The 110938-nt window shown below is 42.7% G+C and carries 89 protein-coding genes, 2 rRNA genes and 1 other RNA gene (2 of these 92 cut by a window edge); 22 read left to right on the top strand and 70 right to left on the bottom strand.

Annotation, left to right across the window (positions count from 1 at the left end; translation table 11 throughout):
- From IGJ12_RS03155 to IGJ12_RS03140, 4 genes are all read right to left on the bottom strand, one after another.
- A 23S ribosomal RNA gene (locus IGJ12_RS03155) occupies positions 1-1004 on the bottom strand; it reaches 1911 nt to the left of the window's first position.
- Between the two features lie 228 nt (positions 1005-1232).
- Positions 1233-2792: ribosomal RNA gene (locus IGJ12_RS03150) — 16S ribosomal RNA — on the bottom strand.
- Together the 16S and 23S rRNA genes form the textbook arrangement of a ribosomal RNA operon.
- Before the next feature lie 564 nt (positions 2793-3356).
- Positions 3357-3719 carry a hypothetical protein gene (locus IGJ12_RS03145; protein WP_008378091.1) on the bottom strand — a complete coding sequence of 121 codons (363 nt, stop codon included), beginning with the start codon at positions 3717-3719 and terminating at the stop codon, positions 3357-3359.
- A gap of 67 nt (positions 3720-3786) precedes the next feature.
- A complete protein-coding gene (locus IGJ12_RS03140) occupies positions 3787-4167 on the bottom strand; it encodes a CvfD/Ygs/GSP13 family RNA-binding post-transcriptional regulator (protein ID WP_008378090.1) in 381 nt (126 codons plus the stop codon).
- A gap of 93 nt (positions 4168-4260) precedes the next feature.
- Here IGJ12_RS03140 and IGJ12_RS03135 point away from each other — a divergent pair, with 93 nt between their 5' ends.
- Positions 4261-5442, top strand: coding sequence for a MalY/PatB family protein (locus tag IGJ12_RS03135; RefSeq protein ID WP_430619345.1), 1182 nt, complete (start codon positions 4261-4263; stop codon positions 5440-5442).
- 89 nt (positions 5443-5531) lie between these two features.
- On the opposite strand, the gene IGJ12_RS03130 is transcribed toward IGJ12_RS03135, so the two are convergent.
- Positions 5532-6119 (bottom strand): peptidylprolyl isomerase, encoded by a 588-nt coding sequence (locus IGJ12_RS03130; protein WP_008378086.1) that lies wholly within the window; start codon positions 6117-6119, stop codon positions 5532-5534.
- Between the two features lie 139 nt (positions 6120-6258).
- Here IGJ12_RS03130 and IGJ12_RS03125 point away from each other — a divergent pair, with 139 nt between their 5' ends.
- The 3 genes from IGJ12_RS03125 (at position 6259) to IGJ12_RS03115 (ending at position 8481) form a co-directional block, all read left to right on the top strand.
- Positions 6259-7236 (top strand): NAD(P)/FAD-dependent oxidoreductase, encoded by a 978-nt coding sequence (locus IGJ12_RS03125; protein ID WP_008378083.1) that lies wholly within the window; start codon positions 6259-6261, stop codon positions 7234-7236.
- 5 nt (positions 7237-7241) lie between these two features.
- Positions 7242-7847, top strand: a complete 606-nt coding sequence (gene yqeK, locus IGJ12_RS03120; RefSeq protein WP_420658149.1) for a bis(5'-nucleosyl)-tetraphosphatase (symmetrical) YqeK — start codon at positions 7242-7244, stop codon at positions 7845-7847.
- Between the two features lie 124 nt (positions 7848-7971).
- The gene (locus IGJ12_RS03115; RefSeq protein WP_005227653.1) at positions 7972-8481 is read left to right on the top strand and encodes a phosphatidylglycerophosphatase A family protein; all 510 of its coding nucleotides are present in this window, start codon (positions 7972-7974) and stop codon (positions 8479-8481) included.
- A gap of 56 nt (positions 8482-8537) precedes the next feature.
- Here IGJ12_RS03115 and IGJ12_RS03110 read toward each other — a convergent pair whose 3' ends face one another.
- From IGJ12_RS03110 to IGJ12_RS03065, 10 genes are all read right to left on the bottom strand, one after another.
- On the bottom strand, positions 8538-9176 hold the full coding sequence (locus IGJ12_RS03110; protein WP_074536563.1) for a TIGR01906 family membrane protein: 639 nt from the start codon (positions 9174-9176) through the stop codon (positions 8538-8540).
- A complete protein-coding gene (locus IGJ12_RS03105; protein ID WP_008378075.1) occupies positions 9173-9943 on the bottom strand; it encodes a TIGR01457 family HAD-type hydrolase in 771 nt (256 codons plus the stop codon). Before IGJ12_RS03105 ends, IGJ12_RS03110 begins: the two co-directional genes overlap by 4 nt.
- A gap of 1 nt (position 9944) precedes the next feature.
- Positions 9945-10565, bottom strand: coding sequence for a YutD family protein (locus IGJ12_RS03100; protein ID WP_005231988.1), 621 nt, complete (start codon positions 10563-10565; stop codon positions 9945-9947).
- Positions 10566-10653: 88 nt separating this feature from the next.
- Complete coding sequence (locus tag IGJ12_RS03095; RefSeq protein ID WP_430619344.1) at positions 10654-12036, bottom strand: bifunctional metallophosphatase/5'-nucleotidase; 1383 nt, start codon at positions 12034-12036, stop codon at positions 10654-10656.
- Between the two features lie 634 nt (positions 12037-12670).
- Positions 12671-12757, bottom strand: an RNA gene (gene ffs / locus IGJ12_RS03090) — signal recognition particle sRNA small type.
- 29 nt (positions 12758-12786) lie between these two features.
- Entirely contained in the window at positions 12787-13293 is a 507-nt protein-coding gene (tadA, locus tag IGJ12_RS03085; protein ID WP_005231990.1) for a tRNA adenosine(34) deaminase TadA, read from the bottom strand.
- A gap of 131 nt (positions 13294-13424) precedes the next feature.
- Entirely contained in the window at positions 13425-13760 is a 336-nt protein-coding gene (locus IGJ12_RS03080; protein ID WP_005227636.1) for a hypothetical protein, read from the bottom strand.
- Between the two features lie 68 nt (positions 13761-13828).
- Positions 13829-15196 (bottom strand): RsmB/NOP family class I SAM-dependent RNA methyltransferase, encoded by a 1368-nt coding sequence (locus IGJ12_RS03075; protein ID WP_008378065.1) that lies wholly within the window; start codon positions 15194-15196, stop codon positions 13829-13831.
- 139 nt (positions 15197-15335) lie between these two features.
- The gene (locus IGJ12_RS03070; protein ID WP_430619343.1) at positions 15336-15971 is read right to left on the bottom strand and encodes a YczE/YyaS/YitT family protein; all 636 of its coding nucleotides are present in this window, start codon (positions 15969-15971) and stop codon (positions 15336-15338) included.
- A 204-nt stretch (positions 15972-16175) separates the two neighbouring features.
- On the bottom strand, positions 16176-16979 hold the full coding sequence (locus IGJ12_RS03065) for a MerR family transcriptional regulator (protein ID WP_016619937.1): 804 nt from the start codon (positions 16977-16979) through the stop codon (positions 16176-16178).
- Between the two features lie 106 nt (positions 16980-17085).
- Between IGJ12_RS03065 and IGJ12_RS03060 the strand changes: the two genes are divergently transcribed.
- Both IGJ12_RS03060 and IGJ12_RS03055 read left to right on the top strand, forming a co-directional pair.
- Positions 17086-18819 carry an ABC transporter ATP-binding protein gene (locus IGJ12_RS03060; protein ID WP_430619342.1) on the top strand — a complete coding sequence of 578 codons (1734 nt, stop codon included), beginning with the start codon at positions 17086-17088 and terminating at the stop codon, positions 18817-18819.
- Positions 18812-20596 carry an ABC transporter ATP-binding protein gene (locus IGJ12_RS03055; protein ID WP_430619341.1) on the top strand — a complete coding sequence of 595 codons (1785 nt, stop codon included), beginning with the start codon at positions 18812-18814 and terminating at the stop codon, positions 20594-20596. The genes IGJ12_RS03060 and IGJ12_RS03055 overlap by 8 nt, the downstream gene beginning before the upstream one ends.
- 125 nt (positions 20597-20721) lie before the next feature.
- Here the strand turns inward: IGJ12_RS03055 and IGJ12_RS03050 are convergent, their stop codons facing one another.
- The 5 genes from IGJ12_RS03050 to IGJ12_RS03030 all read right to left on the bottom strand — a co-directional run bounded on the left by IGJ12_RS03050 (position 20722) and on the right by IGJ12_RS03030 (position 28552).
- The gene (locus IGJ12_RS03050; protein WP_430619340.1) at positions 20722-23133 is read right to left on the bottom strand and encodes a glycoside hydrolase family 2 TIM barrel-domain containing protein; all 2412 of its coding nucleotides are present in this window, start codon (positions 23131-23133) and stop codon (positions 20722-20724) included.
- Positions 23134-23157: 24 nt separating this feature from the next.
- Positions 23158-24864 (bottom strand): glycoside hydrolase family 3 protein, encoded by a 1707-nt coding sequence (locus IGJ12_RS03045; RefSeq protein ID WP_430619339.1) that lies wholly within the window; start codon positions 24862-24864, stop codon positions 23158-23160.
- A 108-nt stretch (positions 24865-24972) separates the two neighbouring features.
- Positions 24973-26262 carry a PTS sugar transporter subunit IIC gene (locus IGJ12_RS03040; protein WP_008378054.1) on the bottom strand — a complete coding sequence of 430 codons (1290 nt, stop codon included), beginning with the start codon at positions 26260-26262 and terminating at the stop codon, positions 24973-24975.
- A 5-nt stretch (positions 26263-26267) separates the two neighbouring features.
- Positions 26268-27638 carry a glycoside hydrolase family 1 protein gene (locus IGJ12_RS03035; protein WP_430619338.1) on the bottom strand — a complete coding sequence of 457 codons (1371 nt, stop codon included), beginning with the start codon at positions 27636-27638 and terminating at the stop codon, positions 26268-26270.
- 113 nt (positions 27639-27751) lie between these two features.
- On the bottom strand, positions 27752-28552 hold the full coding sequence (locus tag IGJ12_RS03030; protein ID WP_430619337.1) for a MurR/RpiR family transcriptional regulator: 801 nt from the start codon (positions 28550-28552) through the stop codon (positions 27752-27754).
- 205 nt (positions 28553-28757) lie between these two features.
- Here IGJ12_RS03030 and IGJ12_RS03025 point away from each other — a divergent pair, with 205 nt between their 5' ends.
- The gene (locus IGJ12_RS03025; RefSeq protein ID WP_429967652.1) at positions 28758-30257 is read left to right on the top strand and encodes a helix-turn-helix domain-containing protein; all 1500 of its coding nucleotides are present in this window, start codon (positions 28758-28760) and stop codon (positions 30255-30257) included.
- Positions 30258-30331: 74 nt separating this feature from the next.
- On the opposite strand, the gene IGJ12_RS03020 is transcribed toward IGJ12_RS03025, so the two are convergent.
- The 6 genes from IGJ12_RS03020 to IGJ12_RS02995 form a co-directional block, all read right to left on the bottom strand.
- Positions 30332-34555: a WxL domain-containing protein gene (locus IGJ12_RS03020; protein WP_430619336.1), complete on the bottom strand. Its 4224-nt coding sequence runs from the start codon at positions 34553-34555 to the stop codon at positions 30332-30334.
- 20 nt (positions 34556-34575) lie between these two features.
- Positions 34576-35625: a DUF916 and DUF3324 domain-containing protein gene (locus IGJ12_RS03015; RefSeq protein ID WP_430619335.1), complete on the bottom strand. Its 1050-nt coding sequence runs from the start codon at positions 35623-35625 to the stop codon at positions 34576-34578.
- 225 nt (positions 35626-35850) lie between these two features.
- Positions 35851-36630, bottom strand: coding sequence for a WxL domain-containing protein (locus IGJ12_RS03010; RefSeq protein WP_144330666.1), 780 nt, complete (start codon positions 36628-36630; stop codon positions 35851-35853).
- Positions 36631-36803: 173 nt separating this feature from the next.
- Positions 36804-37154, bottom strand: a complete 351-nt coding sequence (locus IGJ12_RS03005; protein WP_252708127.1) for a cell wall protein — start codon at positions 37152-37154, stop codon at positions 36804-36806.
- 52 nt (positions 37155-37206) lie between these two features.
- On the bottom strand, positions 37207-38661 hold the full coding sequence (locus IGJ12_RS03000) for a helix-turn-helix domain containing protein (RefSeq protein ID WP_144330664.1): 1455 nt from the start codon (positions 38659-38661) through the stop codon (positions 37207-37209).
- A gap of 397 nt (positions 38662-39058) precedes the next feature.
- Positions 39059-41743 (bottom strand): VWA domain-containing protein, encoded by a 2685-nt coding sequence (locus IGJ12_RS02995; protein ID WP_430619334.1) that lies wholly within the window; start codon positions 41741-41743, stop codon positions 39059-39061.
- Positions 41744-41951: 208 nt separating this feature from the next.
- Between IGJ12_RS02995 and IGJ12_RS02990 the strand changes: the two genes are divergently transcribed.
- Positions 41952-43451, top strand: coding sequence for a helix-turn-helix domain-containing protein (locus IGJ12_RS02990; RefSeq protein ID WP_430619333.1), 1500 nt, complete (start codon positions 41952-41954; stop codon positions 43449-43451).
- Positions 43452-43591: 140 nt separating this feature from the next.
- Here the strand turns inward: IGJ12_RS02990 and IGJ12_RS02985 are convergent, their stop codons facing one another.
- The 3 genes from IGJ12_RS02985 to IGJ12_RS02975 all read right to left on the bottom strand — a co-directional run bounded on the left by IGJ12_RS02985 (position 43592) and on the right by IGJ12_RS02975 (position 46518).
- Positions 43592-44155: a hypothetical protein gene (locus IGJ12_RS02985; protein ID WP_430619332.1), complete on the bottom strand. Its 564-nt coding sequence runs from the start codon at positions 44153-44155 to the stop codon at positions 43592-43594.
- A gap of 144 nt (positions 44156-44299) precedes the next feature.
- Positions 44300-44992: a response regulator gene (locus IGJ12_RS02980; RefSeq protein ID WP_008378031.1), complete on the bottom strand. Its 693-nt coding sequence runs from the start codon at positions 44990-44992 to the stop codon at positions 44300-44302.
- A complete protein-coding gene (locus IGJ12_RS02975) occupies positions 44989-46518 on the bottom strand; it encodes a Spo0B domain-containing protein (protein WP_430619331.1) in 1530 nt (509 codons plus the stop codon). Before IGJ12_RS02975 ends, IGJ12_RS02980 begins: the two co-directional genes overlap by 4 nt.
- Before the next feature lie 167 nt (positions 46519-46685).
- Between IGJ12_RS02975 and IGJ12_RS02970 the strand changes: the two genes are divergently transcribed.
- Together IGJ12_RS02970 and IGJ12_RS02965 are read left to right on the top strand one after the other, a co-directional pair.
- Complete coding sequence (locus tag IGJ12_RS02970; protein WP_008378026.1) at positions 46686-48014, top strand: 2-hydroxycarboxylate transporter family protein; 1329 nt, start codon at positions 46686-46688, stop codon at positions 48012-48014.
- Positions 48015-48044: 30 nt separating this feature from the next.
- Entirely contained in the window at positions 48045-49211 is a 1167-nt protein-coding gene (locus tag IGJ12_RS02965) for an NAD(P)-dependent malic enzyme (protein WP_087665098.1), read from the top strand.
- 203 nt (positions 49212-49414) lie between these two features.
- Here the strand turns inward: IGJ12_RS02965 and IGJ12_RS02960 are convergent, their stop codons facing one another.
- Positions 49415-50893: a helix-turn-helix domain-containing protein gene (locus IGJ12_RS02960; RefSeq protein WP_430619330.1), complete on the bottom strand. Its 1479-nt coding sequence runs from the start codon at positions 50891-50893 to the stop codon at positions 49415-49417.
- Between the two features lie 428 nt (positions 50894-51321).
- Positions 51322-52371 carry a zinc-dependent alcohol dehydrogenase gene (locus IGJ12_RS02955; protein ID WP_260605115.1) on the bottom strand — a complete coding sequence of 350 codons (1050 nt, stop codon included), beginning with the start codon at positions 52369-52371 and terminating at the stop codon, positions 51322-51324.
- A gap of 89 nt (positions 52372-52460) precedes the next feature.
- Here IGJ12_RS02955 and IGJ12_RS02950 point away from each other — a divergent pair, with 89 nt between their 5' ends.
- A complete protein-coding gene (locus tag IGJ12_RS02950) occupies positions 52461-52910 on the top strand; it encodes a MerR family transcriptional regulator (protein ID WP_008378019.1) in 450 nt (149 codons plus the stop codon).
- Between the two features lie 54 nt (positions 52911-52964).
- Here the strand turns inward: IGJ12_RS02950 and IGJ12_RS02945 are convergent, their stop codons facing one another.
- From IGJ12_RS02945 to IGJ12_RS02895, 11 genes are all read right to left on the bottom strand, one after another.
- Positions 52965-54128 carry a hypothetical protein gene (locus tag IGJ12_RS02945; protein WP_008378017.1) on the bottom strand — a complete coding sequence of 388 codons (1164 nt, stop codon included), beginning with the start codon at positions 54126-54128 and terminating at the stop codon, positions 52965-52967.
- Between the two features lie 47 nt (positions 54129-54175).
- Complete coding sequence (locus IGJ12_RS02940) at positions 54176-54940, bottom strand: hypothetical protein (protein ID WP_035006577.1); 765 nt, start codon at positions 54938-54940, stop codon at positions 54176-54178.
- Positions 54941-55013: 73 nt separating this feature from the next.
- Complete coding sequence (gene lepB, locus IGJ12_RS02935; protein WP_430619329.1) at positions 55014-55493, bottom strand: signal peptidase I; 480 nt, start codon at positions 55491-55493, stop codon at positions 55014-55016.
- Between the two features lie 76 nt (positions 55494-55569).
- Positions 55570-56988: an HTH domain-containing protein gene (locus tag IGJ12_RS02930; protein WP_430619328.1), complete on the bottom strand. Its 1419-nt coding sequence runs from the start codon at positions 56986-56988 to the stop codon at positions 55570-55572.
- 81 nt (positions 56989-57069) lie between these two features.
- Positions 57070-60090, bottom strand: a complete 3021-nt coding sequence (locus IGJ12_RS02925; protein WP_430619327.1) for a WxL domain-containing protein — start codon at positions 60088-60090, stop codon at positions 57070-57072.
- A gap of 1 nt (position 60091) precedes the next feature.
- Positions 60092-61156 carry a DUF916 and DUF3324 domain-containing protein gene (locus tag IGJ12_RS02920; protein ID WP_194199918.1) on the bottom strand — a complete coding sequence of 355 codons (1065 nt, stop codon included), beginning with the start codon at positions 61154-61156 and terminating at the stop codon, positions 60092-60094.
- A gap of 83 nt (positions 61157-61239) precedes the next feature.
- A complete protein-coding gene (locus IGJ12_RS02915) occupies positions 61240-62139 on the bottom strand; it encodes a WxL domain-containing protein (protein ID WP_008378005.1) in 900 nt (299 codons plus the stop codon).
- 23 nt (positions 62140-62162) lie between these two features.
- Positions 62163-62987 carry a WxL domain-containing protein gene (locus IGJ12_RS02910; RefSeq protein WP_430619326.1) on the bottom strand — a complete coding sequence of 275 codons (825 nt, stop codon included), beginning with the start codon at positions 62985-62987 and terminating at the stop codon, positions 62163-62165.
- Between the two features lie 12 nt (positions 62988-62999).
- Positions 63000-63368 carry an LPXTG cell wall anchor domain-containing protein gene (locus IGJ12_RS02905; RefSeq protein ID WP_008378002.1) on the bottom strand — a complete coding sequence of 123 codons (369 nt, stop codon included), beginning with the start codon at positions 63366-63368 and terminating at the stop codon, positions 63000-63002.
- A gap of 1185 nt (positions 63369-64553) precedes the next feature.
- Positions 64554-64778: a hypothetical protein gene (locus tag IGJ12_RS02900; protein WP_430619325.1), complete on the bottom strand. Its 225-nt coding sequence runs from the start codon at positions 64776-64778 to the stop codon at positions 64554-64556.
- A 378-nt stretch (positions 64779-65156) separates the two neighbouring features.
- Entirely contained in the window at positions 65157-65552 is a 396-nt protein-coding gene (locus IGJ12_RS02895; protein ID WP_008377999.1) for a DUF7006 family protein, read from the bottom strand.
- A 488-nt stretch (positions 65553-66040) separates the two neighbouring features.
- On the opposite strand from IGJ12_RS02895, the gene IGJ12_RS02890 reads away from it, so the two are divergent.
- Entirely contained in the window at positions 66041-67528 is a 1488-nt protein-coding gene (locus IGJ12_RS02890; RefSeq protein WP_086316900.1) for a helix-turn-helix domain-containing protein, read from the top strand.
- A gap of 127 nt (positions 67529-67655) precedes the next feature.
- On the opposite strand, the gene IGJ12_RS02885 is transcribed toward IGJ12_RS02890, so the two are convergent.
- The 13 genes from IGJ12_RS02885 to IGJ12_RS02825 form a co-directional block, all read right to left on the bottom strand.
- A complete protein-coding gene (locus IGJ12_RS02885; protein WP_430619324.1) occupies positions 67656-68018 on the bottom strand; it encodes a DUF7006 family protein in 363 nt (120 codons plus the stop codon).
- A gap of 53 nt (positions 68019-68071) precedes the next feature.
- Positions 68072-69532, bottom strand: a complete 1461-nt coding sequence (locus IGJ12_RS02880; RefSeq protein WP_194187946.1) for a helix-turn-helix domain-containing protein — start codon at positions 69530-69532, stop codon at positions 68072-68074.
- A 14-nt stretch (positions 69533-69546) separates the two neighbouring features.
- On the bottom strand, positions 69547-70644 hold the full coding sequence (gene wecB / locus IGJ12_RS02875) for a non-hydrolyzing UDP-N-acetylglucosamine 2-epimerase (protein WP_430619323.1): 1098 nt from the start codon (positions 70642-70644) through the stop codon (positions 69547-69549).
- A gap of 32 nt (positions 70645-70676) precedes the next feature.
- Entirely contained in the window at positions 70677-71708 is a 1032-nt protein-coding gene (locus IGJ12_RS02870; protein ID WP_430619322.1) for a glycosyltransferase family 4 protein, read from the bottom strand.
- Positions 71705-73120: a lipopolysaccharide biosynthesis protein gene (locus IGJ12_RS02865; protein ID WP_061053766.1), complete on the bottom strand. Its 1416-nt coding sequence runs from the start codon at positions 73118-73120 to the stop codon at positions 71705-71707. The genes IGJ12_RS02870 and IGJ12_RS02865 overlap by 4 nt, the downstream gene beginning before the upstream one ends.
- Positions 73121-73128: 8 nt before the next feature.
- A complete protein-coding gene (locus tag IGJ12_RS02860) occupies positions 73129-74382 on the bottom strand; it encodes an O-antigen ligase family protein (protein WP_008377986.1) in 1254 nt (417 codons plus the stop codon).
- Positions 74379-75125, bottom strand: coding sequence for a WecB/TagA/CpsF family glycosyltransferase (locus IGJ12_RS02855; protein WP_008377984.1), 747 nt, complete (start codon positions 75123-75125; stop codon positions 74379-74381). Before IGJ12_RS02855 ends, IGJ12_RS02860 begins: the two co-directional genes overlap by 4 nt.
- Complete coding sequence (locus tag IGJ12_RS02850; RefSeq protein ID WP_008377982.1) at positions 75125-75772, bottom strand: sugar transferase; 648 nt, start codon at positions 75770-75772, stop codon at positions 75125-75127. Before IGJ12_RS02850 ends, IGJ12_RS02855 begins: the two co-directional genes overlap by 1 nt.
- A gap of 13 nt (positions 75773-75785) precedes the next feature.
- Positions 75786-76427: a CpsD/CapB family tyrosine-protein kinase gene (locus IGJ12_RS02845; RefSeq protein WP_008377979.1), complete on the bottom strand. Its 642-nt coding sequence runs from the start codon at positions 76425-76427 to the stop codon at positions 75786-75788.
- On the bottom strand, positions 76427-77161 hold the full coding sequence (locus IGJ12_RS02840) for a YveK family protein (RefSeq protein ID WP_430619321.1): 735 nt from the start codon (positions 77159-77161) through the stop codon (positions 76427-76429). The genes IGJ12_RS02845 and IGJ12_RS02840 overlap by 1 nt, the downstream gene beginning before the upstream one ends.
- A 40-nt stretch (positions 77162-77201) precedes the next feature.
- A complete protein-coding gene (locus IGJ12_RS02835) occupies positions 77202-78455 on the bottom strand; it encodes a nucleotide sugar dehydrogenase (protein ID WP_087664711.1) in 1254 nt (417 codons plus the stop codon).
- Positions 78452-78946, bottom strand: a complete 495-nt coding sequence (locus IGJ12_RS02830) for a hypothetical protein (RefSeq protein WP_008377972.1) — start codon at positions 78944-78946, stop codon at positions 78452-78454. Before IGJ12_RS02830 ends, IGJ12_RS02835 begins: the two co-directional genes overlap by 4 nt.
- A 76-nt stretch (positions 78947-79022) precedes the next feature.
- Positions 79023-82631, bottom strand: a complete 3609-nt coding sequence (locus tag IGJ12_RS02825; protein WP_430619320.1) for an immunoglobulin-like domain-containing protein — start codon at positions 82629-82631, stop codon at positions 79023-79025.
- A 661-nt stretch (positions 82632-83292) separates the two neighbouring features.
- On the opposite strand from IGJ12_RS02825, the gene IGJ12_RS02820 reads away from it, so the two are divergent.
- On the top strand, positions 83293-83496 hold the full coding sequence (locus IGJ12_RS02820) for a hypothetical protein (protein ID WP_005232004.1): 204 nt from the start codon (positions 83293-83295) through the stop codon (positions 83494-83496).
- 196 nt (positions 83497-83692) lie between these two features.
- On the opposite strand, the gene IGJ12_RS02815 is transcribed toward IGJ12_RS02820, so the two are convergent.
- Entirely contained in the window at positions 83693-85183 is a 1491-nt protein-coding gene (locus IGJ12_RS02815) for a helix-turn-helix domain-containing protein (protein WP_086299113.1), read from the bottom strand.
- Between the two features lie 180 nt (positions 85184-85363).
- Between IGJ12_RS02815 and IGJ12_RS02810 the strand changes: the two genes are divergently transcribed.
- The gene (locus tag IGJ12_RS02810) at positions 85364-85939 is read left to right on the top strand and encodes a recombinase family protein (RefSeq protein WP_139960435.1); all 576 of its coding nucleotides are present in this window, start codon (positions 85364-85366) and stop codon (positions 85937-85939) included.
- A gap of 209 nt (positions 85940-86148) precedes the next feature.
- On the opposite strand, the gene IGJ12_RS02805 is transcribed toward IGJ12_RS02810, so the two are convergent.
- Both IGJ12_RS02805 and IGJ12_RS02800 read right to left on the bottom strand, forming a co-directional pair.
- Positions 86149-87564 (bottom strand): PTS mannitol transporter subunit IICB, encoded by a 1416-nt coding sequence (locus tag IGJ12_RS02805; RefSeq protein ID WP_430619319.1) that lies wholly within the window; start codon positions 87562-87564, stop codon positions 86149-86151.
- Between the two features lie 17 nt (positions 87565-87581).
- Complete coding sequence (locus IGJ12_RS02800) at positions 87582-89207, bottom strand: glycoside hydrolase family 43 protein (protein ID WP_430619318.1); 1626 nt, start codon at positions 89205-89207, stop codon at positions 87582-87584.
- Positions 89208-89329: 122 nt separating this feature from the next.
- Between IGJ12_RS02800 and IGJ12_RS02795 the strand changes: the two genes are divergently transcribed.
- On the top strand, positions 89330-90220 hold the full coding sequence (locus IGJ12_RS02795; protein ID WP_005232009.1) for an AraC family transcriptional regulator: 891 nt from the start codon (positions 89330-89332) through the stop codon (positions 90218-90220).
- Positions 90221-90449: 229 nt separating this feature from the next.
- On the opposite strand, the gene IGJ12_RS02790 is transcribed toward IGJ12_RS02795, so the two are convergent.
- Positions 90450-93140: a bacterial Ig-like domain-containing protein gene (locus IGJ12_RS02790; protein WP_144330643.1), complete on the bottom strand. Its 2691-nt coding sequence runs from the start codon at positions 93138-93140 to the stop codon at positions 90450-90452.
- Positions 93141-93437: 297 nt separating this feature from the next.
- Between IGJ12_RS02790 and IGJ12_RS02785 the strand changes: the two genes are divergently transcribed.
- The 3 genes from IGJ12_RS02785 to IGJ12_RS02775 all read left to right on the top strand — a co-directional run bounded on the left by IGJ12_RS02785 (position 93438) and on the right by IGJ12_RS02775 (position 96925).
- Positions 93438-94943 (top strand): helix-turn-helix domain-containing protein, encoded by a 1506-nt coding sequence (locus tag IGJ12_RS02785; RefSeq protein ID WP_016611300.1) that lies wholly within the window; start codon positions 93438-93440, stop codon positions 94941-94943.
- A gap of 459 nt (positions 94944-95402) precedes the next feature.
- On the top strand, positions 95403-96269 hold the full coding sequence (locus IGJ12_RS02780; protein WP_008377960.1) for a LysR family transcriptional regulator: 867 nt from the start codon (positions 95403-95405) through the stop codon (positions 96267-96269).
- Between the two features lie 503 nt (positions 96270-96772).
- Positions 96773-96925 carry a hypothetical protein gene (locus tag IGJ12_RS02775; protein WP_008377957.1) on the top strand — a complete coding sequence of 51 codons (153 nt, stop codon included), beginning with the start codon at positions 96773-96775 and terminating at the stop codon, positions 96923-96925.
- A 51-nt stretch (positions 96926-96976) separates the two neighbouring features.
- Here IGJ12_RS02775 and IGJ12_RS02770 read toward each other — a convergent pair whose 3' ends face one another.
- The 4 genes from IGJ12_RS02770 to IGJ12_RS02755 all read right to left on the bottom strand — a co-directional run bounded on the left by IGJ12_RS02770 (position 96977) and on the right by IGJ12_RS02755 (position 100028).
- Positions 96977-97510 (bottom strand): IbrB-like domain-containing protein, encoded by a 534-nt coding sequence (locus IGJ12_RS02770; protein WP_034871891.1) that lies wholly within the window; start codon positions 97508-97510, stop codon positions 96977-96979.
- Positions 97437-97928, bottom strand: a complete 492-nt coding sequence (locus IGJ12_RS02765) for a hypothetical protein (protein WP_050790962.1) — start codon at positions 97926-97928, stop codon at positions 97437-97439. Before IGJ12_RS02765 ends, IGJ12_RS02770 begins: the two co-directional genes overlap by 74 nt.
- 36 nt (positions 97929-97964) lie before the next feature.
- The gene (locus IGJ12_RS02760; RefSeq protein WP_008377955.1) at positions 97965-99272 is read right to left on the bottom strand and encodes a DUF3440 domain-containing protein; all 1308 of its coding nucleotides are present in this window, start codon (positions 99270-99272) and stop codon (positions 97965-97967) included.
- 231 nt (positions 99273-99503) lie between these two features.
- Entirely contained in the window at positions 99504-100028 is a 525-nt protein-coding gene (locus tag IGJ12_RS02755; RefSeq protein ID WP_430619317.1) for a hypothetical protein, read from the bottom strand.
- Positions 100029-100982: 954 nt separating this feature from the next.
- Between IGJ12_RS02755 and IGJ12_RS02750 the strand changes: the two genes are divergently transcribed.
- Positions 100983-101171, top strand: coding sequence for a hypothetical protein (locus IGJ12_RS02750; RefSeq protein WP_005227564.1), 189 nt, complete (start codon positions 100983-100985; stop codon positions 101169-101171).
- 413 nt (positions 101172-101584) lie between these two features.
- Here the strand turns inward: IGJ12_RS02750 and IGJ12_RS02745 are convergent, their stop codons facing one another.
- The 5 genes from IGJ12_RS02745 to IGJ12_RS02725 all read right to left on the bottom strand — a co-directional run bounded on the left by IGJ12_RS02745 (position 101585) and on the right by IGJ12_RS02725 (position 107435).
- Positions 101585-102511 (bottom strand): LacI family DNA-binding transcriptional regulator, encoded by a 927-nt coding sequence (locus IGJ12_RS02745; protein WP_008377949.1) that lies wholly within the window; start codon positions 102509-102511, stop codon positions 101585-101587.
- A 231-nt stretch (positions 102512-102742) separates the two neighbouring features.
- The gene (locus IGJ12_RS02740) at positions 102743-105106 is read right to left on the bottom strand and encodes an HAD-IC family P-type ATPase (protein ID WP_144330642.1); all 2364 of its coding nucleotides are present in this window, start codon (positions 105104-105106) and stop codon (positions 102743-102745) included.
- Between the two features lie 366 nt (positions 105107-105472).
- On the bottom strand, positions 105473-106204 hold the full coding sequence (locus IGJ12_RS02735; RefSeq protein ID WP_061053754.1) for a class I SAM-dependent methyltransferase: 732 nt from the start codon (positions 106202-106204) through the stop codon (positions 105473-105475).
- 274 nt (positions 106205-106478) lie between these two features.
- Positions 106479-106991, bottom strand: coding sequence for a ClbS/DfsB family four-helix bundle protein (locus IGJ12_RS02730; RefSeq protein WP_061053753.1), 513 nt, complete (start codon positions 106989-106991; stop codon positions 106479-106481).
- A gap of 27 nt (positions 106992-107018) precedes the next feature.
- Positions 107019-107435, bottom strand: a complete 417-nt coding sequence (locus tag IGJ12_RS02725) for an effector binding domain-containing protein (RefSeq protein ID WP_430619316.1) — start codon at positions 107433-107435, stop codon at positions 107019-107021.
- 93 nt (positions 107436-107528) lie between these two features.
- On the opposite strand from IGJ12_RS02725, the gene IGJ12_RS02720 reads away from it, so the two are divergent.
- From IGJ12_RS02720 to IGJ12_RS02710, 3 genes are all read left to right on the top strand, one after another.
- Positions 107529-108437 (top strand): helix-turn-helix transcriptional regulator, encoded by a 909-nt coding sequence (locus tag IGJ12_RS02720; RefSeq protein ID WP_430619315.1) that lies wholly within the window; start codon positions 107529-107531, stop codon positions 108435-108437.
- Positions 108427-108996, top strand: a complete 570-nt coding sequence (locus IGJ12_RS02715) for a hypothetical protein (protein WP_035006572.1) — start codon at positions 108427-108429, stop codon at positions 108994-108996. Before IGJ12_RS02720 ends, IGJ12_RS02715 begins: the two co-directional genes overlap by 11 nt.
- Before the next feature lie 98 nt (positions 108997-109094).
- Positions 109095-109556: a GNAT family N-acetyltransferase gene (locus IGJ12_RS02710; protein WP_005232035.1), complete on the top strand. Its 462-nt coding sequence runs from the start codon at positions 109095-109097 to the stop codon at positions 109554-109556.
- Positions 109557-109670: 114 nt separating this feature from the next.
- On the opposite strand, the gene IGJ12_RS02705 is transcribed toward IGJ12_RS02710, so the two are convergent.
- Together IGJ12_RS02705 and IGJ12_RS02700 are read right to left on the bottom strand one after the other, a co-directional pair.
- Entirely contained in the window at positions 109671-110516 is an 846-nt protein-coding gene (locus IGJ12_RS02705) for a class I SAM-dependent methyltransferase (RefSeq protein ID WP_016611319.1), read from the bottom strand.
- A gap of 380 nt (positions 110517-110896) precedes the next feature.
- Positions 110897-110938: the 3' end of a hypothetical protein gene (locus IGJ12_RS02700; RefSeq protein ID WP_430619581.1), read on the bottom strand. 102 nt of this gene lie beyond the right edge of the window; only the last 42 of its 144 coding nucleotides appear in the window; its start codon lies beyond the right edge, outside the window; it ends in the stop codon at positions 110897-110899.

The following is a 110938-nucleotide window of genomic DNA, read 5'->3' as shown; positions in this document are numbered from 1 at the left end:
GGATCTTATCACTCACAGTCTGACTCCCGGATATGAATGAATGGCATTCGGAGTTTATCTGAATTCGGTAACCCGAGATGGGCCCCTAGTCCAAACAGTGCTCTACCTCCATCATTCTCAATTCCGAGGCTAGCCCTAAAGCTATTTCGGAGAGAACCAGCTATCTCCAAGTTCGTTTGGAATTTCTCCGCTACCCACACCTCATCCCCGCACTTTTCAACGTACGTGGGTTCGGTCCTCCAGTGCGTTTTACCGCACCTTCAACCTGGACATGGGTAGATCACATGGTTTCGGGTCTACGACAACATACTCATTCGCCCTATTCAGACTCGCTTTCGCTGCGGCTCCGTCTCTTCAACTTAACCTCGCATGCTATCGTAACTCGCCGGTTCATTCTACAAAAGGCACGCTATCACCCATTAACGGGCTCTAACTTGTTGTAGGCACACGGTTTCAGGATCTATTTCACTCCCCTTCCGGGGTGCTTTTCACCTTTCCCTCACGGTACTGGTTCACTATCGGTCACTAGGGAGTATTTAGCCTTGGGAGATGGTCCTCCCGGATTCCGACGGAATTCCTCGTGTTCCGCCGTACTCAGGATCCTCCTAGGTGTTATCCAAATTTCGCCTACGGGGTTTTTACCCTCTTTGACATACTTTTCCAAGTATTTCGACTATCTGAATAGACTACCATATCGGAGTCCTACAACCCCAACAAGCAAGCTTGTTGGTTTGGGCTTTTCCCGTTTCGCTCGCCGCTACTCAGGGAATCGAATTTTCTTTCTCTTCCTGCAGGTACTTAGATGTTTCAGTTCTCTGCGTCTACCTCGACTGCGCTATGTATTCACGCAGACGTAACATCCTATAAAAGATGCTGGGTTTCCCCATTCGGAAATCTCTGGATCATAGCTTACTTACAGCTCCCCAAAGCATATCGGTGTTAGTCCCGTCCTTCATCGGCTCCTAGTGCCAAGGCATCCACCGTGCGCCCTTATTCACTTAACCTTTGACCTTACGGTCGGTTTTGAGTACTTCTTCTAGCGATAGAAGGTTGCTCAAGAAAATAAGCGTTGAACTTATTAAAAAACTCTTTTAACATTTCAACTCGGTGTGTGTTACTTGTTTTGATTTTTTCTTCGATATCCAGTTTTCAATGAACAAATTTGTTTGAGAGTAGACCTCTCAAAACTGAACAAAGGCAAACGATGTGTAGTCTTCCGAAATATTCCTTAGAAAGGAGGTGATCCAGCCGCACCTTCCGATACGGCTACCTTGTTACGACTTCACCCCAATCATCTATCCCACCTTAGGCGGCTGGCTCCAAAAAGGTTACCTCACCGACTTCGGGTGTTACAAACTCTCGTGGTGTGACGGGCGGTGTGTACAAGGCCCGGGAACGTATTCACCGCGGCGTGCTGATCCGCGATTACTAGCGATTCCGGCTTCATGTAGGCGAGTTGCAGCCTACAATCCGAACTGAGAGAAGCTTTAAGAGATTAGCTTAGCCTCGCGACTTCGCAACTCGTTGTACTTCCCATTGTAGCACGTGTGTAGCCCAGGTCATAAGGGGCATGATGATTTGACGTCATCCCCACCTTCCTCCGGTTTGTCACCGGCAGTCTCGCTAGAGTGCCCAACTAAATGATGGCAACTAACAATAAGGGTTGCGCTCGTTGCGGGACTTAACCCAACATCTCACGACACGAGCTGACGACAACCATGCACCACCTGTCACTTTGCCCCCGAAGGGGAAGCTCTATCTCTAGAGTGGTCAAAGGATGTCAAGACCTGGTAAGGTTCTTCGCGTTGCTTCGAATTAAACCACATGCTCCACCGCTTGTGCGGGCCCCCGTCAATTCCTTTGAGTTTCAACCTTGCGGTCGTACTCCCCAGGCGGAGTGCTTAATGCGTTTGCTGCAGCACTGAAGGGCGGAAACCCTCCAACACTTAGCACTCATCGTTTACGGCGTGGACTACCAGGGTATCTAATCCTGTTCGCTCCCCACGCTTTCGAGCCTCAGCGTCAGTTACAGACCAGAGAGCCGCCTTCGCCACTGGTGTTCCTCCATATATCTACGCATTTCACCGCTACACATGGAATTCCACTCTCCTCTTCTGCACTCAAGTCTCCCAGTTTCCAATGACCCTCCCCGGTTGAGCCGGGGGCTTTCACATCAGACTTAAGAAACCGCCTGCGCTCGCTTTACGCCCAATAAATCCGGACAACGCTTGCCACCTACGTATTACCGCGGCTGCTGGCACGTAGTTAGCCGTGGCTTTCTGGTTAGATACCGTCAAGGGATGAACGTTTTACTCTCATCCTTGTTCTTCTCTAACAACAGAGTTTTACGATCCGAAAACCTTCTTCACTCACGCGGCGTTGCTCGGTCAGACTTTCGTCCATTGCCGAAGATTCCCTACTGCTGCCTCCCGTAGGAGTCTGGGCCGTGTCTCAGTCCCAGTGTGGCCGATCACCCTCTCAGGTCGGCTATGCATCGTTGCCTTGGTGAGCCGTTACCTCACCAACTAGCTAATGCACCGCGGGTCCATCCATCAGTGACGCAAAAGCGCCTTTCAACTTTCTTCCATGCGGAAAATAGTGTTATACGGTATTAGCACCTGTTTCCAAGTGTTATCCCCTTCTGATGGGCAGGTTACCCACGTGTTACTCACCCGTTCGCCACTCTTTTTCTTTCGGTGGAGCAAGCTCCGGTGAAAGAAAAAGCGTTCGACTTGCATGTATTAGGCACGCCGCCAGCGTTCGTCCTGAGCCAGGATCAAACTCTCATAATGATTTGTTTGAATGACCATACGGTCATTAAGCTCATAAAAATTAACTTTGCTAGCTATTGCTTGCATGTATTTGTTTCAATAAATTGAAACGTCCTACACATTGGTTCGTTTGCTTGCTTTGTTCAGTTTTCAAAGGTCTACAGTGCTGTGTTAGCAACTTTTATATCATATCAGAGCGACGTTTGATTGTCAACTCTTTTTTAAAAGTTTTTTCGCTCGTTGTTTTTCAACTTCGCAGCGGCTGTCTCAGCGACTTCATTAGAATAACAAATGATTTGTTATTTGTCAACAACTTTTTTTAATTAACTTTGTTGATGTATCAACATCGATTAACTGTTTTAAAATTGCGACTTCGTTATAATATCATCTGTTTCATTTTTGGTCAAGTCTTTTTTTGAAGTTTTTTCAAAAGCATTTTTGACCCGCTGACTCAATTGCCAACGTTGACTAATTTACCATTCTTCTTGACTCAGGTCAAGGAAATATTTCATTTTATTTACAAAAAGTTTTCAATAAAAAAAGACCGTCATAACGGTCTTCAGTCTTTTCACTAGTATACAGTTGCTAAAAGAACGGAACGCCTTCGATCTTATAGTCTTCAATGATCTTACGAAAGATATTGGGCTCTTCCCACGCATACCCCTCTGGCAGCTGTTGCGTTTGTCCTGCTTCTTGTGTTTCAAAAACAAATAAAGGAATATTTTGCGTATCAATATTTCCGTTTGTGAGTTCAACGAGTTCGATCGCTGTCACATCAAGGTGAATACGGTCTTTAAACAATTGTAAGATCGTAGCCAAGCCGGTTTTATCTTCAGAAAAATCCGTTGACGCTAATTCCGCAGTGCCTTCGTGTATTTGCATCAAAAATCGTTTCGAACCATTTGTTAAGTGCATCATAACTGTACCCGCTACTTTTTTGGATCCCAAAATACCCACCTCAGTTATTCATCTGTTTGTAAACTAATTTTAGCACATTTTCAGAAAATATGCACGATTATCTGTTGCTGTTTTCTTTTTCTAACATTTCTTTAGCTTCTTTCACCCACACTGGTAAAGCTTCTCCAACCGTACGGAAACCAATCCGCTTATTCTTATTTGTAAAGTAGCGTTTACGCTTAAAGGGTGGCTGAACAAAACTTGTTTCCAATGTACGGCGGGACAAACTGATCTTTTGGCTGTATTCGTCAATATCAATGATTTGTACACGGATTTTTTGGCCGATCTGTAAGACTTCATGGATATTTTTAGTAAACCCGGATTGGATCTCTGAAACATGGATCAAGCCTTGCGTTTCTTTATCTAACGAAACAAATGCACCATAGGGTTGAATCCCAGTGACTGTTCCTTCTATAATGTTCCCGATTTGATAATTCATAGTCTTTCCTCTCTTTTCCACTTTCATTATACTTGAACTAGTGGTAGATTTGAAGCATCAGAAACAACGTTACACAATATAGGAGGGAAACGCATGATCAATTTTGACAAAGTTCATCCGCGCTTAAATACCAATAGCGTCAAATGGGATACAATTGCAAAAACCTATAAGGAAGAAAACTTATTGCCGCTTTGGGTAGCCGACATGGATTTTCTGGCACCAGAACCAGTGAAAAAAGCGTTAGAAAAAGCAGTTGCCCAAGGGATCTATGGGTACTCCACCATCCCTGATTCGCTGCTTGAATCCATCATCGATTGGCAGCAAAGACGTCATGGTTATACCATCAATAAAGAAGCGATCCTTTTTAATAGCGGTGTCGTCCCTAGTATTGCACTAGCGATCCAAAGTTACACCCAAGAAGGAGATGCCGTATTGATCCACGATCCGGTCTACCATCCCTTTGCCCATGTTGTCAAAAACAATCAGCGTACCTTAATTCAAGAACCCTTACTGGAAAAAGACGGACGCTTCGTCATCGATTTTGAGGCGATGGAACGAACGATCATCGAAAAGAAGGTAAAATTGTTTCTTCTATGTAATCCGCTTAATCCTGGTGGCCGGGTATGGTCCAAAGAAGAACTACTGGCGATCGGCCGTATTTGTCAAAAACATCAAGTGATCGTTGTCAGTGATGAGATTCATCAAGACATCGTTTTTGCGCCAAATCACTTTGTTTCTTTCCAAACAGTTGAGCCAAACTTTGCCGATTTTTCAATCATCTTGACTTCAGCAACCAAGACCTTTAATTTAGCTGGGATCAAAAATTCGATGGTATTCATCAAAGATAAAACCTTGCGCAGCCAATTTGCAAAAACACAGGAGCGTAACGTTCAAGGGGAGATCAATACGTTTGGATTGATCGCTACTGAAGCAGCGTATCGTGAATCTGAAGAATGGTTAGAAGAACTATTGTCCTACTTAGAGGCAAATCGCACCTTTGTCTGTGACTTTTTGACTGACCAACTGCCAACCGTGTCGTTTCAAAAGCCTGAAGGTACTTACTTGATCTGGCTAGATTTTTCTGCCTATGGCCTAACGGACAATCAGCTACAAAGAAAACTGATCAAAGAAGCCAGCGTCGTGTTGAATCAAGGAAGTATCTTTGGTCCCCACGGGAGTCACCATATGCGGCTAAACTTTGCCTGCCCTAAAGAGCTATTAGAAAAAGCACTCAATCAAATCGCCGCCGCGTTTAAAGACCAACCGATTGATTAACGCTTACGTGTAAAAAAAGAACCCTAAAGCTGCCATTTCAACGGTCTCCTGAGGATGACCGTTGAAACTGCTTTTGGGTTCTTTTTGTTTTATTCGCTGATTTTGATCGTTTCGATCACTACATCGTGCACCGGACGATCTTGTGGTCCCCGTTGCACACCAGCAATTTCATCAACAACTGACATTCCTTCGATCACATGACCGAAGACTGTGTGACGGAAATCTAACCAAGGAGTACCACCTGCTTGATAGGCTTCGATGATTTCAGCTGGATAACCAGCACCTTCTAATTGACCTAACATGTTGCTAGGAACATTTTGGTTGTTTACGATGAAAAACTGACTGCCGTTAGTATTCGGACCAGCGTTTGCCATGGATAAAGCGCCACGAAGATTGAACAACTCTTTTGAAAATTCATCTTCAAAGCTGCCGCCATAGATACTTTCGCCGCCCATACCTGTACCAGTTGGGTCACCGCCTTGAATCATAAAATCAGGAATGACACGGTGGAAGATGATCCCATCGTAATACCCTTTTTTCGCTAATTCAACGAAGTTTTTCACTGTTTTTGGTGCCAATTCTGGGAACAATTGTACAACTACATCCCCACGATTGGTTTTGATGACTGCTTTATGGCCAGTTTGTTTTTCTAATGCTAACTGTGGAAATTCAGACACATTAACTCCTCCTTCTCTCTCATAAATCCATGATAGCAGAAAATTGAAAAAATGCTAGTTTGGATAATTTTTGCTATAATGAAGCTATTCGTACAACACGAACATGCTTCACCCAACGTGGTTAGAAAAGAGGAATAACATGGATATTTTTGATATAACGATTATCGGCGCCGGACCTAGCGGGATGTTTTCTGCTTTCTATGCCGGCATGCGTAACGCCAAAACTAAGATTATCGACAGCTTGCCGCAATTAGGCGGTCAGCTTGCTACTTTGTACCCAGAAAAATACATCTACGATATCCCAGGTTATCCGAAAATCAAAGCGGGCGATCTTGTCCAAAACCTGGAAAAACAGTTGACGACTTTCAATCACCAATATTGTTTAGAAGAAACCGTCTTGTCGGTCGAAAAACAAGAAGACTATATCGAAGTCACTACCGACAAAGGAATCCATTACTCGAAAGCCGTGATTTTGGCTTTAGGAAACGGCTCCTTCCAGCCGCGCAAACTGACTTTGCCAGAAAGCGAGCGGTTTGAAGGATACGGCTTAGACTATTTTGTCACCGATTTGATGAAGTATGCCGGACGCAAAGTAGCGATCGCCGGTGGCGGCGATTCTGCCATCGATTGGGCATTGATGCTGGAGCCGATCGCTAGTGAAGTCTACTTGATCCATCGCCGTCCTGAATTTCGTGCTCATGAACATAGCGTCAGCAAATTACAAGCTTCTGCCGTCAACATTCTGACTCCTTATGTGATTCAAGAGCTCCAAGGAGAGCAACGTTTGACTGGTGTCTCGTTGCAGCAAGTCAAGGGTGATGAAACGGTCAGCCTTTCATTGGATGCTTTGATCGTCAATTACGGTTTTTCTTCCACATTGAACATCAAGGATTGGGGCATGAAAAGCAGCCGCCAAGGAGTCTTCGTCTCTTCAGATATGAGCACGTCTGTTCCTGGGATCTATGGCTGTGGGGATGTCGTTTTATACGATGGAAAAGTCGACCTGATCGCTACTGGTTTCGGGGAAGCCCCAACTGCGGTGAACAATGCGCTCCACTACATTGATCCCAAAACGCGGACACAACCTGCCCATAGTACAAGTCTTTTTAAGGAGTAGCTGAGATGAAACAAGCTGGTCTTGCCACCTATACTCTCCCTTTACAGGGGAAGACCCTCACTGAGCAAATGGTTCAGTATCTGGAAGCCTTCGATCATGCCGAAACGGCGGTCCACAATCTAGCCGTTGCCCAAGAAGCCAAAGGATTGGCAGAACGGTTTCAAGTCAACGCGGACAAAGCTTACTCAGCAGGACTGCTGCACGATGTCAGCGTCGTCATCCCTAATGACCAGCGAATCGCCTTGCAGATAGCGGTAGGCGAACCGATCTTAGACGCGGAGCGGCAAGCACCTTTTTTGCTGCATCAGCAGCAATCCGCTTTGTTGGCAAAAACGGTTTTTCAGGTGTCTGACCCAGAGATTCTGTCCGCCATCAGCTGTCATACCACCTTAAAGGCCCAATATAGTCGTCTCGATCTGATCGTTTTTTTAGCAGACAAAATCAAATGGGATCGCAAAGATCAAGCACCTTTCTTAACCGGTTTATTAGAGCGCCTCGATGATTCCTTGGAATCTGCCGCTGGCTATTATATGGACTGGCTCTTTGCCGGTGACTTAGTGGTCCCCCATCCTTGGGCAGTGGCAGCCAAAGCAAAATTAGCAAACACCTAAATGTCAGAAGGGACTAAACCCAAACGGCATGGGCTGCAACTGGAATAGGGCACAACTTATGATTGCAATCCATCAGTCGCATGTTGACTTTTGAATAAACTATTTTTACATGGAGGGGAACTATATGGTATTAGAAAGCAAAACACTTGAAGACAAAGCAAGAGAATTGTTGGCCGACCGCGGTGTCTCACTGCAAGACATCGGCGAATTGGTGATGTTCTTGCAAAAAGATTACATTGAAGGCATCACGTTGGAGATGTGTATCGAAAGCGTCAACGCTGTCTTAAGCAAGCGGGAAGTCCACAACACGATTTTGACGGGTGTCCAATTGGATATTTTGGCAGAAGAAAATCAACTGCTGCATCCACTGCAAGAAATCGTCAAAGAAGACGAAGGGCTTTATGGGATCGATGAGATCCTCGCACTATCCATCGTCAATGTGTACGGCTCCATCGGTTTTACTAACTACGGATACATTGATAAAGTCAAACCGGGCATTTTGAAAGAACTGAATAAGCACGACGGTCCCCGCGTTCACACCTTTTTAGATGATATCGTAGGTGCCATTGCCGCTTCTGCCGCAAGTCGCTTAGCCCATCAACACCCAAGTAAATCTCATTACATTACGCAATAAAAAAAGACCGACGATCCGCCTTCTTCAAAGGAAGTGGATCGTTGGTCTTTTTTTCATTACGCTGTTTTTTTCAAGCCTCGTTTGCCCCACCAATAGAAAGCAAAAAAGAAGACTTCAATCAAGACAAAAAAGAGAATAAAGCAATGCATGAAAAACGTTTCTGGCAATACGTTGATGATCGGATCGGTGGCTGGATTAAATAGCCAATCGTCGTTACTGAAGAAAATCTCATGGAACGTAACGAAAAAGCGATCAAAGCCGACTGCCATCAAAAACCCGAAAATCAGCGGCAAAATCATCCCCCATTGAAAGGGACGAATCAAGCGCCATTGCTGTTGTTTTTGCCGTAACCGATTGACGAACCAGATACTGGGCAGCACCGTGACGATCATCACGGCATAATTTAATAGAAACAACTGCTTCACATCGTAAAAATGCCCAGCGCCAGCTTCAGACATTGGAAAATCGGGCAAGGCGAGCGTACTTGCAAAGGGATTGTTTAGAAAATCTAGCAATAAGCCATAGTTCTTCAACAACTCTTCTCTTGTTAGCGAGGTATAATCCAGCAGATTTAAGTGATCGACATCAAACCAATATAACGGTCGAAAATTGATCGTTAGGGTGATCGCTAGACTGACCAAAAACAAAAACAAGCAGACAAATCCTAAGCGTTCAAGCCACACTTGTTTTTTCATTGTTCAAAATCCCACTCATCTAAAGAATCAACCACATAGGTTGGTGCTACTGGTAATGTCGGAACTGCCGCTTTCGGGGTAAATCCAGATAATACGAGCAAAGAATCGATCCCGTTTTGGATCCCCGAACGGATATCCGTTTCATAATTGTCCCCCACCATCAAGACCTCTTCTTTTGATAAGCCGATGTGTGCCACCGCTTTTTCCATAATGATGGCTTCTGGTTTGCCAATAAAAATCGGTTGCATTTGGGTGGCAGTCTCCACCATTGCAATCAGTGAACCCGCACCTGGCAACAAGCCTCTTTCCGTCGGGATATTTTTGTCTGGATTGGTCCCGATAAAGGTAGCTCCTTTTTGGATCGCTAACGTTGCTAAAACAAATTTTTCATACGTCACGTGGTTGTCTAAACCAACCACGACATAATCCGGATTGGTTTCTTCCCACTCAAACCCAGCAGCTAAGATCAAATCGATCAACCCCGCTTCGCCGATCACAAACACTTTGCGGCCTTTGCCATGGTCTTTCATAAAATCGATCGTTGCCAAGCTTGCGGTATAGATCGTTTCTGGTGCCACGTGAATCGAAAATTCATCCGCCAATCGCTGTGCCACGACTTCGGGACTGCGGGTCGTATTGTTGGTCACAAATAAATAAGGCAGTCCTTTTTCTTGTAAGGATTCTACGAAGCGTTTCCCAGCAGGGATCGGCTCTTTTCCTAAATAAATCGTGCCGTCTAGATCAATCAAATAGCCTTTATATTTCATCTTATTCTTCCCTTTGTCGAATCGTAAACTCTTTTTTGCCTTTTTTCACCGTAGTTGTTTCGGTTTTTTTGACGTTTTTTTCTTTTGGTTTACGATTTTTAATCGTTGGTTTGCTTTTCTTCTGCGGAATTGCTTCACGCTTTTCTTCTATATGTGCGTTTTGTTGTGTAGTTTGATTTTGATTCGTTTGAGCTGGCTTTTTCTTACGTCTTCGGGAGGTACTTTTTTCTTTCTTGCCGCCAACCCTCTGGATCACGAAATAGGCACAACCGAAGTTGCAATACTCATACAAATAGTCTTCCAGCATGTCAATGCGCTGATCGGGTAATGCTTTGCGGTTATCCTTTTCAAAAAAGCCTTTCAAGCGTAGCTGTTCATAACCCCAATCACCTACGATATAATCATAGCGTGCCAAAACTTCACTGTAACGCTCACCAAGTTTTTCAGGATCGAAGCCTTCACGATAATCCATGACCAATTTGTATTGTCGATTGCCAATCATTAATTCTTCATCATTCAACAAAGTCACCAACTCGCCTTTTTGCGGTTGTTTCGCTGGTTCTTCAATAATTTCTTCTAGTACAGATGTCATTTCATCTGTGATCGTTTGTTTTTCGGTCATTTTTTCACCACCTGCTGTTTATTATACCTTGTTTTATTCCTCAATGATAGTCGCGGTTTTCCTCAAAAAACCACTGGAGGAGTACCAACTACTGAATAGAGTATTTCTGACTCAAGTAATCACCGACCACCGTCCGAATAAAGTCTGGAAAAAGAAACTCAACAGTTCCAGCAATCTCGATCGTCGGGAAAAACGGAATAAACAAGTAGTGATCCACAAGAGTCAACGTGTAGCTTTGAGAGACATCAACTGGTTCTTGCTTCCACAAAACTTGGTGGTTTTTTTCATCAAAGCGAATGCCTTCATAAACCAGTTCGCCAAAAATCTTCCCTCGAAAGCCCATCCCCATAATTGGGAAATTGCGCAAAAAGTTGCGATTTTTTTCCATCTCTAAGACCAATCGAATGACATCCGCGCCTTGCAGCGTCACTCGAATCAAATGCATCGGATGGGGCAAAATCGTGTGCAGCTGATCTTGATCGACCCGTCCTTGTGGTAAATCATCTAAAAATAGCCCCGTATTTAAGATGGCGGCATCCGTCTGTCCTTTGGCACATAATGCCAAAAGAGCCTCCCGAACCAAGGAATGTTCACTTTGCCAATCCCTCGTAAACGCTGCTGGAATTTCTGCCACCTGATTTGCCCGCAGCAAGCGATGGCCGATCGATAGATATTCGGCGATCTCGTCCTCATCTTGCGGAAAAGCCACCAACGAATCCGTCGGAATCACACGTGCGCGATGCTTGATCGGGCGGTGGTGATCATCTAAGACCACTTCGACTTCGCCAATGTTAAAACCAAACTTGCCAGCTGCGCCAATTTGAACCCCATTGATGACTTCGCCCTTTTCAAACAAATGGTGCGTGTGGGAACCTAATATAACATCTAACTCTGGAAAGTCCCTCGCAATCTGGCGGTCAGCATTGATGCCTAGATGGCTCATCAAGACCAGCAGATCGACCTCGGGGCGCAAATGCTGCACCAATGAAGGCAAAATCTCCAAGGGTTCGCGAATGTCCCAACCGTTGGGGGCATATGTTAGCGGAAACGGTGCCGTAAAAGCGATCAAGCCGATTTTGGCTCCTTGATTGCTTTCCATGATTTTGTATTCTTGTGCCCACTTTGGCGGACGCAAATCCTTTTTATCAAATAAGTTGCCTAAAATGACCGGAAATGCTGCTTGGTCATACAGATGCTGCAAGACCTCTTTGGGATTGCCGACTCCCTCATTGTTCCCAATCGTCACCGCATCATAATGCCCTTGATTCATCAAGTCGACATTCGCCTTGCCGTCAGTTGCTTCTGTCAAAGGATGCCAGCGATCGACAAAGTCGCCTAAGTCGACCGCGATCACTGTCTCTTCGGTCGTATCCGCTTCTCGTTTTCTTTGATCCAAATAACGCCGCATCTTCGGCCAATGTTCTAGGTGGGAATGCAGATCGTTGGTATGGATAATCGTAATTTTTTCCATTGTGCGCCTCTTTTCAAATACGTCGCCTGAAATCACTATCCGTTTCTCTTGGCATCAAGGGTTGCCAGTAGAAAGACGACGGAATTCTCTACAAAATAAGCATAGCATAAAATCTCTGGGAAACCATTGGAATGCTTGGAAAAGAATGGTGACTTTTTGTAAAAAAGAAACAGTTACAGTGACAGTTGTTCAAAAGAAAAAATCACTTTTCTGACTGTAAAAAGGAAAGTGATTTTTTCTGGTTATTTGGGGGAATTGCAACCGATAACACGGCGGAGGCAATTCGTTGAAGCGAAAATAAAGAGTTCTTGAAACGAAGATTCTATCGAATATCGAGAGCAGGTAATCCATGTTTCAGTTCGTCAGAACTACTGATTCTTTGAGAGTATAAAAATCGCCAACGGAAAAGTTATCAGAGTAAGGTTCTAAACAGGAATAAAGCCTTTGTATCAAAAATACAACTTAACCCTCTGAGAGCTGCTATCGATTGCCTAGATTTAAAGCAGAATACAATTAGAACAGCCCTTGGTATCACAAAGACTTTCAGACAATAAAAAAACCTAAGACAGTCTGTCTCAGGTTTGAATGATCATCGATTCAATTAGTACTACTGCTTTCTTCAAAAGCAGGCAGTTTTTCAATCAGACACATGGAGAATCCTGCTTAGTGCTGCTTCCTTCCGGATCTGACACGCTTCACAAGACCTCCATTGTCCTAGCCTTTCGGCAAAACTTAGTATAACGTATTTCGTTAGAGATTGCCAGCCTTTTTTTGTTTTTTCTTTTCTCGTAATGCTCGGAAAAAATCTGTTAGCAGCTGGCCGCATGCTTCTTCTAAAATGCCGCCTTCCACATAGGACCAATGGTTGAAGCGCTCATCTTCCAATAAATTCATCAATGTACCAGCAGTGCCGCCTTTGGGATCGTAGGCACCAAAATACACTTCTTCCACCCGTGCCAATAACATCGCCCCACTGCACATCGGGCATGGTTCCAAGGTCACAAACAGCTGCGCTTGTTCTAAGCGCCAACTTCCGACAGTGCGACAGGCTTCCTCGATCGCAAACATCTCCGCATGCGCTGCGGCTTGTTGCTGCGTTTCTCGTAGATTGTGCCCACGACCAATGATTTTGCCATCCAAGACGACGACAGCACCGATCGGTACTTCTGCCACACCTTCTGCTTTTCGGGCTTCTTTGATTGCTTCTTCCATAAAGAACGCTTTTTCCTCGGCAGTCAAGGTACTTGTTTTTTCCACGACTTCACTTTCACTCCTCTACCTCGCACCATTTCGTGCATTTCCTTGTTAGTATAACGAAAAACGCTTAGAAAGACGAGAAAAACTCGCAAAGACCGATGTCCCTGCGAGTTTCAAATGGAATGATTGGCTTAAAAGACGGAATCAACAAAGCTCGTCAACTTGTCTTTGACATGTTCTGTCGAATCTTTGATGTTGTCTCCGTAAACAGAGATTTTGTTGCGGCCCTCATTGACTTTTTTCATCACACCTAACAACGAATCCAATTCATTGTCAGACAAGCCGTCTACGACATCCAACAATTTTTCATTGCCGTTGAATTTGTCATCGACAAATTTCTTTACTTTGTGTCGGTTGCAAGCGAAGCGTACTTTATTGAATACTTTGTCTGATACAACGACGGCAGTAGTGATCCCAGCGATCGCTGCAATGCTTAATCCAATCGTTACTTTTGATGATGTTTTCATATCGATCAGCTCCCTTATTTTGCTACTTCCATCATAGCACGAGGACTGAAATAAAAACACTATTTCGTTTAAATCGCTTTGAATCTTAATCCTTTTGGAAAGAAGTTTTTCACAGTTCCTTGGACTTGTTTTCCAAAACCGACGGGGATCTCATCGACTGTCAAAATCACCCATCCAGCATTTCCTGGCACGCTCATGGTTTCACCTGCCACATACTGCTGCCATTGCGGCAAAGTGATCGGCACTGTCGGTGCCCCTTCTTCTGCATGGATCGCCAATGCCAACGCATAACTAGGTTCGATCCGATTCTTTTTAACGACGCCGACATGCAAACCTGGGCGCATAAACTTGATCCCTTTTAAAGAAGGCATTTCTTCAGGAACGAGCCAGAGGTTTTCTCCTAGCAGCTGAGGTGTCGCATTCAGTGCCTGTAAAAAAGGAAACTCCTTGCGAAAGGCTTGCCACAACTTTTGAGTCGTTGCATCCAATGGGCTCTTGGCTGTCGCTCCTTTGCCTTTTTTCTTCTTTTTCACTGGCGCTGCTTCTGCTTGGGAGGTCAATTTCGCAGCGAAATGACCTTCTCCTTGGTTTAAATGCGGCCATAAGCGGATGGTTTTCTCGATCCCAGATGCAGCTCCCCACTCGCTGCGCCCATGAGATACATTGGCCAAGTCGATCGCTTCGATTGTGAAGGGATACTCCTCCATTAACCAAGCCATCATCGCTTCGTTTTCTTCAGGGGCAAAGGTACAGGTGGAATAGATCAGCTGGCCCCCCGGTTTTAGCATCGCAACGGCTTGTGCCAAAATGTCTTTTTGCCTGATCGCACACTGATCAGGTGTTTCTGCCTGCCATTCTTCTAAGGCGACGGGATCTTTACGAAACATCCCTTCACCAGAACATGGGGCGTCCACCACGATCTTGTCAAAAAACTGAGGAAAATGGCGGCTCAATTCTTGTGGAGCCTGATTGGTGACGACTACATTCGGAAAGCCCCAACGCTCCACATTTTCTGATAGGATTTTGGCACGCTTCGGGAAAATCTCATTTGCTACAAGCAGCCCTTTTCCTTGTAATTGGCTTGCCAGCTGCGTTGTTTTGCCTCCCGGTGCCGCACATAAATCTAAGACCCGCTCCCCTGGTTGAGCGGCTGCGATCGTTGCCACGATCATCGCACTAGGTTCTTGGCTGTAGACATAGCCAGCTTGATGGAGCAACGAACGGCCTTTGACTTCGCCAATATAAGCCGCTTCTGCATAGGGGGCGGGTACAGCAGCTGGTCCATATTTTGCCAGCATCGCTTGTGCGTGCGGCTTAGCAACATTCAAGCGAAAGCCTTTGACTGGCTGATTATCGGTTAAAGCGGTAAAAAAAGCTGGTGCTTCTTCTCCTAGCAACCGTTGGTATTTTTCAATAAATGGTGTTGGTAATTGCATACTACCCCTCCTCGGCTTTTTTATTCTAGCGACTGAGAAGCAATTATGCAAGAATTCCTTGAGCAAATGGCAAAAAAACTGCAGCTGAGTGAAGTGGGCGATTAAATCGCTTCGACTTCTCTTTGCTGCAGACCTTTTTTTATTTAAAAATCGCTTTTTTGACACTGCTTTCGATGAATGGCTCAGAGACACGGTTGTCCCAGAATTTGATCAGTGGGCCCACTAAAAAGGCACTGATGAAGGTTCCGATCCCGATTGGCCCGCCTGTGAAGAGCCCAATCAAGGCAAAGGCAACGTCTTGAATCACCCGCACCACTCGATAGTTGGCTTTCGTCTGATCGACGATGGTTGGGGCGATCGCGTCGTAGGGGGCGCTACCCAAATTCGCTGACATATAAAACGAAGCACCGAAGGTAAAGAAGATGATCCCGATCAACAAGAACAAGAGTTGCTGCCACCAGTTATTTGGACCGACGGATAACCAATCAAAAACGTTGGTATAAAAGTCGATGAAAAATCCTGTCAGCACCATATTGATGACCGTCCCGATGCCGATATGACGACGGCCAAAGATAAAAATCAATACTAGGACAGCGATATTGATCATCAATTGATAGACCCCAAGGGATAACCCTAGCAGCTCGCCGACACCGATATTGGCTGCTGTGTATGGGTCTAGCCCTACTCCGCCGACCCGCAGCAATGCCGCCCCGAATCCTAAAATGGCGACACCAATCAACGCATAAAGCGAGCGTATTCCTGTTTCTTTTTTCATTAAAATTTCCCCTTTTTTCTCATCTGTTCTTTCAAGTATAACGAGAAAAAAGAAAAATGGGAATTTCAACGCTTCACAGGGCTTTTTGTATGGAAGGGATCTGGCTTAGTCATCTCCTTTGCTTCTATTGAAAAGCCAGCGGCAATAATCATTGCTATTGCGTATCTTAGTTTTCGTTTCTTACAGATACGCGTGCCTCGTCCATTACTCGGGCTTCACTGGAACCATCACTTCAAATATCTGCAATTCTTTTTGTGTGGTAAAGACTTCATCTTGCCATAACAATTCCCAAACATCGCCATCGATTTTCAACTGCTTCTCTTTTAGAAAGGCTTGGATGCGGTGGGTAAAAGCGGCAATTTGTTCTTCTCCCTCACTGACAAATCCAGAAACATACGTACCAGCGGGACGTGTGATGATCAGCTTTTCCGGATAGAGATGTAGCCGATCTTGGGGAATCAAGATCAATGCCCGATAAGGCGATGCGTGAAAAGTCTGATCCTCCAACGTCGTTCCTGCACTTAAAAAGCCGATGGGATAGCCACTGAAGGCATCTTTATAATCCACTAGCGGATAAAAACGGGCGTACACTTGATAAGCAGATTCTGGATCATCGCCAGCGATCTCTTCGGAAACGATAAACGCCTCTGCTTCGTGCTGCGCTATCGTAAAGGTCTCAAAATCGGCTTTCTGTACTTTTTCATAGCGCTGGATGTAGCGATCGAAGGTTCGTTCCAATTCTTGTAGCGCAGCGATTTTGTCACGGACTTCTCCTCGCCGTTCCACAAGTTCCTTTTGCGTGTATTCCGGGTTGCGGTTTTTCAAAAATTGGCGAATGTCTTGCAAGGGCATGTCTAAAGAACGCAACATCAAAATCACGTCTAACTCAAGGCATTGTTCAAAGCCGTAATAGCGATAGCTGTTTTCACCAATCGATTGCGGTTTGAACAAATCGATTTGATCATAATAAATCAATGTGCGCCGACTCACGCCAGCATAAGCGGACATCTCACTGATGGTCAATTGTTTTTTCAAAAAAATTTCACTCCTTGCTTGACTGTAACGTAACGTTACAGTTTATTCTACCATAGAACGACATTTTTGGAGGGAAATCATGAAACAATTACAGTTATTTTATAAAGAAGAACGACGCTTCTTTTTCAGTTTATTTCTTTTGATGCTAGTCCAATCCTTCGGCACACTCTTGTTGCCGTATTTTTTGGCAAAAATCATTGATGAAGGGATCTTAAAAGTCGACACGACGGCCATTTGGCACAATGGCTGGTGGATGTTTGCCATTGCCATCGGCACCGTGATCGTCTCGGTAGGCGGTAGTTATTTATCTGCCCACCTTTCAGGAAAATTCGGGCATTTTTTGCGGATGCGCTTTTTCAAAAAAACACAAGAACTCTCTGTATCCGCTGTTGATGGCTATGGTACACCCACTTTGCTGGCACGTACCACCAGCGACATCAACAACATCCAACAAATTTTGATGATGGCGCTGCAAATGATTTTGCCAGCCCCAATGATCGTCGCAGCTTCGATTTTTCTAACCGGCACCGTCTCTTTACGGATGATTTGGGTCCCAATCGTAGCGATCCTATGTTTTTCAATGATCGCTTATGGGGTGATTCGCAAAGCGATCCCATTATCACAAATCACGCAAAAACTAGTCGATAACATGATGCGGATCTTACGAGAAACCTTTACCGGCGCTCGGGTGATTCGGGCATTTGACAAAGCGGCTTACGAAAAAGAACGGACAGATCAAACCTTGACGGAATATGCGAAAACCATGATTAAAGTCAATCGCCTCTTTGCTGTCTTGAATCCGACCGTCAACTTAGTAATGGGACTCTCGATTTCGACCATCCTAGTCTACGGCGGCTATCAAAGTCTTCAGGGCCACCTAGCTATTGGTAGTATTACTGCCATTATCGAATACACGATTTTGAGCCTTTGGTTTTTGACCATGGCAGCGATGGTGATCGTGATGGTGCCTAAAGGCTTGACTTCCTTACAACGAATCGAAGAAGTCTTAGAAGAACCAATTGATTTGATTGACGGTGACCAAACCTTAAAAAAATCCGCCTTGTCAGAAACGATCGCCGCTTTCAATCACGTGCAATTTACGTATGAAGGCGCCGAAGAACCTGTCTTAGAAGATATCAGCTTCGAGATCCACCGAGGCAAAACGACAGCGATCGTTGGCGGAACCGGCTCTGGCAAAAGCACCATCGCCAAAGCGCTGTTGCGTTTCAAAGATGTGACTGATGGTTCGATCACGCTTTTTGGCCGCAACATCAAAGAGATCTCACAAGCCGAATTACGGGACCAAATTAGTTATGTCCCGCAAAAAGCGCTCTTGCTTAGCGGCACAATTCAAGAAACCTTGCGTTTCGGCAATCGTCCAGCAACCCATGAGGCGATGGCAAAAGCCGCTGAAGTTGCCCAAGCCAAGTCATTTATCGAAGGCTTACCTGAAGGTTATGAAAGTCCAGTTGCTCAAAAAGGCAGCAATTTCTCCGGCGGTCAAAAGCAACGGCTGAGTATTGCCCGAGCGCTAACAAAGCCCGCAGAAATCTACTTCTTTGATGACAGCTTTTCTGCTTTGGATTATCAAACAGACGCCAACTTGCGGCGTGCATTGAAAGAATACACGAAAGATGCCGCCGTCATTATCGTTGCTCAACGGGTATCGACCGTTAAAAATGCCGATCAAATCATTGTCTTGGATAACGGCAAGATGGTCGGTAAAGGAACCCACGAAGAATTATTACGCACTTGCCAAACTTATCAAGAGTTTGCCTCATCTCAAGGAATGGGAGGAATGAAGGATGAGTAAACAAACAATGGATACACCAAAAAACATGAAACATACAAGCCGGCGCCTACTTCGATTACTAATGGAACAAAAAGCCCGCTTTCTACTGATCATCGTCTCTGCCTTGTTCTTTTCCTTACTAATGTCCATCGCCCCTTTGATCTTGGGACGTGGACTGGATAATCTGATCGCCTTGTTTCAACAAGAAGGCTGGCAAATCAATGATTTTTGGCAAAGTATTTTAGGCCCGGTCGTCCTATTAGCGGGAACATGGCTTTTGATCAGTCTCTTTTCCTTACTGCAAGAGTATACGATGGCCAGTGTCAGTGAAACCCTGACCTTGACTTTACGCAAACAAATCAGTGACAAATTCAATCGCCTGCCTATCAGTTTTTACGACAAACATCATACCGGCGATATTTTAAGCCGAGTGATTCTCGATTTAGATAAAGTATCCGAAGTCTTACAAGTCGGTTTGATGCAGCTGATCACCGCAACCATCAGTATTACCTTCGGCTTGATCGCCATGCTTTATCTCAGCCCATTACTGACGATCGGTGTGGTCCTGATTTTGCTTTTGAGTGCTTTTGTGACCACCGTTCTCGCACGAAAAAACTTGAGCTACTTTACCAAAAACCAAGAAACATTAGGTGCAGTCAGCAGTCGTGCGGAAGAGTTTTATACCGCAAATCCGCTGATCAAATCCTACAACCAGCAAATTGCCGTTGAAGCGGAAATGACGGAATTGAGCGAAGCCCAATTTAAAGCTTTTCGGAAAGCACAGTTCGTCAGTGCAGCTATCAATCCTTTCGTGCGCTTTATCAATCAAATCGGCTTTATCTTAAGCGCCGTCGTTGGTGGTCTGATGGTGTTGCAAGGGCAATTATCCATTGGTCTTGTACAAGCCTATCTGCAATACATCAACCAAGTGTCTGAACCGATCACGCAAGCTTCTTATATTATGAACACCTTGCAAAGTGCCTTAGCATCTCTCGAACGAATTTTTGAGATCCTTGATTATCCTGAAGAAGAAACAGCGACCCAGCAACTGCCGGTACCGCAAACCATCAAAGGAAAAATCGATTTCCAACACGTCTCCTTTGGCTACAGCAAGGAAAAACTCCTGATGGAAAACGTCGAATTTTCCGTCAAACCAAAACAAACGGTGGCGATCGTCGGACCAACAGGCGCTGGAAAAACCACCATGATCAATCTTTTGATGCGCTTTTATCCTTTGAACGGTGGAAAGATTTTGCTGGACGATCAAGACATGATGTCCTTTTCGGCACCGGCAGTCCGGAAAAAATTCGGTATGGTGCTGCAGGATACATGGCTGTTCCAAGGAACCATTGCTGAAAATATCGCATATGGCAATCCCGATGCCACTCGGGAAGACATCTTGGCTGCAGCCAAAGCCGCCCAATGCGACCACTTCGTGCGGACCCTGCCCAACGGTTACGATACCGTCATTGGCTCCGAAAGCGAACTGTCTCAAGGACAACAACAATTATTGACGATCGCCCGGGCGATTTTAGCGGACCCAACGATCCTGATCCTTGATGAAGCCACCTCCAGTGTCGACACTCGGACGGAACAAATGATCCAAACGGCAATGGATCGTTTGACCCAAGGAAGGACCAGTTTTATCATCGCCCATCGTCTTTCTACCATCAAAAATGCCGACTTGATTCTAGTGATGAAAGACGGCTCCGTCGTCGAAAAAGGCTCTCATACTCAATTGCTGGCACAAGATTCCCTTTACGCCCAACTATATAACAGCCAGTTTGCAACAGCTTGATGAAAAAGCCGAACCACCAACCAATGACTTTATAAACTGTCGAGGTTATGGTTCGGCTTTTTTCTTTTTCCGTAAAAATCTGTGAGCACCAAAGCTAACTACTATTACCTTCAATTGTTTCTTTTTTACTCAACTTTTTTTAGTACTGCTTGGATAAGCGGTACTTTTCCTGGTTCTTTTTTTATGATTGCCATTAATTTTCCTGAAAAAAGTTTTTTCTCTTGGCAATTATACCCGTCTAGATCTGCGGGATCGCCATTAGCAAGTCCGAGGATTGTTCCATTTTTTACCAAAACCGCTACAAGTTCGTCTGCAGTTGGCACCTCGATCCCTTCTGAATCGATTCCTTGGATCTCAAATAGAGAGTAGTCCGCTCCACAGAATCGTTCTTTAACTGTGACAGAATCAGTCGGACCGCTTGTTTTTCGAGTTGCTTCAATTGTTTGTTCCTCTTTGACACCAATGGCTTTTAAACAACCTGGTTCATAAGGAATACGCCAAGATAGACCATCTTTATCATTTTTTTTCTTTCCAAAACTCTTCCCGTTCAGAAACAACTCAACAGTATGACAATTAGAAAAAATCCTCACCTCCGTAACCCCTTGGTCAATTGTTAACCCTTCTTTGTTCCAGTGAGGAAACACATGAACCATTGGTGTTTCAGTCCACCTTGATTGATAATAATAAAAAGAATCCTTTTCAAATCCGACCGTATCTGTAATTCCAAATTGAGAACTGATCCCAGGCCAGCGAAACGGTGCTGGCTCACCGTAGTAATCCATAAATGTCCACAAGAAGACACCTCCCATATAGGCATGTTCTTCTAAATAACGCAGTACTTCTGTCGGTTTAGCCGTACCACCGGTTCCTGGCTCTTCAGGCTTTCGTTTCCCAGGTAAGACCATAGAATAAAGAGAACCAAAGTTTGAAGTATGACATTTTTCGCTGTTATCTTGATAGACCCCTCTTGTCGAAAAGTAAGAAGCACTTTCCGTACTAAGATATGAAAATAGCGGATACTTTTCCTTTACAGCAACTAAACCTGTCCCATTTACAGCAGACTCAGGATAATTGACCCCGTTCACATCAAAAATACGCATATAAGAAGCATCCACCTGACCAGCAGGATTAAGTAATTCCGCTGAAACAATGAGACTTTGCGAAGTATGGGTTCGGATCACAGCTGCTAATTTTTGTGCCATTCGGTAAGCAAGCGGCGTATGACCAATCACCTCTTCATTACAAAGGGACCAAAAACAAAGAGAAGGATGATTACGTGTTTGCTTCACCATTTTTACCAGCTCATTTGTCCGCCACTCACTAGATTCCAAGATGCGGTTCTCGTTCATAACGATGATACCTAACTCATCACATAATTCAAGGAGATCTTTGGAAGCAAAGTGATGTGCACTGCGATAGGCGTTTACCCCCATTTCTTTCATTTTCAACAGCTTATACCGTAAAATATCTTTTGGTAATGCGACACCTAGACCACCAAAATCTTGATGCTCACAGACCCCTCTTAATTCTTTACGTTCCCCATTAAGCAGAAAACCTTTCGTAGTATATGCGACTGTCCTAATACCAAAACAAAGCTGATAGTCATCGATTTGGTTCTCGCCATCAAATAGTTGAAAAGTAGCTTGGTATAGATGTGGATTCTCGAGAGACCATAGCTGAGGCGCGCAGATTTTTTGACAATAACTCCATTCTGTTGTCGCCAAAGGATCCACGTTACACTCATGGATATTTTGTTGATCAGCCACCTGACTTTTGATCGTTATCTTTTGTTTTTTCTCAAAATGATGGTTAGCAAGACCAATGGTGATTTTAAGGAGCGCTTCCTGCTGGTTTATTTCAGTTGTTTCGATAAACGATGCTTCTGCCACAATCTGAAGCTTTGGTTTTATTTCTAAATATACATCCTTATATATACCTGCTCCCTCATACCACCAGCCTTCCGCGCCTTTCGTCGTATCCACTTTGATCAACACCACATTCACTCCCTCTGAGCCGATGCGTATCAGTTCAGAGACATCAAAAGAAAAATCAGAGTATCCACTGTAATGATCACCTAGAAATACACCATTAAACCAGACAGATGCCATACGCATGACGCCCATAAAGTGGAGAGTCACTTGCTTTTCGTTCACTTCATCTAGAGTTAACGCAAAAGTCTTACGGTAATAGGCAATGCCATCTGGCTTTGATCCACTCATCAGTAAATCGGGATCATTAACATACGGAAGTTCATTTTTCCAATCATGAGGGAGATCAACAGATACCCAATCTTCGTCAAGTTCACTTTCCAAAGCAGTGTTCGCCAACATTCTCAAGCCTTTTTCACGATCACCTTGAGCAATCAGCCGTAGAAAATGTTCTCCACCAGCACCTATCAAAACAGTATCCCCCGCTTCATTTTCAAGCGGAGCTGCCAAGCCACCGATAGCTGCGGCTTTTCTGACTGTTTTCATTGGCTCTTCTATCTCACCTAAGTGAAATTGCCAGCCATCATTCAGTAATCGATTTTGTCTCATTTTTTCTCCTCCTTCTTATAAAAGTTATTTTGCTCTAGCTAAAAAGTTCCCACAAAATGGATCGATCGGGCTCTTACCTTTAAACGGTTCTTTCCCTAGCAATTTCTGGATTACAGCCTCCACTGTTTCTGGATTTCCTGTATACGCATTGATAAAAGTTGAAACATAAGGGGTATCAAATAAGTGATAGGGATTGGCAGTAGAAACAAAAATGGTAGGGAGATCCTTTTCATACCAGGGAGCATTTGCGGCCATCAAATGATTCCAATCCAAACGAACTGTTGTCTGATTGCTGGCGGTCTCAACATTAGCAACATACAATGCCAAATCAAATTTATTTCTAAGATCCTCAACCCCTGCCTCGAAAACCTCTTGGAAATCCAATTGTTGATTATCGAAAAGGTTGACTTCAAATCCAGCAGCTTCTAATCCAGCTTTAAAAAGCGGACCCACTCGTCCTCCCTCTTTAAATCCACCGTCGTCAGAATCACCCAAAATAACGAGACGGATTCGAGGGTATCGTTTTGGGGTGAGTGGTAAGTGTTTTTCTCTGTCTTTGACCAATGTAATCGACTCATCAGCAATTTTTTTCGTTACCCACTGATATTCAGTACGATCGATGACACTTTTAGGAGTACTATTGACTGTCTCTTCCCTTACTTCAGTAAATAAACCATGGTACATCTTGACTGCTAAAATTCGTGCGACTGCTTCATCCAAACGTTCCATACGAATGCTTCCCTCTTTTACAGCAGATGCGATCACTTCATAATCTTCATCAATATTTTTATTAAAAAGCAACATATCGATTCCTGCATTGATTGAAGCAACGAGTCGCTCTCTATGAGGCATGATCGTCGTGTAACCGACCATTGGTGTTGCATCAGTGATAGCCAAACCATTGAAGCCCAGTGTATCTCTTAGTAACCCGTTAACTAGAAGTTTCGAGCAAGAAGCAGGCATCAATTCGGTTTCTCTGATAGTTGGTGAAAGTTTTCGCTCCCACGCAGGCTGATAAATGTGTCCCACCATGATACAGCTGACGTTTTTTTCAATAAACTGGCGATAAATAGTCCCATACGATTCCGTCCACTCATTCGCGGAGAGTGAATTGATCGAACTCAGTAAATGTTGATCCCTTTCATCAACACCATCCCCAGGAAAATGCTTGATCACTGGAATGATGTTACTCTCAGAAAAACCGTCTATCTGCGCTTGAGCCATGCGAATAATTCGTTTTTGATCACTTCCAAATGTGCGAGTATTCGTGATTGGGTTCTTGAAGTTATAATCAATATCGACAATCGGTGAAAAAGCCATATTAATACCAATTCGAGCCGCTTCCAGCCCAGCAATTTTTCCTAAGTAATAGGCATTTTCGGTGCAATCTGTAGCGGCGATCTGCATAGGATTACCGACCCATGTCCCTTCCGTAAGAATACCATTCCCACCTGACTCTAAATTTGCTGAAAGAAATAACGGTATTGTGCTAGCATCTTGGACTGCTATTAACTGATCCTTCAATTTTTCAGCATTGTCGGGGCGATACATCATTCCTCCCGGTTGGTATTTCTTAATAAAAGCCGTCAATTCCTTTACAGAACCTGATTGTCCAATCACGAAAAAAAGCTGACCAATTTTTTCCATAACTGACATGTTTTCTACGATCTTCTTAATTTGTCGTTTTCTTGTCTCTGTAAATTTGAAAAGTGTTTCTCTTGTCTCTCTCACTGAGTTGTCCTCCAATCGATAGTTTCACAGACGACGAGCGCAAGAATCACTTCACTCTTGCGCTCGTTTGTTGTTATTATAGTTAACTGTAAATCCTGTGCGAGTTTCTTATCCAGCTTGTTCTTGTGCTAAACGTTCTTCTTGAACTGCTTGATTATCTAAGGTTTTAAAGAACGGGTAATAGATAGCCATAGAAATAGCAACTGCAAATAGTTGATAGATACCAAAAGAGAGACTCCCTTGAACGATGCCGTGGATCAGCGGAGGTAACGAGCCCGCCCCTAGGATGCCAATCGGTGCGGTAATGATTCCCATAGAAATCAATGCGTACCCAAGAGAAGTGATCACTAATGGCGTCAATAAGAACGGAATCAAAAGCATCACATTCAACATCACCGGCATTCCAAAGACAACTGGTTCATTTACACCAAAAAGACCGCTTGGAAATACGATTTTTGAAAATGATTTGTAGCGCTTACTCTTGGAAAATAAAAACATGTCAGTCACTAAACCAATCGTTGCACCGCTCCCCCCTAAACATGCCAAATCGTATAACCCAAAATTAATGGCATGAGGGACTGCTTCTCCCGCCGCCACAGCAGCACTATTGTCTGCAAGATAACCCAAGAAAATCGGCATGAGAATCGGCAATACGGTCATTGAACCATGAATCCCGAAAAACCATAAGAGATTCGAGATCAAAATAAGAATCAAAAAGGCAGTTAAGGAACCCGTCAATCGCTGCAATGGTTCTTGAAGCAATGTATAAACAAAATCTGTCGCTGAATTATAACTAGTTACGCTAAAACCAAATTTAACAATTCCAAAAAGTGACGCAATCACAACTGCTGGAATTAAAGAAGTAAATGACTTGGTCACCATTTCTGGCACCCCATCGGGCATTTTGATCGTAATATTTTTTTCCACAAACAATTTCATCAGTTGAATCGTGATCAGTGAAACGAAAATTGCCACGAAGACCCCGCGCGCGCCTAAATAATTGGTACTTAAAAATGAAGCTCTTGCTTCGGGATTTTCAGTGAGTGGCGTTAATAACAGGAAACATACCAATGAGATGAACCCCGTCCCCAAGGCTTGTTCTTTGATCCCGAATATTCCTGCTCCACAGTAGGCAATACTAAATGCCATATACAAACCTAATAAATCAATTGTGTAAGCTGGAATATAATTCATTACTGTCCCAATGTTGGTCACTGATAGAAAGTTTTGATACGGTTCCCAGCTTAAACTAGAAATAACTGTAAAGATGGCACCTAACATAATAACGCCTAGTAATGACATCGAACCTGTACTCACACTTTTTAAATAGCGATTCGAAGAAATTTTATTCGCAACGGGAATAAATCTTTTTTCCATAAAGTGGATAAATGCATTCATTTTTCTTACCCCTTTTTAGTGTTTTTTATTTTATTTTGGTACCAATAGTAACTGTCTTTGGGAATTCGTCGACATTCTTTTGGATCTTCATCTGTGCGATCAACAAAAATCAAACCATATCGCTTTTTAAACCCTTGGTGTGAACTAACCAGATCAAGTAGTGACCAAGGACTATAACCCAATAAAGGATATCCTTCCTCCATAAAACGCTCACATTGCTTAATATGCTGTTCTAAGTAATCAATACGATAGACATCGTGAATTTGCCCATCTTCAATACGATCAGAATACGCTAAACCGTTTTCAGTCACCATCATTGGTAAATGGTATTTTTCATAAATCGACCGCATACCTATATATAATCCTTCAGGGTCAATACCAAATTCCATCCATTTCGTCTTCGTTAAATAAGGATTGTTCCCTAAGGTAAATCGCTCATTTCGATAAAATGGTGGTAGTTTGCTTGTATCTTCTCCCGGTTCAACGGCACGTATACAGGTACTACAGTAATAGTTTATCCCTATAAGATCTGGTTTATTCTTCTTCAAAATTTCTTGATCAGCTGGTTCCGTTTCTGGATACCAACCTTTCTCATTCAAATAATTGCAGTAGCTTTTCGGGTACTCGCCGAATACTGACATGTCGAGAAAACAATTTTGTAAAAAGTCTTCGGCGTTCTTAGCTGCTAAGATGTTCCTTGGCGAAGGTGTTTCAGGATAAACAACTTGCATAGAGCACACCGGTCCAATTTTCCCATCTCTTACGATTTTTCGAAAAACTTGAATTGTCTTTTTCTCAGCTAGTGACATATTGTAACTCATTTGATACATCTGCTTCATTTTTTCATCTGCATCCGTTTCGTGATTGCCATTTAAATCAGAAGCTGCTGTGACGATCAATTGCTCGTTGATCGTTCCCCACAACTTGACTCGATCACCGAAATGCTGAAAGCAAACTTTTGCATAAGCAACAAAGTAATCAATACATTTTCTTGATTTCCATCCGCCAAATTTGGTTACCAATGCTTGCGGCATTTCAAAATGATAGAGGGTAGGAAAAGGTGTGATTCCTTTTTCAAGACACCCATCAATCAAACGATCATAAAAATCGATGCCTTCTTGATTCGGCTGATCACCATCACCCATGACACGTGTCCAATTGAACGAAAAACGATAGAGATCGATCCCTAAGTCTGCCATTAATTCAATGTCTTCGCTTAGATGATGATAGTGATCGGACGCGATCTTCGAATCTGCAATTCCCTCCGGTACGTGACGCACATCTGTTGTTGCAATCCCTTTTCCACCTTCACCAAAGCCTCCTTCTACTTGAAATGCTGAAGTTGATGCCCCCCAATAAAAATCTTTTTTAACCATTGTTCCTTCCACCTTTCCCTTATAAGAAAACGATACCATCCGGGATTAATTCTAACGACAACAAAACAAGACCTCTGGTTTCAAATCCAAAGGTCTTGTTTCAAAATATGAAACTATTGAGGCAAATAGAACTTTTTCATATACATATAAATCAGTAACTCCATCGTGTATAGAATAGCAATCCGTCCTTCGGTGTTTTCGTTGATCTCTCCACAGAGGATAATTTGGTCTGCACTTCGCTCAATGATTGGAGAATGCTTAAACGTAAAGACGATAATTTTGATTCCCTTTTTCTTCAATGCTGCAATCACTTTTTCACTAAAGTAAAAGAAACCACCCTCCATCGAAAAAATCAAAACCAAGCTATCTGGCGAGCTTTCTTCCACAATTTTTAATTGCTCTTCCACTGTAAAACCAATCCGAATAATTTTATCCATGCTTGCTAATTTGCTTTGCAAATGCTGTCCCATAAAAGCAGCAAATTCTAAGCCAAACACAGCAACGTTTTCTGTTTCATGGATCTTAGAGACCACTGTTTCAAGTTCTGAAATCGAGAGATGTTCTTTGGCGTACCTCAAATTGATCAAAAGATTTGAGGTGAATTCGTCCAGAAATTCCTCCCTTTGTTCCACGGGCTGGATCACTTTTTTGGAATAATCGCTGACGATATCGATCTCTTTTTCAACCGCTTGTTTGAATTCCGTATAAGATGAAAAAGCCAAAATTCGAATGAATCGCGAAATCGCTGCAGTCGACACAAAGCATTCTTCTGCGAGTTCATAAATGGTCATCTTAGGGATTTTCGAAAAACTTCTTAGAATCGCCTGTGCAATAAAGTAATTATTGTCTTGTTTTTTCTGATTATTTAAATAGCGCAACAAAAGACTTCTGACTGAGGTTCCTTTATTTTCCATTCGTGCTACCTCCTAAATACGCTTTCACCTAAATATACAATGAAAGCTAGGGAAAGCAAAGTTGAATTGGTGAAATTCTCCTTATACTCTGCGCCCATTTCGATAATTTGAATCTAAAAACCTTTCCCTTGCCTTGCCAGTATCCATATTCCATAATCAGACGTGAGAGACGATCCACCAAACAGACCATATGGGAGTGTTACGAATGAAAAATTTTCAGATGACGTTTATTACTTCTACTACCACCATTCGTTGGTTGAAACTATTGAATCTTTTGGAACGGCATAAGACCCTTTCGAATCGTGAATTATCAAAAGCTGTCCAGAGTTCGCGGCGCACGATCATTTATGATATGGAGGGGCTACGGAGCTACTTTGGAAGTACTTTAATGATCGAATCCACGTCGAATGGCTATTCTCTTCACGAATTACTACCGAAGGAATATCTTGAACGAAAACGAGCGCTCCTTCAGAATGAACCATTATTCGTTATTCTTGAGCATCTGTTTAAGGGAGAATATCGGACAGTTTCCGAATGGGCAGACTATTTTTATCTTTCTGAAAGTTCCCTTTTACGCTATTTAACGCTTTTTGAAAAAGCCCTGAGGCCCTTTCAGTTATCTGTTGATCACAAGAATTTCCGTCTGATCGGATCAGAAGCGGATATTCGCAAATTTTTTCATACCTTTTATTATGAGTCAGACGCTACGCCTCATACGGTACGTCCAACGATCGCTGTGCAAAACATCGTCTTAGATTTTTTTCGAAATATACGCGGCAAAACCAATAATACGGCTTCATTTTGGTATATCAGTTATTGGTTGTATATTGTCCTTGAGCGTACTCAAGCAGGAGAAACTGTCATTGTCTCCGATCAATTAAAAAAGATCGTCTTGGCAGATGAGCTCTTCCAAGAAATCCAGCCCCTCAATCAACGACTCCAAACGGCTTTTTCCTTGTCTTTACCGTCAGAGGAGCTGGTCTACCTTTTCGCTCTACTAGCAAGTAACCGTGGGATAAACAACTATCTCAGGGAAATATCATTTGTTAACCGCTTTGACCATTGGCCTGAGCTAAAAGAACTGACTGCCAATTTTTGCCAGTTTCAGCAAATATCCGATCATGATCAGTCCCGAGATTTTATTTTTCTCCATTCTTTCTTTATAACAGAAAAAATAAAACAGCTGATTTCCCCTACCTATAATCTAAGTATGGAAGAAATTTCCAGTTACGCACAAACGCAATACCCTAAAGAGTATGAGGAAAATACAGAGTTTCTTTTTAGGCAGCCCCTCTTTGAAGCAACCGCTCTGTCAGCAATCAGTGCCCGCTTCACTTTATACTTTGAAGGATTAAAAGAAAAATACTGGGGCAATCCACGCCGAATCGCTTTTCTTTTAGAGGGGGATGCGCATATTTGTCTTCACATCAATGCTTTTGCCGTAAAATATTTTGGTCGATATCATATTTTGCAATTTCCTGATTCCAGTGAGTTTTCTTTAGATTATGTTGAACGAAACAAGATTGATCTAGTCGTGACGAATTACGCAGAGTATTTGGAAGAGTATATTTTAGATGTTGAATGCCTCCTGATAAAATCGATCCCAGATGCAGATGATTGGAACAATTTCTTGAAAATCATCAACCCAAAAATCATCCATAATTTTGCGTTGCGAAACATCGAAAAAAGCACCTTTTATAAGTGAAAAGACGTGTGCGGCACTTGAACGCCGCACACGTCTTTTCCATTCGTTTCTTATTGCCGACTAGTATTCTTTCTTCACTCTGGCACACTACTTAACGACCATTCAATCGTTGCACGGTACCATCCCAACTTGGGATTTGCACCAGCAGGCACTTCCAAGGCGACACTGGTGGCTGCCGTCTCTTGATCACCAAAACGATAGACCCATGTTCCCGTACTCTGACTGTCGCCAGTTAGTAGAGGCTGCGCTTCACCTGGCGTCAAAGTTACACTATCATTCACCGTGGAAAGCTCTGGCATACTGGTATTGGAATTTGCTGAGGTCGTCATAAGCCGTTGATTGGCTAAGCTGATTTGAGCACCGATCAAGGGCTCATTGTCTTCATTTTGGAAGCCCTGCGAATCAAGAGTCGCCGATAAACGCCAACTCGTCTCTTCTGCATCGTTACGCTGATCCGTGATTTGCACATAATTCGGACGTTCCTTAGTTTCGGTTGCCCCTTCGGCAAGATTCATATGCTGAGGCAGTGCGTGATACGTTCCTTTGGCACTGCGGATCGGCACCTGACCAAATCGGAACTGGGAAACAAAATCAAGACTGAGCAACCCTTGGTTCTCAGGAATGACCGACGGATTTTCTGGATTCACTTCTACATCCGGTTCTAATGGATCAACCGGTGGCAGTGGTCCAGTCTGGGCGATTCGCAGGGTAGTTGCAGCGGGAAACACAGCGTCCCGAAAAACAACTTCTGAGGCTGGATTCTGATTGCCGTGTTCGTCATTCGTTGTCGGCGGATTGATCACTCCAGCTTCTTTTGCCGAACCAGCAGAATCTTTCAGAAAGACTTGGATCTCATCCCCCGCTTTTAACTGCCGATCACTTACATCAATCGTAAATGTTCCATCTTCATCGATAACCACCGCCTCTGTATCAAACCAGGCACCATTATGTGCAGCACTTAGCTCAACCTCTTTGTCTTCCGTGTGGCCATGGATCTCAGTTGTTTCTTCAAGAAGTACGTAGGAAGCAAAAGCTGCGGGCGTTGGCGGCAAAATAGGGAAAACCTGCACAGACTCGGTCCGTATTTGATGTTGGGCACCTTCTGTCAGTTCGCCGCTGGTTAATTCGACAGCGACGACTCGGACGATGGTTCCTGCTTCCAAAGGAGCCTCAAGAGGAATCTCAAAAATCCCTACTTGCGGCTCTTCTCCATAGATACTGATCCCCGGTGTTTCTTCTGTATGTCCGACGGTTTTCGCAGTGACTTCTTCCGTCTCACCATCTGCTGTTTCAATTTCAACGGTCACTTTCGCTTCATCATCCCAAGCAGGGCGAGTGCCATCAAAACCAACAGGCAAGCTGACTCGCCCATGAATTTTTTTGTCCGCATTCGTCGGCACCCGTAACTCATCGACGATCGCCCAACGCGCATTGTTTGAACTTACGCGAGAGTACGCTGTCAGTCCCTGATTGCCAAAGGTCTCCGTATTCAATATCTCTGGTTTATTCGTCAAACCTAACGTGCCAAAATCAGCTCCTGAAAAAGCAAAATCGAGGGTTGGGAAATTTAGATCGGGATCTCCTAAGAGATTTGACCCGTTTTTCCAAACAGCTAAGTCACTATTCGTCGCTGTTAAAGTTGAAAGATTAGAAACACTAAAGATGTTTCCTCCATCAAGTCGCTCATTACGAAAATCAAAAAAGACTGGATCGTTCAAGAAGACAGATAGTTTACCTGAACGAAACACGCCACCATTCGGGGAACTTGTCCGCCCTTCCACTTGGAAATATCCTTGTTCAACGTAGATCGTTGAATTGAAGTAGGTATGCATGTCAATCCCTGGACCACTATCTGCTACACACATAAATTTACTATCGACACCTACGATTGAAAAATTATTCTCTGTCCCGTTATCATGGATGCCTCTCGCATAAAAAATTCCTTGATTTCCTCCAGCGACATTCCCATCATGCGCGCTGCCGTTTCCCGGATTATAAAGGTCAACGATGCCGCCTTCTGTGATCTCAAAAGAATTTCCTCCACTAGGAATTCGGATCAAGGGTGCGCTCCCCCCTATTTTACGAACTTTTACTATTCCACCATCCGTTACATGAAAGGTCACCAAACCAAAGTATAAAAATCGAATCACTGCATGGTCCCCGTCAGCCTCATGGCTGCTAGCTATTAATTGTCCATTGCTTTGAACTTTAAAAGTAAAGTTCAGACTAGTGATATTGATCGCACTAGCAGTGATGCTTTCGACCTCTAAGACTGCTGATTCACTCAAAGTAAGAGCCCCAGCTTCTGCCGCATTCGACGGTGTCGATAAAACAAAGGATGCTGCTCCTTCTGCCGCTGCAATCTCACTGAAAATCCGTACATGTGTCTCTTCGCCACTAATGGTGACGTCGGCATTTTTTCCGTTGACCCGTAAAGCATTCGCATTTTCGGCGGTCAAGCGTACTTTTGAGCCGTTCTGGATCGTCAACTTAGGATTCTCACCAGTCAGAAATACGCCGCGCCTTCTTTGTGTCGTTTCAATCTGCAATAAGGCAGCATCCCCCACAACCATTGTTGGATCCGCCCCCTTCATAAATAGTGCAATATTTTGTTCCTCCGACATTGCTGTGGCTGCTCCCTGACTTTCTGCAATGAGCGTACCACCATCAAAAAGATAAAAATTGCTGTTGTCTCCTACTAGTTCGATCGCATTGGCATCTGCCGCCGTCTCATTGTTCACCCGTACTTGTGTTTCATCTCCTGCGATCGTAGCAGAAGGAAAGAAACCATTTAAGAGGATGGCGCTCGCATTCATTGTGTTTATCGTTACGTTTGCACCAGATTGGATCGTCAATTCTGGCTGCTCTCCAGTCAGAACAAGCCCGCGTTTTCTTTCTGTAACCTCGATTGAAAAAACTGAATTCTCTGCTGCAATAAAGCGAGGATTTCTCCCAGACAGAATAACGGCATTATTATTACCATTGGTCGGAGCAGCAGTCGTTCCTGGACTGCGAATAGTTAAACGAGCACCATGATTGAGTTCCATTTGACCATTATCGCCACGTAAATCGATTGTATTCGCATCCCCTAGTCGCGTAGTAATGCTCACTTGCGCACCCTCATCGATCAACAACCTAGGATCTTGAATATCTGGTGCTGTATAAAAAATCCACATATTCGGCTTATTAATAATCACTTGCGCTTGATTTCCTACCTCCACTTCTTTCAGATTGAACAAGGTATCGGAAGCCATCGTCATTGCTTCGAAGCGATTGATCCCACCAGTAAAGTGAACCTTCGCTTCTCGTGCTAAAATAAAAGGTGACCGATTCTCCGAGGCTTCTTCTACTTCCTCTAGTTCAACGACCCAGTTTTTACTCAACGCATTGGTGGTCTGGATCAAAGCGGTATTGCCTGTTTTTTGGTATGTGAGATTTTCGATACGAAAAATCGTTTCTTCGTTAACGGTTAATAATTGAAAATAAGCACTATTGTTATTGAGGGTCAATGCATGACCATTTCCTTGAATCATTATCGGACGATCGATGGTCATTATGCTGGAAGTAGATTGGACAAGGTCCGCTTGTAAGGAAAGAATGGATACGGCTGGATCTTGTAAAGCACTAATAAACTCCGCTATGGTCGTTACGTAAGCTGTGCCACCATCAAAGGCGCTTGGTACGATCTCACTAGCCGCCTGTACCGCTGACTCCTCCTGCGGACGCTCAATGTCTGCTACTTTTTCAGCAGGATCACTATCCGTTTCTTGCGATTCTAAGGACTCATTTTCCAAGTCTTTCGGTGTTTCCTCAGTGTCTGTCTCTGCAGCAGCTATTTCAACGATCGCTTCGCTCCCTGCACTGGCTATAACAAAACTTCCAGGAAGTTCGGCAACGATCAAAACAGAAAATGTCTGCCGTGCTTGACTTGCTTTGATCTGCCAGCCTTGATCGCTTTGTTTTACTGCTGTTTGTCCGGGAGCCAATGCATCAGTCATCAGCTTGACTTCTGCTGGTAATTCTAGGAAGATTTCTGCCACGGCTTGGTCGCTGACCAAATCGATCGTAAGCGGTTGACCTACCGTACCAGCAAATTTAGGCTCTTTGAACTGCACCGTCCCTTCAGGCTCAGATGTTCCTGTGGCAAACTCCCCCAGAACTCCCTCATCCGCTAGCGGTTGTGCGAGGTATGGCGGCTCGGTTTCAGCAAAAACAACGATGAGGGGGACACTCATCAAGCGTAATCCCATAAAAACAAGCAGCAAGCGAATCCAATATTTCAAGTTTTGCTTTTTCATTCCATGCTCTCCTTTACTTCTTACGTATCCATGGTCGGCTTTTTGTTCTTCCATAACAGCCAAACGATTATTCCAATAAGGAAGATCACTAGTCCTAATGCGCTGATCAACCACCAGTTTTGCCCCTCTTCAATGGTGACATCCTCACGATTCAACTGTCGTGCTGTGTCTGCTTCCACAGTAAACGGATATTCCCATGTCCACTCCTCACCTTCAGCTCGAGCTGTTAAGCTCATTACATATTCTCCGCTGTAAAAACGATCCCCCTGTAATGAAACGGGAAAATGAAAATGTGAATTTGGCGCCATTTGCATCCCTTCACGCTGCGCCTCATATAAGACTTCTTCCTGATCCGCTCGTCGAACAGTTGCCTCTACCTCTAGTCGATTGACAAAACGCGGCAACGGATTTTGTAGCGTTGCCCGAAACGCATTGCGATAATTGACTTGACCGGCAAACACATCCAATAACGCAAGCTCTGGTTCAATAATAGACGCTTCATTGCGGACAACAACGCCTAGGATATAAGCAAACCGGTTTTGGATCGCAACACCTTCTTCCTCTGATCCAGTCGCTTCTGCGATGACCTCTCGAATACGTAAACCGCCGACTAGACTACCAGTAAAGGCTTCTTCAGGCATATGTATGGGTAACTCGATCGTCTTTTTTTCCTTAGCTGACAAAATAATCTCTCCAGGTGATTCGATTAGATCAGCTATCGAATAAGGCAAAGTCGGATCAGGTTCTGCGGCATCTTTGCCATATTCCACGACGCCATTTCCGTTAGTGAACGCCGTATGTGCGGAAACTTCGATCGTGATTTCCTTTTCCGCGCGATTTTGAATCGTAATCCCCAGAACATCATCGGTCCCTGGTGCTAGTTCTAGATCAAAATAGCCACTATTCCCATCTGGCAATTGGCTTTTCGGCAAATTGGGGACCACATGAAATGGCAATTCTGATTGTGTTTCTGCCCAACCTGTCATCGGCAATCCAACGAGTACCATCACCAGTAAAACAAAACCAGCTACTAGCCTATTCTTGATTGATCTCTTGCTTTGTGTCTTCATAATGAATCATTCCTTTCAAAATAGGCAGGAACAACTCGTCTCCTGCCTATTCCCTATATCCCTTGCCCACTTCCCAATTCGTTTTTCCTATCCGCAATACGCTGATCATTCGCTATCGCGCTTACTGGTAAAATGATTCGTCAAAACCATGTGCCTTTATTCATGATTCTGAGCCAAGCTAAAAGACTGGCTTCTTTGCTTGTGTTCTTCCAAAAAACTTATCCCTTAATTCCCAGGAGTGGCACTTAAATGCCAAGTCAGAGTAGCCGTATAAGCGGTTGCTTGCGGATTCGCTCCTGTCGGTATATGGAGCCAAATCGCTTCATTGAGAATATCCTCTTCCCCAGCTGCATGCTGTTGATTTAGCAGGGTTTGATTGCCCCATTGAACCGTTGAAAGTCCCGCCCCTTGGCCAGGAGCCGCAGACATCAAGGTGTTGCCTTCCGTTCCAACATCGATGGTTTGATGGTTAAATTGATCGCTAGGTGCCGTTGGGAAAGTCGCCGGATCTAATGCATTCGAACGAATCTGTGGATTTTGAAATTCGATATAAGCCCCACGTAATACATGATTCGAAGTGGCATCTGTACTTGTAAATTGATCCAAATCGACATTTAACGTCCAGCCGTTGTGTCCACCACGGGTATCCAATACTTGAGCAAAAGAGACATATGGCGCGGTTCCTGACCCATCAGACAGTCGTTCCAGCTCCGCAAACATTGCGGATTTTCCAGGGCCTGTGCTGATCACTTGGGTTCCAAAATCGAAGCGCTTTGGCACATGCACCAAAGTGAACGGACCGGTTACCTCTGGATCGATCGGATCAATTTCTACCTCTGGCTCTTTTTCAGGTAACTCAACATCAATCTCTTCCTCCTCCCCAGGGATGAAATCTACTTCATTTTCGGTATTTCCTTCCAGGATGGGGGTTGCTGCTGCGGTCACTCCCCCAGATAACACAGCGATACTCATGACACCGATTGTTGCTAAATAAATACGTTTCATAAAAAATTACTCCTTTTACTATTATTATTCGCAGAAAGAATCTACGATGATTACTATTGATTGATGCATAAGCCTTTTTTCGCTAGAACTGGTTGCCAGTTGGCTTACTAATCCTCTCACTTCTTCAAAAACCACAACTGTCTTTTCCTAAAACAAGCGTGCGACCGTATTGCCTAAAGGTCATTTTTCTCGTTAGCTGATCTTCGTGCGCATCGTTTCAAGTAAGCGACCACACTCAAGAGGACGAGCAGCCGACCTATCCAGCGAATAAGCAGTTGTTGGTGACTGTTCGTTTGCGGAAAACGATCATTTTTTGCGTGACCAGATGAATCATCTTCAGGTACTGTCCATTCACCTGTCGGCGGTTTTGGCTCTGGCTTTGCAGGTTCCTGACCACCAACAAAACGGATGACCCCTTCTGTTCTAGCGGTGGACACTTCTTTGGCTTCTACGAAATCAGCGACTAGCAGACAACTTAAAACCAACATCGCTACAATGAAATACCTCAATTTATGAAGCGCCATGTATTCCCCCTCATTTTCCTTTCTCCCCTTTTTCTCTTTCAAAAAACATACTTCAGACACAGACGAAGTCCTCCAATCCTTCATTTAAGATGGAGACAACCATTTTAATCGCTTCTTTATACCCAATGTATTTAGGCAAAAAAAATACCTGCGGTTGCTTTTCTATGGAGTAATCAAATGGAATGATATTGGTGATCAAAATATCACAGTCAAGCTGGTTGATCTGTTCCGATGTTAATTGTTCTTCATAGAGCACAGCCATTCGACCACTAAAATGATGTTCAAAAATACTATAGACCCATTCATCGATCACATAATTATTGGCAAGCAACACCACGATTTTTTGTGAAACCCGGATCAATTGATTGCCAAAAAGATAGAGGACGAAGGAACAACAAAAGTCCCTCAAAAATTGATTTTTGAAACATTGCGGAATCTCATTCACTTCCATAAACCTAATCAAAGGCTCATAAAGATCAAAAGGCAAAGAAAACACAAATTGATTCGTACTATCCGGATTTTTTAGGTAGATAGGTGCTAAGCCAACCTTTGCATATTGCCGGACTAAAAAATCTTCCACGACCTGTTGAATTCCACAAGGCTCGTCAAGGTAAGTATTGTGCTGTTCAAAAAAAGCAACAAAGAGTTCAACGAATCGCTTACTCGTTTTTGAAAAGGTATTGAGAGGAATCCTCGTTTTCCCTCGAAGCGCCCACTGCGCATAAAGCATTAAGTAAATAAAGCACGCTTCCTGAACGAGCCGTTTTTTCGCAATGGGTTGGAGACTGCTGCTTTCTTGAAGTGTTTCACTGATCGTCAAAAAAAGCGGATCTTGCTGGATCAATGCTAGGATCTCAGGATCAAATATCAAGGTTCCAAAAGTGGCACGCTGAACAGACAAACGAATAATATTGATGACCTTTTTTCTTGAAACGATCCCCACGTTTTGCTCAATTCTTCTTAAAAGCGTTTCTTGAAGCTGATGTTCAATGACCGGCAACTCAAAATAGTGCGTTTCGCAATAAAAATCCCAGAAGAACTTTCGCTGATTGATCTCTTCTCCCATCAGCCCAATCGGTGCTTTGGTTACCACCAAACTGTATTCATCAAGAATCAGCTGTAATTTTTTTATGAGTCGATTTGCCGTTGATTCTGAAATATGCATGGCTCGAATCCAAGCTAAAAAAGGAAACGTTTGTCCCGCATAAAAAGCTTGTACTAATAAAATAAGTGGTTCTCGCTCATAGAAGGAGCGTCGTTTTTTATAGTATTCACCATGATCATTGATTACCAACTTCATCCCGTGATGGGTCCCTTCAAGAGAGATCGCATCACCAAAAAATGTGCGTAGTGCTTTTAAGTCCGTTAAGATCGTCCGCCGAGAAATACTCGCTTTTTCTGAGAGCTGTTTGACACTCAAAATCTGTTCGTTTTCCATGTACGCCAATAGTATAAGGCTTCTTCGATTCACTGAGTTCGTTACCAATTGGAATGTAAGACTGTTCACGGGCGTAATCTCCTTTAGCAAATTTCCTATAAATTTTCCATCAAATCGTAGGTCCCTCCTTTAGTGCTGCCTTCGAATCGTTGCAATGTTTCTTGTTTGATTCTAACAAAATTACCACCTATTTTTTATCCAGCATTTGCACACGAGGGTGCAAAAATATTGACTTTCCGCAAAGAATCATTTGTTCTGCGGGCTCTCAACGGTAAATATTAGGTGTTATTTTAAATAGTTCAGACACGTTTTTGTTTATTGTTTCTCTTTTATAAATTGCTAGCTGTACTCACCCATAAGCCGCAGCTTTTTTAGTAACAGCGCCGATTTCAACTGCCTAAAGCACAAAAAAACAGCTAGACACTTGTCTAGCTGACTTTATAGAATTATAAGTTAGAGCTAACTCCTATTTCTTTTTCAGTACGCTTGTAAACACACCGCCTACCATGATTGCGCCTAGAATCACCCGCCATGCAGCCCGTTGCTCATTCGTTTGAGGAAGAGCCTTTGCTTTTTCTTGACTGGAAGATTTCGTGGTTTCGCTACTAGCACTTGTTTCAGTAGACTGGCTCTCATGGGGATTTACTAGCGTGGCACCGTCATGGTTTGTGGTCGTTGTACTTGGTTCTGCTATACTTGGCTCGGTCGTACTTGGTTCTGTGGTACTTGGTTCCGTGATACTTGGCTCTGTGGTACTTGGCTCCGTCGTACTCGGTTCTGTGGTACTTGGTTCCGTGGTACTCGGCTCCGTCGTACTTGGTTCCGTTGTACTTGGTTCCGTTGTGCTTGGTTCGGTTGCGCTTGGTTCTGTGGTACTTGGCTCCGTTGTACTTGGTTCTGTTGTGCTTGGTTCCGTGGTACTTGGCTCCGTCGTACTCGGTTCTGTTGTGCTTGGTTCCGTGGTACTTGGCTCCGTTGTACTTGGTTCCGTTGTGCTTGGTTCGGTAATGCTTGGTTCTGTGGTACTTGGTTCCGTTGTGCTTGGTTCTGTTGTGCTCGGTTCTGTTGTGCTTGGTTCCGTGGTACTCGGCTCCGTTGTACTTGGTTCCGTTGTACTTGGTTCGGTAATGCTTGGTTCTGTGGTACTTGGCTCCGTTGTACTTGGCTCCGTCGTACTTGGTTCCGTTGTACTTGGTTCCGTTGTACTTGGTTCGGTAATGCTTGGTTCGGTTGTGCTTGGTTCTGTGGTACTTGGCTCCGTTGTGCTTGGTTCCGTTGTACTTGGTTCGGTAATGCTTGGCTCCGTTGTGCTCGGTTCGGTTGTGCTTGGTTCCGTGGTACTTGGCTCGGTTGTACTTGGCTCCGTCGTACTTGGTTCCGTTGTACTTGGCTCCGTTGTACTTGGTTCGGTTTCTTTTTTTGTATTGGTGATTACAAGGGTATCTCCCTCAGTCGTCACACTGCTTTCGAAGCCGTCGGGGATATTGACTTCTTCAACCTGATACACGAAGTCTTCCCCTTGATTGTTGTATTTTGGTAAGTCTGCCATTTGACCAGCAACGGGTATCTTTGTTAATGATGCTTGAAAATCATTGGCTTTTTCAAGGGTCAAACGGTCTGACTGCTGCCAACTGTCTGCTGCCGTAGTGGTGGTTCTTTTGATTTGATAATCGATTTGGTCTGGAATCTCAGCTGCTGAGACATTGACCCACTTTTTGAGAACAGCAAGGGAAACATTGGGTGCCTTGATGGAAGGTATCGGAAAATCCAACGCTTCATCATCGCTTGCTGGTGTTAAGGTCGTACGGCCATTGCACAACACCCACGCCTCTCCTTTAAAATCTGGGGCTTCCGTATTCAAGCGAACTTGGTAGGTCAAGGTCAATTTTTCATTTTCACCTAAGGCTATCCCACTGACGGTAATAGTCTGATCCTTTTCAGAAACGGTTACTCCAGTTGCAACTTCCGGCGCTTCGACCCACTCTCCTTGCGCATTTTTGCGCCATCCGACTAACTGATACTGATCAGCATCAAAATTACCTGCCCCTTGCAAAAGAATGCCCTCTCCCATCGGATCTGTAATCGTCCCGTCAGGGATGGTTTTATCGATATGATTGGCGATTTCTGTCAATGCTGAACCCAATCCGCTCAGGTTTTCATCCGTTGTTAAGTAATTGCTCGGTGCAGACGCCAGATTGCGCCCAATGTATTCCCCTCGTGCGGAAGGCGCCGTTGCTACCGAATAATAGGTAAAACCAGATTTTTTAAGCGCGACGATCGTGCCAAGGGTCTCGTCTGTCACCACAGTGTTGCTAACAGGAATGGCTTGCAAATCTGATGGATTTTTACTTGTCGTATGGTAAGCAGTGGCTGACGTTTGAAATTCTTCAACATAGCTTTCCGTGTGATAACCGTTATAGTCACTGATTGCGCCGGTATTTTGATAAACCGCTGCATCATCTACTGGCAAATAACTACGATTGGCACTGTCGTCACCGATATGAATAAACAGCTTTTCCGCTTCTGGACGACTTTCTTCCAGTAACAGTTGTTGTCCAGCCAATAAGCCTTTTTGCATAAAAGTTCCAGAATGGGATTCGGCCGTCTCACGCAGAAATTGTTCCAAGTAGGCGATATCGGTAGAAAAACCGTTGGTAGTGTAAACTTCTCGATTGTAGGCAACGATCCCGATCCGAATGGAGCCATTCGCTAGCGAATCAGCTAATTCATTTCCAAACTGTTGCAGCCCCAACAAGGCGTTGGTTAATTTTTCTCCAGTCATGGAGGATGAGTAATCAATCACCATGACCAGATCAACAGGGGTACTGGTCTGGTTGCCTTTGATAGCTAACGTTACATCAAATAGTCCTTGACCCGCAGCTTCTTTGACACTCTTTTTCAGATAAGCTTCATCTGCATAATTGACATAGTTCTCTTCATCAAAAGCAACCCCCGGCGCCTGTCCATACTTGTAGTTGTACGTATCTCCTTGCGCCGTTCCATTTGTCAAATACTGTCCGGTCGCATCAGTTTGATAGTCAAAATCATACGTGGTGGTTTCACTGTATACAGTCAGACTGCCCATGAGAACCCCCATCAACAACAGGAAAAAAATCCCTGCATGCTTTTGCCAACCTCTTTTGTGTTTCATCACTTTCGCTCCTTTATTTCCGCACTGCTTTCCTCAGCAGATCCATGAATGCTGAGGAAAGCGAGTCTTTGTCAGAAAACAGTATAGAAGGTTTTGCTGCGAAAAGGAGACAAAAAATTGCTGATTTCATTTACAAAAAAATCACGTTTTTTGTGCTATCATAAGAGAATCGAGTACATAGAGAAACCTTTAGAACGGAGCTTGAATTATGGAACGGTTTTATCCATTTTTTGGACACACTCTCAAGAGAGATATCGACCTGTTGCGGTTTTTGTATCTTCAAAAACGTTTTGTTCCCATTGAAGAGATCAGTCAAGCGTTGGCTTTGGATCGCCGCTCCATCCAAAAAAGCTTCGACACTTTAAGCAAACGCTCGCTTTCCTTACAAGACGATCCCTCACCGCTTTTGGTTGCCAAACACGGCTTTGGGTTATCCTTCATTGGGACTAAGCGAGACTACAAGCGATTGAGTCGGCAGTTTCTGGAAGCGAATCCCTTTTTTTATTTACTGGAAACCCTTTTGCTGCAAAATGAGATCAATTTGATCCAATTCGCCGCTGACCATTACTTCTCCGAATCAACCGTTCGTAAACGAATCTATGCGTTGCAAAAACTGCTTGCTCCATTGGGATTTCAGCTGCAAAAGCAAAAAGGGACGGTTCGACTCGTAGGCAGCGAAGCCCGTATCCGCTACTTTATGATGGTCTTCTTTTGGCGAACATTTGCCGGTCTGCATTGGCCCTTTACTGGTCTTTCCCAGAAAAAATGTGAAACCATCGCACAAGACTTCTACCAAAACAATCAGATTCCCTTTAACCCGATCGAATTGAAAATGACCACATACATTTTGGCTGTCACTATTTTGCGGTTTCGCAAAGGACAACGGATTTCAGCAGAAGCAGTAGCGATCGAAGCCCCTTTGATTGGGGAAGATCTTTCCCTATTTCAATCCCTGATTGATGAAGAGACCGCCATCTACAACCATTTATCGTCAGAACTAGCGGAACACTTCTTTCTTGATGAGAATGAACGCCGCTTTTGTTTTCTATGGCTAGCATCGAATCTCGATCGAACGTTTGCCGATGCGCAACTGGACGCTGCGTTTTCCCCAAAAAAACCAACGACGAGCATCCAAAAACTTCTCTGGTCGATGACCGCGTTCGCACCAAAATCCGAGTTGACCCGCACTTGCAAAAGTAGGATCGTGAATACCCTCTTGAATGGGCTTTTGACTGTCGAATTGTTTGGACCGGTCGACCATACATTAGCCGGCTATAATACTGCACAGTTTTTAACAGAACATTTTCCTGATTTGCAAAAGCAAGCCGAAAAGCTAGTGACAAAAACTTCGTTATACCAAAAAGAGCCGCTGAAACAAAGCGGATTTTCTCTTCATGTCGCTATGGCGTGGACGCTGATTTTACCGCCAGCTACTTTTCAGCAGAAAATCAAGATCAAACTGGAAACAGACTTGCCGCTGGCGATTTCGCTGACCATCAGAGAACTGATCAAAGCGCCCTTTCAAGGGTTCTACAACCTTGATATTCGTGATCAGTTTGTCGACGACGACTACGATCTCTGTCTAAGCACCACTCCATTGTCTGAAACCTATGAAAAAGCACCGGTCCTATTGATCAATGCACAAGTCACCCTTCCTGATTTGTTAGCAATTCATCAGGCGATTGAAGTATTCCAATCGCAAAAATAATGATTGCTCTGCTCAAATCACTCCAACAAAACGAGACGACGAAGTAATGAAAGTAGGTACTTCGTCGTCTCGTTTTGTTTCATTCATTCAATACAGTATTACTTTTATACAACCAATAGTTAAATCTGTTGCTAGTTCCTTTAACGAAAAGGAACACTCGAGTGTTGCAACTGGATTCGAACGTTGCCGTCTTCATCCAATATATACCCAAATGTATATTCGACCTTTACCTCTTCTCCGGTCTCACCGGATGTAAAATAATAGTTTCCTGAAGAAAGTGCTGTATCACCATTTAGAATCGTATCGTGATTGTCAAAGCGTACATTTGTCCACGGCTCTAAAGCAAACCCGCTGTCTTCTTCAATATCACCACCAACGAAATAAGACAAAGCTTCTTCCTTTGTTGAGCGGAAAGGAATTTCAGCAGCTTTCGTTGGTTTAAAAAGGACTGTTCCTTCATCAAATGCATACAACGTATCAAGGGTTTCTTTAGCTTGTTCTTCTGCAGCTTCCTCACTCTGCGTACTTGCTTCCCCAATAGCTACGATGCTCTCAGCCCAAGCTTCTTGTGCTTCTTCGATTGCAGCGAGAGTGATCGTTGGCACTTCAACCGTATCTGCTTGTGCTGTGTCGTCTTCATTTTGAGCCCCACACCCTGTTAAAGTAACTAAGATTATTGGTAAAATCAGTGTTTTTTTATTCATTTTATTCCTCCTTCTTTATCAATCAGTCTAATAAAGAATAGGTTTAATTGAAATAATAATCATAAAATCTTAACAAAAATAGAAAAATACTCGTATTTTGATTATTAAATGCATTTATCGCAGCTGATAATGAGAGCTCATTTTTCAATCCGTTGTCTGCTTTTCTGCATATGTCAAAAAATACTGTTTATACGGACGCCCAATTTTTGTATACACATTTTCACTGCGAATGGCTTTGGTCTTTTCTAAGTGGGCGACATACTTTCTTACCGATACATGGGACAATGCGCAAGCTTGCGCCAATTCTTGGACTGTAAATGGCTGTTTGATGGTACGAATCGTTTCTTGGATCAGCTGAAGCGTGTCTTCTGTCAACCCTTTTTCTAGTTCGATCCACGGACTTTTTTGGTTTCCCTGCAGCAGCAGATCGATTTGTTGCTGAGCGATCCGTGGATGTTTGAGGCTTTCCCGTCGTTGCTGAAATACTTGGATACTTTGGGCAAATCGTTCGAAGGAAAACGGCTTGATCAAATAATCCAACATCCCCAAATGTAGGCTTTGGCTGATCAATCGTGTTTCATCGGCAGCCGTGATCATGATCACATCCACAGCCTGTTGTTGTTCCCGTAATGTTTGCAACAGCTCCAAGCCATTGCCATCTTTCAAATGGATATCCAACAAGAGCAGCTCAATGGTTTCTTTTTGCAGCATTTCTTGTGCTTCTTCCACTGTTTCCACCGAAAAAATTCGCTCAAAAACCGCTAAACGTTCTAAATAGCTGCGATGAATAAATTGAACCATCGGATCGTCTTCAACAATCAAAATATTGGCTTTCATAGCTGCTCCTTCCGATAATCATTCGTGATCGTCACTTCCAAAACACCTTGCGCTTCCTGAAAAGTAATCGTCCCATTGACTTCATGCAGTAATTGCTGAAAATAGCCTACTTGTTGTAAAGTCACTTGTTCCGCTGGTGTCAACATTTCTTCCGCTAGCTGCCAACTCGTTTGCAACTGATTTTCTTGGTACTCGATTTTCATAAATATCTCTTGAGTCAAATGCTTTTGCAGCAAAAGATGATGTATATATTGATAAAGGTTTAATAAGACTTTGGTTTCATGTGCAACGGCCCCTTGAGGAATCTCTGGAAAAATTTCTAACAACAGCTGGCATTTCTTTTCTAAAAATTTTTGCCGCTCGCCAATCAAAAACCCTGCCAACAAAGGGTTTTTAATAAGAATCGCTAGCCGATGAGCAAATTCTTTCTCTGGTTTCAAAATATCATCCAAATAGATCGTCAACTCTTCATAGGCTTCTAAATCCACCAAACCATAGATGACATGCAGCTTGTTCATAAATTCGTGGGCTTGACTTTGCAGTGCCGTCGCATAGGCTGTCGTATTTGCCAACTGATCCGCAATAAATAAAGACTCTGTCGCATTTCTTAGAAAAATAATATGCCCTATCTGCTGATTTCTCACGATGATCGGCGCCGATGAAAAGACATAGTCCTGCCCTTCTTGCTGTACTAACCGCTCTTGCTTCTTGTCAAAATCGACGTGCTGCAAAGCAGGCAAGATCGTTAGCAGGGATTGGCCAACCAAGCCATCTTCTGATGCAGTAGCAAGCGGCAATGCCGTGGCAGCTCGATTTGCCAGCAAGATATTCTTCGCTAAGTCTAAGACAAAAACAACATCCTTGGTTTCTTCCAGCATACTATTGCGTTCTTCTAACAAACGTGAGATTTCTTGCGGTTCCAGATTATGCAGTTGTCGTTTCAAATAAAATGCCACGAATAATGCAATCCCCCCGCCTAATAGCAAACTGATGAACAATGCTTTCCGATAGCCTTTTTGCGATAGTAAGATTAGCGATTGCAGTGAAGTCATTTTAATCCCTAATGCCACGACGCCAAGTTGTTCTCCATCTTCTTTCACTGGAACGAACCCACGTAAGGACTGTCCTAAGGTGCCGTTGCCAATGGAGAGAGACTCCTTGCCTTCAATTGCCGGTGTTTCATCGCCACCTGTAAAAGGTTGACCAATCTTTTCAGGGTCTGGGTGCGTGATCCGAATAGCGTCTTGATCCATCAAAACAATAAAATCCAACCCATAATTTTTTGCTAATTCATTGGTATATGATTGCAACTGGGGACTGGCTTTCTTTTCCCGCAGTGCTTGCTTGACCTCCGCTTCTGATGCTAACTGACGACCGATCGATAGCAGCAGCGTTTCTTCATCCCGGTGCATTTGCTCTTTTTGTTCCATCATCATCAGTACATAAAATAATGTTAGAACGATACATAAGGTACTGGTAAAAATTCCTACTAACAGCACCCACAGCCGAACTGGCCGCTCTCGCATAGTCGTTCCTCCTCAATTGCTAATAAGCGTTCATTACACGCTCATTTTAACATAGGAATCTTTTTCCGAAGGTCTTTTTTTAAGTTGTATTTAATTAAATTAGTTAAATAATCTTCTTTGTTTGTGAGCGCTTCCTTATACTGGAAACATCCAAAGGAGGTATTTGAATGAAACAAGTCGTCGCAAAACAACCCGTTGTTGAAAAAAAGCAAACCAAAGCAAAGTGGTGGTCTTTCTATGTTGGTTCCGTTCCTTTGCCCGTCTATCTGGTAATGTCTGCCATTATCTTGATCACTGCTTTTCTACAGCAACTGCCTGTCAATATGTTGGGAGGGTTCGCCGTTATCCTAAGTTTAGGCTGGTTATTAGGAACGATTGGTGCCAACATCCCCATCATCAAGAATTTTGGTGGTCCCGCTATTTTTTCTTTGTTGATTCCGTCAATCCTGGTCTTTTTTAATCTCATCAATCAAAACGTATTGGAATCAACTAATATCTTAATGAAGCAAGCAAACTTCCTTTATTTCTATATCGCCTGTCTGGTTTGCGGCAGCATTTTAGGTATGAATCGCAAAATCTTAGTCCAAGGGTTGATGCGAATGATCATTCCTATGATGTTAGGCATGGTCTTAGCGATGGGCGTAGGTACCCTTGTCGGTGTACTGTTAGGGCTAGATTGGAAACACACTTTGTTCTTTATTGTGACTCCTGTTTTAGCCGGCGGTATTGGAGAAGGAATCTTACCGCTTTCCTTAGGCTATAGTGCCATCACTGGTTTAGGTAGCGAGCAATTGGTCGGTCAGTTGATTCCAGCCACTATCATCGGCAACTTTTTCGCGATCGTTTGTACTGGCTTGTTGACTCGCTTAGGGGAACAAAAACCGCAGCTTTCAGGAAAAGGCCAACTCGTCAAAATGAGTGATGGGGATGATTTGAAAGATGCGTTGGTTGAAGATCAATCACCGATCGACGTCAAATTGATGGGTGCCGGTGTGCTGACCGCTTGTACGCTCTTTATTCTCGGCGGTTTGCTGGAACACGTCACTGGGTTTCCTGGACCTGTTCTCATGATCGTAGCAGCCGCTTTCTTGAAATACTTGAATGTCGTACCAAAAGAAACACAAAAAGGATCAAAACAGCTTTACAAATTCATCTCTGGTAACTTTACATTTCCACTCATGGCAGGATTAGGACTGCTTTATATTCCTTTGAAAGATGTCGTCGGTATGCTGACCTGGCAATACTTTTTAGTCGTTATTAGCGTCGTTTTCACTGTGATTGCCACGGGATTTATCGTTTCTCGCTTTATGAACATGTACCCTATCGAAGCAGCCATCGTTTCTGCTTGTCAAAGCGGAATGGGTGGAACCGGCGATGTCGCGATCTTAAGTACCGCCGACCGCATGAATTTGATGCCATTTGCCCAAGTAGCTACACGTTTGGGTGGCGCGATCACGGTTATCTCAATGACCGCACTTTTACGACTATTATTTTAATTGTTTGAAATCGGAAGGGAGAAATCAAGAATGTCAACGATGAATGTCAAAGAAGCAGCTATGAAACAAGCCGAGGAAAATGGGGGCAAATTAGCCGTCGTTTCTAAAGTCACTATTGATTCAAAAGAAGATTTAAGTATCGCCTACACCCCAGGAGTCGCAGCTGTTTCATCAGCAATTGCTGAAAACGAAGAACTCGCCTACACCTTGACCACCAAGAAAAATACTGTCGCCGTGATCAGCGATGGCTCAGCGGTGTTAGGTTTGGGCAATATCGGTGCCAAAGCAGCTATGCCGGTCATGGAAGGCAAAGCGGCCTTGTTCCAGCGCTTTGCCGGAATCGATTCGATTCCGATCGTCCTAGATACGCAAGACACCGAAGAAATCATTCAAACGATCAAAGCGATCGCACCAACCTTTGGTGGGATCAACCTAGAAGATATCAGCGCCCCTCGCTGCTTTGAGATCGAACGACGCTTGATTGAAGAATTACCGATCCCCGTGTTCCACGATGACCAGCACGGAACTGCCATCGTGGTATTAGCCGCTTTGATCAATAGCCTGAAGCTGATCGAAAAATCCTTTGAAGAGGTCAAAATCGTGATCAACGGCGGTGGTTCTGCTGGCCTTGCCATTACCCGAAAATTTTTGGCTGCTGGCATCAGACACATCACTGTTGTCGACAAAGCAGGGATCATTTCAGAAACGAACCATGAACTTGCGCCCCATCACGCAGAAATTGCCAAAGTCACCAATCGTCAACATCTAACAGGAACACTAGAAGATGCCCTCAAAGGAGCAGATGTCTTCGTAGGCGTTTCAGCTCCCGGTGTGCTGCACCCTGAGTGGATCAAAACGATGGCAGAAAAACCAGTGATTTTTGCTATGGCGAATCCAACGCCAGAGATTTTCCCTGATGAAGCACTGGCAGCTGGCGCCTTTATCGTCGGTACTGGTCGCAGTGATTTCCCTAACCAGATCAATAATGTCTTGGCCTTTCCGGGAATCTTCCGAGGCGCATTAGACGCTCGAGCAAGAGACATCACGATCGAGATGCAGATCGCAGCAGCACAAGGGATCGCTAGTTTGATCCCCGAATCAGCTTTGACTCCAACCACTATCATTCCAGATGCGTTTCAGCCTGATGTCGCTAAAGTCGTGGCAGAAAGCGTGAAGAATGCGGGGAAAAAAGATTAAATAGATTGGTATCATTAGTGACTGCAGCGCTAGTTGTTTGATACCAATAAAATGAAAAATAGCTACAAAAATGTACCGACTATGAAAACTAGTCGGTACATTTTTGTGTCGGATTTTACAGATAATCGAAAGTTTCCTCCCAGAAGACAGTCCGAAAAAATCCTCCCTAACTTCCCATTCACTATTGCTTCACTTGGTTCACTTCACAGAGGGCACTCTTTAGTTTGAGGATACAATCGACAAATCACACGCTCCCAATCTTTCTTCGTTGGTATGCTACTTAACAAGGTATAATCATCCGTCAAACCATAATCCAGGATATAGGGACGATAATTTGTGACGATCAAAACCTTCTGGTCCGCTTTTAATCGTTCTTCTGTTAATTCGTGCAATGAAAGAAAAATGACTTGATACTTGTTTGCAAAGAGCCGAATTGCTTGTAGTCGAATCATTTGAACGACCATTGAGTCCCCTTCTATAAGAAACAAAATATTTTTTTTCGGCTGATAATAGTCGCGCAGTAAATCACTTACCGTTGTAAAACTGATAGCAATATCTTCCATAAATTCTGTCGCAAAAGCTAACTCTTCTTTGTACTTTTCCAAAAATGCTTTATTTTTGTAGTAAGACTCTCGATGGTATGTTTTTATTGAGGCGACTTCTTCAGCTTGTCGCTTGTTCAAAGATGGACAAATCACTTCATTAAGTTTTCTAGACACCAGAAAGGAGGTTAGATAATCTTCTAGCAGTGACTGATCCCAGCCCTTAAATTCGGCACCAGCAAAATACGCTTTTACGATCGGCTTCACTTCTGGCCAGAAATTAAATCGAGCTAGAAAAGTTTTTTCTCGATCGTATTGATTGATTGTCCGCGTACATATAATCATGTAGTGAAGCCAAGCAAGTTCTTCTTTGGGTAAAGATACCCCATACTCTTTGAAAATGACTTCTTTCAGAATCTCTAGCAATTTAAAATCATTTTCTTGATAGACAAGCTCTTTTGCCCAGTCAGGAATCGAAACATAGTGCTCCTTTTGCGCCCGTACAATCGTTATATACAGCAGTGAATAAAAAGCCGAGATCGTCAAGCCAGTCCCTACTTCATATTTTCCCAATTTATCAGAAAGTCCCTTTAGAATTACATGATGCAGGCCTTCTGGTGGTCTGATCGTATAGGGGGTGGGCTCACCTACATAGTAAAAATCAAAAAAGAATTTACGAATATTTGCTTCATCGCCTACCAAAGTAACCGGTGTGAAACTTAGAGAAAGTCCATACTCTTTTAAGGCTGGTTGCACACGTGCAATAAACCTTCGTAATGTTGTTTCCGCATAATTGTATCGATAAGCCAATTCATTCAGATCAACTACTTCTCCATAAAAAATGTTCCCAATGATTTCAAATAAAACTTCCTGATTTAATAGCTGCTCTTTTTTTTCTTTAAAGAGAACACGATTTCGTTCTTCGAAATGAAATCCGCTATTACCTGATACCAATTCAATACATTCGCCAAAATGCTCTTTGATCAAGCGTAGGTCTTTCACCAATGTCCGCTGAGAAATAGCCAATCGCTCAGAAAGAATCCCAACTTTAAAAACTTGTTCTCGTTCAATAATCGTTAATATCTGCATCCAACGCTTTGTACTCGGACTTGTAATAAAAGACATCTGAAGTTCCCTCATGCCATTTCTTCACTCATTTCCTTTTCTGACTTGGCTCTATTCATTCTACCATACAACAGAAACCCCTTTCTTCGCTACGTCAAATGAACTTCTTTCTAAAAACATAAGATGTGGCACGAAACATCCATTGTCAGAAAAGTTCGCTTTCGCTTTTTTGAACTTGCTGCGGGCTTTCTTTCAATCCATAGCAAGGCAAGCACCATTCTTTTCCTGGATCAAATGATAGCACTGCGACACGCGACAAATAAGAAAAGTGCTGACACCCATGTATACACACAACCTTTTGCCTGTGCGCAACAGATTTTCTATTGCAGATTCAAATAAAAAAGCTTAACACCTCGTAGATGTTAAGCAGAATCAGCTATCATTCTATGTTTGTTCAATACTCGGTGCCCGATTTTCATTTGGCATTCTTCTCTGGATCGGATTTAAAACCTCATAACCGCTTTGACCAACGGATCATCTTCTAACGTTTGGCGTTCTAGCGCCTCTTGCAGTTTTTCCAATGGGTATTCATCCGTGATATATTTTGTGGGATCGATCATGCCACTAGCAATCAAATCGATCGTTTCTTCAAACTCTTGGCGGGTGCATGAAACGCTGCCGATGAGCTTGATTTCTTGCAAGACCAACCGATTTAATGAAAAAGGAATTTCGGGAGCAACGGAATTTCCGATCGCCACGATCGTTGCGCCAGGACGAGCAGCCTCAATGCATGTCGCTAAGGAACTGCTGGAACCGACCGCTTCAAAAATCAAATCGAACCCACCAGCAGACGCGTCTTTCAATACTTCCCCGCGGTTTGAATCCTTAGCGTCAAAGTAATCGTCAAAGATTCCCAATTCCTTGGCTTTCTCAATTTTTGTATCGTTGATTTTGGACATGGCCACATAAGAAGCCCCAGCTTTTTTTGCCAATTCGCCAATCAATTGCCCGATGATCCCACTTCCAGAAACCAAGACTTTGTCATTTAACTTAATATTGGATTTACGGATGGCATGATAGGCAACCATCAAGGGATCAATCAAGCTAGCTGCTGTATCTGAAACTGTATCTGGCAATTTATAAGCATTGGACGCTTTTCCGACAAACCGTTCGGCATAGGCGCCATTGCAGACAAAGCCGATATAATTGGTGCCGTTTACTTCCCGACACAAATGCTCTTGCCCTTTTTGGCACATCTCACATTTTCCACAATAAAGATTTGCCCAAAAAGCGACGCGATCGCCGATTTTAAAGGAACTATCGCCTGCATCCGTCACGACACCGCAAAACTCGTGACCCATGATAAAATCGGACTCCCCTGTTTTGCCCCAACCTTTCCCTGCTTGCCACATATGCACGTCACTGCCGCAGACGCCGCAAGCTGAAACTTGGATCTCGATCAGTCCTTCTTCCACTTTCGGCACAGGTACTTGTTTGACCTCGATCGTTTCTGGTCCTTTTAATACAGCAGCTTTCATGTTTTTTTCTGTCATCTCTGTTTCCTCCTCATTGCTTTTTCCTTTGCTTACTGTCATACTAACATTAAAGTTAACTTTAAAGTCAACGTTAAGGAGTGAAAAAAATGACCTATACGATATCCCAAGTTGCGAAAGCCTTAAATATCCCCACGTCAACCATCCGCTATTACGACAAAGAAGGCCTTTTGCCGACGTTAGCGCGCAAAGAATCTGGCTACCGTTTATTTTCAGATACCGAAATTGAGATGCTGGAATTGATCGAATGTCTGAAGGAAACAGGCATGACCATTAAAGAGATCAAAGATTATGCACAATTGACACGCCTTGGTGATGACTCGCTGCAAGAACGCCATAAAATGTTTCTTGAACAAAAAAAAGCGCTGCAAGCGCAGATAGACGCTTTGCAGCAATCAATGGCGTTGATCGACCATAAGTGCTGGTATTATGAATCAGCGATCGCAGCCGGTACAGAACAAATCCATTTCCCAATCAAAATGTCGTTGAGAAACAAAGAAAAGTTTCAAGCGATCACCGCCCAAAGCGAAGATCGCTAACGTTATGTAACGTTCACAGTACTATCTGCCTGCTTCTAGTGATCCGAAGCAAACCTATTCTTGGTACTTTTCAAATACTTGCTTGTCTGCTAGTGAATAGACTTGTTCATACAAATAATCAAAGAGAGTATTCATGTTCTCTTTCGTATCGCTCACTTCATCAAGGATCTCTTTTGCCGTACGATGGGCGATATTCAAGCGCATTTCGGCGTTGTAGATCATCCGTTCTGCTTCAACCTGCGCTTCTTCAAGTGTCCGGTCTGCTTTCTTTCTAGCAAACAGCAAGATCTCTCGCATCTCCGCTTGAAACTGCTGATTTTCTTTTTGTAACTCTTGGTTTTCTTTTTGCAGCTCATTGACCGCTTTGCGAAGCGCAGCGGCTTCTTCTTCCTGAGGGCCTCGATCCTGCTCCTCCAGCTGTGCTTCTTTTTCAGCGAGTTGGTTCGCCAAATTTGTGATGACCTCTTCTTTTTGGAGCAGCAGCTGTTTTTGTTCTTGGGCTTTGCTTTCATACCATTGTTTTTCTCTTGCCCAATCCAAGCGTTCAAAAATCGCTTTTTCTTTCACTTGCTGGATATCCGACTGTGAGCGATGCAAGGTTTCTGCATGGAGCCGCTTTTCAAGTTCTGTGATTCTCGTTCGTGCCAACACTAACTCTTGATGGGTTTGTTCAAAGCTCATATCTGCTGGTGAGACAGGCGCCAGCTCCATCTGCTCCTCGTTCGCTTCCGCGGTAAACGCTTCAAAAGAGCGTTTTTCTTGATAGCTAGGCAAGGGCGCATTGACAGTTTCATTACGCTTTTTGGTGCTTTTACGCTTTCTCTTCCCTTTACTGCTTACTGGATGTGGCATGCCAGTTTCTGAGGACCAGGGTTGCATCGAGTGCTTAGGCGATCCTTCTGGCTCCAATCGTTCCTCTAGTTCCGCTTGTACTGAAGGAGACGGTGCCGGCGCCTGTCCACTTCGTTGCCCTTGTTTTTTGCCTTTTTGGGGTTTACTACTGGTACCCGTCATTTCTTGATCATTGCTAGTAGCTTTCTTTTTTGCGGTATCGGCGAAGGCTTCTTTCGCCGGTCCATTGGCAACAGCTGTCTCAGCGGTTCTGTTTTCTTTCTCATACGTTTCTTCAAATCCTTTTAATTCTTTCAATGACACTTGGTTCATTTCGTCGAATAGCGTCTGAGCAGAAAACCACCCACGTCCCTTCTTCTTACTCATCCCTTGAATCCCTCCCTTTCGTCAATAACTCTTTTGATTGTTTCATTCTAAGTTCCCGTGTCTGAAGCTTGGACAAGCTCTTTTCGGTTGAGTACTTGCCACTGTCCCTGAGCATTGCGGACGATCGTTTGTTCAAATGACGTATCGGGCGTATCTGCTACTTGCAACACGAAATGGCACCGTTTCACGCCTTGCGCCTGCGATAGATCATCGATGATTCGCTGCAAATTAGCTTCCCAAGCAGGAAAGTCCGCAGAAGAGTTCAAATGACTTGAACTCGTTAGGGTGATTTCTTGCAGCGGTTGGTCAATATGGATCAGCACGACTGTCGGTCCTAAAAAAGGCGTCACTTGCGTCCCAAATTCTTCTTCTAGCTGAAAACGCGCTTCTCGATCATCCGCCATCAGCAGCGTCTGCCAAGCAAGATTTTCAAAAGGGAGACCTGCAGACGGGTACACCGATAACGGTCGTTGCGTCCCTTCAATCTGTTCTTTTTGTAAATGTAAGATTTCCTGTTTCATCTGCTCCCTTTCCTCTGCTACCCTGCAGCTTTGCGCATGTATGGAAACATGAGTAAAAGTCAAAAGCAGCAAACTCATAAGAAACAGACCACTCACCATCAGTAACGCTAACGGATGTTCATTACGAATCTTATGCTTAAAAAAAGCCAGTTTTCTTTTTTCCAACTCCGTCATATTTGTTCGTCGCTCAAGTCTTCGAACAAAGATTTCGAGGTATCCCCGTTGAGCAAGCACCCCGATCGCCACAAAACAAAGCAGCAGTATGCTGACATAAACAATCTTCACGGACATCCCCCTTTCCATCTTTTGTCCATAATTGAGCCTCGATTTTCAAACAGACACGCTGACTGACCACGTTGAATCCTTAAAAGAAATTCAAGACGACCCCACGAAGCGCCTCGCTCGTCACCATACCAAATTCACGACTATCGATCGAGTGCATGATCGCATCCCCAACGACGAAATACTCTCCTGGCTGCAAGATGCCTCCGACCGGCAATTCCCTCGCCGTTTCTTGCGTCAGTGTAAAGGTATAGGAAAAATCATAATAGGACCCTGATGCCCCCAATAGCAAACGATTGCCACTGCGCGCATAGGAATCCCCAGGAACCCCGATCACTCGTTTTACGATCAGCAGCCCTTCATGCTCAAAAGCGACGAGATCATAACGATGCGGCAACTGATTCTTTTGAATAACGACTAACTCGTTGTTTTGAATAATGGGGGCCATCGAATCACCGCTGACACGAGCCATTTTGTAGTTTGAAAAGAAATAGAACAGCAGCAGTAGCAGACAACTTATCCCCAACACACGAAGTGCCCATTGCTTTTGGAATCGACCCATGATACCTGTTGCTCCTCTACCATAATTTTACGTCGTACGTAGCCTTTGACTATTTATACCGTTGGCTCTACCGCTTTTAGCGAGAGGCAGACGCTGCTGGAAGCTCTTCACTAGGAACAGAGCCTTCACATGAACCAAGAAAATCGGCTAAAATTGCCTTGCCGAGGCGTTTGATGGAGTTTGGCTCAATCGGTCGTTCCAACCGATAGATGGGCTGTTCCAATTCCAGCAAAAAGAGCGGTTGATCGGTGACCAACACCTGGCGGGCGGTGAAAATTGACAGCTCACTCGTAGCCTCGACGACGACATCTACTCCTTGTGCAACCAGCCAATCCCTCAGACGTTGCTTGATCCAGCCTTTGATTTTCTCATTTCCACTCAAATGATAGGTGATCATCAGCTGCTTGTTTTTTAACTGCTGCTTGTTTAGATAGGACTCGCCTATTGTCTGCAAATAGTGAGAAGCAGCGCTAGAAAGTACCTTAGACTTTCCAATACCCGACACTGCTGGCTTTTTACAATCCCGCAGCAAAGGAGGTGGCACATGGAAGAGCCGATCCAGTAACATGACTGCTAACGCCACTTGCACGAACACGCGATCTTCTCTCAATGTCTCTGCTTGCTTGGGAAACGTCTCTCGCAAGCTATCGATTGGATCAAACGGCACCGTTTCTTCGATCCACGGATGTTTTAATAAAAACGAAAGTACCCCTTCATCTGCCATCATCAGGAACAGCAGGACACACCGTTCTTGCTGCGACAAGGACCTGCAGACCTCCAAGCCTTCGATGACAAAGCCCGTTTTTTCTAGAAACAACCGACAAAAGTCAGCCATTTCCCAATTTTCCTCCAAGCGCCCACCTTGTTGCGCCCGTAAAAGAAAGACCTTCGTCCACTGCAACGAAACCACTGGATCGATCGGCAAGGACGGACGATACCGCAGTGTCAACGTTTCAGCCAGCTGCTCAAAGATTTGGTAGGGCTGTTCCTCTTCTTCAAAATAAAAGGCTTTATAGAAATACCGTATGTTTCCTTCTGCCCCTTCTAGGCACCACTGCTTTTTATTCAAAGTCAGCTCATAAGCAGCGAACAAGGTCTGAAGCTGACGGCATTGTTTCAAAAAAGTTTGATTGCCTAACCCGGTGATCGCAGCCAGTTTTTCCGGTATCGCCGTTTCTTGCTGACACAAGAAATGCAGAAACAACAGATTTGGGTCATCCGCCAACAATGCTCGCTTTTTTTTCTGATACTCTGCCAGTTCTTGGATCACCAATTCATAGCCATTGCTGGCAGATGCGAGGATCGTCGAAGCCCCAAAGAGTTGGCGCAGTTCCTCAATGTCTGAAATAATCGTCCGCCGAGAAGCGCCGCAAGCATGTGCCAGCTGTTGCCCACTTAAAGGACCGCAACATTCCAACTGCCGCAAAATCGTCAATTGCCGCTTGCACGTCATTGAAAATAAACTGTTCATCAATAAAGACGGCTTGTTTCTCATCGTTTCACCTCCCCACACATTCGAAAGAAGAGAAGCTGCAGGCGACTTCCAGCAGCTTCTGCTTCCTTCTTATTCAAACTTTTATGACTCAGGTCTCGGAACAAAGCTTAATTCCCAATAAATCGTGCCGCGATAAGCAGTTGCTTGGGGGTTGGCACCAAGCGGGACTTCCAGTTCCACACTGTTTTCCATTGTTTCACTTGAGCCATAATGTTGGATCCACGTCCCTCCACCATGATTCTCTTGAGCCGAAGCCAAGGTTTTACTTTGACCTGCAATAAGTTCAATGGCTTCTTGATAGTCTGGCGTCTCCGACTCATTCGAACCAGTGGTTACCATATGGATATTTGACAAATAAACGCTTGCCCCTCTTAGTCGTTGCCTTTCATCATGCGTACCCACAAAACCCTCTTCAGATAAGCGAGCACTCAGTGTCCAACCAGTAGTAGCGACCCTCCGATCCGATACTTGGATATAATTGGGACGGTCCCCTTCATGCACATCCTCATAAACTTCCCGCAACGCCTGCGGCTTTGCTGGATATCGAGTGGTACTTGAAAGAATTGGTACTTCTCCAAAATCGAATTGAGAAATAAAGTCGATGCTGACAAATCCCTGGTTTTCTGGCAAAACAGGAGGATTCACAGGATCGACCGTTTCATCCGGGCGAAAAGGATCCCGCGGGTCCACAATGTCGATTTTCTCTACAATCACCGAATCCTTTCCCCATCTCCCATTCAAAAACGCCTCGGCTGTCACTAGCTCTTCGTGACGAAAATGTTGGAAGTTTGGAAATTCGGATAAATCAAACTGAAAGTTTCCCTCTTCATCAGCTTGGACGTGAAAGAATTCTCTGCGTCCATCTGGATCCGTTACAGTACCAAGGGAAGGATTTGGTTCGGGCATAAATGCTTCCCGCTCAAAACGAATATAGCTATTGGGATTTGCTCTTCCAGAGATGATCCGAGAATTTGATAAGGTCGGATCTTCCGTTAATGGATTCAACTCTATTTCAACTTCAGAAACTTGCTCGAAAAGCAATCGTTGGCTATGAGTCGAAAAATGACTACGTACCCCTTGTTCCACTGTTGGATCCAAAGTTACGACACTGTTGATTGTTGGATTGATCCAAGTAAAGTTGGTACTCATATGAATCAAAGGCATCCACTCATGGGTAGGCTGCACCTCATCAAACTCACCGTATTGCCATTGTTTGATTCCTTGAAATTCGATTTCCAGTTCATTGGTTCCATTTAAGTTGATCAAACTTCCGTTATTAAAAGAAAGCGGCGCCGTTCGTTCTAAATTGACCTTTCGGGCCTCATTGAACGTCAACTTCGAAAGATTTCCAAAAAAGATCAAATTTTGAGAATCATTGCGACTGTCCGAACGAATATCTAAAACAGCATCTTTACCAACAGTGATACTGTTTTGAGGTTCCCAGAAGCCAACAACATGTGCCGATAAGTTGGGTTGATTTTCCGCATCAATTTTTAACATACTACGTTCCTTTAGATTGATATGGGTGTTGCCTCCTTGAAATGAAAGAATATTCCAATTCCATCCATTCGTGTGGCTTCGATTCTCTAAGGATTGGATATGCACTTTGCTGTCTTCCAAGAGATCGATGGTATGGTTTCCATGAAGTGTGGAAATCGCAGAGGCGTTGATCTGAGTGTCAAGTTTTAATTCTGCTCCCTTGCCAACAGTCAGATTCCCACCACCATTTCCAAAATAGACATTCACACCATCGGCTTCCCCTCTAGTCCCTTCAAAATTTGCTTTCATGGAAACTTTGGCATTCTCTCCAATAATCAGTTCTGGATGATTCAAACCATGATAAAATAAATTTCCTGAACTGATGGTCGACAATTCTACTTCTGCATTGGGACTGATCAAAAGTCGATGGACTTCAAAATTTGCTTGATTCCAAGCATTGATCTGCCAATTTTCATTAAAAGTCGAACGGTAGCTTCGTGCTTGATGTGAGGTAACCTTTCCTGAAAGCACTGCGGTTGTACCAACGGAATGCAAAAGCTGATTCCCAATGTTTTCAACATTATGGTACCGCATGGTCGATATGGCTTGATTGTTAACACCTAAAGTAGTAACGTTCATAGGTCCGTAATAATTCCCATGATAAAGGGTAATATTTTGATACGAAATATCCCAAGGAGATTCTGGTACCATCGTACTATCCAAGAAGCCAACAGCAACCGCACGAAAATCAATTTGGTATTTTCCTTGTCCATCAATAATAAGAGTTCTTGAGATTCCCGGTTGGCTGATATAGACATAAGAGTCTCCACTCGAAATATTAATTGTACTTCCTGATACGCCTGAAGCTATACCTTCAATCGGATTATCACTAGATTCAAAGCTGTCGATCAACTTTATATGATTCACCTCTGGGTCCATGACAGCTTCTAAAAATTCTAGCCAGGAGCCTACTTCTTGTTCTCTTCGCCTATCTTCCAAAAGATCAAGATTGCCTTCATCCACCTCGATGTCATCAAAAAATGAACCATCTGATGTGACAGGATCCGCTGCTAAGTTAGTGCCAATCGGGTGGTCGTCCGTTTCCATAGGGGGCCTCTCCCCCTCATCTCCGGATTTTCTTTCTTCCACGTTCAAGGTAAGCACTGTCTCTGCTACCGTTATTTCATAAGTACCTACGGATTCTATCGTCAGTGGTAGACTAAACGACGTCAACGGCACTTCGGAGTTCAGAAGCCATTGCTCGGGATCCTCGGTTTGGGTGATCACTATTTCTTCCATTAAAAATGTTTCTTCTATGATCGTGGCTGCAGGCAGCTGGATGTCGATGCTTGTTAGTGGGCGGTTTGTTAAAAACATGATCGGAAACGCTTCTCCAACATAGGCTTGCTGGATTTCTTCCAGAAAAGAAACCACCAACTCCTCTTGATCCTCTAAAGATTCTTCAAAAGAAGATCCAGTGAACACCTCGCCTAACGTACCTTCTCTTCCTTGCCATGCATGTAGTGGTTCAAAAAAGAACACACGAATAGACGGAAAAAACAAGTAAACACTAAATAGTCCTACCATAAGTGATAGTACTATCTTTAGTGTTTTCTTTTTCATTTTACTGATCCCCACCTTCTTTTGTCTTTTTTTTCTTGTTAATGATTAAAACAACAACGATGATCAATAACAAAACAAGTGCGGCGATTCCGCCAATCAGCCACCAATTGGTTTCTGGTTCCAATGTCACGTCTTCCTCATTTAAACGTCGGGCATCAGCAGCCGCAATCGTGAAGGGTTCTTCCCAATGCCATTCCTCCCCTTGTGAACGGGCCGTCAGAGTCAGGACATAGTCTCCCGGACGGAAACGCTCGCCATTTAGCGGGATCGGAAAATCCATCTGCGAATTTGGTGCCATCTGCATACTTGTGCGCTGTGTTTCATACAAGACGGTGTCGCTACCGCTGGCACGAATCTCGGCATCAATTTCTATGTGGTTGACGAAAGTCGGTGTATAATTTTGAATCTTGGCACTGATCACGTTCCGATAATTGACTTGACTGGCAAAAACGTCCAGCAATTCAAGTCCCGGATCCGTTGACGAGCGGTTATTGCTTACGACGACTCCTAAAATAAAGGCAAACTCATTACGAATCCCGATGCCTTCTGTTTCCGACTCTGCTGCCCCAGCATCGCGGACCTCTTCTACTCGGATCGCCCCTGCCAGTATCCCATCAAATTCTTCCTCAGGCATCGTCAGAGGCAGTGTAAGGATCCGTTCTTCTTGGGCTTCTAAGGTGATGACCCCTGGTGCTTCAATCAATTCGGCAATCGAGGCAGGCAATGTCGGGTCAGGAGCTTCGGCATCACGACCGTATTCTACTACTCCGTTGACGTTGGTGAAGGCAGTATGAGCCGATACTTCGACATCAATGGTTTCTTCCGATGTATTTTGGATGCGTAACTGCAATTCCTCTTGTTCCCCTGCGCCTAAATTCAGATCAAAATAACCGCTAGCACCGCCTTCGATCTGACTGTCAGGGAATATCGGGGTTACAAAAAAATTCAACTCTGATTCAATGTCATCATTTGCTCGTACTGGTGTCGGCCAAGCAATCAATGAGCATAGCACGATCATTGCAGTCAAAAGCCGCAGCCAGCGTTGGTTTGTTGGTTGTTCAATCACTGTTGTTTCTCCTTCCAAAAAAGGCAGGAATAACGGTCTACTCCTGCCAGTTGTTTCACATTATTGTTGCGTTGCTTTGAAGATTAATCTTCTGGATTTAAAACGTTGTCGTCTCCATCGCCGCCATTACCACCATTTTCACCATCTACACTAACTGTGGTAGCTAGTGTCCAGGTCAAGGTTGCTGTATAGGTGTCTTGTTGCGGCGTCGCAGCTGATGGAAGATGCAGCTGAATACGATCATTCAGAATCGTTCCGGTAAAATCATTACCCTCAAACTCATCCATCATTTTGTCTTGGTCTCCCCAGAAGACAGAGGAGCGTCCTTGTCCTTGATTGGGTCCTGCGGTCATGACTGGAATGCTCGATGCTATATTCGTATTAGCATTTAAAATCACACGATCACCATCAGTTATTGATGCTTCAGGCGCTTCTTCAGCAGGCCCGGTACCATCATTGTGTTTGATCTGCGGATCAATAAAGTGAAGTTGGGCGCCATAAAGGATATCCCCTGTATCTTGACCGACAAACTCTGTCAAAGCAAGACTTAATGTCCAATCTGCCGCACTGTTTCCTCGTGTATCACTGACTTGTGCCAAGGAAACGTAAGGAACTGTGTCTGGAAGTCCGACCGCAAGAGGATGGTTTTCATCTACGTTTTGCATTTCAGCAATCACAGAATATTCAGCTGCAGATGAAGTAATGGCTTGTTGACCAAAATCGAATTTTTCTGGCACGTAAACGATCGTTAATGGACCTTTTACTGGAAGCGGATCAATGATAACGGGTGGGTAAGGAACTGGATTTTCAACGTCATCCACGTCTTCTTCCCCTTCGATAAAGTTAACCTCATTTGGTGTCTCTACTTCAAAAAGTGGTGTTTTTGGTTGATTATTTTCTTCCTCTGCTGCTACTACTTGTACACCGCCTGCGAAGATCGTAGAGGTCAGTGTTGCGACTGTTGCTAATCGAATCCATTTCATTTTTATTCCTTCTTTCTTTTCTTTTAGTTTGTTTCATCGGCTTGCGCCGTTGGAACTGTTTCTCCTGATTGCGAGGTAGTGGTCGTCAATTGCCACTTCAAAGTCGCCACATACAAGGCTGCATCTTTAGCAGTCGCTCCCGGGACGAACAATTGGATCGCCTCATTGCGAACCACCGGCGCCTGGGCTTGGACTTGCGCATTCAACTCATCTTGGTAGCCCCAAACGACGGATGAAGTGCCTGCCCCTTTGCCGGCATCAGCAGTCAGAACAGCTTGTGCTGAACCATTGGCATCCAAACGCAAGCCTGCTTCATGTGCGGCCGGTGCGTTTTCTTGGTTGTGGCTATTGTAGTCAACTTCTCGTGAGGCAAAGATGATTTGTGCCCCTCGCAGTTCGTTGTGTTGCGTCCCTGATTCAAACGCACTTAGTGCTACAGTCAAACGCCAGCCAGCATTTGACCCACGGGTATCTTGTACTTGGGCGAAGGAAACATACGGTACTTGGTTTTCTTCCCCTTGGGTATCCGCTAATTGTTGCTTTTCTGCCACCATCGAATAGACGGCATCTCGGTTGGAGATTTCTTGGGTACCAAAATCCAAAGTCGGCGCATAAGCGATCGTCAATGGTCCTGTTTGTCCATCTGGTCCGATCGGCGGTATCTCCACATCGGGGCCATCGGGTCCTGGATCAGGCGGTAACACTTCCGTCGGTTCTCGATCATTGGGCACAAAACTTACTTGCCCATCGGTTTCAGCGACTCTTACTTCAGCGGCGGTCCCTTGGATCCCACCAGTCAAAAGGGTTGCGGCAAGTACGGTGCTCGTTGCAAATCGCAAAAATCTCATAAGATCATTCCCTTATTCTCTATTACTCAACTTTTCTTGTGTTCTTGAGGTTGTTCGTTCTTTTTGGTACCTGCGTGTCTTCTTCACTGTTGAATAGCCAGCGATCAATAGCAGCAATGATCCGAGTGCCGTGGCACTGGAACTTTTTCGGGTATTTGTCTGCGGCAAACGTCCCCCATCCCCGCCAGGTTGTGTCGGTCCGGTCGGTGGTGAAGGTTCTGGTTTGTCTGGTTCATAGACACCCGTGAACTGGACTGAGCCTTCTGTATCGACGGAACGCTCTTCTTGTGCCGAAACTAAAATCGTCGAAGCACTGATCACTTGAAAAAAAGCAGCGAAGATCATCAGTTTGACCCAAAAATTCCCCCTCGCTCTTTTCATTCTCCCTCCCCCTTTTTGACATCATCAAGCCTAAAAACCACCCTTTTTTAGACACCTTTACTTAGACGGTAACCTTGAACAAAGTCGATTGGTCTTTGTTTCAGTTGGCTTCCAAAAACGCTGGGTTTTATCCTCGATATACTTCATTATAGCTATCTTTGTGATGCGGGAAAAATCAATAAATTCACTGGCTGATGAAATCTATGCCTAAATAAAAAAACAAACCCCCGTTTTAAATAAATTATTCAACATAGGATATGGCTAAAGTGAGAAATCCTTAACATCTACCAAAGTGCTTGTTACCATAGAAAAATCATATATCAATCTCCAAAGCACCTGCAGTTCTCCATTCTATAAAAGCCACAATAAAATAACGGTAAAAAAAGGAGGGGGACTATCCTTATTAAGAACGTTCCTCTCTTTTCATCTGATCCCCCAAGCTACGTTTGTCGGGTATTCTTTCTTTTATGTTGTTTTTCTTAGAATCACTAAACTGATAAGAACATGAAGCATGCCTGTCAGTGGTCATCTCCTGCTCGTTTGGTATTTCTCTACGGAAAACAGTTGGGTGGTTCCTCGACGATTGGCGGATCATCAGCTATGGTTCTTCTTTCGGAGCGCCACCTTTCCCATTCATTTTCACTTATCCAGCCCTTTCCCGGTACTCTGTTGTTGCCAATACAGATGCAGCCAAACCAACGCATACTCCAATAGCTATTGCAGCGCTAAAAACTTTGGCGTCTCTGTCCATTGCTTTATCTTCTCTATCTATTATCCTTCGGTACTCCCTTGAAATGCCGCTTGGCTAAATCAGCCATTCCTCCATGAAGCATTTTATTGACTCTATCGTATGTAGTTCTTCGGCCATCCATTTTTTGATTACTATTTACAGAACGAATCGATTCTTCCAGCCTCCCCCTTAAGAATTTTTCATTTCCTTGAAAAAAGCTCTCCACGGGACATTTGAAAACAGGCCTATTTGTTAGCACAAAAAAACAGCAAACGATCCCTTCTTGGTTTCACCAAAAGAAGCAAACGTTTGCTGCAGATTTGTTTATGTTAAGTAAGAGCCCACGAAAGGCTCGTCTCGGTCGTACTATTTTATGTATACTTTTTCTTACAAACAAGCGCTTTCTTCCTACTGTAAAAACGCTTCTTTGCTGATCATTGCTGTTTAATTCTTGATCATTCTCCTAAAGATTGCTTCTCTTTCCTTGTTCTGCCACGCTGTACCCAAAAATACATAACCAGCAGAAAGAAATAGCCAAGCAAAAGAATGGTTTGCCCCAATTGAAACCAGCTGCGAAGGATCACAGATATGCTGGGAAAGAAATCATACATGCCGTATTGTGCCACCGATATGCCTACCGACAAGGAGGCAAAAATAATAAAAAGTTTCATTCCGTTCATGTCCTACCTTCAAGCGCTTTTTGCTTTTTTTCACGTCTTACACAGTAATTATTTTATGAAGAGCAAAAAACATTCGTCTTTGTCGTTGACTTTAGCGGTCAATCTGTTGTTTCTTAAAAACAACTCTTACTCAAGCAAGGAAGACCAACCAATTGCCTTCCCCACTGCGTTGTTTGAGTAGTCCATCTGCTCTCTGTCATTCTCAAGGGTACGTTCCACCTGAAAATCATCCTTTTAGCCCCACTACTACTCTCCATTTATTTCTCCAAAAAACTATCTATGAAACTTCCCCAATAGTCTACTGAGCATCATCGTTTCCCATTTATCTCAATTTTTTTCCTAACTCTCAGGTCTACTCGACGTATTAGACATAAAAATTCAGGACTCCGCTAAGTGTTCACTCAAATAAATCAAGCCCATTTTGGGTTTTTGCGTTAACTTTGCCCCCGTGATCTCACGGTAAAAATACTTATGGTCATTTTCTATCATTTCAATGACTTCTTCCTCACTCATCCCAAGGTCATCTAGCAATCCCTCTTTGCGATTGTTGCTGATTTCCATCAATATTTGCAATTGTGCATCAATCGCCAATAAGTGGCCCCACTGAACAAACAGGTTTTCTTCCTTGCTATGAAAAATCGTTAAAAACTCTTTTGCTAACCGATGATAAAAGGCATTTATTTTTGGAAAAAAGCGTAACACCCCTTGTTTTTCTAGCTCTGTTTGAAAATGCGCCAAATATTCTTCTGCTCCCGCTATCTTTTCTGCCAGCATATTAGCCTCCTCGTAATCTATCTGCATGTTCGTTTCCAGTTTACACTTTCTGGTAACCGTAGATGTTCTTCAACCAATCAATGTCTTCTATTTTCTTTCTCTCTCATTCGTGGATACCCCTCAAGTACACTGCATTTCTAGGTATTGATGGCACATTCACTCATTTGCTAGTTACATTTACTGTTTATTTTCTCCCTTTTGATCCAACCAACAGTTCACAGGTTTCCTCTTGAGAAAAAACAAATACTCCTAAGCATCGGACTATGGTCTCACTATAGCGTCAAATATCCTTAAAAAAAAATAGCAATTTTCACCTGTCGGTGAAAAAACCTACATTGTATCAATTCGTTTCAACCGTTTACATCCACCAGAATAATAAAAAATCGAATATTTAGTCAAATAAAATAAAATTAAATATAAAAATTGAAGTTTTTTAACCAATTGTTTATAATGTGTTTAATTCTTTTTTTAATTCAACGGGGGCAACTATGAAAAATTTTCAGCTAAAATTTATCAAAAATCGTTCTTTAATCCGACGATTGCAATTATTAAATGAATTTGAGAAGAATCCATCTGCAACATTGGGCGATTTATCAGAAGTAACAAAAAGTAGTACCCGTACGATCATTGCGGATATTGCCATGATTCGCGACTATTTTAATGACGCGATCGAAATCTATTCCTCTAAGTTTGGGTATTTATTTGAAGAACTTGATCCCGAGGGGTATATCAAACAAAAACAAAATTTAGTTAAAGACGAGCCATTTTTTATGATTTTGGAGAGTATTTTTTTTGATGAATTACAATCTGCTCTGGATTGGAGCTTGACCCTTAATCTTTCGGAACAAGCATTGCTGAGTTACTTAAAAAAAATGAACGAATTATTAAAGCCCTTCAAACTTCGTCTATCAACAAACCCTGTCACATTGATAGGTTCCGAAATCGATATTCGCCGCTTTTTTTGTCTGTTTTATTATGAGTCAGATATCAATGTCAATACGATCTTCCCATCGCTGGATGTCCAAGATGCTGTCATTGAGATCACCAATCTTTTGCATTCAAAAAAGCAACCGGCTTCTACCTTTTCTTACTTTTCCTATATTCTCTACATTACACTGGAACGCAGCAAGAAAGGGTTACAGGTCGAACTTTCACCTGAACTAAAGGACATCTTTTATGCTTATCATTCATTGATTGCTCCAGATACGTTAAGAGAGATCCTTTATTCCTATTTTCATTACCATCTGCCAGAGGACGAAATCATTTATTTGTTGCTTTGTCTCATCTGTCGCCGAAAAATCAATCATCCCTCGATCGAAGAATTTTGCCGAATGTATAATCGCTGGCCTGAGATCAAACAAGTGACAAAAGATTTCTATGCCCTAAATCAAGGCAATTCCTATGATGAACAAAAAGATTTACACTGGTTAGAATCATTTTTTACGATTGTGAAAATACGCGATATGCTCTCGCCCATCATGAATGTCAATATTGACGATCTTACGCAATTCGTCAAAGAGAAGTTTTCCTACGAATATAAGAGAAACTATGCATTTTTGGCAAAACACAAGCTAGTCAAAAAGCTGTATTCATCCTCCTATCTTGACGATTTCTGTGCCAGCTTAACGATTCATATGGAAGCGATCAAAGAAGAAAATTGGGGATCACAACGGACGATCGCCGTGATTTTTGAAGGAAACGAATATGTTTGTGAATATGCCGAAAGTATCGTGCGAAAATATTTGGGTCGCTTCCATACATTGTATTATCCTAATGCCAGTGAACTCTCTCCAACCTATTTAAAAGAAAAGCAAATTGATCTATTAGTCACCAATTATTCGGAGTATACGACAGAATACTTACTGGAAGTAGAATGCGTTCTTCTAAAATCTTTTCCAGATGCGACAGATTGGAATCGATTACTTAATCAAATCAATCCACGGATCTTGCGTCTGGTTGTGTTGGACAATGCGTAAGTCAACTTGCTAGACACTATCTTGTGGAATCATTACGGTCACAAAGCATTTCGAAGTGTTATTTTATAAAAACCATTCTTACCCAACGAGTGGTTGACACTCTGATTTATCTCAGCGATCACAGTGTTCATTTCTCGCTGAGATAAATCAAGCCATGGGGCGCTTTCTGGTTTGTGCCGATCCCTGCCATTTGTCGGTAATAGACATTTTTGTCCTTTTTGATCATTTCGACGATCTCTTCTTCTGCTAATTCGATTTCTTTAAAAAAGTCGTGTCGGAAAAAATCTAAAAACATTTGCAGTTGGGCATCGATTTCTAGCAAATCCGTCATTTGTTGTAGCACATTATCGTACTCGGTATAGCAAATTTCTTTGAATCGTGTTTGCAACTCTGTACATACTTGTTTGATTAAGGGAAATTCCTGCAAGTAACAAAGTTCGCTGTAATTTTTTAAATAGGCTTCTGGTGTCATATGTCCTTTTTTCATCATGATTGCATCATTCCTATCTTTCATCTGAGAATTATTTTGCACCTGGACCATTGTTAAAGTTTAAAGTCGATCAATGACATGAGTCTGCGCCAATCGGTTGAGTTCGGGATTTTATTGAACAATAAATACACGCCAGAACAAGAAAAATTCGACATATGCTCATTATAATTTGTGACGACGATATCAAATTGGTTCGCCTCAAAATAGCCGGGATTGATATCTAATACATTCGGAAAAAAGAGTTTCTGATAACTGCCTAGATACTTACGAGCAGTGACCTGAATTCGTTGCGAGATAAATTGATTCCCTTCTAACAGGAACGCAATTTTTTTAGGCTTCCCCCAGTACAATTCTTTCACACAGTCCATATGAATGGTAAACACTGCGCTGATATCTACGATCATGTCTAAAGACAGACACTTCACTTGTTTGAATTGTTTTTGTAAGAACGCTGTGTTTTGTGCCATTTCCTCTGGAAAATGTTTTTTTACAAATGAGATCAAATCGGGAATCACTTTGTTCAAGACCGGTGAAAGTTTATTTTTTAGTAAGATCGTCGCAAAAAAAGACTGGATCAAAACCGTACTATATTCCAGCGCATACGGCGGTACGCCTGCCTCCTTTAGATAACGTTGGGTTAGTTGCAGGATCTGCGAGTCTTTGCCTAACTTGTTGCAAAAGTCCCTTTCCATATCAATATCAAACACCGTCCGTTTTCCCATCGATAACGCATAAAAGTAGATGATTTCTTTTTCGGCGATCGTCGTTTGCAAATGGTTCGATAGCATCGTCTTTAATTTTTTCAGCTCAAGATAATACTCTTTACGAAACTGCTTGACGATGGCTGGATCGATCGTGACGTAATGGCCATGAGAGGTTCGCTCTAAAATGATATAAAGCATGTAACTGATTTCCTCAAAGGCAAGATTAGAGAAATTGCTATCGAATTCTTCTTTTTTCAAGTTTAAACCGATCTCATGAATGATCAACGGCGGAAATACGGTATGCGGCGTACTATCGGATTCATAATAAAAGTTCAGAAAAAAATGGCGAATATTGACTTCCTCACCAATAAGATCAACGGTGGTTTTGTTTAATGTCAGTTGGTACTGTGCTAAAATTGGGTCGATCTTTCGAAAATACCGCATCAACGTGGCAGGGGAAATAAACAAAATGTCTGACCACTCATTGATGGTCAATATTTCCCCTAAAAAAATGCTCTCAAAGATGCGAAACAACGGCTCGTTACTGATCAAATTCCGTTTTTTTTCTAAGTAGCTTTCTGTGTCGATGACTTGTAGCTGATAGCCACTATTTGACGTTTCCATTTCGATAGCATCTTCGAAATACTCTTTAATGTTTTGTAAATCTTCAATGATGGTTCGGCTAGAGCTTTTGATCACTTTTGACAACCCACGGATCGGTGTATGAGAAGCGTGCTCCATATGTTCTAGCAAATGTAGCCACCTTAGCGTCGTTTTACTAATGACAAAAGATGATTGGAATTGTCTCATAGGTTCGCCTTCCTCTACTCGAAATAACTTTTTAATTCAGCCACGATCCGCTCACTGGCTTGTCCATCTCCATAGGGATTTTTGGCTTGCGCCATCTGTTTGTATGCTGCCTCATCAGACAATAAATGAACGATTTCTGAATACACATGCTCCTCATGGGTACCAATGAGTTTCAAAGTCCCTGCTGCCACCCCTTCTGGGCGTTCCGTCGTTTCACGTACGATCAAGACAGGAATCCCCAAGGAGGGTGCTTCTTCTTGAATCCCTCCTGAATCGGTCAAAACAAGGTAGCTGCCTGCCAGTAACTGATAGAATGCAGGGGCATCCAATGGTTCGATCAGCTCAATATTTTGCTGCCCTTCTAAATAGCGCTTGGCTAGTGTACGGACACGAGGGTTTTTATGCATCGGAAAGACCATCGTCAGTGCGGGATAAGCAATAGCGATGCGTTTTAGTGCACGAAACACTTGTTCCATGGGTTGCCCAATATTTTCTCGCCGGTGCATCGTAACTAAAAGGATTTTTTTCTCACTGATTGGTTTTCGGTCTTTTTTTTGTGCCAAGGTGTGGTACAAAGCATCAATAGACGTATTGCCAGTAACGACGATGCGGTCTTGTGGATGATTTTCTTTTAGCAGATTTGCCTGGCTTTGATCTGTAGGGGCAAAGAGAAAATCTGCTAGTTGATCAATCAACCGGCGATTCATTTCTTCTGGAAACGGATCATTCTTGTTACCTGTTCGTAGCCCAGCCTCCACATGACCAATCAAGATCTGCTGATAAAAAGCGGCCAGCGCAGCTGCCACTGCCGTCGTCGTATCGCCATGGACCAACACTACGTCTGGTTCTTCTGATTGAAAAATACCTTCGAGTCCTTCTAAAATACGACTGGTGATACTAGACAAGGTTTGATTTTCTCGCATGATAGCCAAGTCGTAATCAGGGGTCAGCTCAAACGCCGCTAATGTTTGCTCAAGCATTTCTCGATGCTGCCCTGTCACGACGATCTTTGATAGAAAGCGTGGATCATTTGCTATTTTTTTTATGACCGGTGCCATCTTGATGGCTTCTGGTCGTGTACCAAAAATAGATAATACCTTTATTTTTTGCATCGTACTTCTCCTTTTTTTCAGCAATTTGAGCATTAATCAAGTTGCTTTTTGTAAATCTTCTGCCAGCGCTTCATATACGACGTTAAGGCATACTGTTGCTCAATCGTTGCTCTGGCTTGTTGGCTGCTTTTGATTCGTTCTTCCTCGTTAGCTAACAGACCGCTCAACGTCTCGATCATTGCTTGAATATCACCGGCAGCTACTAGGTAGCCGTTTTCACCCGATTGGATCAACTCTGGGATTCCCCCAACCTTCGTCGTTACATTGGGGATACCTGCCGCCATGGTTTCTAAGATCGCCATCGGCAAACCTTCGTGATAAGAAGGGAGAAAATGGATGGCTGCCTTACGAAAAACAGCTGGTAACGCATCGGTTGCTACCCACTCATTTAAGAACACATTGGTGAGATCCTCTTCTTGGAGCTGTTGGGCAACCTGTTGATTTTCTTGATCGCCAAATAACATAAAGCGAATCTCGGGAAAGGAAACAGCCATTGCTTTTGCAACTGCCAACAGATCAAAACTGCCTTTTCTTTGCCCGATCCTGCCAAGAGTGATGATCCATTTTGCGGTGGGGTCATAAAAGGATTCCTCCGACACCGCTACGGCATTTGGCAAGACCTCGATTGAGGTATCGGTAATCGTTTGGTAAAATGCTGACCAGCTACTACTTAGCACTACGAGCTGATCCACCCGAGCTAAGGTAAAACGGACCCACCACTTTGCCCACGAAGGACTGTTTTGATAAAACTGGTCAAATTGCGAAGCATGCATATGAAAAATCGTCTTGCAATGTTTTGGTGCTAGCAACAACAGCAAACTCTTGCGATAGAAACTGCCCTTTTGCGCAACGTGGAAATGAAGGATCTGGCACCTTTCTTTTTTGATGTGCCGACGAAACGTAAGAAACGCTTTGATCTGCGTCCAATATTTTCCTTTTTCCGACCAAGTCTTATGGACGACGAAACGCACGTCCTCTGGCGCTTTTGCTTTTTGGAAATTATGAATGACCGTTGCGATCCCCCCTTTTGCTGCTGGATCTGGACCGATAAGTAAGATATTCATGCTTTGTTGATTTTCCTTTCTTGTACAAATCTAGTTACCTGCTTTAGTTCCTTGCGATAAAGAACAACGACGAAGAGCATCAGCAGCAAAACGAGGCTCTTTTCCAGCCAAAGAGTCCGATTGAATGCCGTAAACAGCGCAAAGCAATACAGCATGATCGAAAGGCTGATTTGGCGTTTGACTGAGAACCCCTGCCAATAGGTCATCGAAAAATATGTACGGGCAAAAAAGAAGACCAAGTACCCTAATGCCGTAGCACAAGCCGCTCCTGTGGCGCCAATTGTCGGTACGAGTAGGAGATGACCAAGGGATGCGGCTAAGACCGCCAGCAAAGAGGCAGCAATATTCAAATGACTTTTCTTATAAAAAACGATCCCGAGATTGGTCGTTTCACTGATCGTCATCATCAAGGGATAAAAACATAACAAGGGAAACAAGTACTGGGCCTCTAAGTAGTCTTGCGACAATAAGATGACGATCGTTTCTTTGAAAAAGACCATCAGTAAAAAGAAAATCGACAAGACGAACATGATAAAGTGACTGACTCGTTCGTAATAAATCAATGGTTTGCCTTTTTTGAACCATTCATAGGAGGTGGGAATCCAAAAATTGGCAAAACTAACTTGTAGAATCATCAAGGCACTTGCCACTTTGAATGCAGCCGTGTAGATGCCCAAAGCGGCAAAATCAGCAAAATAGCGCAGCATCATTTTGTCGATAATCATTAACAGGCTATAGAGGAACGTTCCCACCACCGTCGGCAAGCCAAAACGACTCAGCTTTTTGATCAGGTTGCGATCGATTTGGCGAATGAGCGGCATAAAAAGCGCCAGGTTTGCCAGAATCAACAGACAATCACCGATAATCTGACCGAAGAGCATGCCATAGACCACCGTAATAAACGTCGGCGGACCAAAAAAGAGAAACAGCAACGTGATGAACAAGACCATGAATTTCACCAAAATACTGTAAACGGAGAACTGGATCGCTTTGTTTTGCATTCGAACCGTTAACAAAAGAAACCGTTCAAAAATCAGCAGTCCCGACGAAAGAGCAAATAAATAAATCGCACGGGTGTACTGTGGAGATTCAAATAAAAGCTGCGAAAAATCTGCCGCAAAAACCACTAGGATCAGCTGAAAGAAAAATGAACCGAGCAACGGGACGAGCATCGCTTGTTGCAATAACTCGCGTTTGTTTTCGTGGTCATGGTATTCCCTCGTAAAGGCTTGGTCGAAACCGAGATAGATCACGTATATCAAAAAGGTCTGTGCAAGGAAAAACATACTGGTCTTCCCATATTCTTCGGGTGTCAAAAAGCTGGTCGTTACGGGCAAAAGCACCAAGTTTAAGACCGCCGAACCTAACGAACCGAGGGAGAAAAAGCCCAGCCTCAAAAGTAATTTTTTCAATCAGTTGTTCACTCTTTCTCTGTTAAAATAATGCCTCCACAAATCAATCCTAAAAAGGTGGAAGACAATGCCGAATACAAAACATGCCCGGCAAAAAAACTATAAAAAAGCACCACGATCAAGGCAAAACTATAAACCGATCGTTTTCGTGGCTGAAAGGCCAAATAGACAAAATAGGCGAGCATTAGCAGCAATAACGCTATTCCCAGTAGGCCTTGCCCGAAAAGGGTGTCGAAGAAGTCCATTTCAATTAAGCCAAGACGACCAAAGTGTGCCAAACGGTATTCAAAGCCTTGGCCAAAGATCATGGTAAAGTGTCGGGCCTCATCATTTAAGAAGGCGTTCATCCCACCAATCAAAAAATCACTTCTTGAACTAGAAAATAGCCGGATCAAGTCCCCGTCGAAAAGATGATAAAAATACACCATGCGAAGATAGGTTCCTTCGACGGCTTGGATCAGCAATGGTAGTCCTTGAATAAGCAGCCAAGCAATCGTAATAAAACTCATAAACCAGATAAACAATTGTTGCAGAAATGCTTTACGTTCAATGCCTAGCACCAATCGGATTAAAAGATAGAACAACACACCGACACCATAAAACACGCCGGTTTTCGTACCGACCAAGACCAAACAGACGAAATTTCCAGCGAATAAACTAGCCAAAAACAGTGAAAACTTATGGGTCTGTTCTTTGATCGAAACAATTAGTGCCTGGACTGTAAAGGTGATTGAAACAATAAAGGCAAAGCTCGTATCATTATTGGCAAAGAAATAGCCTTTATACCCAGCATCAGAATTGTCATAAGTTTGGTAGCCTAGCCCTAAAAAATAAGGAATCAGTAGCCCCAAGGTGAAGCAGACACTGATAACAATAAACAAGCTGTCGTAGTGCAGTTTGGAGAAGTCGTTTTTTCGTTGATAGACATAATAAGGAATCAGTACCCATAAGAGGTATTTGATATACACCGATAGATCCTCGATCACCCACTGCCAGCTGTACCCTAGAAAAAGTGCTTGTAACAGAAAAATCGTAAGCGTCACAGCGATAAACCCATACGTTAAATATGTATAGTAGCTATGGGGAATCTTTTCTGTCACGATCATAATCACTAAGAACAAAAAGAACAGCAAACGGTAGAACACGCCAATGGGAAAAGGAATGCCCAGACTTAGAAATAAGCCGTTTAAGACGTCGATTATCGGAAAAATGGCCACAATCCCCAGGAAGAAGCGGTGATGGCTTTGCTGTTTTGATTTCATGCGTTTCTTCTTTTTTCTCCCCACACATACTGTAAAAAGCGTAAATTTCCTATGATATAGCGATCAAACATCCTGACTGGCTCTTGCGCAAAGCGATAAAACCATTCCAAACCTGCCCGCTGCATCCACAAAGGCGCTCGTTTGGTTTTGCCTGCGACGATATCAAAGCTGCCGCCAACGCCCATCGCAAATGGCACTTGCAACACTTCGCTGAATGTATCGAGCCAAATCTCTTTTTGCGGGCTAGAAAAAGCGACAAACAGCAAGTCTGGTTGCGTCCGTGCAATCTCTTTTGCCACGTCCAATGATTCGACTTCGGAAAAATAGCCATGGTGAAAACCCGCTATGTTCAGGTCGGGATAGAGCTGTTGGTCATGTTTGACGACGGCTTCTACGACTTCGGCAGTTGCTCCTAAATAATAAGGACGCCAGCCTTTTTCTGCTGCCAATTTGACCAGCTCGCGAAAAAGATCGATGCCTGTTACCCTTTCTGGTACCGGGCACCCTAAATATTTCGCTGCCCAGACAATCGACTGCCCATCAGCCGTGATCAAAGCTGCCCGATTGACGATCGATCGCAACGAGGGATCTTTTCGCATCAAGTTTATTTTTCCCGCGTTAATTGAAACATGCTGTGCGGGCATCCCCTGTTCGATCATTGCCTCGATCTTAGTAATGGTTTCCTGAAAGTTTAAGGAATCGAGATTGCTGCCTAAAAGTGATACACGTACTTGTTGCTCCATTAGAATGCTCCTTTGGGTAAGAAAACAACGCCAATCGTTTTCATAATTATTTTCAAGTCCAATAACCAGCTCAGGTTATTGATGTAATAGAGATCCAATGCGACCATCTCTTGAAAGCTCAATTCGTTTCGTCCACTGACTTGCCACAACCCTGTGCACCCGGGTGTGACACACAATCGTTGCTTGTCTTTTTCTGAATAACTGACGACTTCTCTTTCTAAAGGAGGACGGGGGCCGACCAGTGCCATCTCCCCTTTCAAGACATTGATCAATTGGGGCAGTTCATCAAGACTCGTTTTTCTTAAAAAACGGCCTAAGCGCGTCACTCGCGGATCTTTCTTCAGCTTGAACATGGCCCCTTCAATTTCGTTTTTATCAAGGTATCGCCCTAATAATTGATCGGCATCAGGCACCATCGTTCGAAATTTGTACATCACAAACGTGGCCTCATTTTTGCCAACACGAACTTGCTTAAAAATAATAGGTGCCTGCCAGTTAGAAAATTTGATCCCTATACAAATCAGCAGTAACAGCGGGCTAAGGACGACTAATAAGCCCAAGCTAAAGATAGTTTCTATCGTGCGTTTCCAACGTAAATAGCTAGTCGCTTGAACCCTTGACTGCTTGTCTAAAGCGGGTCTTTCCACAAAGTTCCCCTCCTTAATAATAGTAATTTTCACCCGTGTCCGTGCCATTCGCCACGACACCTAAGATGTTTGCGTTAACTAGGCGTAGCTTTTTGACGGCATTTTTTGCGGATTGTTTGTTCGTTTTATCCGCATGAACGACTAAAAGTACACCGTCGACTTTCTTGGCTAGGATCAAGGCATCCGAAACGACATTGACTGGTGGCGTATCAATAATGACCACATCGTATAGTTGTTTGACCTCTTGCAAGGCTGCGGTCATTTTCGAAGAAGCGAGCAGATCATTAGGGTTTGACATAATGGCTCCACTAGTGATGATTGAAAATTCGCAATCTTCTAAAATCACTTGTTGGACACAGCTTTCGATCGAGATGTCCCGTCGGATATAGTTGGACAAGCCCACGTGCATTTCTTGTGAAAACAAATAATGTTGGGTGGGTTTACGCAGATCCGCATCGATCAATAAGGTTCGGTTCCCTTTTTGGGCATAGGCGACCGCCAAATTTGCCGAGACCGTGGATTTTCCCGTACCGCTTTCTCCTGAAGTAATCAAAATCGTTTGAGCATCTTGTTGTTGGCATAAATAGTCGACATTTTCGCGAATCAACTTGACTTGTTCGCTGATGATGGAATAATTTTCCTTCATGCTACGCATCACACACGCTTCCTTCCTCTAAAGCTTCTCGACTGGATGGTTTTAAACGAAGCAACTCGTTTTTCTTTGCTTATCTCTCCGATGACCTTTACCCCTAAGACCTCTTCGATTTCCGTATTCGAAGCAAAACTGCGCTCAAAAACCAACAGGAGGAACACATACGTAAAAGCGAAAAGAAGACTTAAAAAAGTGGTCAAACTGTACAACAAAAACTTGTTTGGACGAGCAGGCGTTTCTTGTGGCAAAACGGTTCCTTCTGCTAAGATCGTGACATTATCAATGTTCATGATTTTAGGGATCTCTTCACTAAAAACGCTGGCGGTCGTATTGGCGATTTCGGCTGCGATCTTCGGACTTTGATGGTAAGCGTTGATTTCGATGATCTGCGAGTTGGTGGCATTGGTAACACTCAAAATCTCCGACAATTCAGACACATCGTAGCTTTCCTCTAACGCCTCACTGACTTCATTTAAGATGCGAGGACTCATGATGATGGTGCTATAGGTACTGACGAGTTGAAGGTCTGCCTGAATCGTCTGGTTTTCCAGACGATTGCCAGCTATCGTTTCTGACTGACTAATCAGCAACTGTGCACTTTTTTGATAAATAGGTTCAGCAAACAGGGTTAGATAAAGCAACATCGCTAGTAAGGGAATACTAATGATCATGATGATCCAGCCTATTCGTTGCTGAAGGACTTGCTTCAATTTTTTCATATTTATTTCTTTATTCATTGGTTTTCCCTTTCAATAACAGAAATAGCAATCAAACCATTTACTGGGCGCTTGGTAATGACCCAAGAGAATAGGCAGCCTCGAACCTCGTTTTACCTGTCACAATATTTTTCGTGTCAAAAACGATTTTTTGTTTCATCGCTTGAATGGCTGCCGGCGCTATGTCTTTAAAGGCATCATGGTCACAGAGGATCAATGCCAGATCACTGTCTGTTAGTGCTGCTTCAATTTGTGCAACATCAGAAGTGGCGACATAAGGATCATAGGTAGTGACTTGCAGAGCTTTCTTTTGTTTCAATCTTTTGGCGATCTCAACAGCCGGACTTTCTCTGGCATCGTCAATGTTGCCCTTATACGCCAACCCTAGGACCGCGATTTTGTTTCCACCATGAATCGCTAAGATCTCTTCGACTTTTTTTATAATGAATTCAGGCATCTCTGTATTGATCATCCGCCCCAATTGAATTAACTTCGCGTCATCAGGTGCTGCCGCGACAACAAAATACGGATCGACTGCTAAGCAATGACCGCCGACACCAGGTCCCGGTTGATGGATATTGACCCGTGGATGCTGATTGGCTAACTCAATCACTTGGAGTGCATCAATGTTTAGGCGATCCCCAATTTGGACCAATTCATTGGCTAGTGCAATGTTCAAGTCGCGATAGGTGTTTTCCATCAATTTCGATAGCTCAGCGATACTTGCAGAAGTCTCCAGCACGTTTCCTTTGACGAAGGACTGATAAATGCGTTTGCCTTGTTGGGTGCAAGCGCTCGTCATGCCACCAATGATTCGATTGTTCATCACCAGCTCTTCAAAGATTTTCCCTGGCAAAACTCGCTCTGGGCAATGCAACAAATAGAGATCTTCTCCAATGGTATAACCTGCTTTTTCAAAAAAGGGTCCAACGATGTCTTCCATCGTGCGGGGTTGAATGGTCGATTCAACAATGACTGTGTTGCCTTTTTCAAGATAGGGTAAGATAGCAGCCATCGCCGCTTTCACGTAGGACAAGTCGCAACTACCAAATTGATCGGCGATATTTGGCGTTGGTACGGCAATAATAAAGACATCCGCTTTTTCTGGTACCAACTGTGCCTTGAATGTCTTTTTCGCTAAAGCTTGTGCTAGATAGCGATCAATGTCGGGTTCTTCGATTGGTGCCTGACCTGCTTGAAGTGATTGAACGACTGTTTCTGACACATCAACCCCAACGACTTCAATCCCATGGTTTGCAAAAGTAAGTGCTGTGGGTAGCCCGATATACCCCAATCCAATAACGTTTACCTTCATTCGCTCTTAACATCCCATTCTGCTAATTGTTCTTCACCGGGTTTATAAATCAGTTTTTTCGCCACTTGTCCTTCTTCTAAAGCAAAGGAAACTTGTCCAGTGATGGTTTCACCTACAGCGATCTCATTGCCAAACATCGCCATGGTATGATCAAGTTCAAGAAATTCTCCCTCTTCAGTTTCTAAAAGAAAATCAATCGAACCTAATCCAGCGGCAACTGATCCCATATTTTCTGCTGTGATGGTAAATGTATGTAATACTTGTTCCCCATCTTCTGTTTTCTTTTGATTGATTTCTTGTTTGTCGATGATGATCTTTAATCCACCAATGATCGATTGCGGCTCGGCATTGCTTTGATCCGTGATTTGTTCGATTGGTTCGCTGCCTTGGGTAGTATCCGTCTTTGCTTGGTCATCCGTCGAGCAAGCCGCTAAAAAACTCCCCATGAGGGCAAGGCTAAAGAGGCTAACGATTTTTTTCTTCATGTTCATTTGCTTTCTCTCTTTCTATCAATGAAGAGCCCCTTGCAACAGGCAAGGTACAAGGGGCTCTCGTAGTTTCTGTTTCTTATTCTGTGATTGAAACGGTTGCTTGTGCAATCTCTCGTGTACTTAAGTCAGCAAAGCGATGCAATGCATAGATCGTCATCTGGCTGTCTTTTGTCACACTGTTGGCTTGTTCTTGGTTCAAGTAGGCGGTAAAGGTACCCTCCGCAAAACCGCTCACCCACAGAATCATGCCATCAATTTCAAGTCGTCCAAAGTTGATGTCATCTCCTGTATAGGTTCCCGTAATGGTTCTGTCACCCAGCTTGTATGGGTCTGGTGTAATCGTACCAATAAATTCTTTATCGATAGTGACTACACTGCGATCCAATTCGGTGTCCACTGGACGGCCATTAACAACCTCCCGATGGTAAGCAACCAATTCAACTGTTTCCGCATCGCGAATTAAATTACGTGTATCTTGATTGACAAAGTAAGTAAAGGTTTGGTCTGTTGTGTTAAAGGTACCACCCCATGAAACTGAACGCCCATCAACGATCAAGTTGGCGAAATTCACATTACCAGTAAAGGTTCCGGTAATTTCACTCTCTGTCACTTTGAAGGCTGCTGGTTGAATCGAACCTGTTGCTTTGACAATTTCTACCGGCTGCAACACCAGCTTATGATCAATCGTTTGTCCATCGACTGTTTCACGATGGTAAGTTTGTAATTCAACTTTCGCTGCTGTTCTGATCTGGTCTCTAAATTGTGCGTGAACAAAGAATTCAAAGCGACCCGTCTCTTTATTGAAGGTACCACCCCAGTTACCTACCGATTGTCCATCAATCACCAAGTTGGCAAAATTGATATCCCCCGTAAAGGTTCCCGTAATCGTGGTATCAGTGTAATTGTATTTATCTGGTGTGATCGTCCCTTGAAGTTGATCAATCACTGTTACTTCTTTGGTTTCTAGCACTTCGATGGCTTCCGTGTTGCCATTGATTTGACGATTCAACGCTTGGATCTCAACTTTGTCGCCCGCTTTGATCCCAAGGTTCGCTACATAAAACGAGAAGGTGCCATCGGCATTGAAGGTACCACCCCATGCATTAGAAGGCGTGCCATTGATCACTAAACGTGCAAAGTTGACATCACCCGTAAAGGTCCCTGTAATCATGGTTTCACCAACTCGATATTGATCCGGTGTGATCGAACCAGCCAAATCTCTAGTTAATTCAACGGTTGTCCGATCAAGTACTTTGCCATATTGATCCAAGGCTTCGATTTCTACGACATCATCTACGGATTGGATGCGATTGCCGATAAAGAATTCAAACGAACCATCAGCAAAATTCCCACCACGAACGGATGATCCATTTACATACACACGGGCAGATACAACATCACCGGTATACGACCCTCTCAGGAACTGATCGGCCGAAGAAACATTGTAGCTTGCTGGTGTAATCGTGCCTTCGGTGTTTGCTGGATCAGTGACAACGATCGTTGAAGCAATATTTGATTGCAATCCATCGATGCTTGCTTGAGCAGTAATAATTGTTCCCGCTGCTTGCGGATCAATCTCTACTTCAAAATTGCCATCACTGTCAACAGTGGCATTTTTCGTTTCAGAATCGCCTATAGTAATTTCCACATGTGCATCTGGTTCGGCTGTTCCGCTAACGGTAGTGGATGTGGTTGTCACCTCATTCAATGTTGTTTCGGCGATCGTTGCTCGATCAACCATGGTTTCTGCAATATTTGATGAAATGCCATTTAAGGTTGCTTGGGCGGTAACTACCGTACCAGCTTGTTGTTTCTCAATCGTCAATGCATAGATGCCATCACTACCCACTCGTCCATTCGCAATGATCGTGTCACCGGCTTTGATCGTAATCTCAGCATTCGGCTCAGCCGTTCCCGTCACACTTGTGGAGTCAGTATTTAGCTCGGAAATCGTTGTTTCGGCAATCGTTTCTTTTTCACTATCCTCTACAACTGTTTCTGCAACCGATTGAATACCATTGGACGTTGCGGTAACAGTCACTTTTGTTCCAACTGCTAATGGTGCGTTCGGAATCGCAAATTGATAAGTTCCATCACTTGCAACGCGTCCCGTTAAACTTCCTTGTCCTTCAATAGTGACTGCTAAATCGGCATTTGGCTCAGCTCGCCCCGTAATGTGCGTTGAGCTTGTGGTTAAGTCGTCAATGGTCGTTTGTTGAATCGTTGCGGTATCCACAAAGTCACCAAAAGCGATTTTTCCGATTTGAGAACTATTGAATGTTGCGTTGAAGATTGAGTCATTGGATTCAATCCGCGAAGTAACTTGTTTGTTCGTATAAGTATTTAGTGAGAAAGAACCTTGTCTAAACTCTGGATAATTAAAGCTGGGCTCTCCTGAAAAATCAGCTGATCTTCTCCAAGTTTGCATTCCTGTCGATGAGTGGATCGTGTAGTTCGTTGTTCCTGGATAGGACCCAATTGCGGTTCCATTCGTATGATTGTTTTGGATTCGAACATTTGATCCTTCGTGGAAAGTGCTTGATTGTCCAACGTTTACCGTTGAATACGTGCTTCTTCCCACGACATCCAGTGTTCCCCCAGATAATACGGTCAAAGCACCTCGCAACCCCAATGCTTCTTGTGTTTTTTGCGTATTTGGCGCACTTGTGATCTTAAACGTTGCATTCGAATTAACTACTACGCTTGAGGCACTTCCTTCGATCAAGACTGCTTTTGCTGTATTTGAAGGATTGTTTTGAGTAACGTCTAATAAACTGCCTTCACCTAAATCAATTCGACCACCACTTGCAAGATAAATCGCACGAGCTGTTCCATTGTTATTTGCAACTACAGAAGCACCACTGCCGATATTCATTCGGACATTCGAAGTAGCCCAAATCAAGGAACCTGCATTTAATCGGTTTTCGCCAAAGAAATTAGCTGAAGAATTGCTAGCGGCTAAATAGAGTAAGCGCCCCGTTGCATGACTATTTTCATGAGTAACGTTTGTGAAGGAAACACTGGACGTTCTATTTTGATAGATCGTATTTGTTGCATGAGCCACGATTCTCACATTTCTGATACTTAATCCTTGATTTACCGTATTTCCATACAACCGAACATTATTCCCGAAGGTTAACGTATGACCATTACCTTCAATCGTTTTGGTCGTCCCTGTCCATGTCACACTACTGGTCATCGTGATGTTATTGGCTAAGCTGATTTGTGTAACCGTCGCATTGGCTAACGCTGTCCGTAATTCAGCATCAGATGTTACTTGGACACTTGCCCTTGTTGAACGGGTTTCAGCAGCGTCTTCTGATGATTCGTTAGAATTACTTTCTGAGGTTTCTTCATTTGGTGCATCCGCTTGTTCATCATTTTCTGCGACTTCATTATTTTCTGAAGAGTTCTCAGTAGAAACTTCTGTTTGAGCTTCTTCACTTTCAGTAGGAGAACCCTCTGTTTCCTGAACTGCTTGCTCATTGGTTGCTGTATGGTCATTTTCTGTGCTTTGAGTTGCTTCACTATCTGATAATAAATTTGGAGCTTCTATTCTCTCTTGTGTCACTCCTGAAGAATTATCAGTTTTTTCTGTCGCCATCGCATTTATTGGCAACGCCGATAAAGTTAAATGACTAATCAACAATAAACCTGTGACTTTTTTACTAAATTTGTTATTCATAAGTAACTCCTTTTTCTCTATTCTTTCTCTTGTACTTTAAAGATTCATTTCACGTTTTTATCAGTCACCCTTTCTTACTCCCTCGAAAAAAATCAGTTATAGCTCTTATCGGAACAACCTATTCGATACAAACTCTCTAAAAACCTAAATTAGAGCTATAAAATAATGCTTTTTTGACGAAATTTTATCGTTTTTAACGAGATTAAATTTACCATGGTTGATCATCAATCGATAAATCAAGATTTGCAAACCTGTATGAATAAATTGATTTTCATTTTCTTTTTAAATAAGGCATTTTAAAAGTTTGTGCAAAAAAAAGTGTTATAAAAAAAAGACGATTCCTTATCATTTAAAAAGGATCGTCCATTTTTGTTATTACCTGTAACCACTTGACTCAATACGATGGATACAAGGTTTCTGCCTACTAATTCTTAGTATTATCACAAACATTTTTAACAACAGTTCCTTTCAACAGAACGCTTCTTTTCTTCAAAAAAGGTCCCAAAAAAAGCAAAATAAAAGAAATTGTATGTAATTTTACACATCTTCTAAAAAAATTCATTTTTCTTTGGTATACTAAACATAGATCTGCATATCATTAGATTTACGTTGCCCGTTAGTGAAGTTTCAGGCAACGTTTCTTTATGGGGGATAGATAAAAATGGAAGAGAAAAAGATTTTTGAGAAGCGGTGGTTATTAGCTACCAGTGAACAACGAGAGAAATACCATGCCTTGATTGCCTCTTACCCTTCGATCGAATGGACATTCAAAGAAAAAAGCTACCTTTTATGGCTTTGTCAGTTAGATAGTGATACGTTCAAAACCTTTGAAGCAATTTTTGATAAACTAGTAAATGCCAACTAACTGTTTCAACGTAGGCTGTTCTTTCACCAAAATAACCCAATCTTTTGGTATTCAGGAACAGTGGGCCTATTTTCAGATAACTCCCTTTTTTATTAGATGAACGAATAAAAGCCGCAACCGTCGATCGCAACGGTTGCGGCTTTTCTCTTTGATTTATCCACACATGTCCTCGTCATGCTCTTTTTCAACACGTATATTAGGCTGTGGGAGCGTTTAACGCTTGCCCTAACTGAGGATCGATTTTTTCAATCACTCTTTGCCAATCTTGATAATCGGGGATTGCTTTGAGCAAAAGATAATCTGTCGATAAGATGAACTCTGATAAATATTCGCTATAATTTGTAACCACAAGATCAATGGCATTTCCCTTCAAATAATCGGTCGTCAATTCATTGATTTTTGGAAAAAATACCAGATGATCATTGCCGACATAACGCAAAAAGCGCGCACGAATCGTGTGACAGGCATAGAGATCGCCTTCTATTATCAATGCGATCCGTCTGACTTTTTGAGCATAGAGCTCCCTGATTGCTTCACTGTAAAGGGTCAGTGCCGCACAAATATCTACCAGATACTCCTGCTTGATCCCAAGAATCGCTTGGTGCTGCTTCATAAATGCCAGATTCCTTTGATAAGCGGCAGAACGATGCTTCTGCGCTTCATTTTTCACTTCTGTTAGCAAGTGATTTAAAACGGGCGCCAGTTGCTCATTGATTTTCTTTGACAGGAAAAAGGCGTGGATCATCGTCTTGACCCGTTGGGGCTCTTGAAAGGAAATGCCCCATTCTTGAACGAAGCGCTGACTCAGTTCTTCGAGTTCAGGATACAGTCCAAACGATGCAACGAATTGCTGCTCTTTTTCAGGCTCGGTTAAAGTCCGTTTCATCACGGTCACTAAATAAAGCCACATAATTTCTTGTTGCGGCAGTCTTACTCGGTATAGCGCTTCGATTTTAGGTGCTAAGTCATTCATTACGGCAAATGCCTCATGGGTTTCGATGATTTTTGCCAACGATTGAGGAATCTGAACCGTCTTTCCCAATTGGTAACGCTTGATCGCAATATACAAACTATAATAAAAATCACTCGGAGAAACGCCTGTATTCACCAGCTCTGCGGGAATTTCTGAGAAAACATCACTGACTAGTGCAATCAGTTCTTTGGGGGGCAAGAGCGTATGAGGGGTGACATCTGATTCATAATAAAAATCTTTAAAGAACTTGCGAATATTGGCTTCGGAGCCACTCAAATTAACCGGTTGCAAGATCCACTCCACATGATACTTTCGCAACGTCACAGAAGCAGTATTCAAATAACGACGCATCGTACTTTCTGATACATACAAGCGCTGCGCCCACTCTTCAACCGAACAGAATTCACCGTGGAAAATGGCTTCCACGATTTGATACATTCCTTCTTCTGCAACAAGCTCCTTTTTTTGGGACAAGTATTTTTTCGGATTCGTTTCCCTAAAATGATAGCCATTGGCTACAAGCGAAAATTCGGCTGCCTCTTGTAGATAGGTTTTCAATTCTTTGATATCCGAGCTGATCGTCCGTTGGGTCACATCAAGTTTGTTTGCTAAACTTGCGATGGAACAAGTCCGTTCTCGCTCAAAAGTATTTAACATTTGAAGCCAGCGAACGGTCGTCTTATTTAGCATAAAATTTAACTGCAATTCTCTCATTTTCCCCTCCGTGTTTCTTCCTCACCGACTAGTGTCTTTACTATAGTACAATATTTAGGTGCATTAAAAAACCTTCCTATTTCCCAAATTCACATTAAGAAGCTTCTTGAATGTGTACTTAAGTGAACAAACAAGGTATTCTCTATGTAGACTTATTTTTGTGCAACTGGAGGAATTCGTATGACAAATATGGTTTATGGGTACGCACGTGTCTCCACAAGACAACAGGATCTCTCGCGTCAGTTAGATTTACTTGACCGGTATGAGTGCAATAAAATTTATACGGAAAAGATCAGTGGTGTTCGTGCGAATCGTCCTGAATTAAATAAATTAAAAAAACGAGTGAAAGAAAACGATAAAATCATCATTGAAAGTTTCTCGCGACTAGGAAGAAGTACCAAAGATCTCATTGATCTTGTCTACTTTTTTGAAAAAAAAGGAGTAAAGCTTATCAGTATCAAAGAAAATTTTGATACGCAAACCCCACAAGGGAAATTGATGATGACTGTTTTCCAAGCCTTTAGCCAATTCGAACGAGACATCATCGTCGAACGGACCAAAGAAGGCTTAGAGTCCGCTCGTGCTAGAGGAAATATCGGTGGTCGCCCACGAATCGATCCTGGACTGATCCAACACGCATTGAACCTTTATCAAAAAGAAGGAAAAACCGTTGTGGATATCTGTGCCCAAACAGGGTTAAAACGATCAACTTTTTATCGTTATCTTAGTCTGGAAAAAGAAGAGATCGTTTCTTGAAGGAATAGGTTCTTCTAGATTTTTAGTTCAAAATCAGGGTAGATCAGAAAATTTATTTAAATATGGGTAGCAAAAAATCACAGGAAGAGAACTATCTCCTAACTCTTCCTGTGATTTTTTCGATTATTTATTGTTCTTTCCTTTATTTGGAATGAAAATTGTTAAATGATCGTACTCTTTATCGTTATGATCATAGGCTTTCACATTCGTTAGTCCAAAGGTGATGATTGTCTTAAATCAGCGAGAATCTCATCGTATCGCTCGCTATTCAAAAACTCATCTACTGACTGAAAATGCGCAGACGGTGCAGCTTTTTTTGCTCTTTCTTGAAGCTCTTTTTGAGTAATCACTAATGACGTTTCATCTGCTGATAAATCACGAATAGCAACATTTGTAACCTCAATATCATAACCTAGTTCTTGAACTTTTTTTCTAACAATCGCTGCCCCCATTGCTGAAGAGCCCATTCCTGCATCACAAGCAAATATAATTTTTTTAATTGAAAAATCTTTGCTAATTTTCCCTTTTCGCTTCATTTCCTTGGTCTTTTCTTCTGCTAGGAGAAATTCTTCATTGTTCTTATCCGACGTTCGATTTGTTAATTTATGAACAAGGGAAGCACCAATAAATGTGACCGCAGTTGCAACAGTGATTGCCAATAAAATACCAAAGTGGCTCCCCCGAGGAGTCACAGCCATGAAGGCAAAGATAGAGCCGGGCGAAGCTGGGGAAATCATTCCTGCTCCAGTAATCATTAGTGTTGCAACGCCACTCATTCCTCCTAATATAGCTGGAATCAGCAATAACGGATTCATCAGTACATAAGGAAAGAAAATTTCTGCTATTCCTCCAAAAAAATGGATAACGATGGCCCCAGGAGCGGTTTTCTTAGCTGTTCCTTTTCCAAAAACCATATATGATAACAAAATACCTAGCCCAACACCTGGATTATCAATTGCAAACATCATGGAACGACCATTTTCAGCTACTTGCTCTAAACCGATTGGTGCAAAAACACCAAAGTTAATGGCATTGTTCAAAAACAAGACTTTTGCTGGCTCCATAAAGATGCTTACTAAGGGCAAAAGATGGTTTTCAACGAGTACATTGACTGCATCAGTCATCATATAGTTCAATGTATTGAATATTGGACCTACTAATACATAGCCAATAACTGTCAAAATAGCAGCATAAATGCCCCCACTAAAGTTTTTAACAAGCATTTCAAACCCAGTTTTTACCTTTTCTTCATAAAGGGAATCGATTTTTTTCATCCCCCAGGCAGTACTCGGTCCTACTATCATTGCGCCTAAAAACATCGTAACATCAGCACCTACGATCAACCCCATAGTCACCATTGAGGCTACTACTGCCCCTCGAGTGCCATACACTTGTTTCCCACCTGTATACGCTACCAGCAATGGTAGCAAATAGTTTAGCGTAGGTGGCACGATTTCATTAAATTTTTCATTAGGAAGCCAACCCGTGGGAATAAACAATGCCGCTAATAGTCCCCAAGCTATAAAAGCTAGTATGTTCGGCATGATCATACCGCTTAAAAATGAGCCCATTTTTTGCAGTTTTACCCGGATCCCAGCACTTGACACCATATTTGTCCTATTCATCTTCTTCTCCTCTATCCTTAATTTTTAGTGACTTCGTCTTCCGCTATATCTTGATAACTAAAATATTCAAAAGTAGCTTCTTGCCTCATCCCTGTTAAATCATTGCAGTGAACGCCTACAAAAGCACCCGTAAATGCACTTCCTGTAGGTCCCAAGAATGGTTTTGCAATGTAATCATCTGAAAGTTTGTAAGTATCAAACATGAAAGAAAGTTCTTTCCAATTCTTCCTATCCAATGAATAAAAAAACTGATAAAAACGAGCATTGACCTTAACTCTCAGATACACATTCCCTTCTTCAGTTAAAACGATCGGAACTCTCAAGGGCCAACTAAGTTTTGCTCCTTCACATTTTAAAATTGTCAAAACTTTCCCTAATTGCTCGTTAGCCGTTACCTGTAGTGAGGTCCAATTCTTACTGTTGTAGTAACAGACCAAACCAGCACTTTGTTGAAAATACGAAGGGGAAAAATCAACCGCCGTTTCAGCTATAAAATTTACAGATTCAAATCTACGGGCAAGTAAGGATTGTTCGAAAACTGAATACAAGGATTCCTGTCCGTATAAAATCAATCCTTTCTTTGTTATCTGCCCCATTTTTTGGCTAAACGGAATTCTTAGGGTTTGAAACTCAGAAGGAATCCCCGAAGCGAAATAATTCTTTTTAGGTTTGCTGGACCAAGGGCACTCTGGTAAGTTTGGTTTGGGTACATACTTTTGCGCAACTTTTCCACCAGTCACGATCGGCCAATCGTCTGGTGTCCATTCAATTTTTGCTAATGCCGATTCACGCCCTAAGGTACAAAATCCTCTTTCTTCAAATAAGCCTTTTCCTTTTCGTTTAATTGGACGGCTTGCTAAGTATGCGATATACCATTCCTCACTATCCGTTTTAATTAATGACGCATGTCCCGTTTTTTGCAAATCATTTTCGGGAGAATACCAAGCGGTCAGGATAGGATTATCAGGGTGTACTTCATACGGTCCATACAATGATTTCGAGCGGGCCACAGTAACTGAATGCCCCCACTGGGATCCTCCCTCCGCTGTGAAAAGATAATAATAACCATTGATAAAATAAATATGTGGCCCCTCTGTTTTCTCTAAATGGGTTCCTTTAAAAATAATTTCTGGTTTTCCTACCAATTGTTCTTTTCCCTCATCAAATTCCTGAATAGCGATTCCGTAATTCCAAGGATGATCATTTCTAAAATCATAGATCATATTCAATAGATACTTTTTCCCGTCATTATCGTGGAAAAGCGATGGATCAAAACCACTCGCATTTAGAAAGATTGGTTCACTCCATGGACCTTCTATATCATCAGCGGTTACTAAATAGTTGCGGACATCTTTAAAGGCACGGTGTTCACGCATAATTGAATACACCAACCAAAATTTTCCGTCTTCGTATGTCAAACAAGGAGCCCAGACGCCACCACTATCTGGAACACCAACCATATCCAGCTGACTTATTCTATTTAACGGACGAACAAGTAAACGCCAGTTCTTTAAATCTTTCGACTCGTATATCTGTACACCGGGAAACCACTCGAATGTCGATGTGGCAATATAATAAGTATCCCCCCTTTTACAAATTGATGGATCTGGGTTAAAGCCTTTTAATATTGGATTTTGAATCATAAAATCATCCCCTTTTTTTGAAACCACTTTCATTCAGTTCCTATCTAAAGTATACTTTTATTAATAAATTTAGAAATGGTTTTTACCACGTTAAACTTACCAAAAACCACGGAGATCAAACTATGAAAAAGAGCTTATATAATCATCTAGCGTTTCTACCGAATTTAGATACTAGTGTCCGTTTCTTTTCTGCGCATACACAAAAAGTTCCTTATGGCTGGACTAGCTACTTAGACTCTCATAATGCTTTTGAAATCCTACTTATTTTATCTGGGAAGCAGAAAACCACGATCAACCAAAAGGAGTATTTATTGGATGCAGGAGATATCTTGATTATCCCTCCGGGTATGCTCCACTTAAATGCCTGTTACTCAGAAAATGGCTTACGCTACTTTACCGCACATTTCGATATCGATGAACCCGTTTTACGCTATGTACTAATGAAGAATATTCCCTTGATCTTCGAAAAAAACACAGCTGAGAACACTACACTCCAAGTAATCATCAATGAATGGATCGATCTCTATGATAAAGCACCTAGTTTTTCACTTTCTGATAAAATCTTAACCATTCAAATTTTAACAAAACTGATTTTTGAACTTATAAGATTCACTGAACTGGATCCTAAAAAAAATGCCAACATTCAAACGCTTAGTATCGCTAGAAGTATTGCAGAAGTTATCAATCACAATTTTCATCACTTTTTTGAAAGAAAAAATACTGAAAAGATCGATATCTTGATTAAAAAAATTTATGCTGAAGCGAATGTGTCTCCAAGTTATGGTCTTGAAGCTTTTAAAAAAATTTACGGTATTTCACCAAAAAATTATTTGGACTCACTTAAATTAAAAGAAGCCAAACGACTGTTAACTATCCCTGATATTACGATAGAAAGTATCTCGGAAAGACTTGGCTATTCGCACCCCGCACACTTTAGTCGACAATTCAAAAATTGGGTAGGCGTTTCACCAAACAGCTATCGCAAAACGAATATTGCCAATTTTGTATCCTGAATCATTTGTTACTAACAAATAAGGAATAGCGTAACAGCACCTTTATCTGCTGTCACTCTATTCCTTTAATATGCTTTACTATCGAAGTTGTCATTCCTCTAAACTATCTACCCAAATGCGTGTTGAAAATATTTTTCAACAATCCCTTTATTAGAAAACTATCATAGCAGATAAATGAACAAGTTAAAATTCAGTAGCCATTTGGATTACACTTTTATCTAGTTCTAATTTAGCAAGTTGTTTTGTTGATCCAACTGCTATTTTTTCTGTGATTTTTTCGATAAAAAAGGATCACCCCACCGATTAAAAATACAATCCCGGTAACGCTTAGGAAGACACTACTTATTTCTCCTGTTTTCGGCAGTTGCTTAGCTGTTGAGTACTTTCTTTCTTTCAGTGGTGGTTTACGGCCGGTAGCTGAGAATTCATTTGATTGTTCTGATGGACCATTTTCATTTTTTCCCACACCCGCTGTTTCTGATTCCCCGGTCTCAGGTCCCAACTGTATTGGCTCTTCAGTCGCTGAATTAGATTCTTCCGTCTCAGGTATTTCTGTCTCAGGACACTCCTCTTCTGGAAGATCCGTTTCTGGTGCTTCGGTTGGTGGTGTTTCGTTAGGCGCTTCGCTGACTTTTGCTTGTACAGTAATGACAGCACGGGCGGTCACTGCTCCGTAATGGTAGGAAACCATGTATTGACCAATTTTATCGGTGTTCACTTTGCCCTGAACTTCTACTTCTGAGTACGCTACTTCTTCGCCATCACGATCAGTGGCAGAATCAAAGTTTGTTTCTGGCTGCCATTCATCACCTTGATCCATCGTTGAATCGTGAACGTTCAGGGACGTTTGATCCGCCTTGACGGTAATAAGGGCTTTGCTTTCTATTCCGTGATAGCTGTAAGTGACCTCGTACTTGCCAGCTTTCGTTGTATCGACTGTTCCCGTGGCAGTGATATCCTCAAAAGCAACAGGTTTACCATCCCGATCTGTTGCGCTGTCGAAGTTGTCTTTGGCTGTCCAGTTTTCCCCTGTGTACAACTCGCTATCGTGGACTTTGACTGTAGTTTGATCGGCTTTGACGGTGATAAGGGCTTTGCTTTCTAAGTCATGATAGCTGTATATAACTTCATACTCGCCTACTTTCGTCGTATCGACAATCCCTGTGACAGTGATATCCCCAAAATCAACAGATGAACCGTCTCTATCTGTTGCATTATCGAAATTATCCTTAGCTGTCCAGTTATCCCCTGTGTACAACTCACTATCGTGGACTTTGAATGCCGTTTGGTTGGCTTTGACGGTGATAGTGGCTTTGCTTTCTACGCCGTGATAGCTGTAAGTGACCTCGTACTTTCCTGCTTGCGTTGTATCGACAGTCCCCGTGACAGTGATATCCCCAAAATCAACAGATGAACCATCTCTATCTGTTGCACTATCGAAATTATCCTTAGCTTTCCAGTTGTCCCCTGTGTACAACTCGCTGTCATGGGCAGTCACCTTGGTTTGGTCGGCTTTGACGGTGATCACAGCTTTTGATGCTACTCCATCATAACGATAAACTACCTCATATGACCCCGGTTTTTTAGTATCTACGCTTCCTTCAACGTTCACATCCGCAAACGAAACTGGGCTGTTATCCCGATCTACGGCTTGATCAAAGTTATCTTCTGCGGCCCAGTCATCGCCGACGTATATCGAAGAATCATGAACCTTAATCGCAGTGAATCGTGGTTTTACGAGTATCGTTGCTTCTTTACTCACCTGATTCAATTGATAACTGATTTTATACGTAGCGGCTTTGTTAGTATCTACTTGTCCGGAAACACGACCACCCTCAGCAATAAATTCCTCATAAGTCAAAGTTTTGCCTTCTTTTGAAATAGCTTGCTCAAAATTATCCGCCGCTGTCCATGTATCCTGTTCATAAATCGTGGTATCTTTCACGGTCAGATCGGTATAGTCAGTCGGTGCTTTTTGATAGACGTACGTCACCGTTACTTCGCCACGAGGAAGAACACCTTTTGCATTCGTTGGCAGTTGACTGGTATCAAGGATGTACCCCGGAATTTGTGGAATAAACGCACTTGTAGAGACATCATAAGGCTCATTGGTACTATCATTGATCGTTTGGGAAGGATAGATTTCCATACCAGTCTCATCCACATATTTAATGGTCAGATGGCTATTTGTAAAGCGAATATTATATGTTGCTGTAAACAAAAGGTTACCGTTAGCGTCGGTATATTCTAAAACCGCTGTTAAACCGTAGTAGTTGATCGTAAAACCTGTGAAGCTTGTCCAAGATATATTTAATTGATTGGTACCAGTCACTTCATTTGTATACCATAGTCCCACCAGCATGTATACCTTATCCGTTTTGTAGACATAAAAATCTTCTGTCAGCTGCGGGTCTTGGTATAGTGTTTGGTGTGCGTATTTTTCCGGGATTGGCAAATCCAAAACCAGTGCTTTATACTTGATCGGATCATATTCTACAGTCAGATCGTAGTTGAAACTCTCGATACTCTTCGTTGATTCTGCAGCGAGAGGTTGACTATCCGTAGATTCTACATTGGTTTCAGCAGATGGGGCAGTAACTGAAATTTGAGTTTTTTCTGCAGCATCAGCTGCGTTAGATTGATTTGTTTCTGAGTTTGAAGTGGTGGTCACCACTTCACTTTCGATTGTTTCAGAAGATATGACGTCAGCATTTCCTTCTTGGGTATCTGTCTTTTCTCCTGTGTTCATGCTTCCTGTTGAATCTGCCAGCAAGGGAACCGATGAGTCTATGAATGGTGTTTGCTGCTCTGTTTGTTGTGTTTCTGTTGCCTGAGCGATCGGCCATGTGCTTGGAAAGGTTGTCCCTAAAATCAGCATCCCTATTAAACCGCTCTTAATTATAACTACGCGTTTTTTCATTTTTACTTTTTCTCCTTTTTCTTTTTCCAAACTTTATTCACACTTACTTCCGTTCCAATCTGTCCAAATTTTGGTTGACTGCAACTGGCAGGGGTGTTTTCTATAAAATAACTCCCTTAAATGACTGTCCTTCGCAAAAATATGTGGGCGCCGCATCTTTAACATGAATTCCTTCAATTTTCAAGGGATAAGACTTCTTGAATGGCCCAGAGTATTATATAATTTACTTAAAACGAATGGTTTTTATATTCGATCGCTGATCGCTCCCACAGGGTCTTGAAAGAGGTGGTGACATCAATGTTAGAAAATTTATCCATCAACTTACATCGAGATAAGGCATTTTCTCGTCAAGTAAAAATTCTGCAAGTGCTAAATGCAGCACCCGCAGGATATCACCCGCAAGAGTTGGCGACATTATTGGGACTTTCCTTGCCTACAGTCTCTAAAGAATTAAGTATTTTAAGCGACAGTTTGCCGAAAGATCTGGTCAAGATCAAACTTTCTGGATCCAACATCGTTTCGATTGAGTATGCACCAAATGCTTCAATCAATTCTGCCATTCAGCTTTTGGGCATGGAAACGTTGGAGTTTAAAATCATGTCTAGTATCATTGATAATAAAAAATACTCTATTCACCGAGCAACGATCGAATTTGGCTATTCCCGCAGTCATCTGTTGCGAACGATCAGTTATATGAACAAATCTTTACAAACCTATTCTGTGACCATCGCAACGAATCATCTTGATTTTATCGGTACCGAAGCCGATATTCGCTTTTGTCTGTTTGTCTTTTTCTCCGCTTATGGCGATAGCACGATCTTAGATAAAGACAGCCCTGCAGATGCGCGTCTTCTGGTCCAAAAAGCAAAAGAAGCCAACAAAAAAGATTTGCATTACAGTCATTATCGACTTGCCCTATGGCTAAGTATTGCCAAGCGTAGGTGGCGCTATTCTTACTTTTTGACATTGCCACCGTCTTTAGAACGCAATCTATTAGAGAAAGAACGCTTCGCTGTTTTCTCAAAAATATTAAACGAACATTATTTAAAAAAATACCGGATCATCCACTTGCCGCAACAAGAACTCCTTTGGATCTTCCTCAATGCTCTCCACTGCATTTCGTATAGTACGATGGATATTAATGGGGAAAGCGAGGCGGATTACATTTTTCACCATACAGAGAAACCAGAAATTCTCGCAGAAGTTGCTGCCTTTTTAAAGAAACCTGGAATAGCTATCCTTCCTGCAGCATCACACAAAATCATCGCATATCTCGTAAATCTCCGCTTGTTAACGATGATTTCTGCGAATTACGAATTTGCCGATCCCCAGATCAAAACCTTTGTTGAAGCGACATTCAAGACGGACTACCTTGCTTGGAATAAATGGTTGAAACAGTTTAATGAACAAAGTCGTTTCTTTTCGTTTACTCACTTAGAGCATGTCGCAGTTACGTTGACCTTGTTAAGCGAACTTTCTTCTAGCAATCAGTTGAAAAAACATCTCAAAGTGGCCTTTGCTTTTCAAGGTGGTGCTGGATTAGATGCCTTTTTAGCCGCATCAACAGAGCTATTCAAAAATGACCATACAGAAATCAGTTATTTTTTTGAAGTGGCTCCTGATGAACAAGAATTGATCCATCGAGAAATTGATTTGATCGTTAGCAATTTTGACTTGCATCTGAAAAGTAACCCCAAATTTCAGCAACTACGAATTTCCAATGTTCCTACCCTTTCGGACTGGACGATCATCCACAAAACGATTGAACAGCTGATTCAGCCAAGAATCACACCGATTCATTGACCTAAGGAAACTGTCGGCCTTCTTGAAGGAAGCGCCGTCAGTTTTTTCATTGCATGGTTTGCTATTTTAGTCCTTTCCTAAGTATCCATTTTTCATTTCTCTTAGCGTGTCTATTTTTTTTACATCAGAAAAAAATCAGACCTTTTTTCAAGATTCCTCTCCTAACAAATGCTTTTCTTTTCAAGCGCAGCGTAAAAATTCATTGTCTTGTTTTCGTGTGCTGCTCGTAATCCCTGAAAAGTTGGGATGTTTGGTGTATTTTTTTATGATAGAAATTTTAGCAGCTACTCTTAGCACCAAATGTGAAAAGCGTTATTTTAAAAGCAAAGAAACATACGATCAAAACAGACTGCATGTTTTAAATAACTTTTGTATCTATTTTTTTTATTTACTAGAAAAAAAAGAAATCTTCTCCCCGCTCCTTTTTTGTATAATAGGTAAAAAGAGAGGGGGACCAATGTGGATTTTATCAAAGAGCTGCACTCCTTTAAAACGATCGTTGAAGAAGGTACGTTTACGAAAGCTGCTGCTAAATTAAACTATGCCCAATCGACGGTTACGAACCATATCAAAAAGTTAGAAGAAGAGTTAGAAGTAGCGTTATTTTTGGAAGGAAAAAGCAATGTACTCACGTTGGAAGGTGAATTGTTGAAACAGGCGGTTCCTGGTCTGATCGCTCAGTGGGAGGAGGTCAAAGAACAGTTGCTCAATGCTTCGAACACAGTCGAATATTCTTTACGGATGGGCATCGTCCCCCCTTATGACATGTTGATTTTACCGGAGCTTCTCCATGTATTTTCCCACCAATACCCAAAAATAAAATTCGAGATCATGGTGGGATCCACGCTGGCATTAGCCGATGCATTAAAAGAAAATCGTATTGATTTTGCGTTATGCTCACTTCCTCACGAAGATTCCTTTGTCTATGAAGAACTTTTACAAGAAGAAATCTGCTGCATCACTTCGATCACGAACCCATTGATCATTAAGGAATTAGCCGACCTTACAGGAATCCATCTATACAGTTCCGGCGGTGACTGTCCTGCACTTAGAAATATCGAGGGCTACCTTGACCAGTGTGTACCTTCGCTCCAATGGGAATATGTCAGCAGCAGCACGACGATTCCTTATTTGATTGAACAAACAGGCTTCTGCGGTCTAGTCCCGCGTTCGATCATTGATCAAACATGCGCTCAAGTAAAAATTTTATCACTGCCTTTACCGAATCTCCGCATGACGATTGGCTTACTGTCAAAGCAACCATTGACACTTTTCCCGAATATTACAAAAAAGTTTGTCTTTGAGTTAAAAATGCGCTTACTGTAATTGTTATAAAATCAGTTTGATCACGATCGATTTTTATGCAGTTATTCTTCAAAAAAAAAATGATAGTATTTATTCTAGCAGCAAAGAAGCAGCGTGAAAACAAATAGCCGCACAACCTCTTTCTGTTCTACAGACGTTGTGCAGCAGAGCTTTTCATTTCGCTTATTATTATTCAATCAGATGATTACCTCTTGTTTCGCCACTCACTTTTTGTTATCATTTTACTTTTTTTATGCAAACTGGTACGATTATTCATACTATCCGCAGGAGATAAAAAAGCCACTGTTGTTCTTTAGATTTCAGAATTTTTTACCGATTATAAAAAATAGAAACGTTCTTTCATCCTTTCCAATGTATACTCTACTTTGGAAAAGAACAATCACCAAAAAAGGCTGGACTTGAAAACCGTTCGATCATGTTTTTAGTAGCAGGCAGTTATTGCTCAAGGAGCCTATTTTTGCAATTGTCAGAAAAAATAGACGATGAGAAAAGGAGGAAAAACTATGTTTATCATTGAAGCGATCTTCAGCTTTCTAAGAGACACATTAGGTGTGATCCTGGCCATTCTCTTAGGGACGCTTTGTTTGTCGATGGTGATCAATCTGATCGTTATCGTTGTAAAAAACACCTATTCAAAATTTAAAAAGAATTATTAACGAATCGCTGTCTTCTAATAGATAGCTTTTTTAGATAGTTTTTTCAACCTCTCAGGTCTCTTTTTTGCCTTTGTAATATCTTTTTTCAAACTCAATCCAAGATTTGCTGAATTCATGGTTGGAAAAGGCACTTTTTAAGCCTGAGCGCTGCTTAAAGCGAAAGACCTCTTCGCGGTCCATCCCCAATTCCTTGGCAATTCGTTCATCCGACCACTCGTTAGCGACCAACTGCTGCACGATGTTTCCCATCTTCTCGATGCCATGGGTACCACGTGCTCGATTGTGGCGAATCGTTGAAGCGATGCGATTCTCAAAAGGCTTATCGATCACTGTGACCGGAACGCTTGGCAACGCCAGGCGGTCTTTTGCTACGACATACCGATGAAACCCATCGATCAAAATATACTTGTCCTGCTCCTTATCGTGGTAACAAACCAGTGGCTGCGTAAAGCCATCTTCCCGAATCGACAGTTCCAGCAAATCCATCTCTGGAGCAGCCACGGTGTTGGGATTATACGTATTCGCGTGAATCTTGCTGACTGGGATCAGCTTCGCCGCTAACACTGGAAAATCGATATCGCTCATGAGGTACTACACTCCTTTTTAGAAATGAATAATTTTTTGTTTGTCGATAGACCGCAAACCCTTTTGACTCCAAAAGTGCAATTTCACTAGGCTGGTTACTAGAAGCGAGAATCTCTGCTTCTGGGTAGTTGCGGCTGATATCCACCAACATTTTCCGTAAAAGAAACTTTTTAAATTGAGCAGTTGGATCTTTTTCATAAAATTCCCCTAGCTCCACTTTATTGACGCCTTTTTCATAATAAGAAAAAGCGGTCACCCGTTTTTCGTCATCAAGAATCACATACCAGTAGCAGTTCTCATCATTGACTAAGTACGGAAATTGCTGCTGATACACCCGTTCCGCAAAAAAAGCCCCCATCAATTGATAGAATTGGCTTTTCTTATACGGTGGAAAAAATAAAACCAATCGTTCGTTCACAAAACCCTTCCTCTCTATGGACACATTCGTCCATCGTCAGGTGATTTTTTTCGTTAAATACTCATATTTGGCATTCAATTTTTTTAACTGATACTTGGGTAAATGCTCGATTCCCAACGCCGCCCCAAAATCGACCGCCAACTCATACAATTCCGTCTCATCTTTTTTCGTCAGACTGTATTGTCGCGTGCTCAAAGAAAAATCATTTTTTTCTAACGCACGAGCGATCCCTTTCCAGTCATGCCAGAGCACTTCGTTTTTCAGCCACTCCTTACGTTTGGTCACATCGGGAATGTCTTCCACTTCGATTCCGTGCTTTTCTCGATAATGATCAATCAAGATCGTGATTTTGCGGTAATAATGGTCCTGTAATTTCTTTGAATAAAGTCCAATTGATTCCAGTAAAAAGACCGCATACTCTTGCCAAGTCATATGACTTGGCTTTCTCGTATTGTAATGCGCCAATAATCCCGTCTGGGCATACAATCGACCAAAATTGGCTCCTGACACGCGGTTGACGACCCGTTCCCACGTTTCCGGTTCCACCAGAGCATATTGGTATAAGCCTTTTCGTTGCTGCATACCATAAGGCTGACAGATTCGCATTTGATGAATCGGAACGCCATGATCATATAATTTTTCATAAAAGCCATTTATCGGCCAGTCAAAATGGGCATAGGCGCCCCAGACATCTTCTGTCTTCCAATCATAGATGGGGTAAAAATTGACGACCATGGAATCTGCTACTTGCCGTTTGATCCAGCATTGCTTCCGAAAGTTATACTTTGGCGAAGTTATCGACCGATATCGGTATAGACTTTCCTGTGTTCGGATGCCAACGCCACAAGCAACGGGTTCACACTGATGATAGTTTGCGTACCAGTGAGCAAAGTTTCGTAAGAACTTATCTGGATTCATATTTGCACTCTGATAGATTTCCATCAATGATTCATCTAAATCAGCAAGTGAAATCGCATCTTTTGGCATCATCTGTACCCACTTCTCACGTTCTTGTTCATCCCACATCAGCCATTGTGGCTGAAATACGCTAGTATTGTTGTCCTCGTAAAAGGGCAAACAGAAGTGAAAGGTTTGATTGATAGTTGGTAACGCTTTGATTTTTTCCATGAACGTTCTCGTAGCATCATAATTTGCCTCGATATCTAAAATCAGCAGATCAAAAGTTTTCTTTTTTTGTCGGGCGACTTGGTCAGCCAACTGAATCATGGCACCGCTATCTTTTCCACCACTGAAAGAGAAATAAACATGGGGAAAGGTATCAAAAATATATTCCAGGCGCGTCATCGCCGCTTCCAGCACATTATCCTTACAATATTTCTTCATAAAAGCTCATGTCCTCATTTTATTTGTCCTTTTTTTGAATAAGTATTACATTCTAGTATAAAGTTTCACTTAGCTTCTTACAAGGACTTAAGGGAGATTTTGCATTCGATACATGCAAATAATTGTTAGCTATCATTGCAATGTGTTCCCCATTGCTCACTACTGTTCCTAGTAATCAAGAAAAATAGTAGAAAAATTCCTTCTGAAACAAGTTTTATTGCTTTTCTTGATTCATTCAGCCAAAAGGGTTTGAAGGACTTTTTCAATACGCTTCACTTGTTTTTCATTGAAGTGGGACAGCCATTCTTGATCCGCAAGTAAACGCTGAATCTCTTGCTGAAGGTCTTTGTATCGACTGGCTTCCTGGATGTTTTCAGTCATTTTCAAGAAATTACTAATTTTTTCTCCTTTAGGCAGCAGTACATACTCTTGCTTGATCCCTTCAAACTTGTCTTCATGATCAATCACCAAAAGTTGAGTGATCAAATCATGAGCGATCCACCGATGATAGGAGTTTTTATGGGTATGCAATGCCCAGATCCGTTCCCATTCATCATAAATCAGCTCAGGGTTTTTAACGGCTACTTCTTTAATGATCAAATAACTATTAAAATACTCATTGATATGATTTTGACCATCAACGACATTCTCCACTAGCCTCTCTCTTACCTTTCGATCATCGATCGCCGTTTGCACAAACGGTTGGGGATCAAAGGATGTTGTCTGGAAATGACCTGCGATTTCTGGGTAGTCCATGCTTTCACCTTCTTTAAAAATTATAAGATTATTTTACAGGTTTGAACCTCTAAGTTTATTTTAACAGAATCTATGTGCGAAAAAAGTGGCTTTTATATTCCCCTTCTTTTATCAATCATCCATTCTGATAATGTAGGTAGACTAACGCCACTTTGAATATCATACTTTTTGGAAAACCCAATTTAAAATTGAAAACAGCTGGAAAGAATCCTTTCGATCCTTTATCCACTAACACTGCTATCTATTGATTTCTTCCGTTCGTCTATTGAGCGCTAGGAAAAGTGCAAGCTTCCTTTTATATCCTTTTCTGAAAGGAGCCCTTCACAAGAGAACCTGCTGGCAACTACTTTCTCGTTAAATTCCCAATGTCACTGACACAAAAAAGGAAGTCCCGCGTTCGGGACTTCCTAACGTTCTTTTCTCTTCAAATACTATTTCACGCATAGCTGCGAGATGCTGGATCACGCGTCCTTTCTCCGAATACCTCGGTCGGTAGGCATTTTGATCCATTGTTCTGGTGGACGCTTTCTGATTTTTTTTGGTGCAAACATCAGTTGAATAGTTCTTTTGACAAAGTTATTTCGGTATACGTTTTCCATAACTTCCACGCCCTTTTCAATTGATTTAGGAAGCGGTGACGTCGATCCTTCTTCCTATTTTTATTATAAGCCCCAATCCGGTACAAAACAAACAATTCAGCTGCTGTTTTCTCCCATTCGTTTAGATGAAATCTGTGGTTGCTGCTAAAAAAAGAGGCACATATTCTTGAATAAAGTTCAATAAGCCACCGCATATTTATTGAAAAAAATAATGAAAAATTGCAGAAAAAGATCGAAACTACTCGAGACAAACGCCAAAGGGCTGTGTTTTTGAATGAAAAATCGTTTCACTTTACTTTTTCTTAAATTTTAATTATTATTCTTTTGAAATAAGAATAATGAAGGAGATAAAAACATGGAAAAATACCAAGTGTTCCCTGGTCAAAACTATCAGGCAAATGTTATTGGCTTTACCGGTTTACAAGAAGTTAGTGTGATTCATGTTTACGAGAATACTGCAACTGTTCTAATCAAAGAAACAGCTGAAACAGGTGTTGCTAAGCTATGTAATTTTCTAGTTGGTGCCACACAATTAGTTAGTTGATCCTCTTTTATTAACCAAAACATGAGGAGCCATTTGCCATCCAACATGTTGTAGGAAAACGATTTGAAAGTAGTCCTTTGTGAGCTTGCTCTTTTCCTATTCATCAATTACAGCAGTATTTTTATTTATCTACTCAATATCTCTCTACTTTATATATAAATAGTGTTAGAATGAACAAAAGGAAACGTATCAGGCTTCCCCCAAGAGAATCTTCCCCAAGTACTCTTGTCTGATACGTTTCCTATTTTTGTGGCGAAAAAGCCACAGACCAATGGTAGCCCTTTACTCTGTGAAAAGCAAGCATTCAAAATTGATTTTTTCTTTATTTTTTTATTTTATCTCCTCAAATTCCCTTTAAAAATCAGGCAAAAACACACCTCTTGTAATAAGGTGTGTTCTTTTTTTGACAATGATTATTCACGAATAATAAGTTCATAAGGCAGAATGATCTGTTCTTGTTTTCTTTCTTGAAACAAGCGAAAGGCTTCTTTGCCGCACTGATTCAGATGAAACTCAACGGAAGAAAAATGCAGCATTTGACTGATAAGCAGGTTTTCTTGTCCAATCACGATGGGTGCTGTCCCGTGGGAGTATTGATTCAAAATCATTGCTGCGATTTCGTCTCCATTTGTGATCACCCCATCGATTCCTCGTTCTTTAAAAAAGGCTGCTGCGGAAATCCCGTCTTGTGCTTTGATACAATCCCAATAAATATCGGCTTCCGAAAAAGCAGGAAACAGCTCCTTGGCTTTTGCGATGGTATTGACTGAATTGCAGCTAAGACGTTTGCTGCGCCCGAGCGTCAGTCCCAAACGTTTTACGCCTTGTTCTTTTAAATAATTGATACTAGCTGTCACAGAGCCGACCAAGTCGATCGCAACGAAAGGAACAGCAGTACCGGTCGAATTTTCACAAAAAACGATCGGTCCTTTTTCCATGTAGGGATAAAACGTCTCGATATGATTTGCGCGGGTAATGACGATCAATCCGTCAAACCCTTTTGCAGCGAATTCTTCTAGATATTCTAGTTCCAATTTCCGATCAAAATTGGTCGGCAATAACGTCACTTTGTATTTTTTAGCAAAGGCTTCTTCCATAATGCCATTTAGAATCCCATCAAAAAAGGCGTGATTGACAAACGGCACGATGACCCCAATATTATAGGTTTTCCCCGAGCTGAGCTTTTGGGCGATCTTATTCGGTTTGTAATCCAGTTCTTCCATCACCGCCAAAATCGCTGCTCGCTTTTGCTCATCGACATAAGGATGGCCATTGATCACACGAGAGACTGTCGTGATCGAAAAACCAGTGATTTTTGCTATATCGCGTATCGTTGCCATTTCCTTCATTCCTATCTGTTTGTTTTACGATTGACCTAAGTCTACCATAGAAAATTTACTGATTCACTTTCGATAAATTTTCTGAAAAGGTCCCTTGGTTGATTGTACGGTATGAAACGAGTTTCATAGCAAGACTTAGACTCCTTGAAAATAAAAGAAATTTATTTATAAACAAAAACTGATTGCTTAGCAAGCTACAAGCGCTACTTAAGCAATCAGTTTTTCTACTGTTTACTGAATCATTTCTTTTGATAAGCTTTTACGTTTCTTCGTATACCTTCGCATCAGTAACTCGATGCCCTTATCCGCAAAGCGTTGCATATAGGCGGAAAAATTCAACAAGGCAATCAAGAGAATGAGGTTGAGATAGCTGGTATTGCCTAGGTTAAAGAGGTCACGACCGACGATCAAGGCAGCAAAGTACAAGATCTGGGTGCTGAAAAAAATCATCGTTCGATAGCTGTTGATAGCTGGATAGACCTTTTTCTGGATCAAGCGATAGTTCCAAGCGGTAAAAATAATGCTCATGATCGATAGAGCTTTGCTGCTACTGTTGAACCAATAGCCAAAGTTGATGATCAGCAGAGTTCCTACCGTAATCGTCAATGCTGTTGGAAAAGCATTTTTGAAAATCGTTGTCATAAATTCCCCTTTGATCCGATTGAAGTCTGGTTCAAAGTTTAAAAAGAAGGTCGGAATGCCGACAAAGCAGGCATTGATGATCGTTAATTGGATCGGCTCAAAAGGATATGTCGTTCCTGATAACAACGTCCCCATAGTGATCATGATGGAGAATAAGACTTGCACTAGCACCAATGAACCTGAGCGAGTAATGTTATTGATTACTCGGCGGCCTTCATCCATGACCGATGGCAAAGCATCGAATTGATTTTCCAAAAGCACCAAATTTGATACTTGACGCGCAGCATCGACACCGGAAGCCATCGCGATGGAACAGTCGGCTTCTTTCAGCGCCAAAACATCGTTGACGCCATCGCCAGTCATCGCGACAGTATGCCCTTGTTCTTTCAAGTAGAGTACCATTTCTTTCTTTTGTTGCGGCGTCACTCGACCAAAAATCTGATAGTTGCTGACAGCTTCTTTTAATTCGGCTGCAGTTAATTTTGATACATCGATAAAATCAGCAGCCCCTGGTAGATTGACTTTTTTCGCGATTTGACTGACTGTCACTGGATCATCGCCAGAGATGATCTTGCATTGGATTGCTTGTGAACGAAAATACTCCAAGGTCTCTTTGGCATCTTCACGGATCGTGTCTGACAGTAAATAAAATCCTAACGGTTCAATATCCGTCGGCAGTCCTGCCTCCTCATAGCCTTGCGCACTGTGCGCCAAAACGATCACCCGATAGCCTTCTTCTGCCAGCTGTCTTTCCTGTTTTAAGACAGCTTCATGGTTGGTTCCCAGTAAAATCGACGCAGCTCCGATGAAATAAGTGCCTTGCCCTTCAAACGTGACACAACTGAATTTGCGGTCAGATGAAAAGGGGATGACTTGCTGCATCTGGTAAGTCGTTTTTTCTGAAAAAAAGGTTCGTAGCGCCATTGCCGTTGGGTTCTGATCGGGTAGCTGAGCCATTAAGTTGCCGGTGATTTCTGCCAACGGTGTTTCCGATTGTAAGGAAATCGTCTTTTCCACCGTCATCTTGCCTTCGGTGATCGTGCCGGTTTTGTCTAAGCAAAGAACATCGACCCGTGCCAAAGCATCAATGCAGTTCAATTCCTGCACCATCACTTTTTTGCGCGCCAGATAGACGGCACTGATGGTCAATGTGACACTGGTCAATAAAAACAAACCTTCGGGGAACATCCCTACAGCTGCCGCCACCGTCCGTAAGATGGCGGTGTTGAAAGCCGCATGAGAGAAATAGAACTGTTTGACAAACAAGAGGGTACATAACGGTACCAAAATCAAGCTGATCCAACGAATGATTTTATTCAAACTGCCTTGGATCAAGTATTTTTGTCGTTTGATGGTCTTGGCTTCTTTGTTGATTTTTGCGATATAGTTATCAGCGCCTATGTGGATCACTTGGCACAACGCTTCACCAGCAGTGATAAAACTGCCAGAAAACAACTCGTCTGCTGGCTGTTTGTGGATCGTATCCATTTCACCAGTCAGCAAGGATTCATTGACTTCTAAAGATCCTTGAATGACTTTGGCATCCGTCGGCACTTGATCCCCGCTTTTCAGTCGTAACACATCATCCATTACGAGTTTGTGGATCGGCAAATTCTCCAGCTTACCATCCCGATAAACATCGGCTTTGGCAACTTTTAGCAGTGCCAGCTTATCTAGCGTTCGTTTGGAACGAACTTCTTGAAAGAGATTGATGATCACATTGCTGAAGACAACAAAGACGAACAAACCGTTTTGATAAGAACCCGTCAAACAGACGAGAAAGAATAGGACACAGTTGATTAAATTGAAAAAGGTAAAGATATTGGTAAACAGGATTTTCGGGTACGTATTCGTCGTATCCTTTTTTGTCTTATTGACTTGACCGCGCTGCACCCGCGCCTTGACTTCCCCTGACGTTAAGCCAATGGTTTGGTTGTTTTCGATGATCCTCACCCTTTCTAATCATAGTCATTTACTTTTCGTTTGCTGAATATTCAGCAAACGTGCATCGGACTTGGGAATGGTTTTGCGTTTTTTCTATAAAACCAATTGGCGGCGATTGCGTAAGTTACGCCATCATCTATCGGCTTTTTTCCGTAAAAAAACAAGTACTGTCTAAAATATAGCATACCCTTTTAAGTAATGGCGTTTCATTTTTGTCACCTTCGCGTCACTTTAGGAATTAAAATAACAGTTTATTTTGTTAACTCAACCCACTACACATCAAGCGATCACAGGCTTCATCGGTTGTTTCTTACGATGACACAAAACAAAAAAACAGCTGATCTTCACAGATCAACTGTTTAACAATTCTTTAAGTCAGCTTTTTCTAGCAGCTATTAGCAGCATCATTGGTCGGCGCATTTCGTCTTTCATTCCCGGTACTTCCAGTAATTCTTCTGGCGGCTGCGGCTCAATCACTTTTTCTAAAATGAAGCCGTTTTGCAATAAGGTCATTAAATAGGTTGTCAGGGTACGATGGTATTTGGTCACCGTTTCACCTAAAAATTGCGCTTCCCGCTTGCCTTCATAATAGTAATGATCGACTGGGAAATGCTGGATCCCCCCCTGCCTATCATACTGCCAATCTTGCGATCCTTCCGCAGTATAAACCGGATGCTCCACCGAAAATACGAGTACACCACCAGGTTTCAGCCAGACCGATATGCTTTTGATCAATGTTTCGAACGTTGCCACATAGTGAAACGCCAATGAACTTAAAACAACGTCTATTGTGGCTGGAGGAAGTGTCACTTCTTCCATTGCGACACATTGATACGTTATTTTCGGATCAGGGTGCCTTTTCTTGGCCTCCTCGAGCATCCGTTGAGATATGTCAGTTCCTAGTACTGCTGCCGCTCCATGGTTTACAGCATATTGGCAATGCCATCCATACCCGCAGCCTAAATCAAGTACCTGCTTTTTTTCGAAATCAGGCAACATTTTTTCTAGCGTCTGCCATTCCCCAGCTCCTTGCAGGCCTTTTTGCGAACGAGTCATTTCACTGTATTTCGTAAAAAACGTTTGGTCATCATATTTGTTTTCTTTCATCATTTGTTCCTCCCATGTAAATCGTTTTTTGCTGGTCTTGATCTACATGGGCTTAGGCAATTTTTTGGGAAATAATGCCACCACACATCAGCTTTTTCCTCCTTGCTCTGATTAACGCCATCATAGCACGATTTTCAGTCTCTCACAATTGATAGCAAGTCGCTGGCGCTTCTTTGCCATTGTTTCTCAATAAACCGTTTTTTTATGTACAGCAAAAAATCACACTATGAAAAGGGTGTGATTTTCCTGTTCGATTCATTCATTTCTCTATTGATCAATGCAGTGCTTCCTTTTTCCATTTTCGGATTTTCGTTCGGAAATTGGTAAAGGGTGCTACTGTATTGATATGGATCCATTTATAGACTGGCCACTGTGCTTTGGTGGTTGCCCAATCCCGTTGCCCTGCTTCAAACAATTCCTGATCGGATAAGCCTTCGATCCACTGGCAAAGTGCCGTCACCTTTTGGTCTAAGAGCTCTTGCTGCTGTGCTAAGGTCAAACTGCCATATGTCTGATAAAAGGATTGATACAATCCACCAAGGTTGTTCCATTTATACCCTTCAGCAGGTGTGTGAACGCTCATCCCTTGTTGTTCCTGTGTTTCCCATGACAATAACAAACTGACCCAGCCGATTTGGTAAGACAAATTTTCTGAAGGGGTCTTGTCGACACTTGCTATCCGTTGATTTCGTAACGCTTCGGGAATTTCAACAAATTCTTGGCGAAATTTTTGGTAACGTTCTGTGATCTCTTGGATCAAGTCTGCTTTGCTTTCGTACTGTCTCATTGACTGTCCTCCTATTCAGGAAAATGGTTACTCTTTGTCGCTTTCTTCAATGGCGATAAAAATCGTTACTTCGCCGTCTGGCGCATACTGTTCGAAATCAAAGGAATACCTGCGCTGCAACTGCTGGTTTTCTTCCTCTGACCAGACTTGACGCCAAGTAGTCAGAATGCCCTGCGCATCGCGCCAATCGACCGGATACTTTTTCCAAGTATATTTTTCTGTATCAAAGTCTGCTTGCTCCGTTTCTTCGAAACAAAGCGAAACGGCATAGTCTCCTTGATAGTTTGACTCATACTCGTGGTAAACGCAAGCGATGACCGTTCCTTTTTCTGCGGCTTTCTTGACCGCCTCGCTGTTTTTCCCCCATAAGCCAGTGATTTTTGCTTGAATCGCTGGATCAGTAAAATTATTGGTTCTTTCCGTTGCCATTATCGAAAATTTCATTGGAGTTCCTCCTTCTTTGTCTTTATGATACGATAGAAACCTAGACACCTTCTGTCAGTGTTTTATCATCTTTTTATAAAAGGAGTAAACCAAGTGAGCACGACACGCCTGTTCGGCCTTATCTACCACCTGTTGAATCATGAAAAAGCAACCACTTCTGAATTAGCCAAACAATTTGAAGTCTCGACTCGCACCATCACCAGAGATATCAATACCTTAAGCAGTATTGGCGTACCCATCTATACCGAAACGGGTCGAAATGGCGGCGTCTATTTGTTAAGCAGTTTTGTGTTGGATAAAGTGTTATTATCAGAGGAAGAACGGAAAAACCTGCTTTTGGCGTTGAAAGGGATTCGCCAGCTGACGCCACAGATCAGCGGAGAATCATTGGCAAAACTGCAATCCTTATTCCAGCAAAACGATGCAGACTGGCTAGAAGTTGATTTTTCCACTTGGCATCGGCGAGAAAACGGCAACGACACGTTTGATTTATTAAAAAAGAGTATTTTAAGGAACCACGTGATCACCTTTGACTATATCAGTAAACAGGGACCGCAAAAACGCGTCTGTCAGCCTTACAAACTGCTTTTTCGTTCGCAAGCATGGTATCTGCAAGCCTTCGACCAGCAAAAGAATGCCTTTCGGACATTTAAAATCAGCCGTATGAGTCAGGTCCGCGTCACTGAACAGCATTTTTTTCCGGTCACTGCGCCTAATTCTGCCATTGAATTGACTGTTGACACCTATCCCGCTCGTCTATTCTTTCAAGCCGACGTTCTTTATCGGGTATATGATGAGTTCGATCATCAGGATATTACTTTGACGGAGGAAGGCACTGCTGTGGTTACCGTTGATTTACCCGAGGAAAGCTGGGTGGTGCCCTATTTGTTCTCTTTTGGAAAAAGCCTACGCATTTTAAGTCCCCCTCGACTAAAGAATCGTTACCAAGAAGAAGTTGCTGCGATTTATGCCAATTTGACTGAGAACGAGGGTGCGAACTGATTTTTCAAGAAATGGATCCCTATTGAAAGGAGTGTTTGATTTGAAAGAAGTGATCGTAGACTATGGCGGGGTTTCGCTAGCCCGCCTTTGCCAGCAGTTGGAAGAACAGCAGATTCACTTAAACGCGTATGCCAACCAGCTCTTGCGCCATCCCCACCTCTCCCTCAGTGCCGATAAACAGCGTACTACTTGTGTGATTGTTTCCCTTAAAGAACTGGGACTCACACAAGGTGGCTCGTTGACGGAGATTTTTGCAGCTGCACCTTCTTATGGACTGACCGATTGTACATTGGAAATGGCCTTACACTTTCGCCTCAGTTATCATCAACTGGCAAATAGCACCGGACTGAAATCCCAAGGAAAAGCGCCAGCTGCCGCAATCACGATCGCTTCTATGCCTTTGGAGAAAACCGACGATTTCCCCAAAGGATTCTACGTTCGCCGCATCGATGGTTGTGACTGGTTGCGGGGCTATACTTGCGATGCACGCCACCAGTTTGCACCGGATGACCTGTTTTTGTTTCAACGACGAGACCCGTTGTCAGAGACCTTCAACTGAAGGGGGAACAAATAGTTACCAATCAAACGTCCCCATTTACCCTTACTGCAATCATTCTGCAAGATAGGGAGAATCCAAAAGGACGAAAGGAGAAATAGATGAACTTAATACCAATGAAAGACAGCGACTACGCTGCCTACTTAGCCAATGCTGTTTTCGAATACGCCAATGACAAAGTCCAAGCAGGCACATGGGCCAAAGACGAGGCCCTCTCCCTCGCCAAAGAAAGCTTTGCTTCTTTACTTCCTCAAGGGACTGCCACTGAAAACAATCACTTGTTTTCTTTATTTGCAGCTGATTTTAGTGAACCGATCGGGGTGATTTGGATCAACACAGCTGCCCAGAAAGCCTTCATCTATGACTTTATCATCGAGGAAGACCAGCGAGGAAAAGGCTATGGAACCAAAGCGTTACAAGCTTTGGAAAAGTGGGCGATCCAGCAAGGCATCACTGAGATCGGCTTGCACGTTTTTGCCCATAATCAATCTGCGTATCAGCTATACAAAAAAATGGGCTATTTGGAAACAGATATTACGATGGTTCGACGTTTCGCTGAATGAGTAGTGTTGAATAGGCCCGATCATTAGTACGAAAAAATTGATCGATCAGTTCCGAGCCAAACAAAAAGAAACGACGAAAAATCATCGTTTCTTTTTGTTTCTATTTACAGAAAACTACTCTTTCAGTTGTGGCTTCTTCAAAAGTATCGCCATTGTTGAATCTTCTTCGCTATAAGGACTGCCTTTAGCATCGCCAAATACCTCACAGATATCAAAGCCTGCAGCCTGAACTTCCCTCAGCAATGCATCTTTTGTAAAATAGGTCGTCCATAAGTAATAATTTGTGGTCTCACCTTCTGCTAAAATCGTTGTTTGCTCCAGCAAGACGTGATCAGGATATTTCCATCGTTGATATAGCACAAGATGGGGCTCCCCCCGCCAAAACCCTTCTGATTCGTGACTTTCCCAGGTCTGCTCTTCATTAAGCGTTAAAAACTGTTCAATCGTAAATACATCGAACAAAAATTTGCCACCCGGTTTTAGATGCGCCAGCACATTTTTTAGCAGTAGTTTGCGTTCCTCTGGATTTAAGGCACCATAGTCGCAATAAATCAAGGTAATAAAATCAAATTGCTGAGGCAATGCCATCTCCAAATAGTTATCAAATAGATAGGTAATATTTAGTTCCCGCTTATTCGCAGAATCTCTCGCATAGGTAAGGGATCTTCTGGAGTAATCAACGCCTGTCACTTCATAGCCCAGCGCTGCAAATTTTTCCGCGTAGATCCCTGGTCCGCAGCCGATATCAAGAAGTTGCGTCTGTTTTTCTGGCGGAACAAGGCGACTGATCCATCGAACGGATTCGTTGATAAAGTCAACCTTTCTACTAGCTCCCTCAAAATCAGGATCCAAATGAGCCTTTAACATTTGCTTGGAAATATACGCATCGTCCCAAAACGCCTCTGCCATTTTTTTATAGAGCGGTGGCCGCTCGATTGCCTTTCTCAATTCTTGGTACATCTTATTTTCCCCTTTCAAAATAATTGAAAAACAAAAAAGACCGCAGATTTCACTCTGCGGTCAACCTTCAAACGATGAAGATCAAAAAGCGAAGAGTAAAATAAAATCAATGATAGGCACTTCAAATAAAACTGCATGCAGTCAATTTTTTGCCTATGAAATTGATTTTATTTACTCTTTTCCAGTCCTACCCCTGTTAACGAAGGAATAACAGCAGATAGGCCGGAGCCATCACCTTTTTCTCTTGTTTTTCTGCTTTTAGTTTAGAAGGCGCTAGTCGATTTGTCAATGGGAATCGCCTGCTTTCCTTCGATAAAAGAAGTTCTTACTGCAATTCACACCTTGCCTAACAAAAAAACTGCATCAAACTACGTCTTTGCTTACTGTCGCCTGCTGATTTTTTCAACAGGAAGCTGGATCTC

Origin of the sequence: Enterococcus sp. DIV0802b (genome assembly GCF_050543535.1) — a bacterium.
Classification (GTDB): domain Bacteria; phylum Bacillota; class Bacilli; order Lactobacillales; family Enterococcaceae; genus Enterococcus_D; species Enterococcus_D entomosocium.
This window is presented reverse-complemented; position numbering and strand designations above follow the sequence as displayed.

Coding starts and splice junctions, on each gene's coding strand:
- IGJ12_RS02870 (WP_430619322.1), bottom strand. CDS start 71,708: ATGAATATCTTACTTATCGGTCCAGATCCAGCAGCAAAAGGGGGGATC.
- IGJ12_RS03040 (WP_008378054.1), bottom strand. CDS start 26,262: ATGAATGCATTTATCCACTTTATGGAAAAAAGATTTATTCCCGTTGCG.
- IGJ12_RS02795 (WP_005232009.1), top strand. CDS start 89,330: ATGAAAAAGAGCTTATATAATCATCTAGCGTTTCTACCGAATTTAGAT.
- IGJ12_RS02815 (WP_086299113.1), bottom strand. CDS start 85,183: ATGAGAGAATTGCAGTTAAATTTTATGCTAAATAAGACGACCGTTCGC.
- IGJ12_RS02940 (WP_035006577.1), bottom strand. CDS start 54,940: ATGTCCGTGAAGATTGTTTATGTCAGCATACTGCTGCTTTGTTTTGTG.
- IGJ12_RS02975 (WP_430619331.1), bottom strand. CDS start 46,518: ATGCGAGAGCGGCCAGTTCGGCTGTGGGTGCTGTTAGTAGGAATTTTT.
- IGJ12_RS03070 (WP_430619343.1), bottom strand. CDS start 15,971: ATGAAAAAAGAAACAGGAATACGCTCGCTTTATGCGTTGATTGGTGTC.
- IGJ12_RS02775 (WP_008377957.1), top strand. CDS start 96,773: ATGTTTATCATTGAAGCGATCTTCAGCTTTCTAAGAGACACATTAGGT.
- IGJ12_RS02845 (WP_008377979.1), bottom strand. CDS start 76,427: ATGCGTAGCATGAAGGAAAATTATTCCATCATCAGCGAACAAGTCAAG.
- IGJ12_RS03060 (WP_430619342.1), top strand. CDS start 17,086: ATGAAACAATTACAGTTATTTTATAAAGAAGAACGACGCTTCTTTTTC.
- IGJ12_RS02860 (WP_008377986.1), bottom strand. CDS start 74,382: ATGAAATCAAAACAGCAAAGCCATCACCGCTTCTTCCTGGGGATTGTG.
- IGJ12_RS02980 (WP_008378031.1), bottom strand. CDS start 44,992: ATGAAAGCCAATATTTTGATTGTTGAAGACGATCCGATGGTTCAATTT.
- IGJ12_RS02820 (WP_005232004.1), top strand. CDS start 83,293: ATGGAAGAGAAAAAGATTTTTGAGAAGCGGTGGTTATTAGCTACCAGT.
- IGJ12_RS02900 (WP_430619325.1), bottom strand. CDS start 64,778: ATGAACGGAATGAAACTTTTTATTATTTTTGCCTCCTTGTCGGTAGGC.
- IGJ12_RS02770 (WP_034871891.1), bottom strand. CDS start 97,510: ATGAGCGATATCGATTTTCCAGTGTTAGCGGCGAAGCTGATCCCAGTC.
- IGJ12_RS02955 (WP_260605115.1), bottom strand. CDS start 52,371: ATGACAGAAAAAAACATGAAAGCTGCTGTATTAAAAGGACCAGAAACG.
- IGJ12_RS02880 (WP_194187946.1), bottom strand. CDS start 69,532: ATGAGACAATTCCAATCATCTTTTGTCATTAGTAAAACGACGCTAAGG.
- IGJ12_RS02970 (WP_008378026.1), top strand. CDS start 46,686: ATGAAACAAGTCGTCGCAAAACAACCCGTTGTTGAAAAAAAGCAAACC.
- IGJ12_RS03020 (WP_430619336.1), bottom strand. CDS start 34,555: ATGAAAAAGCAAAACTTGAAATATTGGATTCGCTTGCTGCTTGTTTTT.
- IGJ12_RS02755 (WP_430619317.1), bottom strand. CDS start 100,028: ATGGACTACCCAGAAATCGCAGGTCATTTCCAGACAACATCCTTTGAT.
- IGJ12_RS02825 (WP_430619320.1), bottom strand. CDS start 82,631: ATGAATAACAAATTTAGTAAAAAAGTCACAGGTTTATTGTTGATTAGT.
- IGJ12_RS02855 (WP_008377984.1), bottom strand. CDS start 75,125: ATGGAGCAACAAGTACGTGTATCACTTTTAGGCAGCAATCTCGATTCC.
- IGJ12_RS03140 (WP_008378090.1), bottom strand. CDS start 4,167: ATGAATTATCAAATCGGGAACATTATAGAAGGAACAGTCACTGGGATT.
- IGJ12_RS02930 (WP_430619328.1), bottom strand. CDS start 56,988: ATGAGAAACAAGCCGTCTTTATTGATGAACAGTTTATTTTCAATGACG.
- wecB (WP_430619323.1), bottom strand. CDS start 70,644: ATGCAAAAAATAAAGGTATTATCTATTTTTGGTACACGACCAGAAGCC.
- IGJ12_RS02965 (WP_087665098.1), top strand. CDS start 48,045: ATGTCAACGATGAATGTCAAAGAAGCAGCTATGAAACAAGCCGAGGAA.
- IGJ12_RS02890 (WP_086316900.1), top strand. CDS start 66,041: ATGAAAAATTTTCAGCTAAAATTTATCAAAAATCGTTCTTTAATCCGA.
- IGJ12_RS03075 (WP_008378065.1), bottom strand. CDS start 15,196: ATGCAATTACCAACACCATTTATTGAAAAATACCAACGGTTGCTAGGA.
- IGJ12_RS03125 (WP_008378083.1), top strand. CDS start 6,259: ATGGATATTTTTGATATAACGATTATCGGCGCCGGACCTAGCGGGATG.
- IGJ12_RS03110 (WP_074536563.1), bottom strand. CDS start 9,176: ATGAAAAAACAAGTGTGGCTTGAACGCTTAGGATTTGTCTGCTTGTTT.
- IGJ12_RS02705 (WP_016611319.1), bottom strand. CDS start 110,516: ATGTACCAAGAATTGAGAAAGGCAATCGAGCGGCCACCGCTCTATAAA.
- IGJ12_RS02750 (WP_005227564.1), top strand. CDS start 100,983: ATGGAAAAATACCAAGTGTTCCCTGGTCAAAACTATCAGGCAAATGTT.
- IGJ12_RS03065 (WP_016619937.1), bottom strand. CDS start 16,979: ATGTCCGCTTATGCTGGCGTGAGTCGGCGCACATTGATTTATTATGAT.
- IGJ12_RS03100 (WP_005231988.1), bottom strand. CDS start 10,565: ATGACCGAAAAACAAACGATCACAGATGAAATGACATCTGTACTAGAA.
- lepB (WP_430619329.1), bottom strand. CDS start 55,493: ATGGGTCGATTCCAAAAGCAATGGGCACTTCGTGTGTTGGGGATAAGT.
- IGJ12_RS02905 (WP_008378002.1), bottom strand. CDS start 63,368: ATGAAAAGAGCGAGGGGGAATTTTTGGGTCAAACTGATGATCTTCGCT.
- IGJ12_RS03015 (WP_430619335.1), bottom strand. CDS start 35,625: ATGAAGACACAAAGCAAGAGATCAATCAAGAATAGGCTAGTAGCTGGT.
- IGJ12_RS02785 (WP_016611300.1), top strand. CDS start 93,438: ATGTTAGAAAATTTATCCATCAACTTACATCGAGATAAGGCATTTTCT.
- IGJ12_RS03005 (WP_252708127.1), bottom strand. CDS start 37,154: ATGGCGCTTCATAAATTGAGGTATTTCATTGTAGCGATGTTGGTTTTA.
- IGJ12_RS02960 (WP_430619330.1), bottom strand. CDS start 50,893: ATGAGGGAACTTCAGATGTCTTTTATTACAAGTCCGAGTACAAAGCGT.
- IGJ12_RS03030 (WP_430619337.1), bottom strand. CDS start 28,552: ATGGAAAATAAAGGAACCTCAGTCAGAAGTCTTTTGTTGCGCTATTTA.
- IGJ12_RS03115 (WP_005227653.1), top strand. CDS start 7,972: ATGGTATTAGAAAGCAAAACACTTGAAGACAAAGCAAGAGAATTGTTG.
- IGJ12_RS02710 (WP_005232035.1), top strand. CDS start 109,095: ATGAACTTAATACCAATGAAAGACAGCGACTACGCTGCCTACTTAGCC.
- IGJ12_RS02945 (WP_008378017.1), bottom strand. CDS start 54,128: ATGAGTAAGAAGAAGGGACGTGGGTGGTTTTCTGCTCAGACGCTATTC.
- yqeK (WP_420658149.1), top strand. CDS start 7,242: ATGAAACAAGCTGGTCTTGCCACCTATACTCTCCCTTTACAGGGGAAG.
- IGJ12_RS02885 (WP_430619324.1), bottom strand. CDS start 68,018: ATGATGAAAAAAGGACATATGACACCAGAAGCCTATTTAAAAAATTAC.
- IGJ12_RS02910 (WP_430619326.1), bottom strand. CDS start 62,987: ATGAGATTTTTGCGATTTGCAACGAGCACCGTACTTGCCGCAACCCTT.
- IGJ12_RS02895 (WP_008377999.1), bottom strand. CDS start 65,552: ATGCTGGCAGAAAAGATAGCGGGAGCAGAAGAATATTTGGCGCATTTT.
- IGJ12_RS03035 (WP_430619338.1), bottom strand. CDS start 27,638: ATGGTTAAAAAAGATTTTTATTGGGGGGCATCAACTTCAGCATTTCAA.
- IGJ12_RS02835 (WP_087664711.1), bottom strand. CDS start 78,455: ATGAAGGTAAACGTTATTGGATTGGGGTATATCGGGCTACCCACAGCA.
- IGJ12_RS02800 (WP_430619318.1), bottom strand. CDS start 89,207: ATGATTCAAAATCCAATATTAAAAGGCTTTAACCCAGATCCATCAATT.
- IGJ12_RS03050 (WP_430619340.1), bottom strand. CDS start 23,133: ATGAGACAAAATCGATTACTGAATGATGGCTGGCAATTTCACTTAGGT.
- IGJ12_RS02805 (WP_430619319.1), bottom strand. CDS start 87,564: ATGAATAGGACAAATATGGTGTCAAGTGCTGGGATCCGGGTAAAACTG.
- IGJ12_RS02730 (WP_061053753.1), bottom strand. CDS start 106,991: ATGAGACAGTACGAAAGCAAAGCAGACTTGATCCAAGAGATCACAGAA.
- IGJ12_RS02985 (WP_430619332.1), bottom strand. CDS start 44,155: ATGAATAAAAAAACACTGATTTTACCAATAATCTTAGTTACTTTAACA.
- IGJ12_RS02990 (WP_430619333.1), top strand. CDS start 41,952: ATGGAACGGTTTTATCCATTTTTTGGACACACTCTCAAGAGAGATATC.
- IGJ12_RS02760 (WP_008377955.1), bottom strand. CDS start 99,272: ATGAAGAAATATTGTAAGGATAATGTGCTGGAAGCGGCGATGACGCGC.
- IGJ12_RS02995 (WP_430619334.1), bottom strand. CDS start 41,743: ATGAAACACAAAAGAGGTTGGCAAAAGCATGCAGGGATTTTTTTCCTG.
- IGJ12_RS03135 (WP_430619345.1), top strand. CDS start 4,261: ATGATCAATTTTGACAAAGTTCATCCGCGCTTAAATACCAATAGCGTC.
- IGJ12_RS03080 (WP_005227636.1), bottom strand. CDS start 13,760: ATGAAAACATCATCAAAAGTAACGATTGGATTAAGCATTGCAGCGATC.
- IGJ12_RS02790 (WP_144330643.1), bottom strand. CDS start 93,140: ATGAAAAAACGCGTAGTTATAATTAAGAGCGGTTTAATAGGGATGCTG.
- IGJ12_RS02725 (WP_430619316.1), bottom strand. CDS start 107,435: ATGAAATTTTCGATAATGGCAACGGAAAGAACCAATAATTTTACTGAT.
- IGJ12_RS02915 (WP_008378005.1), bottom strand. CDS start 62,139: ATGAAATGGATTCGATTAGCAACAGTCGCAACACTGACCTCTACGATC.
- IGJ12_RS02810 (WP_139960435.1), top strand. CDS start 85,364: ATGACAAATATGGTTTATGGGTACGCACGTGTCTCCACAAGACAACAG.
- IGJ12_RS03055 (WP_430619341.1), top strand. CDS start 18,812: ATGAGTAAACAAACAATGGATACACCAAAAAACATGAAACATACAAGC.
- IGJ12_RS03095 (WP_430619344.1), bottom strand. CDS start 12,036: ATGGAAAAAATTACGATTATCCATACCAACGATCTGCATTCCCACCTA.
- IGJ12_RS02840 (WP_430619321.1), bottom strand. CDS start 77,161: ATGAATAAAGAAATAAATATGAAAAAATTGAAGCAAGTCCTTCAGCAA.
- IGJ12_RS03025 (WP_429967652.1), top strand. CDS start 28,758: ATGAAAAATTTTCAGATGACGTTTATTACTTCTACTACCACCATTCGT.
- IGJ12_RS03010 (WP_144330666.1), bottom strand. CDS start 36,630: ATGAAACGTATTTATTTAGCAACAATCGGTGTCATGAGTATCGCTGTG.
- IGJ12_RS02735 (WP_061053754.1), bottom strand. CDS start 106,204: ATGAAAGAAAACAAATATGATGACCAAACGTTTTTTACGAAATACAGT.
- IGJ12_RS02830 (WP_008377972.1), bottom strand. CDS start 78,946: ATGAACATGAAGAAAAAAATCGTTAGCCTCTTTAGCCTTGCCCTCATG.
- IGJ12_RS02950 (WP_008378019.1), top strand. CDS start 52,461: ATGACCTATACGATATCCCAAGTTGCGAAAGCCTTAAATATCCCCACG.
- IGJ12_RS02925 (WP_430619327.1), bottom strand. CDS start 60,090: ATGAAAAAGAAAACACTAAAGATAGTACTATCACTTATGGTAGGACTA.
- IGJ12_RS03105 (WP_008378075.1), bottom strand. CDS start 9,943: ATGAAATATAAAGGCTATTTGATTGATCTAGACGGCACGATTTATTTA.
- IGJ12_RS02745 (WP_008377949.1), bottom strand. CDS start 102,511: ATGGCAACGATACGCGATATAGCAAAAATCACTGGTTTTTCGATCACG.